General features: G+C 48.2%; 116 protein-coding genes, 4 tRNA genes and 1 pseudogene (2 of these 121 running past the window's edge). 100 read left to right on the top strand and 21 right to left on the bottom strand.

Features of this window, described 5'->3' with window-relative positions; translation table 11 throughout:
• From carB to BLS15_RS10115, 11 genes are all read left to right on the top strand, one after another.
• A protein-coding gene (gene carB / locus BLS15_RS10160) for a carbamoyl-phosphate synthase large subunit (protein WP_028531262.1) crosses the window boundary here: on the top strand, nt 1-7 show its final stretch. Its footprint begins 3,212 nt before the window's first position; the window shows 7 of its 3,219 coding nt (coding positions 3,213-3,219); the start codon falls outside the window, past its left edge; its stop codon occupies nt 5-7.
• Between the two features lie 133 nt (nt 8-140).
• Nucleotides 141-881 carry an orotidine-5'-phosphate decarboxylase gene (gene pyrF, locus BLS15_RS10155; RefSeq protein WP_028531261.1) on the top strand — a complete coding sequence of 247 codons (741 nt, stop codon included), beginning with the start codon at nt 141-143 and terminating at the stop codon, nt 879-881.
• Nucleotides 881-1,519, top strand: a complete 639-nt coding sequence (gene pyrE, locus BLS15_RS10150) for an orotate phosphoribosyltransferase (protein WP_028531260.1) — start codon at nt 881-883, stop codon at nt 1,517-1,519. Before pyrF ends, pyrE begins: the two co-directional genes overlap by 1 nt.
• 232 nt (nt 1,520-1,751) lie before the next feature.
• Nucleotides 1,752-2,624 carry an ABC transporter ATP-binding protein gene (locus BLS15_RS10145; protein WP_021256726.1) on the top strand — a complete coding sequence of 291 codons (873 nt, stop codon included), beginning with the start codon at nt 1,752-1,754 and terminating at the stop codon, nt 2,622-2,624.
• Nucleotides 2,587-3,708, top strand: a complete 1,122-nt coding sequence (locus BLS15_RS10140; RefSeq protein WP_021256725.1) for an efflux RND transporter periplasmic adaptor subunit — start codon at nt 2,587-2,589, stop codon at nt 3,706-3,708. Before BLS15_RS10145 ends, BLS15_RS10140 begins: the two co-directional genes overlap by 38 nt.
• On the top strand, nt 3,708-6,572 hold the full coding sequence (locus BLS15_RS10135; RefSeq protein WP_028531258.1) for an FtsX-like permease family protein: 2,865 nt from the start codon (nt 3,708-3,710) through the stop codon (nt 6,570-6,572). Before BLS15_RS10140 ends, BLS15_RS10135 begins: the two co-directional genes overlap by 1 nt.
• Before the next feature lie 3 nt (nt 6,573-6,575).
• On the top strand, nt 6,576-7,451 hold the full coding sequence (locus BLS15_RS10130) for an ABC transporter ATP-binding protein (RefSeq protein ID WP_021256723.1): 876 nt from the start codon (nt 6,576-6,578) through the stop codon (nt 7,449-7,451).
• Between the two features lie 4 nt (nt 7,452-7,455).
• Nucleotides 7,456-8,934 carry an ABC transporter substrate-binding protein gene (locus BLS15_RS10125; RefSeq protein WP_021256722.1) on the top strand — a complete coding sequence of 493 codons (1,479 nt, stop codon included), beginning with the start codon at nt 7,456-7,458 and terminating at the stop codon, nt 8,932-8,934.
• Nucleotides 8,935-9,049: 115 nt separating this feature from the next.
• Nucleotides 9,050-9,214, top strand: coding sequence for a hypothetical protein (locus BLS15_RS28940; RefSeq protein ID WP_175400557.1), 165 nt, complete (start codon nt 9,050-9,052; stop codon nt 9,212-9,214).
• 113 nt (nt 9,215-9,327) lie between these two features.
• Nucleotides 9,328-9,404: transfer RNA gene (locus tag BLS15_RS10120), tRNA-Met, on the top strand.
• Between the two features lie 24 nt (nt 9,405-9,428).
• Nucleotides 9,429-9,505: transfer RNA gene (locus BLS15_RS10115), tRNA-Ile, on the top strand.
• Between the two features lie 352 nt (nt 9,506-9,857).
• On the opposite strand, the gene BLS15_RS10110 is transcribed toward BLS15_RS10115, so the two are convergent.
• Entirely contained in the window at nt 9,858-10,544 is a 687-nt protein-coding gene (locus BLS15_RS10110; protein ID WP_090511319.1) for a hypothetical protein, read from the bottom strand.
• Between the two features lie 298 nt (nt 10,545-10,842).
• Here BLS15_RS10110 and BLS15_RS10105 point away from each other — a divergent pair.
• The 5 genes from BLS15_RS10105 to BLS15_RS10090 all read left to right on the top strand — a co-directional run bounded on the left by BLS15_RS10105 (nt 10,843) and on the right by BLS15_RS10090 (nt 12,914).
• Nucleotides 10,843-10,931: transfer RNA gene (locus BLS15_RS10105), tRNA-Leu, on the top strand.
• Nucleotides 10,932-11,087: 156 nt separating this feature from the next.
• A complete protein-coding gene (locus BLS15_RS10100; protein WP_028531257.1) occupies nt 11,088-11,765 on the top strand; it encodes a uracil-DNA glycosylase in 678 nt (225 codons plus the stop codon).
• Nucleotides 11,766-11,949: 184 nt separating this feature from the next.
• A tRNA-Val gene (locus BLS15_RS10095) sits at nt 11,950-12,025 on the top strand.
• Nucleotides 12,026-12,461: 436 nt separating this feature from the next.
• Nucleotides 12,462-12,620: a hypothetical protein gene (locus BLS15_RS28935; protein WP_155987172.1), complete on the top strand. Its 159-nt coding sequence runs from the start codon at nt 12,462-12,464 to the stop codon at nt 12,618-12,620.
• 99 nt (nt 12,621-12,719) lie between these two features.
• Nucleotides 12,720-12,914: a hypothetical protein gene (locus tag BLS15_RS10090; protein WP_021256718.1), complete on the top strand. Its 195-nt coding sequence runs from the start codon at nt 12,720-12,722 to the stop codon at nt 12,912-12,914.
• Between the two features lie 88 nt (nt 12,915-13,002).
• Here BLS15_RS10090 and BLS15_RS28930 read toward each other — a convergent pair whose 3' ends face one another.
• The gene (locus tag BLS15_RS28930) at nt 13,003-13,167 is read right to left on the bottom strand and encodes a hypothetical protein (protein ID WP_162833935.1); all 165 of its coding nucleotides are present in this window, start codon (nt 13,165-13,167) and stop codon (nt 13,003-13,005) included.
• Nucleotides 13,168-13,311: 144 nt separating this feature from the next.
• Here BLS15_RS28930 and BLS15_RS10085 point away from each other — a divergent pair, with 144 nt between their 5' ends.
• Both BLS15_RS10085 and BLS15_RS10080 read left to right on the top strand, forming a co-directional pair.
• Complete coding sequence (locus BLS15_RS10085; RefSeq protein WP_021256717.1) at nt 13,312-13,755, top strand: GNAT family N-acetyltransferase; 444 nt, start codon at nt 13,312-13,314, stop codon at nt 13,753-13,755.
• A 104-nt stretch (nt 13,756-13,859) separates the two neighbouring features.
• On the top strand, nt 13,860-14,093 hold the full coding sequence (locus BLS15_RS10080; RefSeq protein WP_021256716.1) for a DUF3892 domain-containing protein: 234 nt from the start codon (nt 13,860-13,862) through the stop codon (nt 14,091-14,093).
• Nucleotides 14,094-14,165: 72 nt separating this feature from the next.
• On the opposite strand, the gene BLS15_RS10075 is transcribed toward BLS15_RS10080, so the two are convergent.
• On the bottom strand, nt 14,166-14,903 hold the full coding sequence (locus tag BLS15_RS10075) for an MBL fold metallo-hydrolase (protein ID WP_028531256.1): 738 nt from the start codon (nt 14,901-14,903) through the stop codon (nt 14,166-14,168).
• 162 nt (nt 14,904-15,065) lie between these two features.
• Between BLS15_RS10075 and BLS15_RS10070 the strand changes: the two genes are divergently transcribed.
• The 4 genes from BLS15_RS10070 (at nt 15,066) to BLS15_RS10055 (ending at nt 17,132) form a co-directional block, all read left to right on the top strand.
• Entirely contained in the window at nt 15,066-15,269 is a 204-nt protein-coding gene (locus BLS15_RS10070) for a hypothetical protein (protein ID WP_028531255.1), read from the top strand.
• A gap of 147 nt (nt 15,270-15,416) precedes the next feature.
• Nucleotides 15,417-15,953 carry an N-acetylmuramoyl-L-alanine amidase gene (locus BLS15_RS10065; protein ID WP_021256713.1) on the top strand — a complete coding sequence of 179 codons (537 nt, stop codon included), beginning with the start codon at nt 15,417-15,419 and terminating at the stop codon, nt 15,951-15,953.
• A gap of 157 nt (nt 15,954-16,110) precedes the next feature.
• Entirely contained in the window at nt 16,111-16,710 is a 600-nt protein-coding gene (locus BLS15_RS10060) for a stalk domain-containing protein (RefSeq protein ID WP_021256712.1), read from the top strand.
• 110 nt (nt 16,711-16,820) lie between these two features.
• Complete coding sequence (locus BLS15_RS10055) at nt 16,821-17,132, top strand: DUF1292 domain-containing protein (protein WP_021256711.1); 312 nt, start codon at nt 16,821-16,823, stop codon at nt 17,130-17,132.
• A 119-nt stretch (nt 17,133-17,251) separates the two neighbouring features.
• On the opposite strand, the gene BLS15_RS10050 is transcribed toward BLS15_RS10055, so the two are convergent.
• Complete coding sequence (locus BLS15_RS10050; protein WP_021256710.1) at nt 17,252-17,662, bottom strand: DUF1885 family protein; 411 nt, start codon at nt 17,660-17,662, stop codon at nt 17,252-17,254.
• A gap of 200 nt (nt 17,663-17,862) precedes the next feature.
• On the opposite strand from BLS15_RS10050, the gene BLS15_RS10045 reads away from it, so the two are divergent.
• Complete coding sequence (locus BLS15_RS10045; RefSeq protein WP_021256709.1) at nt 17,863-18,150, top strand: DUF3055 domain-containing protein; 288 nt, start codon at nt 17,863-17,865, stop codon at nt 18,148-18,150.
• Nucleotides 18,151-18,208: 58 nt separating this feature from the next.
• Here BLS15_RS10045 and BLS15_RS10040 read toward each other — a convergent pair whose 3' ends face one another.
• The gene (locus tag BLS15_RS10040; RefSeq protein ID WP_028531254.1) at nt 18,209-19,684 is read right to left on the bottom strand and encodes an aminotransferase class I/II-fold pyridoxal phosphate-dependent enzyme; all 1,476 of its coding nucleotides are present in this window, start codon (nt 19,682-19,684) and stop codon (nt 18,209-18,211) included.
• A 207-nt stretch (nt 19,685-19,891) separates the two neighbouring features.
• On the opposite strand from BLS15_RS10040, the gene BLS15_RS10035 reads away from it, so the two are divergent.
• The gene (locus tag BLS15_RS10035) at nt 19,892-21,070 is read left to right on the top strand and encodes a tetracycline resistance MFS efflux pump (protein ID WP_028531253.1); all 1,179 of its coding nucleotides are present in this window, start codon (nt 19,892-19,894) and stop codon (nt 21,068-21,070) included.
• 173 nt (nt 21,071-21,243) lie between these two features.
• On the opposite strand, the gene BLS15_RS10030 is transcribed toward BLS15_RS10035, so the two are convergent.
• Nucleotides 21,244-21,873 (bottom strand): YktB family protein, encoded by a 630-nt coding sequence (locus tag BLS15_RS10030; RefSeq protein ID WP_021256706.1) that lies wholly within the window; start codon nt 21,871-21,873, stop codon nt 21,244-21,246.
• 286 nt (nt 21,874-22,159) lie between these two features.
• On the opposite strand from BLS15_RS10030, the gene BLS15_RS10025 reads away from it, so the two are divergent.
• Both BLS15_RS10025 and gndA read left to right on the top strand, forming a co-directional pair.
• Nucleotides 22,160-22,756, top strand: a complete 597-nt coding sequence (locus tag BLS15_RS10025) for a hypothetical protein (protein ID WP_021256705.1) — start codon at nt 22,160-22,162, stop codon at nt 22,754-22,756.
• A gap of 146 nt (nt 22,757-22,902) precedes the next feature.
• Nucleotides 22,903-24,312 carry an NADP-dependent phosphogluconate dehydrogenase gene (gene gndA, locus BLS15_RS10020; protein WP_021256704.1) on the top strand — a complete coding sequence of 470 codons (1,410 nt, stop codon included), beginning with the start codon at nt 22,903-22,905 and terminating at the stop codon, nt 24,310-24,312.
• Nucleotides 24,313-24,385: 73 nt separating this feature from the next.
• Here gndA and BLS15_RS10015 read toward each other — a convergent pair whose 3' ends face one another.
• Nucleotides 24,386-24,703, bottom strand: a complete 318-nt coding sequence (locus BLS15_RS10015; RefSeq protein WP_021256703.1) for a hypothetical protein — start codon at nt 24,701-24,703, stop codon at nt 24,386-24,388.
• Nucleotides 24,704-24,930: 227 nt separating this feature from the next.
• Here BLS15_RS10015 and BLS15_RS10010 point away from each other — a divergent pair, with 227 nt between their 5' ends.
• Complete coding sequence (locus BLS15_RS10010; protein WP_036592430.1) at nt 24,931-25,446, top strand: shikimate kinase; 516 nt, start codon at nt 24,931-24,933, stop codon at nt 25,444-25,446.
• 39 nt (nt 25,447-25,485) lie between these two features.
• On the opposite strand, the gene BLS15_RS10005 is transcribed toward BLS15_RS10010, so the two are convergent.
• Entirely contained in the window at nt 25,486-25,803 is a 318-nt protein-coding gene (locus BLS15_RS10005; RefSeq protein ID WP_021256701.1) for a rhodanese-like domain-containing protein, read from the bottom strand.
• Between the two features lie 81 nt (nt 25,804-25,884).
• Here BLS15_RS10005 and aroA point away from each other — a divergent pair, with 81 nt between their 5' ends.
• From aroA to ptsP, 4 genes are all read left to right on the top strand, one after another.
• A complete protein-coding gene (aroA, locus tag BLS15_RS10000; RefSeq protein ID WP_021256700.1) occupies nt 25,885-27,192 on the top strand; it encodes a 3-phosphoshikimate 1-carboxyvinyltransferase in 1,308 nt (435 codons plus the stop codon).
• Nucleotides 27,193-27,307: 115 nt separating this feature from the next.
• Complete coding sequence (locus BLS15_RS09995; protein WP_021256699.1) at nt 27,308-27,751, top strand: CoA-binding protein; 444 nt, start codon at nt 27,308-27,310, stop codon at nt 27,749-27,751.
• 167 nt (nt 27,752-27,918) lie between these two features.
• Nucleotides 27,919-29,799, top strand: a complete 1,881-nt coding sequence (locus BLS15_RS09990) for a glucose PTS transporter subunit IIA (protein WP_021256698.1) — start codon at nt 27,919-27,921, stop codon at nt 29,797-29,799.
• Nucleotides 29,796-31,514 carry a phosphoenolpyruvate--protein phosphotransferase gene (gene ptsP / locus BLS15_RS09985; protein WP_021256697.1) on the top strand — a complete coding sequence of 573 codons (1,719 nt, stop codon included), beginning with the start codon at nt 29,796-29,798 and terminating at the stop codon, nt 31,512-31,514. The genes BLS15_RS09990 and ptsP overlap by 4 nt, the downstream gene beginning before the upstream one ends.
• Nucleotides 31,515-31,610: 96 nt before the next feature.
• Here the strand turns inward: ptsP and BLS15_RS09980 are convergent, their stop codons facing one another.
• On the bottom strand, nt 31,611-32,135 hold the full coding sequence (locus tag BLS15_RS09980; RefSeq protein ID WP_021256696.1) for a type 1 glutamine amidotransferase domain-containing protein: 525 nt from the start codon (nt 32,133-32,135) through the stop codon (nt 31,611-31,613).
• 446 nt (nt 32,136-32,581) lie between these two features.
• Between BLS15_RS09980 and BLS15_RS09975 the strand changes: the two genes are divergently transcribed.
• The 4 genes from BLS15_RS09975 to BLS15_RS09960 all read left to right on the top strand — a co-directional run bounded on the left by BLS15_RS09975 (nt 32,582) and on the right by BLS15_RS09960 (nt 35,435).
• A complete protein-coding gene (locus tag BLS15_RS09975; protein ID WP_021256695.1) occupies nt 32,582-33,043 on the top strand; it encodes a hypothetical protein in 462 nt (153 codons plus the stop codon).
• Between the two features lie 88 nt (nt 33,044-33,131).
• A complete protein-coding gene (gene ytxJ, locus BLS15_RS09970; protein ID WP_028531252.1) occupies nt 33,132-33,467 on the top strand; it encodes a bacillithiol system redox-active protein YtxJ in 336 nt (111 codons plus the stop codon).
• Nucleotides 33,468-33,590: 123 nt separating this feature from the next.
• A complete protein-coding gene (ccpA, locus tag BLS15_RS09965; protein ID WP_021256693.1) occupies nt 33,591-34,595 on the top strand; it encodes a catabolite control protein A in 1,005 nt (334 codons plus the stop codon).
• Between the two features lie 120 nt (nt 34,596-34,715).
• On the top strand, nt 34,716-35,435 hold the full coding sequence (locus BLS15_RS09960; protein WP_028531251.1) for a 5'-methylthioadenosine/adenosylhomocysteine nucleosidase: 720 nt from the start codon (nt 34,716-34,718) through the stop codon (nt 35,433-35,435).
• Nucleotides 35,436-35,517: 82 nt separating this feature from the next.
• On the opposite strand, the gene BLS15_RS09955 is transcribed toward BLS15_RS09960, so the two are convergent.
• Nucleotides 35,518-36,705, bottom strand: a complete 1,188-nt coding sequence (locus BLS15_RS09955) for an acetoin utilization protein AcuC (protein WP_021256691.1) — start codon at nt 36,703-36,705, stop codon at nt 35,518-35,520.
• Nucleotides 36,706-36,728: 23 nt separating this feature from the next.
• On the bottom strand, nt 36,729-37,367 hold the full coding sequence (locus tag BLS15_RS09950; RefSeq protein ID WP_021256690.1) for a GNAT family N-acetyltransferase: 639 nt from the start codon (nt 37,365-37,367) through the stop codon (nt 36,729-36,731).
• 252 nt (nt 37,368-37,619) lie between these two features.
• Here BLS15_RS09950 and acsA point away from each other — a divergent pair, with 252 nt between their 5' ends.
• From acsA to BLS15_RS09920, 6 genes are all read left to right on the top strand, one after another.
• On the top strand, nt 37,620-39,344 hold the full coding sequence (gene acsA, locus BLS15_RS09945) for an acetate--CoA ligase (RefSeq protein ID WP_028531250.1): 1,725 nt from the start codon (nt 37,620-37,622) through the stop codon (nt 39,342-39,344).
• 228 nt (nt 39,345-39,572) lie between these two features.
• Complete coding sequence (locus BLS15_RS09940) at nt 39,573-40,970, top strand: extracellular solute-binding protein (RefSeq protein ID WP_081819787.1); 1,398 nt, start codon at nt 39,573-39,575, stop codon at nt 40,968-40,970.
• 109 nt (nt 40,971-41,079) lie between these two features.
• On the top strand, nt 41,080-42,027 hold the full coding sequence (locus tag BLS15_RS09935) for a carbohydrate ABC transporter permease (protein WP_051250043.1): 948 nt from the start codon (nt 41,080-41,082) through the stop codon (nt 42,025-42,027).
• 31 nt (nt 42,028-42,058) lie between these two features.
• Nucleotides 42,059-42,922, top strand: a complete 864-nt coding sequence (locus tag BLS15_RS09930; RefSeq protein WP_021256686.1) for a carbohydrate ABC transporter permease — start codon at nt 42,059-42,061, stop codon at nt 42,920-42,922.
• Between the two features lie 42 nt (nt 42,923-42,964).
• The gene (locus BLS15_RS09925; protein WP_028531248.1) at nt 42,965-44,404 is read left to right on the top strand and encodes a PTS transporter subunit EIIC; all 1,440 of its coding nucleotides are present in this window, start codon (nt 42,965-42,967) and stop codon (nt 44,402-44,404) included.
• A 59-nt stretch (nt 44,405-44,463) separates the two neighbouring features.
• On the top strand, nt 44,464-45,303 hold the full coding sequence (locus BLS15_RS09920) for a PRD domain-containing protein (RefSeq protein WP_021256684.1): 840 nt from the start codon (nt 44,464-44,466) through the stop codon (nt 45,301-45,303).
• Nucleotides 45,304-45,406: 103 nt separating this feature from the next.
• Here the strand turns inward: BLS15_RS09920 and BLS15_RS09915 are convergent, their stop codons facing one another.
• Nucleotides 45,407-48,553, bottom strand: a complete 3,147-nt coding sequence (locus tag BLS15_RS09915; RefSeq protein ID WP_028531247.1) for a penicillin-binding protein 1A — start codon at nt 48,551-48,553, stop codon at nt 45,407-45,409.
• 171 nt (nt 48,554-48,724) lie between these two features.
• On the bottom strand, nt 48,725-49,324 hold the full coding sequence (rpsD, locus tag BLS15_RS09910) for a 30S ribosomal protein S4 (RefSeq protein ID WP_021256682.1): 600 nt from the start codon (nt 49,322-49,324) through the stop codon (nt 48,725-48,727).
• 371 nt (nt 49,325-49,695) lie between these two features.
• Here rpsD and BLS15_RS09905 point away from each other — a divergent pair, with 371 nt between their 5' ends.
• The 5 genes from BLS15_RS09905 (at nt 49,696) to BLS15_RS09885 (ending at nt 54,756) form a co-directional block, all read left to right on the top strand.
• A complete protein-coding gene (locus tag BLS15_RS09905; protein WP_021256681.1) occupies nt 49,696-51,660 on the top strand; it encodes a GGDEF domain-containing protein in 1,965 nt (654 codons plus the stop codon).
• Between the two features lie 110 nt (nt 51,661-51,770).
• Nucleotides 51,771-52,595, top strand: coding sequence for a hypothetical protein (locus tag BLS15_RS09900; RefSeq protein ID WP_021256680.1), 825 nt, complete (start codon nt 51,771-51,773; stop codon nt 52,593-52,595).
• 100 nt (nt 52,596-52,695) lie between these two features.
• Nucleotides 52,696-53,811: an aminopeptidase gene (locus tag BLS15_RS09895; protein ID WP_021256679.1), complete on the top strand. Its 1,116-nt coding sequence runs from the start codon at nt 52,696-52,698 to the stop codon at nt 53,809-53,811.
• A 111-nt stretch (nt 53,812-53,922) separates the two neighbouring features.
• On the top strand, nt 53,923-54,165 hold the full coding sequence (locus tag BLS15_RS09890; RefSeq protein ID WP_021256678.1) for an HPr family phosphocarrier protein: 243 nt from the start codon (nt 53,923-53,925) through the stop codon (nt 54,163-54,165).
• A gap of 300 nt (nt 54,166-54,465) precedes the next feature.
• Complete coding sequence (locus tag BLS15_RS09885; RefSeq protein WP_021256677.1) at nt 54,466-54,756, top strand: Fpa/YlaN family protein; 291 nt, start codon at nt 54,466-54,468, stop codon at nt 54,754-54,756.
• A gap of 143 nt (nt 54,757-54,899) precedes the next feature.
• Here the strand turns inward: BLS15_RS09885 and cax are convergent, their stop codons facing one another.
• Entirely contained in the window at nt 54,900-55,964 is a 1,065-nt protein-coding gene (gene cax, locus BLS15_RS09880; protein WP_028531246.1) for a calcium/proton exchanger, read from the bottom strand.
• Nucleotides 55,965-56,162: 198 nt separating this feature from the next.
• On the opposite strand from cax, the gene BLS15_RS09875 reads away from it, so the two are divergent.
• Nucleotides 56,163-56,552 (top strand): Asp23/Gls24 family envelope stress response protein, encoded by a 390-nt coding sequence (locus tag BLS15_RS09875; protein ID WP_021256675.1) that lies wholly within the window; start codon nt 56,163-56,165, stop codon nt 56,550-56,552.
• A gap of 36 nt (nt 56,553-56,588) precedes the next feature.
• Here BLS15_RS09875 and ftsW read toward each other — a convergent pair whose 3' ends face one another.
• Together ftsW and BLS15_RS09865 are read right to left on the bottom strand one after the other, a co-directional pair.
• Nucleotides 56,589-57,830, bottom strand: a complete 1,242-nt coding sequence (gene ftsW / locus BLS15_RS09870; protein WP_021256674.1) for a putative lipid II flippase FtsW — start codon at nt 57,828-57,830, stop codon at nt 56,589-56,591.
• Nucleotides 57,831-57,864: 34 nt separating this feature from the next.
• Nucleotides 57,865-58,206, bottom strand: coding sequence for a YugN family protein (locus tag BLS15_RS09865; RefSeq protein WP_021256673.1), 342 nt, complete (start codon nt 58,204-58,206; stop codon nt 57,865-57,867).
• Nucleotides 58,207-58,417: 211 nt separating this feature from the next.
• Here BLS15_RS09865 and BLS15_RS09860 point away from each other — a divergent pair, with 211 nt between their 5' ends.
• From BLS15_RS09860 to BLS15_RS09820, 9 genes are all read left to right on the top strand, one after another.
• Nucleotides 58,418-59,608 (top strand): M20 metallopeptidase family protein, encoded by a 1,191-nt coding sequence (locus tag BLS15_RS09860; protein ID WP_021256672.1) that lies wholly within the window; start codon nt 58,418-58,420, stop codon nt 59,606-59,608.
• Nucleotides 59,609-59,807: 199 nt separating this feature from the next.
• On the top strand, nt 59,808-60,233 hold the full coding sequence (locus BLS15_RS09855) for a CBS domain-containing protein (RefSeq protein ID WP_021256671.1): 426 nt from the start codon (nt 59,808-59,810) through the stop codon (nt 60,231-60,233).
• Nucleotides 60,234-60,382: 149 nt separating this feature from the next.
• Complete coding sequence (locus BLS15_RS09850) at nt 60,383-62,077, top strand: DNA repair helicase XPB (RefSeq protein ID WP_090511594.1); 1,695 nt, start codon at nt 60,383-60,385, stop codon at nt 62,075-62,077.
• Nucleotides 62,037-64,016, top strand: a complete 1,980-nt coding sequence (locus BLS15_RS09845; RefSeq protein ID WP_175460748.1) for a helicase-associated domain-containing protein — start codon at nt 62,037-62,039, stop codon at nt 64,014-64,016. Before BLS15_RS09850 ends, BLS15_RS09845 begins: the two co-directional genes overlap by 41 nt.
• Before the next feature lie 91 nt (nt 64,017-64,107).
• Complete coding sequence (locus BLS15_RS09840) at nt 64,108-64,527, top strand: YlbF/YmcA family competence regulator (RefSeq protein ID WP_021262570.1); 420 nt, start codon at nt 64,108-64,110, stop codon at nt 64,525-64,527.
• 30 nt (nt 64,528-64,557) lie between these two features.
• On the top strand, nt 64,558-64,821 hold the full coding sequence (locus tag BLS15_RS09835; protein WP_021256667.1) for a YlbG family protein: 264 nt from the start codon (nt 64,558-64,560) through the stop codon (nt 64,819-64,821).
• A 207-nt stretch (nt 64,822-65,028) separates the two neighbouring features.
• Nucleotides 65,029-65,466, top strand: coding sequence for a hypothetical protein (locus BLS15_RS09830; protein ID WP_021256666.1), 438 nt, complete (start codon nt 65,029-65,031; stop codon nt 65,464-65,466).
• A gap of 186 nt (nt 65,467-65,652) precedes the next feature.
• Nucleotides 65,653-66,567, top strand: a complete 915-nt coding sequence (locus tag BLS15_RS09825; RefSeq protein ID WP_021256665.1) for a selenium metabolism-associated LysR family transcriptional regulator — start codon at nt 65,653-65,655, stop codon at nt 66,565-66,567.
• Complete coding sequence (locus BLS15_RS09820) at nt 66,564-67,511, top strand: PHP domain-containing protein (protein ID WP_021256664.1); 948 nt, start codon at nt 66,564-66,566, stop codon at nt 67,509-67,511. Before BLS15_RS09825 ends, BLS15_RS09820 begins: the two co-directional genes overlap by 4 nt.
• 139 nt (nt 67,512-67,650) lie before the next feature.
• Here the strand turns inward: BLS15_RS09820 and BLS15_RS09815 are convergent, their stop codons facing one another.
• On the bottom strand, nt 67,651-69,468 hold the full coding sequence (locus BLS15_RS09815; protein WP_021256663.1) for an Rqc2 family fibronectin-binding protein: 1,818 nt from the start codon (nt 69,466-69,468) through the stop codon (nt 67,651-67,653).
• Nucleotides 69,469-69,798: 330 nt separating this feature from the next.
• On the opposite strand from BLS15_RS09815, the gene BLS15_RS09810 reads away from it, so the two are divergent.
• The 19 genes from BLS15_RS09810 to spoVM all read left to right on the top strand — a co-directional run bounded on the left by BLS15_RS09810 (nt 69,799) and on the right by spoVM (nt 91,603).
• The gene (locus tag BLS15_RS09810) at nt 69,799-72,633 is read left to right on the top strand and encodes a cation-translocating P-type ATPase (protein ID WP_021256662.1); all 2,835 of its coding nucleotides are present in this window, start codon (nt 69,799-69,801) and stop codon (nt 72,631-72,633) included.
• Nucleotides 72,634-72,796: 163 nt separating this feature from the next.
• A complete protein-coding gene (gene dapF, locus BLS15_RS09805; protein ID WP_021256661.1) occupies nt 72,797-73,627 on the top strand; it encodes a diaminopimelate epimerase in 831 nt (276 codons plus the stop codon).
• Between the two features lie 253 nt (nt 73,628-73,880).
• Nucleotides 73,881-75,785 carry a bifunctional homocysteine S-methyltransferase/methylenetetrahydrofolate reductase gene (locus BLS15_RS09800; RefSeq protein ID WP_021256660.1) on the top strand — a complete coding sequence of 635 codons (1,905 nt, stop codon included), beginning with the start codon at nt 73,881-73,883 and terminating at the stop codon, nt 75,783-75,785.
• Between the two features lie 32 nt (nt 75,786-75,817).
• Complete coding sequence (locus BLS15_RS09795) at nt 75,818-76,702, top strand: YicC/YloC family endoribonuclease (protein ID WP_021256659.1); 885 nt, start codon at nt 75,818-75,820, stop codon at nt 76,700-76,702.
• A gap of 36 nt (nt 76,703-76,738) precedes the next feature.
• Nucleotides 76,739-76,999 (top strand): extracellular matrix/biofilm regulator RemA, encoded by a 261-nt coding sequence (gene remA / locus BLS15_RS09790; RefSeq protein WP_005548256.1) that lies wholly within the window; start codon nt 76,739-76,741, stop codon nt 76,997-76,999.
• A 13-nt stretch (nt 77,000-77,012) separates the two neighbouring features.
• Nucleotides 77,013-77,591 carry a guanylate kinase gene (gene gmk / locus BLS15_RS09785; RefSeq protein WP_028531237.1) on the top strand — a complete coding sequence of 193 codons (579 nt, stop codon included), beginning with the start codon at nt 77,013-77,015 and terminating at the stop codon, nt 77,589-77,591.
• Between the two features lie 145 nt (nt 77,592-77,736).
• Complete coding sequence (gene rpoZ / locus BLS15_RS09780) at nt 77,737-77,955, top strand: DNA-directed RNA polymerase subunit omega (protein ID WP_021256657.1); 219 nt, start codon at nt 77,737-77,739, stop codon at nt 77,953-77,955.
• A gap of 278 nt (nt 77,956-78,233) precedes the next feature.
• Nucleotides 78,234-79,568, top strand: coding sequence for a bifunctional phosphopantothenoylcysteine decarboxylase/phosphopantothenate--cysteine ligase CoaBC (coaBC, locus tag BLS15_RS09775; protein ID WP_090511311.1), 1,335 nt, complete (start codon nt 78,234-78,236; stop codon nt 79,566-79,568).
• Nucleotides 79,561-82,242: a primosomal protein N' gene (gene priA / locus BLS15_RS09770; RefSeq protein WP_254777322.1), complete on the top strand. Its 2,682-nt coding sequence runs from the start codon at nt 79,561-79,563 to the stop codon at nt 82,240-82,242. The genes coaBC and priA overlap by 8 nt, the downstream gene beginning before the upstream one ends.
• 88 nt (nt 82,243-82,330) lie before the next feature.
• Nucleotides 82,331-82,807 (top strand): peptide deformylase, encoded by a 477-nt coding sequence (gene def, locus BLS15_RS09765; protein ID WP_021256654.1) that lies wholly within the window; start codon nt 82,331-82,333, stop codon nt 82,805-82,807.
• 3 nt (nt 82,808-82,810) lie between these two features.
• Entirely contained in the window at nt 82,811-83,761 is a 951-nt protein-coding gene (gene fmt / locus BLS15_RS09760; protein WP_090511587.1) for a methionyl-tRNA formyltransferase, read from the top strand.
• Nucleotides 83,758-85,155 carry a 16S rRNA (cytosine(967)-C(5))-methyltransferase RsmB gene (gene rsmB / locus BLS15_RS09755; RefSeq protein WP_090511307.1) on the top strand — a complete coding sequence of 466 codons (1,398 nt, stop codon included), beginning with the start codon at nt 83,758-83,760 and terminating at the stop codon, nt 85,153-85,155. Before fmt ends, rsmB begins: the two co-directional genes overlap by 4 nt.
• 214 nt (nt 85,156-85,369) lie before the next feature.
• A complete protein-coding gene (gene rlmN / locus BLS15_RS09750; protein ID WP_028531234.1) occupies nt 85,370-86,422 on the top strand; it encodes a dual-specificity RNA methyltransferase RlmN in 1,053 nt (350 codons plus the stop codon).
• A gap of 6 nt (nt 86,423-86,428) precedes the next feature.
• On the top strand, nt 86,429-87,202 hold the full coding sequence (locus tag BLS15_RS09745; protein ID WP_021256650.1) for a Stp1/IreP family PP2C-type Ser/Thr phosphatase: 774 nt from the start codon (nt 86,429-86,431) through the stop codon (nt 87,200-87,202).
• Complete coding sequence (gene pknB, locus BLS15_RS09740) at nt 87,199-89,349, top strand: Stk1 family PASTA domain-containing Ser/Thr kinase (RefSeq protein WP_021256649.1); 2,151 nt, start codon at nt 87,199-87,201, stop codon at nt 89,347-89,349. Before BLS15_RS09745 ends, pknB begins: the two co-directional genes overlap by 4 nt.
• Nucleotides 89,350-89,409: 60 nt before the next feature.
• Nucleotides 89,410-90,327: a ribosome small subunit-dependent GTPase A gene (rsgA, locus tag BLS15_RS09735; protein WP_028531233.1), complete on the top strand. Its 918-nt coding sequence runs from the start codon at nt 89,410-89,412 to the stop codon at nt 90,325-90,327.
• Nucleotide 90,328: 1 nt separating this feature from the next.
• Nucleotides 90,329-91,006: a ribulose-phosphate 3-epimerase gene (gene rpe / locus BLS15_RS09730; RefSeq protein ID WP_021256647.1), complete on the top strand. Its 678-nt coding sequence runs from the start codon at nt 90,329-90,331 to the stop codon at nt 91,004-91,006.
• Nucleotides 90,960-91,355, top strand: coding sequence for a hypothetical protein (locus tag BLS15_RS09725; RefSeq protein WP_227774553.1), 396 nt, complete (start codon nt 90,960-90,962; stop codon nt 91,353-91,355). The genes rpe and BLS15_RS09725 overlap by 47 nt, the downstream gene beginning before the upstream one ends.
• Before the next feature lie 167 nt (nt 91,356-91,522).
• Nucleotides 91,523-91,603: a stage V sporulation protein SpoVM gene (gene spoVM, locus BLS15_RS09720; RefSeq protein ID WP_019424875.1), complete on the top strand. Its 81-nt coding sequence runs from the start codon at nt 91,523-91,525 to the stop codon at nt 91,601-91,603.
• A gap of 324 nt (nt 91,604-91,927) precedes the next feature.
• On the opposite strand, the gene rpmB is transcribed toward spoVM, so the two are convergent.
• A complete protein-coding gene (gene rpmB / locus BLS15_RS09715; protein ID WP_005548278.1) occupies nt 91,928-92,116 on the bottom strand; it encodes a 50S ribosomal protein L28 in 189 nt (62 codons plus the stop codon).
• Between the two features lie 170 nt (nt 92,117-92,286).
• Between rpmB and BLS15_RS09710 the strand changes: the two genes are divergently transcribed.
• The 8 genes from BLS15_RS09710 to BLS15_RS09675 all read left to right on the top strand — a co-directional run bounded on the left by BLS15_RS09710 (nt 92,287) and on the right by BLS15_RS09675 (nt 100,127).
• Nucleotides 92,287-92,646 carry an Asp23/Gls24 family envelope stress response protein gene (locus BLS15_RS09710; protein ID WP_021256645.1) on the top strand — a complete coding sequence of 120 codons (360 nt, stop codon included), beginning with the start codon at nt 92,287-92,289 and terminating at the stop codon, nt 92,644-92,646.
• Nucleotides 92,647-92,700: 54 nt separating this feature from the next.
• Nucleotides 92,701-94,404, top strand: coding sequence for a DAK2 domain-containing protein (locus BLS15_RS09705; RefSeq protein ID WP_090511584.1), 1,704 nt, complete (start codon nt 92,701-92,703; stop codon nt 94,402-94,404).
• Nucleotides 94,405-94,427: 23 nt separating this feature from the next.
• Nucleotides 94,428-95,306 (top strand): DegV family protein, encoded by an 879-nt coding sequence (locus tag BLS15_RS09700; protein WP_021256643.1) that lies wholly within the window; start codon nt 94,428-94,430, stop codon nt 95,304-95,306.
• Nucleotides 95,307-95,324: 18 nt separating this feature from the next.
• Nucleotides 95,325-97,373 carry an ATP-dependent DNA helicase RecG gene (recG, locus tag BLS15_RS09695; RefSeq protein WP_090511304.1) on the top strand — a complete coding sequence of 683 codons (2,049 nt, stop codon included), beginning with the start codon at nt 95,325-95,327 and terminating at the stop codon, nt 97,371-97,373.
• 169 nt (nt 97,374-97,542) lie between these two features.
• Nucleotides 97,543-97,830: a stage VI sporulation protein F gene (locus tag BLS15_RS09690; RefSeq protein ID WP_021256641.1), complete on the top strand. Its 288-nt coding sequence runs from the start codon at nt 97,543-97,545 to the stop codon at nt 97,828-97,830.
• Between the two features lie 330 nt (nt 97,831-98,160).
• Nucleotides 98,161-98,553 carry a cupredoxin domain-containing protein gene (locus BLS15_RS09685; protein WP_021256640.1) on the top strand — a complete coding sequence of 131 codons (393 nt, stop codon included), beginning with the start codon at nt 98,161-98,163 and terminating at the stop codon, nt 98,551-98,553.
• 8 nt (nt 98,554-98,561) lie between these two features.
• The gene (locus BLS15_RS09680) at nt 98,562-99,500 is read left to right on the top strand and encodes a helix-turn-helix transcriptional regulator (RefSeq protein ID WP_021256639.1); all 939 of its coding nucleotides are present in this window, start codon (nt 98,562-98,564) and stop codon (nt 99,498-99,500) included.
• Between the two features lie 63 nt (nt 99,501-99,563).
• A complete protein-coding gene (locus BLS15_RS09675) occupies nt 99,564-100,127 on the top strand; it encodes a DinB family protein (RefSeq protein ID WP_021256638.1) in 564 nt (187 codons plus the stop codon).
• 87 nt (nt 100,128-100,214) lie between these two features.
• Here the strand turns inward: BLS15_RS09675 and BLS15_RS09670 are convergent, their stop codons facing one another.
• Complete coding sequence (locus tag BLS15_RS09670) at nt 100,215-100,946, bottom strand: SOS response-associated peptidase (protein ID WP_028531230.1); 732 nt, start codon at nt 100,944-100,946, stop codon at nt 100,215-100,217.
• A gap of 311 nt (nt 100,947-101,257) precedes the next feature.
• On the opposite strand from BLS15_RS09670, the pseudogene polYB reads away from it, so the two are divergent.
• From polYB to BLS15_RS09655, 3 genes and pseudogenes are all read left to right on the top strand, one after another.
• Nucleotides 101,258-101,468 (top strand): annotated as a pseudogene (polYB, locus tag BLS15_RS09665) (DNA polymerase IV); the annotation flags it as partial.
• A gap of 147 nt (nt 101,469-101,615) precedes the next feature.
• The gene (locus BLS15_RS09660; protein WP_021256635.1) at nt 101,616-102,884 is read left to right on the top strand and encodes a DNA polymerase IV; all 1,269 of its coding nucleotides are present in this window, start codon (nt 101,616-101,618) and stop codon (nt 102,882-102,884) included.
• Nucleotides 102,881-103,384 carry a YhjD family protein gene (locus tag BLS15_RS09655; RefSeq protein WP_021256634.1) on the top strand — a complete coding sequence of 168 codons (504 nt, stop codon included), beginning with the start codon at nt 102,881-102,883 and terminating at the stop codon, nt 103,382-103,384. The genes BLS15_RS09660 and BLS15_RS09655 overlap by 4 nt, the downstream gene beginning before the upstream one ends.
• 365 nt (nt 103,385-103,749) lie before the next feature.
• On the opposite strand, the gene BLS15_RS09650 is transcribed toward BLS15_RS09655, so the two are convergent.
• A complete protein-coding gene (locus BLS15_RS09650) occupies nt 103,750-104,187 on the bottom strand; it encodes a YhjD family protein (RefSeq protein WP_021256633.1) in 438 nt (145 codons plus the stop codon).
• A gap of 253 nt (nt 104,188-104,440) precedes the next feature.
• Here BLS15_RS09650 and BLS15_RS09645 point away from each other — a divergent pair, with 253 nt between their 5' ends.
• The 5 genes from BLS15_RS09645 to BLS15_RS09625 all read left to right on the top strand — a co-directional run bounded on the left by BLS15_RS09645 (nt 104,441) and on the right by BLS15_RS09625 (nt 107,065).
• Complete coding sequence (locus BLS15_RS09645; RefSeq protein ID WP_021256632.1) at nt 104,441-104,953, top strand: Crp/Fnr family transcriptional regulator; 513 nt, start codon at nt 104,441-104,443, stop codon at nt 104,951-104,953.
• Between the two features lie 170 nt (nt 104,954-105,123).
• Nucleotides 105,124-105,657 carry a GNAT family N-acetyltransferase gene (locus BLS15_RS09640; protein WP_021256631.1) on the top strand — a complete coding sequence of 178 codons (534 nt, stop codon included), beginning with the start codon at nt 105,124-105,126 and terminating at the stop codon, nt 105,655-105,657.
• A gap of 197 nt (nt 105,658-105,854) precedes the next feature.
• Nucleotides 105,855-106,172 (top strand): spore coat associated protein CotJA, encoded by a 318-nt coding sequence (locus tag BLS15_RS09635; protein WP_081677085.1) that lies wholly within the window; start codon nt 105,855-105,857, stop codon nt 106,170-106,172.
• A 2-nt stretch (nt 106,173-106,174) separates the two neighbouring features.
• Entirely contained in the window at nt 106,175-106,444 is a 270-nt protein-coding gene (locus tag BLS15_RS09630) for a spore coat protein CotJB (protein ID WP_021256629.1), read from the top strand.
• Nucleotides 106,445-106,495: 51 nt separating this feature from the next.
• Nucleotides 106,496-107,065: a manganese catalase family protein gene (locus BLS15_RS09625; protein WP_021256628.1), complete on the top strand. Its 570-nt coding sequence runs from the start codon at nt 106,496-106,498 to the stop codon at nt 107,063-107,065.
• A gap of 104 nt (nt 107,066-107,169) precedes the next feature.
• On the opposite strand, the gene hmpA is transcribed toward BLS15_RS09625, so the two are convergent.
• The gene (hmpA, locus tag BLS15_RS09620) at nt 107,170-108,384 is read right to left on the bottom strand and encodes an NO-inducible flavohemoprotein (RefSeq protein WP_021256627.1); all 1,215 of its coding nucleotides are present in this window, start codon (nt 108,382-108,384) and stop codon (nt 107,170-107,172) included.
• 650 nt (nt 108,385-109,034) lie between these two features.
• Between hmpA and BLS15_RS09615 the strand changes: the two genes are divergently transcribed.
• From BLS15_RS09615 to BLS15_RS09575, 9 genes are all read left to right on the top strand, one after another.
• Nucleotides 109,035-109,676 (top strand): YitT family protein, encoded by a 642-nt coding sequence (locus BLS15_RS09615; protein WP_021256626.1) that lies wholly within the window; start codon nt 109,035-109,037, stop codon nt 109,674-109,676.
• Nucleotides 109,677-109,841: 165 nt separating this feature from the next.
• Nucleotides 109,842-110,633: a hypothetical protein gene (locus tag BLS15_RS09610; RefSeq protein ID WP_021256625.1), complete on the top strand. Its 792-nt coding sequence runs from the start codon at nt 109,842-109,844 to the stop codon at nt 110,631-110,633.
• Nucleotides 110,634-110,765: 132 nt separating this feature from the next.
• Nucleotides 110,766-111,083, top strand: a complete 318-nt coding sequence (locus BLS15_RS09605; protein ID WP_021256624.1) for a hypothetical protein — start codon at nt 110,766-110,768, stop codon at nt 111,081-111,083.
• Between the two features lie 422 nt (nt 111,084-111,505).
• Nucleotides 111,506-112,285, top strand: a complete 780-nt coding sequence (locus BLS15_RS09600) for an SDR family oxidoreductase (protein ID WP_021256623.1) — start codon at nt 111,506-111,508, stop codon at nt 112,283-112,285.
• 90 nt (nt 112,286-112,375) lie between these two features.
• Nucleotides 112,376-112,624, top strand: a complete 249-nt coding sequence (locus BLS15_RS09595) for a DUF3951 domain-containing protein (protein ID WP_021256622.1) — start codon at nt 112,376-112,378, stop codon at nt 112,622-112,624.
• Nucleotides 112,625-112,757: 133 nt separating this feature from the next.
• Nucleotides 112,758-113,117 (top strand): hypothetical protein, encoded by a 360-nt coding sequence (locus BLS15_RS09590; RefSeq protein WP_021256621.1) that lies wholly within the window; start codon nt 112,758-112,760, stop codon nt 113,115-113,117.
• 203 nt (nt 113,118-113,320) lie between these two features.
• The gene (locus BLS15_RS09585; RefSeq protein WP_036592496.1) at nt 113,321-113,806 is read left to right on the top strand and encodes a cation:proton antiporter regulatory subunit; all 486 of its coding nucleotides are present in this window, start codon (nt 113,321-113,323) and stop codon (nt 113,804-113,806) included.
• Nucleotides 113,807-113,825: 19 nt separating this feature from the next.
• Complete coding sequence (locus BLS15_RS09580) at nt 113,826-115,076, top strand: cation:proton antiporter (protein ID WP_021256619.1); 1,251 nt, start codon at nt 113,826-113,828, stop codon at nt 115,074-115,076.
• Nucleotides 115,077-115,170: 94 nt separating this feature from the next.
• Nucleotides 115,171-115,343 carry the 5' portion of a hypothetical protein gene (locus BLS15_RS09575; RefSeq protein ID WP_021256618.1) on the top strand. It continues 70 nt past the right edge of the window, so the window shows 173 of its 243 coding nt (coding positions 1-173); its start codon is at nt 115,171-115,173; the stop codon falls past the right edge of the window.

Below are 115,343 nucleotides of genomic sequence, written 5' to 3'. Positions count from 1 at the left end.
GAAGTAATCACTGAAGAAATAGACGAGTATCGTCTCACAATAAAGCAGAATCGAGGAGGCCGCAAGGCCTCCTCGGAGTATGAATAGGCTATGGACGAAGCTTGGGGCAAGGTACGAGAAAAATACGAAGAGGTGTCACGATGAACAAACGATGGAGCGAGGCAGAAGCGGCGGGCAGAATTATGGTCGCACTGGATTATCCGAATGCAGACGCAGCGAGAGAGCTGCTGCAGCAGCTGCAAGGAATCCCTTGTTATATGAAGGTAGGCATGCAGTTGTTCTATGCAGCGGGCCCAGCGTTTGTTCGCGAGCTGAAGGATAAAGGCTACAAAGTTTTTCTTGATGTAAAGATGCATGATATCCCGAACACAGTTAAGGGTGGAGCGAACAGCATCACGAAGCTAGGCGTTGATATGTTCAATGTCCATGCAGGCGGCGGTGCAGCGATGATGGCTTCTGCTATGGAGGGTGTAGAAGCGGCACTGGCTGAAAATGCGGAGTTGAAACGACCCGTCGTGATTGCAGTCACGCAATTAACGAGCACGAATGAAACGGTGATGAATGAGGAACTCGGAATTCCTGGCAAGGTAGCTGACACTGTCGTACGTTATGCGAAGCTGACAAAGCTAGCAGGGCTTAACGGGGTTGTGGCATCGCCTCAGGAAGTAACTGCAATTAAGGCTGCTTGCGGAGAAGAATTCCATACGATTACGCCTGGGATCCGTCCAGCAGGTAGTGCAAAGGGTGACCAATCCCGTGTCATGACTCCAGCACAAGCATTTGAGCAAGGAACAGATTATATTGTGGTCGGCCGCCCGATAACTGCTGCACCGAATCCACGCGACGCGATTCTATCTATTATGAAGGAGCTGTTGAACTAATGACTACAACGAACCTGGAACGCACAATTGCACAGCATCTATTAAATATCCAAGCGGTAGCGCTTCGTCCAAATGAACCATTTACGTGGACGTCAGGCATGAAATCTCCAATCTACTGCGACAATCGCTTGACAATGTCCTACCCAGAGATTCGAGATGCAATTGCAGAAGGATTTGCTTCCTTGGTGAAACAATACGCTCCTGATGCAGAAGTTATCGCAGGCACAGCTACAGCAGGCATTCCGCATGCTGCTTGGGTAGCGGACAAACTTGGCTTGCCAATGGCTTATATTCGCGACAAGGCAAAAGGCCACGGAAAGCAAAATCAAATTGAGGGAATCATTCGTCCTGGACAGAAGGTTGTTGTCATAGAGGATTTGATTTCTACAGGTGGAAGCTCCTTGAAAGCCGCACTTGCCGTGAAGGAAGCAGGAGCTAAGCCATTGGCAGTACTGGCGATCTTCAGCTACCAATTGGAAAAAGCAACTTCTGCATTCGAGGAAGCAGGGATTCCACTTCGCACGCTGTCGAACTATACAGCACTGACGCAGACGGCACTGGATCATGGTGTTATTCAAGCCGAAGATATGGATGTGCTCCAAGCATGGCGTCATGATCCAACGACATGGGGCAACTAAGAAGAAAAGAAGGCGAATTTGAATTTGATTTTGAATTCTATTTCTATAGATAACATTTCTTGAAGACCTTTCCTGCATCATGAGGAAGGGTCTCTTTTTTGCTAGAGTCATGAACTGACAAAAGACTACCAAAAAATAATCAGAATATTTGTCATTTTTACAGAAAAACGGTTAAGATCATTGTAACTTTTCACGCAAAACTTTCGTTTATACTTGAGGAGAGTTTGACGTCATGTCCGAGAAAGGGGCAGATATAAGGATGAAATGGCTTCGCAAACGGAAGCAGGCTGACGAGGTCGAGGCTAACGAGGCAACCCCAAATCTCGCAGTGCATAATCAGGACGAGACAGTTGCGAATAATGAGGCGAAATACATAGACGACAAAAAAACATCTTCAGAATGGCCTGAACGTGCGGTTCCTGTCGCTACAGATGAACCTATCCTCGAAGTTCGCGGTGTGGAACGAACCTTCCAAGTGGGCAGTGAGAAGCTTCATGTCCTGAAAGGCATCAATATGCAGGTTAACCCAGGTCAGTTGGTAATGCTGAAAGGTCGTTCCGGTTCAGGGAAAACGACTCTTCTTAACATGCTCGGCGGTCTGGACCTGCCTACAAAAGGCGAGATTTATTTTCGAGGAGAGGAGCTCTCATCTTGGAGCGATAACAAGCGCACCTTTACAAGACGCAATGATATCGGATTCATATTTCAGGCGTTTGCTTTGATGCCGTTGTTATCTGCATATGAGAATGTCGAGCTGTCGCTGCGTATGGCGAACATTCCGCGTCATTTATGGAAGGAACGCGTACAGCATTGTTTGGAATTGGTTGGTCTCGGAAAGCGAATGAAGCACCGTCCGTTCGAAATGTCCGGCGGTGAGCAGCAGCGTGTTGCGATTGCGAAGTCGATCGCGCATAAGCCTCTGCTGCTGCTTGCAGATGAACCTACAGCAGAACTTGATTCACAGATGGGTGCACAGGTCATGGGAGTATTCCGGCAAATTATACGTTCTGAGAAGATCGCAATCTGTATGACAACCCACGATCCTACAATTTTGGAGGTAGCTGATCATGTTTATGAAATGGTCGACGGAAAATTCATCTCATAAGGCAGTAGATAAAAGGAAGAAGTGGCGCCGCTCCGCGCTGATATTGATGTGCGGGGTCATGATGCTTACCTCTGCATGTTCCTTGCTTCCAGATGAGGAACAAGAAGAGACACTGCCGACAATTACGCCGCCAGCAATCTCGAAGAAGCCCGAATATGATGTTATGAAGGGCGAATGGATATCTGATGTGAAGGCAACAGGGAAGGTAATGTCGGAGCAGGAAGAGACGTTCTTCTTCACGCTTGATAATAAGCCTGTCAAGGATGTAAAGGTCAAGAACGGCGACAACGTAAAGGCAGGTCAGGTATTGGCAGTACTTGATGTTGAAGAAATGCAAAGGGACCTGCGTTCAAAGCGGAGAGAGCTTCGCAAGTTGGAAGTGAAGATGAAAGAAACGCTCCGCCAGAAGGATGAGATGGATCCAATTCTATTCGAAGATGAGCAAATCGCATACGAAGAGGCTCTCGAAAAGATTGCGGAAGTAGAAAACGATATTGCAAAAGGATTGGTTACTGCTCCATTCGCTGGAACGGTCGTTAACGTCGCTGCGAAGAAAGGGAATATGACGAAGAAGTATGACCCTGTCGCGACAATCGCCAATACATCCCGATTGGTTGTTACGGTGGATGTACCGAAGGATGATTTGAAGAAAATTGCCCCTGGAATGGATGTTGAACTAAGCATTAATTCGACAGGCAAAATTTTAAAAGGAAAGGTTAAGGCGCTTCCTGCTCCTACATCAGACAAGGACAACGGAGGGAACAACAACAACAACAATCCGGGCGGGGGCAATATGCCTGAACAGGATCGGATTGATAAATATGTAACGGTGACATTGAATGATAAGCTGCCTTCTACAGTAACGCGTGGATCCATGCTTGGTGCGACCATTATTACGAAGAAACGGAGCAATGTTGTCTATATCCCGCCATCCGCACTTCGTACGCTTGGTGCTAGAACCTATGTTCAAGTCGTTGATGACAATGGAAAACGTGAGGTTGACGTGGAAATCGGTGAACAGGATGCAACGAGATTGGAAATCAAAAAAGGACTTGAGCCTGGACAGAAAGTAGTGGGTCGCTAATGGGCATTCCTTTGTTGCGGTTTCTATTCCGGAAAATGTGGAATACCCGCTGGCTTACGTTCAGCACACTTCTAGGGCTCATTGTGGCTGTATCCTTTACAGTCAGCATTCCGATGTATGCTGATGGCGCCTTGAAGCGGGTTGTCTCGAAGACATTGGAGGACAATAGTTCAGCGATGCCAGCCGGCTCGTTGTCAATCAAGTACCAGGCGACAGGTGGAACTAAGACGGATCCGAAAGAATTAAAGGAAGTTGATCGATACATACGTGAGGATGTGAAGGCGCAGGTTGGGTTTCCAGCTCAAATCTTTGTCAATGCGCGTTCGCTCCGAGGAACAGAAGTTTACCCTGTAGATCCGAGCAAGGTTGATGCCAGCCGGGTTCGAACGATGACGCTTGGCTCTTTATCCGATTTGAACGACCGAGTAGAGTGGACACTGGGTAAGGAATATGAAGATGGCGAGCAGAATGGGACATTGCAGGTTGTCATGATGGAGGAAGCCATGTACCGTAATGATCTCCATATTGGTGACGAGCTTGAATACCCAGTAACCGGCACGGATACCGTGCTGAAGGTGAAGTTGGTAGGTACTTTTAAGCCGAAAGAAGATACGAGTGCTTATTGGTTCCAGGGCTTAGAAGGAATGATGAATTCCTTGTACGTCTCACCGGCAACGTTCGATCATTTGATGGAACAGAAAAAGCTGCCGATCTCTGTATCCAGCTGGTATTATGCGTTTGATCTGCGCGAGGTAAAGACAAGTCAGTTGTCCTCACTTAGCTCTATGCTGGAACGCTTGAATATTGATTTGTACCAGAAGCTGAAGGGAACGCAAGTGGAGATTTCCTTCGCGAAGGTATTGAATGAATTCCGCAGTCAGAGCGTACAGTTGCAAATGATGCTGTTCACGCTTGCTGCACCGATGATTGCAATGGTGTTCTATTATATTGCGATGAATGCAAGTCAATCGCTAGAGAAGCAGCAAAGTGATATTGCTGTGCTGCGAAGCCGTGGAGCAAGTACGCGGCAAATTATATGGCTTTATCTATTGGAAGGAATCATTCTCGGCTTGTTGGCTCTGGCATTGGCCCCTATATTCGGCTGGTTTATGGCGAAGTCAATAGGCTCAGCGAACGGCTTCCTGGAGTTCGTAAATCGGAAGTCTATTCCGGTAGGATTTACGACAGATGCTGTTTTGTTTGGCGTGGCTGCAGTTGTCATTGCCTTGTTCGCAAGCATTATACCAGCAGTAGTCTTCGCTCGTTCATCTATCGTGAACTTGAAGCAGAAGATGGCACGATCAGACCGCAAGCCTGTATGGCAGCGCTGGTTCCTTGATGTCCTGCTGCTGGGCTTGGCGGGTTATGGCTATTACCTGCTTAATGAGAGACAGTTGTTGACATTCCAATCAGGAGTGAGCTCTGATCAGCTGCAAGTACAGCCATTTCTATTTTTTGTGCCGGCACTTGCGATTTTTGCGTGCGGACTGTTCTTTTTACGATTGTTCCCGCTTATTCTTAAAATCGTGCAGTGGATTGGCGGAAAGCTGCTGCCAGTTCCACTATATTTGACGCTTACGCAGTTGTCCCGTTCTGCCAAGACGTATTATCCGCTTATGATTCTGCTTATTCTTACACTTGGTCTAGGTGTATACAATGCGTCAGCAGCTCGTACGATTGACATTAACTCGACAGAACGCACCTTGTACAAATATGGTACAGACGTCGTTATCCAGACGGTATGGGAATCTGAACAAGAGATTATTAGAGATAAGGATAAAGGCAAAGGAAACAATGGAGGCGGAGGAGGAGGCAATCCAGGGCAAGGTGGTGGTGGCAACCAGCCGCCGAAGGCGGGCAAGACGATCTACACGGAGCCGCCGTTCGAGCTCTTCAAGAAGATGCCTGGTGTTGAGGGAGCCGCACGTGTGTTGAAGACGAAGGGGAATGTAATCATTTCCGGACGTTCGATTGGTCAAGGTGAGATTATGGGAATCGACAATGTCGACTTCTCGAAGGTAGCCTGGTTCCGTCAGGACTTGTTCCCATCCCATCCGTTCCACTATTTGGATGCACTAGGGAAGTATACGGAATCCGCTGTGATTATCCCGAGCAATGTCGCGAAGCAGTATCAATTGAAGGAAGGCGACATCATCTCCATCGGATTTGGGGAGCAGTTGGTTGAATTTGTAATTGTTGGTGTACTACCATATTGGCCGAGTATGTATCCGGACGAGAAACCGTTCTTTATTGCGAACTTAGATTATATTTATGATCAAGTACCAATCACACCGTATGAGGTATGGTTGAAGATGAAGGACAAAGCACCGCTAGGTCCTGTCCTTACAGAACTGCAAAAGAAAGGGATAGAAATATTCAGTAGGACGGATGTACGAAGCGAGCTTGCAACACAGAGCAAGCATCCTACCCGGGGCGGCGTATTTGGCATTCTGAGTATGGGCTTCTTAATATCCGTCATTATCTCCTTGATTGGATATTTGTTGTTCTGGTTCTTTAACTTGACAAGACGTGTGCTTCAGTTCGGGATTTTGCGTGCAATGGGGTTGTCGCGCAGACAACTAACCGGTATGCTGCTGCTGGAACAGCTATTTACAGCAGGGCTTTCTATCCTGCTTGGCATTTTGCTTGGGAAGGTGGCGAGCCGCTTGTTCCTGCCATTCCTACAGACGGCAGAAAGCTCCAAGATGCAGGTGCCGCCATTCCGGATTGTATTTGAATCACGAGATACGATCCAGCTGTACATCGTCGTTGGCGTGATGATCTTTACTGGGGCGACCTTGTTGTTCATGCATATTCGTCGTCTACGTGTCCATCAAGCCGTGAAGATGGGAGAGGAGCGTTAATCGGTGATACATTGTGAAGGGCTAGTTAAAATTTTCAAAACAGATGATATTGAAGTTGTTGCCTTGCAAGGGCTGAACTTGTCTGTTAAGCAAGGCGAGCTGATGGCGATTATCGGCAACAGCGGCAGCGGGAAATCGACACTTCTGAACATACTCGGCGGGTTGGATCGGCCATCCGCCGGCTCCGTTCAGGTAGGGAAGTGGGATCTGCTTAAAATTTCGGATAAAGAGCTTGTTGAATACAAGCGGGATACTGTCGGATTTATCTGGCAGAACAATGCGCGCAACTTGCTTCCTTATTTGACGGCGTTAGAGAATGTTGAAGTGCCGATGATGCTGGCCGGCAAGATGGATCGCAAATATGCAAAGGAACTGCTTGAATGGGTTGGGCTAAGTCATCGCATGCACAATAAGCTGCAACAGCTATCAGGCGGTGAGCAGCAGCGGGTGGCCATTGCGATTTCACTAGCGAATCGCCCACAAATGCTGCTTGCCGACGAACCTACTGGATCTGTGGATACGCAGACATCAGATATGATCATGAATATTTTCCGCCGTATGAGTAGGGAATTAGGGGTAACAGTGGTCATCGTAACCCATGATTTGTCGCTTGCAGGGAAGGTGGATCGTGTCGTTGCCATACGTGACGGCTTAACTAGCACAGAATTCATCAAGCGTAATCCGAATTTGGATGCTGGTGGAGGTGAGGAAGGATTCGGGCTTCAGGATCATCATGAAGCCTACGTGGTAGTTGATCGTGTCGGTCGATTGCAAGTGCCAAAGGAGTATTTGGAAGCTCTCGATATTCAAGACAAGGCATCGATGGAATTAGACGGAGATAAAATTATTATCCGCACACCTAAGGAATTGGAGGAGTAACCAGATGAAAAAAAACTGGGTACGTAAATTATTAACAGTTACACTGGTATTGACGATGATCATCCCAATGCTGGCTGCATGTACGAACAAAGATGAGGTTGTTCCAGGACAAGAGCGAGTATTGCGCATTGGCATGCAGTATGGAGGATATGACGACACCTATTTCCGTCAGCAATGGACGGATACATTTGAAATTACACACAAAGGAATCCGTATTGAGCTTGTACCAGCACTTGATGGTGCAGATATGCGATATGATAATTCCGGAGATCCGAAGAAACAGCCGGATCGCTATGAAGCGATGAAAAAACTGCTGAATTCTGCGAATCCAGTTGACATCATCGTCACGGATTCGTTCCAGTTCCGCAAGCTTGTGGAAGAAGGAATGTTGAAGCAGCTTGATCCGCTTGTACAGAAGGACAGTATTGATTTGTCTGACTTTGTACCAACGGTTATTGATGGGATAAAAGCAATGGGAGACAACAGCTTGTATGGTCTTTCGCCTACATTCTCCTCAAATGCACTGTTCTTCAACAAGAAGCTTTTCAGTGATGCAGGCATTACACCGCCAACTGATAATATGACATGGGATCAAGTATTTACGCTCGCAGCTAACCTATCGAAGGGTGACGGAGCAGATCGCAAGTATGGTTTCAGCTTCAACCGTTATAGTGGTTCCGATGTGTTTAGCGATATGATGAATTTATATATTACGCCATTAAATCTTCGTATGTTCGATGAAAAAGGCGAGAAGATGACGGTAAACACGCCGCAATGGGAAAAAGTATGGACAACGGTAAGTGATCTGGCGATCAAGAAAATCGTCCCACCTGCCAACAGTACTGAAATGCCTGTACAAACGCCGGAAAATGAAAATCCGTTCGGACATGATAACTTCCTGTCAGGGAAGGTAGCTATGGCGATCGGAGACTATAATTACATTAATACGGAATTGTCGGATGCCATGAAGAATGCTGACAAAATCAAAGGCTTTACGAAATTTGACTGGGATGTTGTAACCATGCCATCACACCCGGAATCTCCAGGTGTATCTGGCGGTTCTCAGCTGTATAATATTTTTGCAATCAATCAAAAAGCAGCGAATCCAGACGATGCTTGGGAATTCATGAAATTTATTAACAGTGAAGATTGGGCTAAGCTTCGTTCCCGCAGCAGTTGGGAAATGGTATCTCGTCAAAAGTACATTAAGCCTAAGGATGGCACTAACATTAATGTCAGTGCGTTCTACAAAACAAAGCCGGTCCCTCCTACAAAGACGGATATGGAGAAGTTCATGATGGACGGAAGCTACTGGCAGATCAATCAGCTTGGTACGGAGTTGATGCAGCAAGTGATCGAGAAGAAGAAATCAGTTGCGGATGCCTTGAAGGAATGGGAAACAAAAGGGAACCAAATTTTGATTCAAGCGAAAAAGAATCCGAACGGTAATGATACTCCTCCAGGAAACGTATACAAGGGTTAATCATCGTAATGCAGGAAGAATCGGTGGCTCCAAGTGAGCTTGCCGGTTCTTTTTTGCACGATTGGGGAATAGTAGGGGAAGGGGAGGGAGCTGATGACAAGAAGAGGGTGATAAAGTGCACTGGGTCTATTGGGGCAAGTTGTACGATTCCAGATTTCAAGCTCGTTGTTTGCAGCAGCGTCTGGAGCATGATGCTTGGATTTATGGATATGAGGCAATGAAGGAGATTGAAGTATATCGATCACGTAGAGGAAAATACGGGGTACGATTTCTTCCTTAGCCCATCATGTACAACTTATTCAAACATTTTTAATTTTTCTCTTGACTGAACATATGCAACTATTGTATAGTAATACTTGTCGCTGCTGAAGAAGTTCAGCTGCTGAATCATATCGCGGGGTGGAGCAGTCTGGTAGCTCGTCGGGCTCATAACCCGAAGGTCGTAGGTTCAAATCCTGCCCCCGCAACCAAACCTCATGAAATTGCAATGGTGAGGGCCCTTAGCTCAGTTGGTTAGAGCGGTCGGCTCATAACCGATTGGTCGGGGGTTCGAGTCCCTCAGGGCCCACCAATTCTAATTTCATAGATACAAAGTTTTGTAAAGTGCATCTTTCATCATCAGTTCTAGCAGTTTGCTAGATTTGCATGAGATAGGTGTTTTTTTATTATTGAGGATCTAAGGGAGCCCGCTTTGCAACGTTTTGCGGAGGGGCTTCCTTTTTTGTGTCGCTATTTTCTTTTTTGCAACGCATCGTAGGCATCGAGGACATTTTGGAGTGCAGCCTTTTCTTTTTTTTTGTTATCGTACGGTCATCATAATAAGTATCGCCTTCATGGCGAATGATGGTTTTCTTTGATTTAATAATGGCGCGAATCATTGAGATATCTGATTCAGATGGAGCGACATCGGCCCATTCCCAGATTCAGGTATTATTATCTCGGATGATCTCATCACTATTAGGGAAGATGGAATAGGTCTTATCATCGACTTTCAATGCGTACTTCTCGATGAACAGCCAATTTTCAGCTTCGTATTGAATACGCAACCGCAGCCAAGATATATTTGCTTCTTTCCCTATATATAAGAAGAAACTGTTCTCATTCGCATAGTGAGGTGAAGTTTTGTCATAATACCAGGTAATACTTTTGACTTCATCTACACTTTTTCTCATCTTAGATAGTGCTTGCGCCAAGCGCTTTTCTTCCGCCGCTTGTTTACGTTTTTTCTCCAACTGCTCGGCCTCGATCTTCTTACGCTCTTTTTCTTCAATTTGCGAAATCAATGTTTTGGCGATGCCTGCTTCCTTGCTTCCGGGATGTTTCTTCATTAAAGCATTTAGTTTGTCCTTTGCGTTGCCTAATGCCCCTTTAGTAAGACTATCCTTTGCTCCGGCAAGCATGCGGTCAGCTCCATTTTTGATATCATCGATTTCTTTCTTTAACTCGTTAATTGTACCTTTCAATTGTATATTTTCTTGTTGCAGGTTTCTTACTTTAGCGGTCAGGTTCTCGTTCGCAGATACCATATCGTCATATGAGGATTGCGAGATGCTAGAACAGCCTGAAAGGAGTATGAAAGAAACACATAGTAGGCTAGTCATTCTCTTCACTGCCCGGATCCTCCTAAATTGTAGTAGTTCTTTTGTACGACAAAAGCCAAATATTCCAATGAAAATAATGGTAACAAAATTGGTGTGAAGATAATTCAATAGGAGGAAAAAGGCCAGATGATGAATGTTCAATTGCGAACATTCACATTGATAAATTTATTGTTGACATCATATGAAGGCGTATGATATATTATATCTTGTCGGTTGCGATGTACAGTGTTTTGAAGCGAAAGTGGATGAGCAGCTTGTAGTGCGCAATGATGCAGCATATTGAACCACATGACGATGTGGCAAATATGCCGGGGTGGCGGAATTGGCAGACGCACAGGACTTAAAATCCTGCGGTAGGTGACTACCGTACCGGTTCGATCCCGGTCCTCGGCACCACGTATTGATGATGAGAACTCCTTTCCTGTTCAGGCCTTGAACAAGTGAGGAGTTTTTTGCTTTATACTCTTTTTTAATATGAAATGTGAAATGATTTGAGGATTACATAATAATCGTAATAGACTAATAGATACCAACATGGAAGGGGAATGTACAGTGGGAATGCATGTACAGAATGATTGGGCGGAATTGCTTCACGAGGAAGTTAGACAGCCATATTTCAAGCAGCTGTGGGGCTGGCTTCGAGAAGAATACAAGCGTGCAGTCATTTATCCGCCATATGAACTTATATTTTCTGCATTGAATGCGACGTCCTATGCGGATACGAAGATTGTCATCGTTGGGCAAGATCCTTATCATGGGCCAGGACAAGCTCATGGGTTAAGCTTCTCCGTTCAACCGGGTGTTAAGCTGCCGCCTTCACTTCAGAACATGTTCAAAGAGGGCGCAGCAGATGTTGGTCTGAAGATGCCGAACAACGGAAGCTTGCTGCACTGGGCCAAGCAAGGCGTCCTCATGCTTAACACAGTACTGACCGTCGAACAAGGACAAGCAGCATCACATCGCGGGAAGGGCTGGGAGAAGTTCACCGATCGTATCATTCAATTGTTGAATGACAGAGATCGCCCAATCATATTTGTTCTATGGGGAAGCCATGCACAAGCGAAGGCGAGCATGATTGATTTGTCAAAGCATTATATTGTACAAGCGCCGCATCCAAGTCCATTGTCTGCACATCGTGGGTTCTTTGGGAGCAAGCCGTACTCGAAAATTAATAATAAGCTGCGCGAATGGGGCGAGCAGGAGATCGACTGGCAAGTCCCTAATATCTAAATAAGGAATAGGCGTCATCGTGAACTGCTTTCATGGAATAGTAAGTTGTTGTATGCTTGTAAGAAGGTGTGAGCGATATACTATGAAAGTGGTTCAATGGGCTGCCGATCATTCAGGAAAAAAGTCTTCTCTAGTAATTGACATGGTAATATATTGATGTTATATTAAATTTGTTAATAAACATGATCTGTTAGCTCAGCTGGGAGAGCACCATCTTGACAGGGTGGGGGTCAGTGGTTCGAGCCCACTACAGATCACCATACTATAAACGTCAAAAGCCTTGATTATCAAGGCTTTTTCTATTTCTATTCCTTTGAACAGTGCAAACCTGCAGCAGAATCTTCTTTGCTCAATGAAAGTGATGCGACAGATGATACAAAACCACTATATTGTCAACATCATGCATTAAGAAAAATCAGATCAATGATATAGTTTAATATAACTCATTCTCTGCCTATTTTATTGATTTCTCTGGTGATCAAGTCCGTCATGCCTTGTTTGCAGGGGAAGCGAGTGTGTGTGCCTCGAAATATATATTATTACAAGACCAAGCATCTCTCATTCGTATCTAACGGGTGATGGATGCTTTTTTATTTTGTTCGTAATTGCAAGAACTAAACTTGCAACTGCTTTCATATAGTGAAGGTATAACGAATGTTTCGCTATTGAATGGGGACAAGCGGAGGAGGTTGGGTTATGGGAGCCGAATTGAGTGTATGGATAATCGGTGTGTTCGGGATCGTAGCGGTTGTCTGTTGGTTTTTATCCAAGCTTCTCATCTTTGATAGTACAAAGCATGATGAGCAATTTGTATGGCTTCGCTCAGTTGAAGAGGATGCCAGCAAGAAGGAATGAAGTCATGAGCAAGGGCATGAGATGTTTAAGGGATTAACTTTACGGTGAGAATAGGGGCTATATCGTGAAGTTATTAGTGTTGTTAGCGGGGGTAGCAGCATGCGTAGACGATGGAACGTAATAGGCGTGGTAATGTTGGCCGGAATCATCACGGGCGTCCTGCTTGTTGGGCTTAGTATGAACGCTGTCGACGCAAGTCGCTTCTATCCTGGGATTGATCCTGTAGAGAAGAAGATACCGATCTATGAGGATGTGTATGGTAAGCCAATTATTGAGGAAGTGTATGAGCCCTAGAGTATAACCATACAAGTGGCCGACAGCCCTAGAGATCCTAAGGATCTCCAGGGCTGTTTTCTTCATAAATGTCGTTCATTATGCTTCATTAATCTGTGTTGGATGAATGATTGGGCTGCCTAGCTGTGCTGTCTATAGGCTCTTCTGCATCCCATTTACGTGCGTAGGCTTTCTTCGTCACGTAGAGAAGCAGAAGCACCATGCCTACTACCATGACAACAACTGCGATTACTGTAGCCAGTATCGGATCCATCGTGTACCCCCTTGCTAATGTAAGCGTGTCCGTTATTGCAACTATACATGAATTTCATTTTTTTGTATAATATAAATTCGTTTGCAGCAGCTAAGATATTATACATAATCGCTGTTGCAACATTTCATTCGGAGGTGAGCGGGAGTGGCTGCTGAAATCATTGAGGTTAAGACACAGGAACAACTGGACGAGTGTATTGCGATACGAAAGGAAGTATTCGTTGCTGAGCAACATGTACCGGAAGAAGAAGAATGTGACGAGTACGATAACTTGGATGCTCCGGCCTTTCACGTCCTGCTGATGTCAGACGGACAGTACGCTGCAACAGGACGAGTGAAGCTGTTGGATGAATTCACTGCTAAGATGCAGCGTATTGCAGTAAGAAAGCCATTCCGCGGGAAAGGGATTGGAAGAGTTTTAATGGTAGGTCTGGAGCAAATCGCCCGGAAACACGGTGTGGAGAAATGCGTGCTGGACGGTCAGTGCCAAGCGGAAGGGTTCTATCATTCTTTAGGGTATGAGACAGTGTCAGAGGAGCCATTCTTGGATGCGGGTATTCCTCATATTCGCATGGAGAAGAAGCTGTAATTCGTTGTACCGATTTTCGGTTCATAAAAGTTGTGGGTTATGGACACTCTACCTAACAAACGCATCTAATGTAGGATGTATATAGTTAGGAGGATGATGTTCGCATGTCACAGCGAGAATCCATTGTAGCTGTTCAGAAGAATGGGGATGGGGATCTAACGGCGTTCCAAACGAATACAGGCCGAATCTTAAATTACGAGCAGGCTCTTCAAGCCGTGCAAAATGGAGAAATTGCGGGTGTGAATGCCTTCAAGGGAAGAGACGGCGGTACTTATCTTCGTGGAGATGCTGATGGTGATCCAAGCAACAATCTGGATAACTTGCCGACTTTCCAATAACGGTATAGAAGACATAACGAAAGAGCACTTGCAGCGGCCAAATTGGGTCGTTGTAAAGTGCTCTTTGGTGTATTATTCGATTGTATAGAGCTGGTGTTGATCGACAAAGGACATGGCGCCAGTATGCCCTTCGTACTGCGGCCGTTCATCTCCATAGTGCATGAGGAAGGTAAGCTTCTGCAGTGTATCTGGAAGCGTCAAGAGCTCTGCCAATGTCGCATGAACCTCTCCATTCCCACCTAATTGACAGTCATGGAAGATAATGGTTACTCCACGCTGTTCAACTAAGCGGTGAAGCAGTTCCGGCTGGAACTGCATATCAGCGCTGTAGAAAAAATGATTGTTGATAAGAAGAGAGAAGCTGCGCTTGCCTTCAATATGTGGAGTCTCTAATAATTCGACGGTAAGACCCGCTGCAATGTCATAGGGCTGCCCTGGCTCAATTGCATGTACATCGAATACATCCTCTAAGCAGCTTATTCCCTCCTGGGTTAGTCCACCCTTCAATGTATGCTCCCATAATACGGATACGAGTGGAGAAGCTATGTACAGTTTTGGCTTACGTCCATATTTGAACTTCATCTGGAAGGCCAATTCTTCTAATCCCCCAACATGATCAGCATGAATATGAGAGATAAGAACACCATCGATGTCAGAGAATGACTTATTCAAATGGTGTAGAGCCATCGGTGCCGTAATTCCACAGTCGATGAGCAGTGTGAATCCACCAGAGTAAAGTAATCCGTTGTTATTGAAGTATGATTTGGCAAATGCACTGCCTGTCCCTAACATTTGTATGTGAAGGTTCATCTTCATCCTCCTATTGGCTGACAAGGCTAGAATTACGCCTATACTGTACCATGTCTGGGATAAATGCACAAGCAAAGGCAGCGCAATCTGCATAATGTGCAATAATCAGGTTCGGCCGGAAGCGGCAGGCAACGTGAAATGCACATGAAGCGGGTGAAGGGCATGACGAAGGGGAAGGGCAAAAAGAAGACGAGTCTTCAGTCTGGTCGTGAACAGTTCACGATGAAAATAGTAACTTCAGATCGGTGTGAAGCGTGTAAGACACCCTGCACGCGCGGGATGGATTATGTGGAGCGGATGTCTCAGCCAGGCGCAGTTGGAAATGGCGTTCCCTGTATCCTAACTCGTACCAAACTGGGCGGCTAATTATCCCTACCCTACACAATAGGGTACATGTTCCCGGGGTGATAACATGTCTGTTGCACACCCAATCATTTCCCGGGACATAATGGATTTCCGGATCGCGCGAATCACCTACAATCGTCTTACCTATTGAACAATGGGGGGATCGTGATGCAGTTGGAGATTGTATGGAAGGGAAATGAGCATACCAATTCGAGTGATCGCAAGGGGGAGATCCCTGCAATTATTGTGAATCATATTTCTGCTCAGAGCTTAACGAGTCTAGATGCATGGTACACATGTCCTGACAACAAGATTTCTTCAGCTCATTTTGCAGTGTCCAAGAATGGGACAATTCATCAATATGTATCCATTGAGCGAATGGCATTCTCACAAGGACTAGAAGGAGAACGAATTGCCTTAGCGCCTGCTTTTGTTGTACGTGAAAAAGGAATGAATCCTAATCGATATGCGGTATCAATCGAGCATGAAGGAATGGACGGGCTGCTGACAGACGAACAGTATCAGGCATGTCTTCGTTTGCATCGTTATATACAACGATATGTAATGGAGAAGTGGGGACATTGGATCTCCTTGGATTATGAACATGTGTTGGGACATTTTCAGATCGATGCCATAAGAAAAGCGAACTGTCCAGGCCCTAACTTTCCATGGAGCCGGTTATATGAGGATATGAAGGAAGGGTGAGAGCATTGCTGGCATACCACAAGTTTTTGCGGGTGAAATAGTTCATGGCTTTGTTCATGATAGTATGAATGCACGTGAGAGTTATTTGCGAATTAGGCGCAACTCTAAAGCATGATTGGAGTATAACTTTACAACAAAGAAATTTGGGGGTAACGAGATGAAATGCAGGAGACTTGCAGCATTCGTTCTGCTTGGTTCTATTGTGGGTGGAGCGTATGCATCGGCACAGACAGATGTCGCACCTAGTTCTGCGCAAGCCGCTCCAGTGGCTGAGAAGATTGATGTTGTTCTGAATGGGAATGCGGTAAATGAAGGCGGGTATATGATAGATGGACGTGCTTATTTGTCTGTACGACAAATACAAGAAGCACTTCAGGCATTTATATTCTGGGATGATGCCAATAAGAAGGTTGTAATTGACAAGCCTAATGTGGACTTGCTGCTGTTCAAGGACAATAAAACATTTGGCAAAGTCGAGACGGGGAAGACCTCATTTACAGTATTCGTCCAAGTCGACAGTTTGCAGTCGACAGTTGATGCGATCAAGATTACGATCACAGATCCGAAAGGGAAGACAACGGAGCTTCAGGAATCGAGTGTTCCAACAAATGAAGATAATTTCTGGTTCCGTACGAATGAGCATAAGTATGATTTCAAGGCCAAGGGCGACTATATGATCTCTTGTTATTTGAGACAGAAGAATGGTGAATTCACCCTTATATCGCAGAAAAAGTTGCCTGCAATATCTAAACTTTAGCTTTCGGTTATTATACATACTGAAGCGAGTAGGCGTTCGTTGACCTCTTTCGCAGAAAGTGGTACGATACGTGAGTATAACCACTACCTGAACATAAAGGAGATTTACTCATGAGCGAACATAACCATGATTGCGGATGTGGACACGATCATGATCACGACCACGATCACGATCATGAATTGATTATTACAATGGTAGACGAAGACGGCAACGAAATCGACATGACGATGGTCGAGACGTTCAACGTCGACGAGCAGCTATATGCACTTCTTCTCCAACGCAACGATCCAGAAGCGGACGGCATTATCGTACGTCTGGAAGAGCAAGGTGAAGAAATGGCAATGCTTCCTATCGAAGATGACGCTGAGTGGGAACGCGTACAGCAAGCATACAACGAATTGGTAGCTGAGCAAGGCGAGTAATTCATTCGCTCTGCCAATATACAGGTATAGAACAAGCTCCGGAGAATTCCGGGGCTTGTTCTTTTTTTGAGCATGATTCCGTTCGGAGTGGATCAATTGGGATATTCTTATAGATGCTCTTATTTGCGTGGATTGTAATACATAATTCTACCGTTGAACAGCGTAAGTTCTGCCTTCCACTTTTTCGCCAAATATTTGCACAACTCGTTTCCTTTGGCCTTGTCTCCGTGAGTGGCATCGTCAGGCAGAACCATTTGGACGTAGCGGCGGAAGTCCTCTTTCTCACCAACACCAAATACGATATGTCGATATAATGGATTGGAACCTTTTAAATAGAACCATTCCTGCTCTTGCCCAGGCTTTGTTTCAATTGTATATGGAAAGGCAGCCTCGGCATAATCCCAGCCTAATTGTTCTCCGGTTAATTGGGTTTGTTCCCGGTAATGGAGAAGTTGGCCCTTCAATTCATCTAATGTAATGGACGCAACCTCCGAACCATCGACAAACGTAATGAATGCGCTTTGACTCATCGAATCTATCCTCCCCTTGGGACATCTTCTACTTATAGCACGAATCGCTTACATCATACCATTTGACTGAATGTGATGGCAATATTTACATGGAATGAAAGTTCGAATCTTGTTCTAGGAACGCGATTTATGTTATACTCGATCGTATAACCATTAAATGGTTTGTGTTCTTGGAAAAGGATATCCCGAGGAGGTGTGCGATGTTTGACCATTTGTATGAAGTTTCGGAGCAAGCAAATGTTACCTTTGTCGGTTGGGCCACAGAACAGATTCGTTATGATTTCGCACTCATTTATTCCGATCATTTTATCGGTAAGACATTAGTTGTATGTATGCAGACTGGTCGCTCGACATTATTATGTGCGGATGATTTGCGTCCAGAAATTCTCCAAGTCAAATTCAATTTGCCTCATGCTGAGGCGGCAAGTGAAGCGGCGCAGCTGTTGCTTACGCGAATACATCCACTCGAGGTGCAGGATCAATACTGAATGATCCTGCAGAGAATGAATACAGGGTGCCCCATATCGGGGCACCCTGTATTGTGCATTAGAAGATCGCGCGTTCCTCACGAATAACCTTAACAAATTCAATATTGCGATCTTCTGGTCCCTTAACCGGAAGCCCAATATCGACGTGATCACGAATATAATTGATGTTTTCTTGCGAGATGACTTCGCCTGGAAGCAAGATCGGAATGCCAGGCGGATAAACGTATATAAATTCTGCAATAATTCGTCCTGCAGACTCCTTAAAAGGTATGACCTCAGTATCCGCATAGAAGGCATCGCGCGGAATGAGGGACAACTGCGGAATCTCCGGAATTTTGACGACGAGCTCCTGTACTTCATTGCGTTCATGGTGAAGACTGGACAAGTCGCGCAATGCGCGGAGCAGAATGTCGATCGTCTCCTTGGAGTCGCCCGGCGTGACGAGACAGAGAATATTGTACATATCGCTCAGTTCGACTTCGATGTTGTAGTGCTCCCGCAGCCAGTTCTCCGTTTCATAACCGGTTATCCCCAAATGGCGGACATGAATGGTCAGCTTCGTCGGATCATAACTGTAAGTTGCTTCTCCGCCGAGAATCTCTTCGCCAAAACAGTAAAGGCTAGGAATTTCATTAATTTGCTGACGGGCAAATTCGGCCAGTTCAATGGTGTGTTCCGCCATTTCATGACCGTTAAGAGCCAAGTTGCGACGGGATGTATCCAAAGATGCCAGCAATATATAGGAAGTGGAAGTCGTTGTCAGCATGCTGAATATGGTTTGTACACGCTGATGATTTACGAGTCCATTTTTCGTATTTACATTAAGCACAGAACTCTGGGTTAGGGAACCGCCCAGCTTATGCACACTTGTCGCAGCCATATCGGCACCGGCCTGCATGGCTGACATCGGCAGCTTTTCGTGGAAATGAATAAGAACACCATGTGCTTCATCAACAAGTACAGGAATATCGTAAGAATGTGCTAAGTCGACAATCTCCTTCAAGTTCGCGCAAATCCCGAAGTACGTTGGATTAATGACGAGCACTGCTTTCGTATCTGGGTGTTTCTCCAAGGCTCTGCGTACCGAGCTGGTTGTGATGCCGTGATCGATTCCTAAATTCGCATCGCGCGCTGGCGAGACGAATACAGGCTTTGCACCGGCGAAAATAATGGCGGACATGATCGATTTATGAACATTGCGTGGAACCAGGATTTTATCTCCTGGAGAGCATACGGACATAATCATTGTCATGATTGCGCTGCTTGTGCCTTGTACGCTGAAGAGCGTATAATCGGCACCTAGTGCGTCAGCAGCAAGTTGCTGCGCCTCGGCGATGACGCTCGTAGGCTGGTGCAAGTCATCAAGCGGAGCAATGTTAATCAGATCTATAGAGAGCGCCTGATCTCCGATAAAGCTTCGGAATTCTGCATCTGTCCCTGCGCCTTTTTTATGACCTGGAATGTGGAACTGCACCGGATTATTGGAGGCATGTTCCGTAAGTGCGGTAAATAAGGGCGTCCGATGATGGTTCATCGCCGTATCACAACCTTTCATGTTGGCAATCTACTAAGCTGCGCATGGCGTGTCCTGCGCAAACAAGGTTTAGTTTAACAAAAACGACCCGGAATGCAAGATCTTTTTCCTCTATAGTAGGGGGGGAGCATGAATAAGTATTCGCACTTTATTCATTTTCGTTTCAAGGTATGGTGTGATAGGATGTACATATCGGAGGGAATTGTCATGAAAAAGAAAATGTCCGTTGTCATGTTCATGCTGATGATGGTGTTCATTGGCTTCGGTATCGTGATTCCGGTTCTGCCTCGAATGATAACGAATGCAGGCGCCAATGAATTTCATTTGGGGCTTATGCTCTCGATCTATTCATTAATTGCGTTCGTGGTGTCTCCAATATGGGGAGCATTGTCGGAGAAGGTTGGTCGGCGTCCCATCATCCTTATCGGGACTCTCGGGTTCAGTATAAGTTATCTGCTGTTCGGATTAGCGAATGGTGAGCTTTGGATGATGTATGTTTCCCGCGCATTGGGAGGCATCTTCTCTGGTGCTGTAGCTTCAGTTATTGTTGCCTACGTCGCCGATATCACGACACCTGAGCAACGCACGAAGGGTATGGCCTTTGTTGGAATGTCGATTGGGCTAGGTTTTACATTTGGGCCAGCCTTTGGCGGTATTTTAAGCAGATACGGTTATAATACGCCTTTTTTCGCAGCTTCAGCATTGACATTTATCACATGCGTGCTAGGCTTCGTATTACTTAAGGAATCGCTGACTCCTGAGGAGCGCAAGGGAAGCCGCGAATCGGCTCCTTCACGCTGGACAGCCTTTACGGGACGAATGAAGTATTTGTATGTATTGTCCTTCTTTGTTACCTTTACGCTGGCAGGATTGGAAGCGACGCTATTGTATTTTGAAGCAGCTAGAATCCCAGGAATTACAGAGGAGCAGATCGGATACATGTTCTTCTTCTGTGGCCTTTCAGGTGCGCTTGTTCAAGGTGGGGTTGTAAGACGCTACATCAAGAGTGGAGGAGAGAAGAAGGCGATTGCGGTAGGTCTGATTATTTCTGCTGCAGGATTTTTGCTGCTCTTGTTGTCCTCAAGTGTTGTCGACGCAACCATTTACTTATGCGTGTTCGGTATCGGCAATGCCTTGATCCGCCCGTGTGTAACTTCATTGATCACACAGAAGACGACGGTTAGCCAGGGTGTTGCTTCAGGTTTGAATTCTTCGATGGACAGCTTTGGCCGTATTACAGGGCCGCTGCTTGCCACGGGGCTGTTCGGATGGAACATGAATCTTCCTTACATAATCGGAGCAGTCTTATGTGTTGCTGCGATTTGGCTTCTCATCCGCTTTGCTGTGCTGGATCGAAATCAGACGGCCGCGAACACAACTGCATAAACAAGAACATGTGCAAAAACTGCGCTTGGCGATTGCTGGTTACGTAATCGCTGAGCGCAGTTTTTTGTTGAGTGTCGCTATATGACGTTATATGTGCGTGTTCAAAAAGTCCACTTCATGATTTACTTCGTGATCAAAAGTGGACTTTTTGAACAACCTCTATATGACGTTAATTAAGCTTCGACAGCCAACCGGTACAGTGGCATTAACGTCGTGAACGTCTGCCTAGCAAGCTCCATAAAGGCCTCACCGTTCTGCAGCAGTGGATCATTCATCGGAACGTGGCGTCCAACTAGCCATTCTGCCGACTTGATATCCCGGAAGCGGGTAAGCTTGTCAGCCATCTCCGTCTCACTCAGATCTCCGATTTGGTCGGCGTCTTTCTTCATATGATCCATGGACAATACATAATTATTAGGGATGATGCTTCTAAGTTGTTTTTGGTCATCAAGCATCGCCTGCGCAATGTTGCGCTTGTTCGCCACCTCATAAATGAAAGCCAGCCAAATAAAGACATGATCATCGAACAAGCCAACCTGGAAATGGGGAAGGGATTTGTATCCGCGTTTGTTCGGCCCAATGGCAAGCCATGTATCCTTCGGTGGATTAACCGTACGACGAGCATGCTTCGCAATATGGAGGAACATTTCAGTTCCGCTTTGCATCGCTACATCACTAATTAGCTGTTCTCCAATGGTGCGGAATTTCGGTTGAATACGATCACGAATGGCCTCCATACGGGCATCAAGCCCCTCAATTGTAAAGGTTTCAAAATCTGAAGGAGAAAATCCAGAAAACGTCATTCATCTCTTCCTTTCTAAGCTGTTGTCATCTATACACGAGCTGGTACAGAAGTTATCGAAACTCACTTACTTACTCGCTCGGGAATTTAAACATCAAGTAGTCCGTGCATGTTGCCTGTGTCGAACAAGCAGTCACCCACTCAGTATATCATAATATATTGAGAATGTTTATCAAATTATAATTATTATATTTTGATGGAACAAGCCTCTTGTTTGGAAATCCAGTCAATAATCCAAGTTGATGAATCATATGATGGAATATACGACAAGGTAAGGAGGGATTGCCGTGAATCGCAGCGACGAGGTGGAATACTGCAACCTGGAGCTACGCTTTGACCGTCGGCAAATCCAGAACCTCATCCGTGATCTTATACAAGAAGGTTATTCCTTGTATTGGAGTGAAAATGAATCGCTATTTATCGTATCTATCCGAACAGGAAGGAAGTTGGTCAAACTTCGGTTCCAACGTATGGAGCAGCGCTACAAAATTGTCGGCGACTATACGATTCGGGATGAGAAGCTGGCTGACTTTATGGAAAAACTGATCGGCGATTCACGCGGGCATGCGGTCGTCAAACGGTTCAAAGATAGACAGATTTTTATCGAGAATATTTTGTTCGGCGAACGAATTCGTTTGGTTGAGGTCATAGGGCCGAAGCAGCGCGTATTGTATCAGAAGAGGCCTATTGTAACTACTGAGGAGATGATGCAGGCATTCTTATCCAATCGGGCAGAGCAGCGTATGCGTGTGCTGCGGCTCGAAATGGATTATGTGCTCGCGGAGCTGTTTGAGGCGATGAATGAGCAAAAAATAGCTGTTATAGAGAGATGCAAAGAGAAGCTGAATGAGCTTCGTTCCGAGATGATTCAGCTGGAATGGTAATTGTTATTCATGGTTTAATCACCCTCCCATCCGCCAAATGTATGGATGAATTGCAAGGGCGAGATGGTTGCAGGGTGTTTTGCTGTGCTGTACAATAAGCGTAATGCAAACTATATAAATTTATGGATAAAGGGTGGAACAACCATATGGCTAACAATCAAATCGGTGTCATTGGCCTTGCCGTAATGGGTAAGAACCTGGCGCTTAACATCGAGAGCCGCGGCTTCACAGTATCGGTATACAACCGTTCCCGCGAGAAGACAGATGCACTCATTGCCGAAGCAGTAGGCAAGAACCTGACTGGTACATATTCCATTGAGGAATTCGTACAATCTCTTGAAGCACCACGTAAAATTTTGATTATGGTACAAGCTGGACAAGCTACAGATGCAACGATTGAGCAGTTGCTTCCACACTTGGATCAAGGCGATATTATTATTGATGGCGGTAACGCTCATTTCCCTGATACACAGCGTCGCAGCAAGTACTTGGAAGAGAAGGGCTTCCGCTTCATCGGAACAGGCGTATCCGGCGGTGAAGAGGGCGCATTGAAAGGCCCTGCAATCATGCCTGGCGGCCAAGAGAGTGCTTATCGCTTGGTTGAGCCAATTTTGACAAGCATTTCAGCAAAAGTAGGCGGCGACCCTTGCTGTACATATATTGGGCCGGACGGTGCTGGCCACTATGTTAAGATGGTTCACAACGGCATCGAGTATGGCGACATGCAATTGATTTGTGAAGCTTATCATTTGCTTACGAATGTACTGGGTGTAAGTGCTGAGGAGCTTCACTCCATCTTCGGCGAATGGAACAAAGGCGAGCTTGACAGCTATCTGATTGAAATTACAACAGATATCTTCTCCAAGTACGATGAAGAAACAGGCAAGCCAATGGTTGACGTCATTCTTGACTCTGCCGGTCAAAAAGGTACGGGTAAATGGACAAGCCAAAGCGCGCTTGATCTTGGCGTGCCATTGTCCATGATTACGGAATCCGTATTCTCCCGCTTCTTGTCCGCATTGAAGGACGAGCGCGTTGTAGCGAGCAAAGTGTTGAAAGGGCCGAAGACCCCTGCATTCACTGGAGACAAGGAGGCATTCATCGAGAGCATCCGCAAGGCTTTGTACGCGTCCAAGATCGTATCTTACGCGCAAGGCTTCGCACAGATGCGTGCGGCTTCCGAAGAGTTCGACTGGAACCTTCGCTATGGTGAGATCGCAATGATCTTCCGCGGCGGCTGCATTATCCGTTCCCGCTTCTTGCAGAACATCAAAGAAGCTTACGACCGCGAACCAGAGCTGAAGAATCTGCTGCTTGATCCATATTTCCAAAATATCGTGGAATCGTACCAAGACGCTTGGCGCGAAGTCATCAGCACTGCGGTTGCATACGGCGTTCCTGTTCCAGGATTCGCAAGTGCACTTGCTTACTTCGACAGCTATCGCACAGAGCGCTTGCCAGCGAACTTGCTGCAAGCACAACGCGACTACTTCGGTGCGCATACATTCAAGCGTGTAGACAAAGAAGGAACATTCCATTACAACTGGATGTCATAATAGAGATCAAAAAAACAACGCCGAGCCCGCTTAGGACTTGGCGTTGTTTTTGCGTACGGTTGATTATTCGCATTCATTCATATAAACCGGATACAAGTTCAGCCAAATATTTGCGAATCCGATCCGATTCTTGCCCGTAACTGCTGCTGTACACGAGCAGAGAAGAGATTTCGGCATAGCTATGGAAGCGGCGAACCAATTGATTCGGCTCAAGCATAGCCCACTTGTCAGGATAATCTGTGAGCTGCTGCTTAATTACATTGAGCGCCCACACGATGTCTTCCCTGCACAATGGATGATTCGAATCCATAATACGAGCCAGGCGAACAGATGTGGAGCGCTGAATGGTCGATTTGGATGGATGCGGTTCTGGGACAGGCAATTGGGGCATGTCTCATTCACTCCTACATAAAAAATGGCACTAGACGATTACTTAATTTCATTGACGATGGCAGGGCTATTATTCATCTTTATGTTGAACTCCTTCATTTTATACCTATCACCATTGTCGAATAAAAGAAACGTGTGGTATCATGTGGGAAGTTTACCGTCATATTGGTCATCATCTGACCTACTCGTTCACGATGAGCCATTTGACTTAGAGAAGTGAGGCTGGAAATGATGCAGCATATTATTTTAATCGGATTTATGGGCACCGGGAAATCGACGGTTGGGCAAGAAGTTGCCAAGAAGCTGGGCTGCAGCTTTGCAGACTTGGATGCTGCTGTGGTCGCGCTAGAGGGACGTACGATTCCTGATATCTTTGCCTCTGATGGAGAAGCTTATTTTCGAGAACAAGAAAGTCATGTTCTAGCTGGAATATTGAACAGTCCGACAAGGCATGTCATTGCAACGGGTGGTGGCATTGTCCTCCAGGAGAGCAATCGAGAGCTGATGCGAAATGGAGGCTTCATCGTGCATTTAGCAGCAAGCAAGGAGACGATACTGTCGCGTGTGAAGCGGGATCGCAATCGTCCGCTGCTTCAAGGCGATGTGGAAGAACGGGTGTCTAAGCTCATGCAGCAGCGCGAGGGACTGTATGATTTTGCACATACAACAGTTCTGACCGACCATGAGACAGCTGTGCAATTGGCTGCTCGCATTTGTAAGCTGGTCGAAGGAAATTGTAAATAAAAGCCCCTAGCAGGAGGGGCGTGCAGATTATTTGGGGCGTTATTTAGAGGTGTGCTCCAATTGACTCCAGGCTAGCATTCCGCCTTCCATATTGACACAGCCCTCCAAGCCGATATGCTGCAAGTATTCGCATACTCGTTCGCTGCGATATCCGCTTCGACAAATGAAAATGATTTCTTCCGTCCGCTCGATTTCGTCGAGACGATCTGGGATTTCATTCATGGGGATATGCTTGGCACCGGGTATCATCCCGTGAGCGACTTCCTCATCTTCCCGTACATCTATTAAATTTAGTGCTTCGCCGCGTTCTAGGCGTTGTTTCAGCACAGCGACATCAATTTGAGCAATTGGATTCATAACGATTAGGCATCCTTTCTTATCTGGAATTCATTCGAGATAAGAGTTATTATACGTTGAAAGATAAAGGAGTGGAAGCGCATGGACGTAATCGTTCGATCAACACCAAAACTGCAAGGAGATATTCAGGCTTTATCCTCGAAAAACTATACGACACGCTATCTTCTTGCAGCTGCACTGGCAGAGGGGACAAGCACGATTTATTATCCAGCTCACAGTGAAGACAGCGATGCGATGCGCCGCTGCCTCCGTGATTTGGGTGCCAAGCTGGTTGAGGACGAAGAGAAGATTGTCATTACCGGCTTCGGTAAGCATCCAACATTGAGTAATTCTCATGAGCTGAACGTAGGGAATGCAGGAGCGGTATTGCGCTTCTTGATGGGCACAGCCTCTCTGCTGGAGGAAGTGAAGTTTGTTAATACGTATCCGGATTCCTTAGGGAAGCGTCCACACGACGACTTGATTACTGCACTTGAACAAATGGGCGTAGCGATTGAGCATCGGGAAGGCAAACTTCCGATTACGATCCGCGGTGGGAAACCACGTGGAGGGAAAATCAAGGTGTCCGGCAATGTGAGTTCGCAGTATTTAAGCTCGCTATTGTTCTTGGCTCCGTTGCTGGAGGAAGACAGTGAAATTGAAGTAGTAGATGATTTGAAATCGAAGGTTGTCGTTGGACAGACGCTTGAAGTGCTTGCGGAAGCGGGCATTCGGATCGAGGCGAGAGAAGATCTGATGTATTTCAAGATTGCCGGCAACCAACAATATGAAGCGAAGACCTATACGGTGCAAGGCGATTATCCGGGCTCTGCAGCAGTTCTCGCTGCAGCGGCTGTCGTTGATTCTGATGTGATCATTCGCGGATTGACTGAGGACAGCAAGCAAGGAGAACGAGCCATTGTCGATGTGCTCCTCATGATGGAAGTACCACTGCAGCATGAGCATTCAGTCGTTCGAGTCCAAGGGAATCGCAAGCTGAAGGCCGTTGAGATTGATGGTGACGTGGCAACGGATGCAGTCCTCGCTATGGTGGCTGCTGCGGTGTTCGCAGAAGGTACATCCCGCTTCTATAATGTAGAGAATTTACGCTACAAAGAATGTGATCGGATTACCGATTATCTCACTGAACTTCGCAAGGCTGGAGCGAATGTGGAGGAGCGTCAAGCGGAGATTATTGTTCATGGACGCCCAGAAGGCGTTACAGGAGGCGTAGAAATTAACGCTCATTATGATCATCGTGTTATTATGGCATTGACGGTAGTTGGCTTGCGCGCAGAGCAGCCGATTCGAATTAAGGATGCTCACCATGTTGCCAAGTCGTATCCGCAGTATTTCGATCACCTGCGTGCGCTGGGGGCGCAAGTAGAATGGGTCGAAGAAAATGCGTAATGCATGATACTTTTGCTTGACATGTACAGCATAATGTATTGCATGATATGTAATGTATGATACACAATGATTGATAAACCAGCAGTATGCTGTCCATTGGAAGGGAGTTGTTACGATGAGTTATCAGCATCCATCGCAAGAGGCGATCAAGGAGCTGCTGCGAAGCAGCACAAACATTGCAGTCGTCGGACTGTCAGACGATCCAACTCGCGTGTCCTATATGGTGGCGGAGGCAATGCAGCGCAAGGGATACCGCATCATTCCGGTCAATCCGAAGGCGGAGAGCATCCTTGGAGAACAATGCTATGCTTCGCTGCGAGATGTACCGGATCATATCGACATTGTTAATGTGTTCCGACGCAGTGAATACTGTGCGGATATTGCTCGTGAAGCTGCGGCTGTTAACGCAGGGGCAATTTGGCTGCAGCAGGGGATCGTTAGTGAAGAGGCGGCTGCCATTGCAGAAGAGCACGGAATGACTGTCGTGATGGATTTGTGCATTAAGGTACTGGACTCGATTTTATTGCCGCATGGCAAGGGTGAGTCTGCTTCCACATAAAGTGTAAAGACGAAAGCCGGGCATTCCTAGTTGCTGCTGCGATGAAGGGGTCCGGTTTTTCGTGTGATAGGAGATAGAAGTGGCTACGAGAGAGGGACGCGGCTGTAAAATGCTTTGACAACAAAGCGTGATGCCCTTACCATTCTTGGTAGAAGGGAGGATGTGCATTGAATCAATTAGGGCGATTGCAGCAATTGTCGCGTGCGCTCATGCAGCCGCTAATCGCACTCCCCGCCGCCGCGCTTGCGATAGCAATCGGCAATTTGCTTCACAGCGCAGGTTTGACGGATACTGCGGTACTATTTGAACTGACAGGGAAGACGGTGTTTGCTGTTCTTCCTTATATTTTCGCAGTCGGGGTTGCACTTGGACTGTCCAATAATGCCGGTGTAGCTGCACTATCGTCCCTGCTTGGTATGTTTATTTTCAGGCAGCTGCTCGTCCAATGGCAAGCTACATTCGAGCCAACGATCCTCAACGGCATCCTGTTTGGGGTAATGGCAGGCTTCTTGCATGAACGGTTCAAAAACATAAAAATGCCAGAATATTTACAGTTTTTTGGCGGCCCGAGATTCGTCATTGCGATTACGATTATGGCTTCAATCCTGCTTTCCTGGCTGATGAAGCTGTTCTCGCCGATTTTACAGCAAGGGGTCATGTTTCTTGGCCAGGAGCTGCTTGCGATGGGAGGATTCGGGGTATTTCTATACGGGGTTCTGCATCGGGTGTTAGTGGCATTTGGATTGCATCATCTGCTTAATAACGTATACTGGTTCCAAATCGGCTCCTATACGAATAGTGAAGGAATGACCTTCACTGGAGATTTGCCGCGGTTTTTCGCTGGAGATCCGAATGCTGGCATCTATATGGCAGGCATGTATCCCATTATGATGTTTGCACTTCCAGCAGTCGCACTGGCCATCGTGCATGAATCACGAGAGGACTTGCGCCCGAAGGTGCGCAAAACCTACTTTACGGCTGCCTGTGTATCATTGTTGACCGGGATTACCGAGCCGATTGAGTTTGCCTTTTTGTTCGCAGCGCCGTATCTATTCGTTGTCCACGCGCTGTTAACCGGAGCTGCGATGTGGCTGACCGCTGAGATTGGTGTGAGACACGGCTTCTCCTTCTCAGCAGGAGCGATTGATTATGTGATTAACTTCCACCAAGCAACGAAGGCGCTATGGATTATCCCGATTGGAATCGTATTCGGATTCATTTATTATGTGGTGTTCCGCTTTGCCATTCAGCGATTCCAAATTCCGACGCCAGGCAGAGTTGACGGTTCATTGCTTGATGATATGGCAGGAGATTTGCTGCCGAGGGTGCCGCTTATTATTCGGGCGCTTGGGGGTAAAGATAACATCATTGATCTGCAGGCTTGTATTACGAGATTGAGATTAAGGGTTAAGAACGATAAGTTGGTAGATCGTCACGCACTTCGTGTTATCGGTGCAGCAGGGGTCATTCGTCTTGGGGGAGGACATATTCAAGTCGTATTTGGAACCTACTCGGAGCTGATTAAGGACGAAATGGCGAAGCGCCTGCAGCGTGATCCGAACCAAATCTGGTTCGTAGCACCCGTACAGGGGCGGATGATACCAATCGAAGAAGTGCCGGATACGATATTTGCCAAGAAGCTTGTTGGCCATGGCGTAGCTTTTTATCCGGATAAGGGAGAGCTTGTATCGCCTGTGCGCGGACGCATCCGCCACATTTACCCTACGATGCATGCGATCGGCATTGAAACGCCGGAAGGGTTAGAAGTGTTGTTACATATTGGAATTGAGACGTCATCATTGAATGGCGCCGGTTTTCAAGCAGTAGTACAGGAAGGTGATGAAGTGAAACCGGGACAGCTGCTCATAAAATTCGATTTGCCGGAAGTGAAGAAGCGCTGTAAATCGCTCGCGACACCGATGGTGATTACGAACTCAGACACTGTCGCTTCGTGGAGTATAGCGCCATATGCGCCTGTTCGGAAGGGACAGACTTCAGTCATGTCAGTCATTATGCATGAACACGCGGTTGGAGGTGCAAGCCGATGACACAGAAAGTCCAAGGTATCGGTGCATCCGCAGGCATTGCCATAGGCAAGGCATTCGTATTGCCGACTTGGGAGTGGGATGTTCCTGAGGAAAAGATGGATCCAGCCGACTTAGCGCGTGAATTCGAACGATTGTATGACGGAATCCGCTCCTCGAAGCATGAGATAGAATTTATTAAGAGTGAAATTAAAGAAATGGTTGGCAGTGAAGAATCCAGCATCTTTGATGCGCACCTGGCCATTCTGGAAGATCCGATCTTCATGAATGAGATTCAAGGGATCATTCAGCGGCAGTATAAAGCTGCCGAGGTTGCGGTGAAGGAAGCGATCGATCATTTCGTAACGATGTTCGATCTGCTCGATGATGAATATATGAAGGAGCGGGCGCTGGATATCAAGGATGTCGGCAACCGACTGCTCAAGCATTTGCTGGGTGCACCGGAAATTACACTTCCAACGGACACACAGCCGTATATTCTTGTTGCGAAGGAGCTGTCTCCGTCACAGTTGGTTCATTTAAATCCGAAGAATGTGCTTGGCATTGTGATGCTTCAAGGCGGGAAAACCTCGCATTCGGCCATTATGGCTAGAGCGCTGGGCATTCCTCTTGTGCTTGGACTGGAAGGGAAAGTTGCGAAGCCGATTCAGACCGGGGATACCGTCATTGTCGATGGGGAATATGGCATCGTACATATTGCTCCGCCACAAGATGTGATCACTTGCTATGAAGCGCGGCGTGATGCCTATGTACAGGAAGCAGACGAGCTGCAGAAGATTGTATCCCTGCCAGCTGTCACACTCGATGACTTCGTTGTTCAGCTGGGGGCGAATATCAGCTCCACACGTGAGCTGAATATTGCCGATCAGAATGGAGCGGAGGGGGTTGGTCTCTTCCGTACCGAGTTCATGTACATGGATCGTTCATATCCGCCTTCAGAAGCGGAGCAGTTTACGGTTTATCTGGAGGCGGCAGAGCATTGTAAGGATAATTCGGTGATTATCCGCACATTGGATGTAGGCGGAGACAAACCAATGGATTATTTGAATCTGCCGGAAGAGGATAATCCATTCCTTGGGTATCGGGCGATTCGCATTTGTCTCGATCGGCAGGATCTGTTCAAGACGCAGCTGCGGGCGATCTTGCGGGCAAGCGCACATGGCCCGATTATGGTCATGTTCCCGATGATTACATCGGTGAATGAGGTGCAAGCGGCTAAGTCCATATTGGAACAGGCCAAGGCAGAGCTGCGGGAAGAAGGACTTCCATTCAATGAAGGGCTGCCGGTAGGCATTATGATTGAGGTTCCTGCCGCTGCGATGATTGCCGATCAGCTGGCGAAGGAAGTTGACTTCTTCAGTATCGGAACGAATGACTTGGTTCAGTATACACTAGCCGTGGATCGGATGAACGAGCAGATTGCACATATGTATGATCCTTTCCATCCAGCGGTGCTGCGCTTGATTCGTTATACGGTTCAGGCGGCGAAGCAGGCAGGCATTATGGTCGGTGTATGCGGTGAAATGGCAGGGGATCCGCGGGCGGTTCCGATTTGGCTTGCACTTGGCGTGAATAAACTAAGTATGTCCTCACGCTCCATTCCACGCGTGAAGGCGGCAGTTCGCCGTTCGACGGTGGAGCAGTGCAAGCGTATTGCAGATAGTGTGTTCGAGTCCGGAACGAAAGAAGAGATTGAGATGGTGCTTGAACAGCGTTAATAGGAGATCCTTTCAAGGAGAAATACCATATACAAAAAGGCATGCCTTAGTACCGAAACTAAGGCATGCCTTTTTCGCATGAAGCGGGATATCCATTTACTTCTCTGCAAGCTTGTCGCAGAAAGCTTTGCCGTAGGCAGGCAAGTCAGGCGGTCTTCGTGCAGATACGAGGTTGCCGTCTACAACAACTTCTTCGTCAAGCCATGTGGCGCCTGCATTTTCCATGTCGTCGCGAATTCCCGGTGTTGATGTCACTGTGCGACCGTTCAAGATTTTTGCAGAGATAAGCACCCAGCCAGCGTGACAGATTTGTCCGACAGGTTTGCCGGCTGCATCCATTTCCTTCACTATGCGAAGGGCGTCGGCGTAGCGACGGATCTTATCCGGTGCCCACCCGCCAGGGACGAGTACGCCATCATATTGAGTTGCATCAATATCTGCATAAGCATAGTCTGAGGTTGCAGGAACACCATATTTGCCGATATAGGTCTTGCCGCGCTCTAGACCTACCAGATGCACTTCAGCGCCTTCTTCGCGCACACGGTGTACCGGATACCACAATTCTAAATCTTCAAATTCTTCATCTACAAATGCAACAATTCGCTTGCCACTTAAACGCATGAATGTTGTCCCTCCTTCGTATGGTTATAGCAGAGCTTTTCACGGAGCCTCTCCTATTTCTTGCAGTTCTCTCAGAGAATTGGGATTTTTCCCATACAATGTCCATTGTCTCTTTTGCCATTATGACCTACGATCATAGACAACAGAATATCGCGTGTTGTCCACCTATTATTTAACCATATTGCCTGCAAAAAGCATACATGGGCATGTACGATTTGCCTTGGCAACGTGATATTCCTCATTGAAAAAAGAAAAACGACAATCGATCCGCTGTTAAAAGTGTAAAAAAATACATATCCACGCATGGAAGGAGATTGTGGAGCGTAGTCGAATATTAGGATAACCCAAAATCGAAATACAGAAATCTGCACAAATTTGCAGCAAGAAGTCATAAGGTTCATCTAGAGATATGGTAAGACTACCTTGTATGTTCAGGGGTGAATGATATGTATACAAGATGCATTTGTGATCATTACATGGATATTACCGTTCGTACCGTTGTACATGCGCGTACAATTCATATCCACCGCGTTCCGGTGGTGACTTGTGTGAGTTGTGGGCGTTCGGAACTGCTTGCTTTTGTCAAAAAAGATGTAGCCGCTCTCATACACAGCCGCATGGATATGATTGCTGAGAATCCACTTGCACTTGGGAAAGCTCCTCTGCATGTGTCCTTTGATGAGCAGAATGAGTTGGCCAGTGTCATCGTATCCTTGCTGGATGAAGAAGAAAGCGATGATATGCTGTCTCGATTGGAATGCCGCATTGCAGAGCGTGTCAATCAATTGCTTGATTTGTATTTATTTGCTCGAACATGCAATGACACGTTATGGATGGATGAGCTGCAATGTAGATTAAAGCAGATTTCCGGTTTTAGTTTTGAGTCATATCGGGTTAAAATAAGTTAAAGCGCATTTTCATAGATCATTGCTTGGAATATGAATGATCTTCTCATACATGACAGGGAATATATATCGAAGCATAGGAGGCACTACGATGGAAGCAGTTACGACGATGGAAGCATTGGAATCACTAATTGAACGGTCGAAGGAGCAGACAGTTATTCTATTCAAGCACAGCACACGCTGTCCAATTAGCGCACATGCGGATGAAGAGATGGTGAAGGTAGCTGAGGATTTCGAGCCACAAGGGATTGCTATAGGCCGAATACTGGTTGTGGAAAATCGTGATGTCTCGCTCGCGTGTGCGGATATGCTCGGCATTCAGCACGAATCCCCTCAGGTCATCGTATTGCGGGATGGGGAGCCAGCATGGAATGAATCGCATCATGCGATACGATACGACAAGCTGGAGAGCGTCCTTGGGCAATAAACGGTAAATAATGACAAACGGTAGCTGATTTGCTCGTGACATTGCGAATTTTCTGAAAATAGCGTATCATTAACATAATATCAATGGTCGCAACAAATTTATCGTTAATTGGAGAGAAGGATCGTGACGGTAACTATTTATGATGTAGCAAGAGAAGCGGGCGTCTCGATGGCCACCGTTTCCCGGGTTGTCAATAACAACCCGAACGTGAAGCCGCAAACGCGTAAAAAGGTATACGAAGCGATTGAACGTTTAGGTTATCGCCCGAATGCAGTTGCACGCGGACTTGCGAGTAAGAAGACGACAACCGTTGGGGTTGTCATTCCTGATATTTCGAATTCTATCTTTGCCGAAGTAGCGCGCGGTATTGAAGATATTGCCAATATGTATCATTACAATATCATCCTGTGCAATGCGGACAAGAAGAAGGAGAAAGAAATTCGGGTTATTAATACACTGCTGGAGAAGCAGGTGGACGGACTGTTGTTCATGGGCGGAGTTGTTACGGAGGATCATGTTCAAGCATTCCGTACCGCTTCGGTGCCGATTGTTCTCTGTGCAACTACAGATGAGCATGGCATTATCCCATCGGTTGATATCGATCACGAGGCAGCAGCATTTGATGCCGTAAATACGCTTATTCGCCATGGACATCGCGATATTGCGATGATCAGCGGTACGCTTCAAGATCCTGCGAACGGGTTTGCTCGTTTCCAAGGATATAAGCGTGCATTGGAAGGCGCGGGCATCGAATACAAGGAGGACTTGGTTCGAATCGGCAACTACCGCTATGAGTCCGGCGTAGAGGCGATGAAGTACTTCCTCGGCTTGAAGAAGCGTCCGACGGCAATCTTTGCCGCAACGGATGAGATGGCTATCGGTGCAATCCACTGCATTCAAGATGCTGGCTTGAAGGTGCCAGATGACTTCTCTGTCATCAGTGTTGATAATATCCGTATGGCGTCTATGGTTCGTCCGCAATTGACAACAGTAGCTCAGCCAATGTATGACATTGGAGCGGTTGCGATGCGCTTGCTGACGAAGCTGATGAAGAAGGAAAATGTAGAACATTCACGTGTTATTTTGCCGCATGAGACAATACTTCGTTTGTCTGTAAGTGAAGTATAGGGTTATCGTTTGGTGCATGTGAATCAATAAAGATACCGTGTTGGTATATACGCAAGGCCCCATGTATTGGGGCCTTTTGTATGATTATAAAGATGATATACATACAGGAGGTAGGTCTCGATGACAAATGCGCATGAAGCGGTTATTGGTATAATTGGGGCGATGGATGAGGAAATCGAATTGCTGCTTCAGGCAGCTAAGCCTGTAGAGCAAGTAGATGTAACGGGATTGCGTTATTACAAAGGCTCGCTTCACGGCAAGCATATCGTGATCTGCAAGTCTGGAGTCGGCAAGGTGAATGCTGCTGTCACCACGCAGGTGCTCATTGACCGCTTCCATGTATCGAAGGTGATATTCACGGGTGTAGCAGGTGCGGTTCATCCAGAGCTGAACATTGGTGATATTGTCATCTCGACATCGTGCATGCATCACGATATGGATGTCACAGCGTTAGGCTTTGCTCCAGGGATCATTCCATTTCAAGAGACTTCGCAGTTTATGGCGGATACGGGTCTTATTGAACTGGCAGAACGCGCGTGTGAACAGCTTGTTCCAGGCCGATATCGCAAAGGTGTCGTGCTATCAGGCGATCAATTTGTTGCAGATCGGGACAAAGTGCGTCAACTGCATGAGACGTTCGCCGGATCGGCTTGCACAGAGATGGAGGGGGCTGCTGTAGCGCAAGCATGCTTCATTAATGAGATTCCGTTCGTCGTTATCCGCTCAATGTCGGATAAGGCAGACGGCTCTGCTCATGTGAACTTTGCTGAATTCACGGTGGAAGCGTCGCATCGTTCCCATCAAATTGTAGACAGCATGCTGCAAGGACTTACGGTCTAATTGCGAAATCATAGCCTCCAACAGATAAATAGAGCGGCGCAAGCAGTCCCATACATCGGACCTGCCTGCGCCGCTGCTCGTTCTATCGGATATATTCAAGTGCGAGCTCCTTGGCACGTGCATTACGATCTTCGATAATGCTGCGCCTCGGCATTGGCGCCCACTCTGTGGCATCATCGTGCCAGGTATGCGGGAGAGGCACAGGCGATTGCATCGACCACTTCGCTAACCACTGCTGCGGCAATGGCTGCTGGGGGTGGTTCTGTAACGAATGAGCCAGTGGATGCTCACTCATCTCCAGCCACAGCATGCTCCAAGCCCGCGGTACGACACGCCAGATGTCATAGCCGCCGCCGCCAACGGCAACCCACTTGCCATCGCAGTATTGATGAGCAAGCCGATGAATGATACGCGGCATTTCACTGTAGATACGGGTACTGCAATGCATATGAGATAATGGATCGAGTGCATGAGCATCACAGCCATGCTGGCTGATAATAATGTCTGGCTTGAATGCCGCGGCCGCACTTTGCACGGTTTCAGTGAAGCATTCCAGCCAAGATTCATCCTCCGTATACGGCTCCAGAGGAACATTGACACACGCGCCGAACCCTTCGCCGCCGCCACGTTCATGAACGAAGCCGGTACCAGGGAACAGAAACTTCCCTGTCTCGTGGATGGAATAAGTGAACACATCCGGGTTCGTATAGAAGCACCATTGAACGCCATCTCCGTGATGGACATCGGTATCCACATAGAGGACACGTGCTTGGTACGTTTGCTGCAGCCATGCAATTGCAACAGCTGCATCATTATAGACGCAGAAGCCCGCTCCCTTATCGCCGAACGCATGATGAAGGCCGCCGCCTAAATGCAGGGCATGCTGTGATTTTCCAGTCATGACAGCCTCGCATGCAGCGATGGAGCCGGCAACTATCGCACATGCCGCTGTATGCATCCCTGTGAAGTAAGGGGTATCCTCGGTATGCAGGCCGTATTGTGCGGCACGGGCTACCCATTCGGTTGATGGGTTTGGATCGCTGAGATGCTTCACTGCGTCGATATAGTCAGCGCGATGAATGAGGGGCAGCCAGCGTTCGGTATCAGAGGCTTGCGTCTGAAGGCGAATGACAGCGCCTTCATCTAATGCTTCGGCGTACTCTAGCAGGTCATGCGTCATGGCAAGCCGCTGCTGATCGAATGGGTGATCTGCATTAAATCGATAACGGAGGGCTTCCTCATGCATGAAGTATAGGGCCTTACCTGACATGTCCAACATCCCTCTCTACAATACTAGTACATGAACCGCTGGCGGAATCGGACGCGATCGAATTGCTCCTCTGACGCTAACGGGACGTCCTTGCCGATGCGGACCATAAGGCAGTTGGCAGGGTGGGAACAAATTTCAGGATCATCCGTTGCATACCAGATCATACCTACGGATTCCATCAATTTCTCCATCATCTTACGATAGTCCCATACGTTCATCCGGGTGCCGTCTAAATCCCAATGCCAATAATATTCAGTCGTAAATATAATATAGCGTTCCATCTGTTCATCTTCAAAAGCCGTCGATACCATGCTTCTGCCAAGGCCCAGCGAGCGATAATCCTTGGCTACCTCGATGGCGCCAAGCTCAATGAGATCATCCATTCCCCCATCTGACCAGCGCTCTAGTTCATCAGGGTAATGGAAGGTGACATATCCGACGATGGTAGAGCCTTCCCTAGCAATAATAATGCGTCCTTCCGGCAAATCCGCAATCTCGATAAGTGCTTGTTGCTGTTCTGCTGGCCTGCGGAATGCCTTCAGATCGGTGTGCATAGTCAAGGTGCGAAGAATATCGGAACGTACGGGGCCTTCGACGACGACAACTCGTTCTCGTTCCGTATGAGGAATAACATGAGCGTAGTATCTCTTTGGATGTTCCACACCGAGCAGCTCCTTTCGTCTCTTCCATTCCGTTATAGCAAAAAAAGGTTGATTTGAAAAGGAAAAGAATAGGCGAAAAAGAAAACGTATGCTATAATGATTTTGCCTTAAAGTTCATGATTTTTTCCCTTGACACCACGAACTGCATCATCGTCCTTTAGTACAGTTCTTCATGAAAGCGATTTATTGCGCTTAGGCGTGAATAGTGAAGCATGAATAAAGAATGAAAAAGATATAGGAGGATGGAACAATATGGGTAACGTGCAGGGAGAAATTATTGCTGCTATAGCAAGCAATCCGAACATGAGTGACTATGAACAATGGTCGGCCGATTTCAAATGGGAAGACGTAGAGAAGCAATTTTCATGGTATGAGACAGGTAAAGTGAATATGGCTTATGAAGCGATTGATCGGCATGTTGCGAACGGGCGTGGTGATAAGGTAGCGCTCTATTATAGCGATGCTGCGCGTGATGAGTCGTATACGTTTGCTGACTTAAGCCGCAAGACGAATCAGTTCGCGAACGTGCTGCGCAAGCTTGGCATTCAGAAGGGAGATCGTATCTTCATCTTCATGCCGCGTACGCCTGAATTGTACGTCAGCTTGCTAGGATCATTGAAGGTCGGTGCGGTCGTAGGTCCACTGTTCGAAGCATTTATGGAGACAGCGGTTCGGGATCGTCTGGAGGACAGCGGGGCGGTTGCGATCGTGACGACGCCATCGCTCGTTCATCGTGTTCCTCGCTCCGAGCTGCCAGCATTGAAGAATATTGTTCTTGTTGGCGAGGGCGTAGAACAAGAAGAAGGTATAGTGGATTTTCATGCAGAAATGTCTACAGCGTCCGAGGAAGCTGAAATCGAATGGCTGCAGCGCGAGGATGGACTCCTTATTCACTATACATCTGGTTCGACAGGGAAGCCGAAGGGTGTATTCCATGTTCACAATGCTATGTTGCAACATTATCATACTGGCAATGTTGTACTAGATTTGAAAGAAGACGACGTATATTGGTGTACGGCAGATCCGGGCTGGGTAACGGGGACTTCGTATGGAATTTTCGCGCCATGGCTGCATGGGGCTACGAACGTTATTCGCGGCGGACGCTTCAGTCCACAAGACTGGTATGCGACGATTGAGAAATATAAGGTATCGGTATGGTACAGCGCTCCGACTGCATTCCGCATGTTGATGGGTGCTGGAGATGACGTGATTGCGAACTTTAATTTATCGAGCTTGCGCCACGTCTTATCCGTCGGTGAACCACTTAATCCAGAAGTTGTTCGCTGGGGAATGAAAGTATACAATCATCGGATTCATGATACTTGGTGGATGACAGAGACAGGCGGGCAGCTGATTTGCAACTACCCAGCAATGGCCATTAAGCCTGGTTCCATGGGCCGTCCTGTTCCAGGTGTAGAAGCCGCAATTATTGATGATCAAGGCAACGTGCTGCCTCCGTTCCGTATGGGGAACTTGGCAATTCGTACGCCGTGGCCTTCGATGATGCGCAAGGTGTGGAACAACCCTGCCAAGTATGAGGAATACTTCCGTCTGACTGGTTGGTATGTGTCAGGTGATTCTGCCTATATGGATGATGAGGGCTACTTCTGGTTCCAAGGCCGTATTGACGATGTCATTAATACCTCAGGTGAGCGTGTTGGGCCTTTCGAGGTAGAGAGCAAGCTGGTAGAGCATCCGGCAGTTGCTGAAGCAGGTGTTATCGGCAAGCCTGATCCAATGCGCGGTGAGATTATAAAGGCTTTCATTTCTTTGCGGGAAGGCTATACGCCGTCAGACGAATTGAAGGCGGATATAGCGCGGTTCGTTAAGGAAGGATTGTCTGCACATGCGTCTCCTCGCGAGATTGAGTTCAAGGATAAATTGCCGAAGACACGCTCAGGCAAGATTATGCGGCGTGTGCTTAAGGCTTGGGAACTGAACCTGCCAACAGGTGATTTATCAACGATCGAGGACTAATCCCTGAAATCTTGTTGACAAATCCATAATCGTGGGATATTATCCCAATAGCGAAGCGAATCTGCAACGCGAAACGACAAGTACAATAGAATGGACATAACATGTTACCGCAAGGGCATTCGTTATGGAAGTTCAGTCGCTATGTGACTGCCTTCTTAACGTATGCCTTTTTTTGTCGTTGCACCGTTATCGCGAATTCAATCCATGTTGACGGAGAGGGGTATATCCATGAACGGAATGCATCACAAGTGGGGCAGGTCCTTACTGCTGCTTATCATTAGTGCACTTGTCTTAATGATGGCAGCAGGTTGCAGCTCGGGCAGTCAGAAGAATGGGGAATCGAATAACGGAAGCAGTGGAAAGACAACGGAGCAAGTACAAAACAACAACAGCGATGCAGGCAAGACAGATTCATCTGGCGGTGAGGTGTCCGGTGATTTTGAAATTCAGTATTTCGTCGGCGGATATGGGGATCAGGGCTGGAAGAAGATTATCGCTGAGTTTCAGAAGAAGTACCCAAATGTAAATGTGAAAGAGTCAGCAGGCCCGAAAATCAATGATCAGATGAAGCCGCGCTGGATTCAAGGCAATCCTCCTGACTTCGTCTACATTGACGGTGCGGGCTCAAATGCAACCCAAATGGTGCAAGATGATCAACTGATGGATTTGACCGATTACTTTAAAGAGGCTAAGAACGCGGACGGCAACAAGATTTCAGAGGAGCTGCTGCTGAAGCCAATCGATTACAGCGGCAAAACGTATACAATTCCATTTGTTTTCGGTTCCTGGGGAATTTTCTACGATAAGAAATTCTTTGCAGACAATGGCTGGGTGGAACCGAAGGATTTCGACACTTTTATGAGCGAAGCGAAGAAAATCAAGGAGTCTGGCAAGGTCAATGCACCATTTATATTTACAGGCAAGTATCCATACTATTTCCAAAGTGGTGTGATGGATTCCGCATTCGTCGTGAACAACAACAACGATACTTCGATTCTGCTGGACATGTTCGCTTTGAAGGAAGGCGTATTCAAGAGCGAGCCTGTGAAGAAGGCATTGGAGCAAATGGTGCAAATGCGTGATGCAGGTCTCATTGATCCTGCTTCAGCCCCAATTAACCATATCGATTCGCAAATGCTATTCTTGCAACATAAAAATGCGTTTATCCCGAATGGACTCTGGCTCGAAAATGAAATGAAGAAAGATGTTCCGCAAGGTTTTGAATTCGGTTTCATTCCATCTATAACTCAAAAGCCGGGCGGAAAATTTGTAGCCATTCCATTTACGGCTACGGTTGGCATTGCGAAGAAGGCGAAAAATCCAGCAGCCGCTAAAGCATTCCTTGAATTTTTGTTCACGAAGCAATCTGCCATTACATGGGCGGAAGAGACAGGTGCACTGGGCAACTTGAAGGCAGATTTGGAAAAATCCAATGCGAGTGGGCTGTCCAAGACAGCTATGAAATTTTATAGCTCAGACAATACCATTGTCGCCCCTTACATTGAATTGAATGCGGACGTGGATAAGGTGCGATCAGACTCCACACTCTCGCTTATGATGGGCAGCATTACTCCAGATGAATGGATGGAGCGTATGGAGAAGGCTGCTGCGAAGGCAAGGAAGTAAAGTGTACAGCGGTTAAGAGAGGATGCATGCGTGAACAGACGTATGCATCCTAATCCGCATCGACAAATTGATGAATGGAGAGCGATAAGGAGGGGGTTGGTTGAACAAGATGGTGCCTGCACAAAAGACTCCTGTTAAGGGGGATGTGAGCGGACGGGTCGGCCTTTCATGGAAGCGAAAGCGCCAGATCTTCATGTTCGTATTTACCGTACCTACGTTGTTATTTTTCTGTTTATTTATGATATATCCGATTTTCCACGGACTATATTTCAGCTTCACAGATTGGTCGGGAGGATCGGAGACGAAGAACCTAATCGGTATTGATAATTATCGCGAATTAGCGAATGATCCGATTATCGGGAAGGCCATTCTGAATGACTATTTCTTCGTATTCTGGAAAGTAGTTGGCATTGTTGGGCTGGGGGTCTTATTCGCGGTGCTGATGACTCGCTTTCGGATCCGTGGGAGCGGGTTTTTCCGCTCGGTGTTCTTTATCCCGAATATTCTGTCTGTCGTTGTCATTGGAGTGCTATGGAATTATATATATAACCCAAGCATCGGATTCTTGAATTCATTTTTGTCATTGTTCACGGCGGATAAGGTTCAGACGCCATGGCTTGGAGACCCAAATCTTGCGATGTGGATGCTGCTTCCTCCAGCAATATGGGCGGGTGTAGGATTTGTTATGATTCTAGTTATCGCGGGAATCTTGAACATTCCGAAGGATTTATATGAGGCGGCCAGCATCGATGGCGCTCAGGAATGGCAGCAGTTCTGGCGCATTACGATGCCGCTTACGTGGGAACAAATTAAAGTATCGATTTTATGGGTTGTGATGACGACGTTAAATGGATCATTTGTTATCGTATGGATGATGACCGAAGGTGGCCCGGATAATGCGACACAGGTCATGGGCTCGTACTTGTATCAGATGGGATTCCGCCAATTCCATTTCGGCTATGCTTCTGCGATAGGCGTACTTATTCTAATTCTGTCGCTCATTACGACGTTGGCGCTTCAGCGGCTATTGCGCAGAGATGCAATTGAAATGGCTTAACTATTTCGACTGGAAAAGGAGAGGGCGGCCTATGGAATCCATGCAGCAATATCCTCGTAAGCGTTCTTATATGATGGTTAGAGCTTTGATGTATGCATTACTAGGGATATGGACGTTACTCGTCATTTATCCGCTGCTGTGGTCCATCCTTGGCTCGTTCAAGACGAATCAGCAGTTCCTGCTAAATGCGCCATGGAGCTTGCCGGAGTGGCCGTTTGAATGGGCTAATTTTACAACAGTATGGAACAACTATCACCTAGGAACGTACTTCATGAACTCGTTAATTGTTACGGTTGTAAGCACAGTGTTGGCTTTGCTGCTTTCTTCAACGACATCATATATTATCGCTAGATTTCCGTTTCGCGGCAGCATGGCACTGTATAATCTATATTTGTCCAGTATGATGATTCCTCTTATTCTTGGATTGATACCGCTGTTTTTTCTACTTTCCAATCTGCATCTAGATAATTCTCTCCTTGGACTGATTCTTGTTTATACGGTGACTAATTTGCCTTTTGGTGTATTTGTACTCGTCGGGTTTTTCCGTTCAATGCCTAAGGAATTGGATGAGGCAGCTTCCATCGACGGAAGCTCGCATTATGGGGTCTTCTTCCGTATTATGCTTCCACTTGCCAAGCCTGGACTCATCTCTGTCGGTATGATGAACGTATTGAACATTTGGAACGAATATATTATTGGTACAGTGCTGGTGAACGATCCTGAGAAGTATACAATTCCTGTCGGCATCGCAATCATGCAGGCAGAGATGCAGTATCGGACAGAATGGGGGCCGTTATTCGCGGGATTGCTGCTCTCAATCATCCCTGTGCTGATTTTATATATGATCTTCCAGAAGCAGATTACAAGCGGCATGATGGCCGGAGCGATAAAATAATGCAGCATCCTAGCAGCTAGGTAAGGGGAGCGGTGTTGCGAAATGAAAATGATGACGTATATGCAGCAAATTGGCCGATCGCTGATGATTCCCATTGCAGTGCTTCCCGCAGCATCAATATTAGTGCGGATTGGAGATATCAAATCCAGTATTCCGTGGGTGGACGCAGCAGCAAGTGTATGCAAATTAGGCGGGAACGCCATTTTTGATCATATGCCGTTATTTTTTGCGGTTGGGGTAGCGATCGGATTAACATCAGGCCAAGGGGTTGCCGCCTTGGCTGCTGCTGTTGGATACTTCGTATTTACCAATGTCATGAAGCATTTCGAGAATGAAATTGCCCTCGATACCGGAGTGCTTGGCGGGATGCTGTGCGGCGCAATTGTAGCAATATTGTATGAGCGCTATCATGACATTCGGCTGCCGGCAGCACTCGGCTTCTTCGGAGGCAAGCGCTTCATTCCAATCATCTCTTCACTGGTTATGGTCATTGTTGGAGTTGGAGCTGGTCTTATTTGGCCCGCGATTCAAGAGGCCATTCGTGATGCAGGTACCAGTATCATGACCGCGAAGGGCTGGGGAGCGGGCTTGTATGGCTTGTTGAACCGATTGCTCATACCTACAGGATTGCATCATATACTGAACAATATTGCATGGTTTCAAATTGGAGAATATGTAACAGATGCAGGGACGATAGTACGAGGGGATTTGTGGCGGTTCCATGCTGGCGATCCTACGGCGGGAACCTTTATGGCAGGTTTTTTCCCTGTTATGATGTTTGGATTGCCGGCCTACGCACTCGCAATCGTCCGCTCATCTCAATTGCAGGAACGCAAGCGTATCGCTTCGATTATGCTAACAGCTTCGCTGACAAGCTTCCTGACCGGAATTACGGAACCGCTTGAATTCACGCTTATGTTGACGGCGCCTGTCCTCTACGGGATACATGCGTTGTACACTGGTTTAGCGCTCATGCTCGCAGATCTCATGGCCATACGAGCAGGGTTTGGATTTTCAGCGGGCTTTATCGATATGTTCATATCGTGGACGAGCGTAAAGGATACTTTGCTCTTACTGCTGCTTGGCGTCCTCTATTTTGGATTGTATTATGCGACTGCGACTATCGCGATCCGGATGTTTCATGTCCACGCACCTGGCCGAGAGGAGGATCGGGCGAGCGGGGCAACAAGCCCGAGCCCGACTGCTAGAACGCAAGATGATGCAGATGCTCTATTGGAACGGTTGCTTGGCTATATAGGAGGAATGGGGAATATTCGCTCTGTTGATGCGTGCATTACTCGACTACGGCTGCAGCTTGAAGATGAATCCAAGGTAGATGAAGTAGGAATTATGTGTCTTGGTGCATATGGCATGATGCGTGTAGCCAAGGGTCACATTCATATTGTGATGGGGACGGATTCGGAGCTGTTGCGGGAGAAGATTGAGCGAAGATTAAGTGTATCGGCATTTATTAACGGTTAGCGGGCACATTCTCAGTTATCCATCAGCTGGGCAGTTCGATTCTTGGAAGGGGAGAGCGGATGATTGAACGAAAGATTGTTCATGTCCTGTCGCATAATGTGGTAATGGCCAAACTATCCAATGGGAAGAACTCCATTGCCTTTGGCAAAGGGATAGGCTTTCAAAAAAAGCCTGGGATGGAGGTAGATGCATCTGATATTAAACAGGAATTTTTGCTGCACACAACGGATGTGCTGGAGCATTACGAGCATATTCTGCATGCGGTTGATTTCAAGATTATTGGTGTGGTCGAAGAGGTCATCGCTTTCGCTCAGGGGCATTTAGAAGGGGATTTCTCGGAGACGATTCACTCTGCACTCGTTGATCATATTAATTTAGCGATTGAACGCTGCAAGCGCGGGCTTGTCATTAGCAACCCGTTTATGTTCGAAATTCAGCACTTGTATCGAGATGAATATCGAGTGGCAGAACGAGCGATTGACTATTTGAATGATCAGCTGAAAGTGAACTTGCCTCAAGATGAGGTTGCTTTTTTGGCTATGCATTTCCACGGTGCACGAAGGGGCGGTAAGGGCAATAAGTCAGTTGCAGAATTGAAGATGATATCGAGGGTACTGGAGGAAGGAAAGAATATTGGGATAGACTTTGACGAATCACTTTCTACAGTCCTGTTCATCGGACATCTGAAGGGACTCATAGATCGGGTACGGGCAGGGAAGACACTAAATAATCCGCTTCTCGTTCAGATTCGTGAAGAGTATGAAGAAGCCTACGAGAAGGCTGTGTTATTAGCAGGTTGGATTGCAGAAGGGCTGGAGAAGACGGTTCCACCTGAAGAAATCGGATTTCTTACAATGCATTTGGAACGGCTTGTTCAACGGAAAAATGTAAGCATATAAATGTGATTTTGCATGTAGCAATGACAAGAACATACAGAATGAAAAAAAGGGGGCGTCCCAAGTCTTTTTAGACTTTTGGGACACCCCCTTCTGTGTAAATTGCTCAGTTATTGACCTGGACGGCAGGAGAGGAAGTAGATTCTCCTGCACTATTTGTAGCAGTCACGTAATACCATCCGCCTGGTGTCAAAGTAATCAACTCAAAGTCCGTTGACGTTGACGAGCCGATGCGTTCGTAAGAGCCGTTCTGGCTCGCACTATAATAGATATAATATTCACTTGGATTGTTGGACGCAGCTTTCCAAGAGAGACGCACGCCCATGTCCGTTAGTGCCGTCTTCAGTCCATTTGGTGCATCAGGTACTTGAGCAGCAGCCCGTTGCGGTTCCTGTCGGCTGCCGTTGTCGACTTCATGACTGCCCTCCTCTCTACCTGAATTGCTGCTCCCTGATTCTGTTGGATCATTGGAACCCGGCGTAGGCGTTACCTCTGTGCCAGCTCCTGAACCATTAGAGCCCCACTGTACAATCTCCGATGGGATCGATTCATGGCCGCCCACGTCGACAGCTGTTACATAGAAGCTGTACTGCTTGTTGCCTGATACATAGCCAGTGAATCTCGTCTCTTCTCCGGTCAGAACGGTTCCGCTCTGTTGTTGGTAAGCGCCGCCGCCCATTGATCGATACAGACGGTATCCTACAACATCAGATTCTGGATTTCGCGAGAAGGTAATGCGAACGGCATCGCTCTTCAAGGCAGCGATTCCAACGCTCCGTGGTGCAGAAGGTGCCTTGCCGTCATCCTTGCGCGGATCGACCTTCGCAGGCGCGTCGTTGTTAGCATCTTCTGGCAAGTAATCCGAAAAAGAGCGTCGATTGCTGCTGGATGAGAGATGCCCCAGCGCTTTCTTCAATTCCTCCACGAGCACTTGAATCGGCTTCTCGCGTTTCAGCACTACTTTCTCACCAATCATATCGGCAGGAGTGCTGTCCTGTGGAATATAGTTGACGCCGTCATAGGTGATGTACTTCATGTGAACAAGCGCGTCTTCCTCGGTTTTCGGCACATATTTACGGTTAAAAATATCCGTGACGAATTTGCCGCCGAGTCTCGTTAACTCATTCGGAAGCTTGCCGCTATAACCAGACACAGTCATGCTCACGATACCGTCAGGACGTGTGAACTCCTTCGTGTGGAGCAAATTAGGCTTGGCCTTGTTCACCTCATTCATCACCTTCGACCAGATCTCTGTTGAGCGTGAACGAGCGTCGCGGTTCAGTACATGAATCGGCTTGTCGTAACCGACCCATACACCCATCGTGACATCTGGTGTCGAGCCGATGAACCACGTATCCGCATAGTTCTGGGTTGATCCGGTCTTGGCCGCAACCTCAACTTTCCCGTAGAGATCAAATTCGCCTCTCACGCGGCGCCCGGTACCTCTGGAATCCGTAATGACGGATTTCATCATATCAGTCATCAGGTATGCGCTTTGCTTCGAGACAACTGCCTGCGGATCTTCCTTGTGTTGATACACGATATTGCCATTGGAATCTACAATCTTGCTAATTAAGTACGCATCGTTGAATACGCCCTGATTGGCAATTGCTCCGAACGCGTTTGTAATTTCTTCAACCGTTACTCCATACCGCAAGCCGCCGATGACGCCAGTCTGCGCGTAATAATCTTCAGGCTGAATGGTCGTGATGCCGAGCTTCTGTACGAAGTCCAGTGCCTTCTTCACACCGAGCTTCTCAATATAGATCTTGAGCGCCGGCAAGTTGAGCGATTGACTTAATGCGCTCCGAGCAGTAACAAGACCTTGATAGCGTCCGTTGGCGTTGCCTGGAATATGGTAACCCTTGGAGCCATCCTTGAGTACAATTGGAGCATCGTCCAATATGGATGCGGGTTGAATTAACCCTTGATCCAGTGCCGGCAAGTAAGCTGCGAGCGGCTTCATTGTCGAGCCAGGCTGCTTCAGCATCTGCGTGGCGAAGTTCATCTGCTCGATCTTGAAGTCGCGACCTTCGATCATGCCAAGAATGGCACCTGTTCTATGGTCGACCATCAGCGATGCTACCTGTTCAACACCCTTCGTCTTGCTGTCAGGGGAGAAGTTATCAGGATTAGCAGAGACGCGCTTCATTGCATCATATATTTTCTTATCAATGGTGGTATACACGAGATAACCGCCGCGAAGCAGCTGCTCGCGTGCCGACTGCAGCATATCGTTGTTCTCGCGCTTGCGCAAGTCTGCCTTCGTAAGTCCAGGATTCTGCTGAAGTACGAGTACTTCTGCTGCGGCACGTTCTGTTTCCATCATCAGATATGGATATGTAGCGTATGCCTTCTCCCGAGGCTGGGCAATTGATTTGCGAATATCAAACGCCAGCGCTTCATTATATTGCTGCATCGTAATTTTATTTTCTTCAAGCATTCGCTTGAGAACAAGCTTCTGCCGTTCAATTGCGCGTGCAATCCCTTTTTCATTGACTTCACCTTTACCGGTAAAGGCCGAGTAAGCGGATGGAAGCTGTGGAAGGCCTGCAAGATACGCAGATTGGGCGATGTTCAACTTGCTCAGATTATCAATATTAAAAATACCTTTTGCTGCTGCTTTAATTCCGTATAAGTTGTAGCCTGTTGAACCGTTTCCGAAAGGAACCTTATTTAAGTATGCAACAATAATTTCATCTTTGGACAATACACGCTCCATACGCATGGAGAGCAGTATTTCCTTTGCTTTACGACTGTCGGTACGATCCAAATTCAAAAATACACGTCTTGCCAATTGCTGAGTAAGCGTACTGCCGCCTGTCTGCACAGATTGATTCAATACTTTCTGTACAACAGCCCGAGACAGTCCGCGAATATCAACGCCCATATGCTCATAGAATCGATTGTCTTCAATCGCAACAAGGGCATCAATGACGGATTGGGGGATATCTTTTAATGAGACGGGACGACGATCCTCTTCGGTTCGAAGCTGTCCGATCGGATTGCCGTCATTAAAAAAAGCGAATCCGGTTATGGCATTCTCCTGAATCTTCTGCTGAATCATTTCTCGTGGGCGAACCGGTTCGTCCTTGACTAAGGACGTTACATAACCGAGACCAGCGCCACCAGCAAATAAGCCGCATAGCAGGCCGAACAGCATGAGCCACTTCATAACGGACCATATCGTGCGGCCAATCGACCTCTTGCGTGCTGGTCTTTTGCCGCTTTCCGTCACTTTCTCCTCAACCATGCATTATTTCCTCCTTAGTAATTGCAGCGCTTTCCATTATACCATAAAAGTGAGAGGAAAAAGAGCGTCCGTTATCGCATTTCCTGATGATAATATAGCAGGAAAAATAAAAAAATCGCCTCCCGCTAGGGAAGGCGATTGTGGTGTCGCTTCTATGCGATAGAGCGAATCTTATCGGCTGTAGAACTCGACGATTTGCTTTTCATCGATGTCTTGGGACAACTCGCCGCGTTCAGGCAAACGTACGAATTTACCTTCCATAGCAGCTTCGTTGAACTCCATGTATCCTGCCAAGTGATGACGGCCTTCAAGAGCTTCCTTGATCACTTTCAAGTTACGGCTTCTTTCGCGCAAGCCGATTACATCACCAGGAGATACGAGGTAAGACGCGATGTCTACTTTCTTGCCGTTTACAGTCACGTGACCGTGTGCTACCAATTGGCGAGCACCTGCACGGGAGTTGGAAAAGCCAAGACGGTATACCAAGTTGTCCAAGCGGCTTTCGAGCAAGAACATGAAGTTCTCACCAGCGATACCTGGCAATTTGGATGCGCGGTTGAACAGTGTGCGGAATTGCTTCTCGCCCAAACCGTACATGTGGCGCAATTTTTGTTTTTCTTGCAATTGAACGCCGTAGCCGCTCAATTTTTTGCGTTGTCCTGGACCATGTTGTCCTGGAGGATACGCGCGCTTCAATTCTTTACCTGTACCGCTCAAGGAAATTCCAAGACGACGGCTCAATTTAAATTTAGGACCTGTGTAACGTGCCATGTTATATTGACTCCTTCTCAATCAAAATTATCGTTAGATTGTGGGGTGTCATTGCGTCGAAATCATCCTATGCTTTCCGATAATTCGGTCAGCTCCGACTCAGGTTTTCAGCCGCTGCCTAGCCGGTGATGATTATCGTGAGGGTGACACAACAGTTTCGCCCATATACATCACATAATATTATAAGATAGAGTACGCTCCTGTCAAGCTATATAATCAAATTGAGTTAGAATCTGATTTCTAGTTAGATCTTTTGGCATGGTTCAAATGGACCAAAAAAATAGAATTGGTTTTTGGGATATAGTACATTTTAATTGCAAAATCATGTATGATAGAAATTGAACAACCTTTCGAAAATGAAGGAGAAGAGGATGACGGAACGTCAACTTCCACAATACACAACTGAATTTGAACCAATAAAGACAGAGACAGAGGATTGCCAAGATCCTGCTCCTGTCGACGAAGAATTGGCATTAGAAGGATGGCTGCTTCAGCGTGACGTGACGACGCATGATTTCCCTTATATTGCCTCGCAATTGCAATCCGCATATCGCGCATGGCTGAAGGATATGCCGTATGAAGCGATTTCTATAATTGGAAGCAGTGCGATTTACGATTATGCTGGAGGATGGTTGGCAGGGGATGAGTCACTGCATGCGGATAGCAGAATAAGTATAGCGTTGAATGAATGCTTGCAAGAACGAACCAAGACAACAGCAGCTATAGACAATGGACAGTTGGTTATCTGCCCGCTGCAGACACGCGAGGGGCAAAATGTATTCGCAGCCGTTGCTTACAAGTTGTCGGCAGCTATGTCGAGTGGAGCCATGACAGCGCTGGAGGCGTGGACACACGCGCTTCGCTCGCAGTTCTACCTTGCATTCGAATATACATTTATTAAGGAACTTATGTACACTCAGCGCATTGTTGAACGAGAATACAAACGCAGAGATGTTCTATATAATGTGGTGCGTCACATGCATGATCGAATTGATGTTGATGCGGTGCTGACGCAAATAATGGAAAGTGTAGAGCGGCTTGTGCCGGAATCGAGCATTGAAGTGTATCTATCACAGGATCACCATAGTGTGAACCCGAAGGTGAAGACACTCGTGTTCAAGTCTTGGGGCGATCCGATTGTCATGCAGGCATTTATGAAGGGAGAGCTATGCTACGGCCGGACGCAAGAGGGTCACACCGAAGTTGCCTTCGGGCTTTGCGGCAAGCAGGGCTCGTACGGCGTGCTGAAAGTCTGCTTTCCATACGAGGAACCGGATCCTTCCGATGTACAGCTCATTCAACTCGTGGTCGAGACAGCAGGTACGGCATTTGAAAATGCTCGCCTTCATGAGCAGGCCAATGAAGTCATTCAAGAGCTTCGCTTCATTAATGACTTGACGAAGCGAATTAATCAGAGCTTGAGGTTGCGGGATGTATTCCGGGATGCGACGCACGAATTGCTCCGAGTATTCGGGGCTGAGTTCTGCGTACTGCTACAGCTCAATGCCGAGAAGAACCGCTTCGAGGTTGTATCCTGCAACCTCGAAGAATTTGATGGTGCTCATATGCCAGCGGATGAAGGATTGTTCGGCTACATGATCTCATTGCGCGAGCCAATTATTGTCTCAGACAGCAAGGAACAGAGCCCTACATCCATGCACTTCTTTGAAAAGCTTGGACTGCGCTCTGTGATTGCTGCACCGTTATTTGGCGGAGGTGAGCTGGTTGGAATTGTCGTGCTGGCAGACAAGCGGCCGCAGTTCTTTACGTATGAGAATTTGAAACTGTTGCAAATGCTTGCCACTCATATCGGCCTTGCGATTGCCAACGCCACCTTGCATGCTAGGGTAAAGCATCTTGCCAACAAAGATCAGCTGACTGGTCTCTATGCTCGGCATTATTTGGATAAGCAGATTGATCGGTTGCAAAAAAACGACTTTTGCGGTTCATTGATTGTAGCGGATATCGATTACTTTAAACAGATTAACGACTCGTATGGCCATCAAATTGGCGATAAAATCTTGAACCAAGTCAGCCGGATTATTCGTACTTCAATTCGGGAGACTGATATTGCAGCTCGTTGGGGCGGTGAAGAGCTTGCAATTTATTTGCCGCAGTTGACCCTGCCCCAAACACTACGGGTGGCTGAACGCATACGAGCTCGGGTTGCGAACGAGACAGACCCGAGGGTAACAGTCTCATGCGGCATCGCGGACTGGAACTGGCAGGATGAGAAGATCAGTGTTGAATCCCTGTTCTACCGTGCGGATGTCGCCTTATATGAAGCGAAGCATGGCGGCCGCAATCAGATTCAAATGAGCAAGAAGAAGCAGTAAGCATCATTTTGGTGCGCCGCATAATTCCAAAACAGACGTGACACGCTAAAAGAGGCAGGAATGCAAATTCCGACCTCTTTTTTTTGTTCATTTACAGTGGAGGTGACTTAATGACTATAGCACGATCAACATTACGGGAGAAGCGGCGCCGTGTCATATGGATGGCAACTTTGCTGATTGTTGCGCTTATTGCTCATGGATGTTCGATTGCCGACCATACTCCTCCTGATGTATTGCTCGATAGAGCGCTCAATGGAATGGTAGGCAAGGATCAGTTCCGCTTTCAGGGCATGGCCGAAATCCGAACAGGCAAAGATAAACTGCTAGCCAAGCAGCTGAGATACGAGGGGGAAATTCAACAGCATAAGGGTACCCATATGCGAATTAGTCCTCAAGCGGAGCAGACAACGACCGAGAGCAGATGGAATCCTCTGCGACAATTGGAAGAGCTTCGAATCGATGGGGCGAAGCGGGTGAAGCTGCTGACGGATTCTGATCCAGTTGTTCAGACGCATGCTGGGTTGCCCAACCAAATGCGTGTAATGAGCATCGATGCGAAGCAGCGGGCAGACCTGATTCCATTGCAAATCGTAATCGGTGCAGATCAGGCAAAGCGCCTGTATACCAAACAATTGGTTGAAGATTACGAACGGCTGATTACACCGAACGTGCAGCTGCAGCAAATGAAGGGCAGCATGTCGCAGGCTGATGAGCAGAAGCTTCAGAAGGAGTTAGCAGTTCTTGCTGCCCAAGGCCGCAAGGAGCTCCATGCAAGACTGGAGGATGCAGCGGTGCAGGCGAAGTATGTCGTGTGGGTGAATAAGCGGGATTCACTCCCTGCCTATGTCGAAGGTTGGATAACGTCATCCTATAAGGAGCAAGGGGAACCGAGAGAAGAATTGGTTCACATGCAGTCACAATTTATATATGAGTAGAAGTCTGCTGTACCGTGCAGGAACACGCTGACTCTGCATGATCATCGTGATACAATGATAATCGTAAGTTCATGTTAACTGATCGAGGAGGAACCATAGGATGAAAGACCCAAGAATAGAACAGCTTGCGAAAAACTTGGTTGGATACTCAGTTGATGTACAGCCAGGGGAAAATATCCTTGTAGAGATGATTGGATCTGAGCGTGAATTGGTTAAGTGTATAGTGGATGAGATTGCTAAGCGCGGCGGTCGTCCATTTGTACAGCTGACGGATCGTTCTGTACTGCGTTCGCTTCTCTTGAATGCAACGAAAGAGCAGATGGAGACATGGAAAGAGTATGATCTGCTTCGGATGCAGAATATGCAGGGATACATTGGAATCCGTGCTGGTGAGAATGCGAACGAATTGGCCGATGTGCCAAAAGATAAGATGGCGTTGTACGAATCGATCTATTCCCATCCAGTACATATGGAAGAACGCGTTAAACGTACGAAATGGGTTGTGCTTCGCTATCCGAATGCCTCCATGGCTCAGCTGGCGAACACGTCGACAGAAGCATTTGAGGACTTCTACTTCAATGTTTGCAACTTGGACTACTCCAAGATGGATGCTGCGATGGATTCCTTGAAAAACTTGATGGATCGTACAGACAAGGTGCGCTTGGTCGGGCCAGGAACAGATCTCAGCTTCTCCATCAAGAACATTGGTTCTGTCAAATGCTCCGGACAACGGAACATTCCAGACGGAGAAGTGTACACGGCTCCAGTGCGTGATTCGGTGAATGGCACTTTGTCCTACAACACACCGTCCATCTATAACGGGTTCACATTCGAGAACGTGAAATTCCGTTTTGAGAACGGTAAAATTGTGGAGGCAACAAGCAATGATACGGATCGCTTGAACGAAATCTTGGATTCGGATGAAGGTGCTCGCCACATCGGTGAATTTGCAATTGGCGTCAATCCGTATATTTTACACCCGATGAAGGACATTCTGTTCGATGAGAAGATTGCAGGCAGCATTCACTTCACACCGGGGCAAGCCTATGATACTGCTGATAACGGCAATCGCTCTTCCATCCACTGGGATCTGGTTCTGATTCAGCGTCCAGAGTACGGCGGCGGCGAAATGTACTTTGACGATGTGCTTGTTCGCAAAGACGGCCGCTTTGTTATTCCAGAGCTGGAATGCTTGAACCCTGAACATTTGAAGTAGTCTATATTTGCCTGCTTCATCTGATGGATTTCACCTTGCGCCCAGCCTCTTATTCACGGTATGATGGAAGCGTATAAATTAGATGTGATTTACTGAGACGGAGGGATTTCAATGTCTAATAACACGGCAATTGTGGAAATCTCGCAAACAGCGAACAAATTCAGATCTTCGATTGTGTTACAAGCCGACAACAAATACATTGACGTAAAAAGTATTCTTGGTTTGTTCACGACACTCGTTGGCAATCAAGCGTATGAACTGCATGTTCATGGACCGGATGTAGACGAAGCGAAAGTAGCTATGTCTGAAGTATTCGAGAAGCATGGTCTGAATGTAACTGTTGTAGCCGAATAATTCGGATCGAGAATTGGGGGGTCGGGACGTATTGTCTCGGCTCTTCTTTCTTTTGGACAAGCACTTTCTGCTTATTATTGAAATACGCTGTTATTTTTTTGCTCTCTCAAGTTTTTCTCTATGAGATGGCAATTATGCTGACCATGCAAGGCGTCGCTTCACTTTGGTACAGGGAATTGCAGGTGGAAAAGTGCGCATTGTCATACAGAAGTTCGCGGTGCATCTTGTGTTACAGGTCATGATCGTCTAATATTAGAAATAGAACAAACGTGACTTCGGGTCATAGGGGGGAAATCAGGCATGTCTTCGTCGGATGTGGTACAACAGATCAATGATAAAGCGCTCGCTCTGCTTGAAGATGATGCGCATCAAATAGAGAAACTCATTCAAGTTCAAATGGAGAACTTGGCGACGCGTTACTGCCCTCTCTATGAGGAAGTGCTAGATACGCAAATGTATGGTTTTTCTAGACAGGTGGATTTTGCAGTTAGAGCGGGATTGGTAGAAGAGGCTGTCGGACGTATGCTGGTCAGCAGATTAGAGCGGAATCTTGCTGTACTGTATGAAGCATTGAACAAAGAAGAGAAATAAGATGAATGAAATTGCTCAGTGCGCAAACGACTGAATACAAAGAAAGCTTGGGACAAGTCCCAAGCTTTTTGTGTTTTGTTGGCAAATGGAAGGAAGGGGACAACGGCAAGCTGTTTCCATACACGAATCATGAATCAGAACGCCTATACGAGGTAAAAAGATACGCCAAGAATAATATACACAGCGAGCAGCAGCAGTCCTTCGTACCAATTTGTACGTCCATCCTGAGAAATCGACTTCGCGATAAAGACAGAGACCGCAATGGCCACCATTTCAATGGTTGTAAATACGATGTCCATCGTTTGCCCGAAGAGAGCACTGACAAATACGAGTACTGGTGCTACGAACAGAGCAATTTGCAAGCTGCTGCCGATTGCAATCTCGACAGCTGCGCCGATCTTATTCTTCATCGCCATCATGACGGCTGCGCTATGCTCTGCGGCGTTACCGACGATTGCAATAACGAATGCGCCCACGAACAGTTCGGATAAGCCGAATTGTGCGGTGAACGAATCAAGGGTGCCAACCAGCCATTCACTCACGAATGCGACCATAACCGTAGCTAGGAGCAGGAATACGATAGACTTTGACTTTGACCAAGCTGGCTCTTCTTCTGCCTGTTCCTCGCCAACCGCTGATTCATCGGTGAGCAGGTCCTTATGGGTAATCATAGAGAACACGAGCCAGAGCAAGTAAGCAGCGATCAATACGCCGGCAACAATGAGACTGAGCGTCTTCGTGCCTTCTGCACTAATCGAATGAGTGGTGAAAAATGCGGCAGGCACGAATAAGGCAATCACAGCAAGCAGCATCAGAGAACCGTTCATGCCTGCAAGCTCGATGTTGAAGCGCTGCACCTTGTATTTTAAGCCCCCTACAAATAAGCTAAGCCCCAATACAAGCAGTAAGTTGCCGATAATCGCACCAGTCAAGCTGGCCTTGACCATGTCGAACAATCCTTCCCGAACAAGGAAGATTGCGATGATGAGCTCAGCTGCATTGCCGAAGGTTGCATTAAGGAAGCCACCGAGCCGCTGCCCTGCGTAGTGGGATACACTCTCTGTGGCCCGTCCAAGAAAGCCGGCGACGAAAATAATCGAGACTGCGGAGATGACGAATTGCAATGTCATATTCCAGTGAAGGTAATGACCTACCCCGCTAAGGACGAATGTAGTGCACAAAAGCGCAAAAAACAGTCGGTTGCGCAAACCGATCACTCCTAACGTTCATAAGGTATGGGGCAAAACATCTGATATTTAATATAGCGAACTGATTTTCGTTTGTAAACTATGCCAATTGATCCATATCGTCGGTGTGAAATTGAATCTGATTCGAGTTGAATACACTGTTTGCTTTCATGTTCAAAAATCGACTACAATATAGGGGAGACAGAAAGGAGGATGACGATGGCTGAGGAACAATTGAACACGCAGGAAGGTAACATTCGGATATCCGACGATGTCGTCGCCACAATCGCTGGTCTTGCTGCGCTTGAAACTCCAGGTATTGCTGCTATGTCAGGCGGACTGTCCGAAGGCTGGGCGAAGCGATTGAGCGGCAAGAATGTACAAAAGGGTGTATCTGTAGAGGTAGGCCAAGTGGAAGCCGCTATAGATCTACGAGTGATTGTCATGTATGGCATGCCAATTCAGGAAGTGTGCCGCCAGTTGCAATTAAACGTCCGCGAAGCGGTTCAGAATATGACCGGACTAGGCGTCGTTGAAATTAATGTTAAGGTTGAGGGCGTCGCATTTAAAGATGAGGAACTGGAAGAGATCCAGCGAATCAGTAAATAGGCACTTATGCTTGCATGCACACCACGAAAAAAAAGACTACACGGACCTAAGAGGTCGGTAGTCTTTTTTGGTTGTTCGCTCGCGGGAATTCGGCAAGCTCCCAATTGGCTTCTTATCATGATTCATCCGATTCGCCTCGCGTGACACACTGAGCAATATGCCGATACTCGCCATCGTAATGAGCAGCGAGGAACCGCCATAACTGATGAGTGGAAGCGTGACACCGGTTATCGGGATCGTTCTCGTTACGCCCCCGATGTTAATGAAGGCTTGAACGGCGATAATCCCAACGATGCCGACACTAACAAGTGTCCCGTACGTATCTGGACACCGTAGAGCGATCATGATGCCGCGCCAGATGAACATCAAATAGACGATCAGGAAAATGCTTGTTCCAATAAAGCCCCATTCCTCGGCGATGATGGCGAAGATGAAGTCATTATACGGGTAGGGCAGATAGAGCAGCTTCTGGATGCTCTGACCGAACCCAGCGCCAGTCCATCCGCCATGAGCGATCGCCTTCAATGATTGCAGGAGATTATAACTGGTATTCTGCGAATCGTGAAAGGGATCGAGCCAGGACTGGATGCGGGCGAATTGATATCCATCCGTCAGCTTCCCAGGCGATAACAAAAAATGCAATCCTAGAACGACAATCACACCTGTCAGTCCTACCAACAGGCAATTCATGATGTGCTTCAGGTTGGCTCCGCCTGCAATGACGATAACACCGGCACAGAAGGCTAGAATCATGGCAGACCCAAAGTCGGGCTGCAGCATGATCAGGCCGACAACGAAGCCGACGATAATCATAACAGGGAAGAGCCCTTTTTTGAAATCTCGAAATTTCTCGCCCTTCTTGGTAATTAAGGCGGCCAAGTACAGAACAATTGAAATCTTAGCCAGCTCTGTCGGCTGTACCCCAATGGTACCACCAATGCCGAACCAGCTGCGCGCTCCGTTCACATCCTTACCTATATACGGGACGAGCATTAGCATTATAATCGTAGCAATAAATAAAGGGATAAATAACTTTTTATACATCCTGTACGGGATATTCATTGCAATGAGCATTGCGATGAATCCAAGTCCAGCCCACATGAGCTGACGCTTGCCGAAGTAAAGTGCATCATGGTTGTATAAAGCAGAAACGGCAGCCAGACTAGAACTCGCACTATATACCATGACGACACCGAATCCAACTAGCAATAACGTAAGCACGAGCAAGGTGAAATCCGGCGTGCCTTTGGCTGGTGGAGACGGGGTATCTCGTTTCATGGGTTTATATGTTGATCTACTCAAATGAGAACCACTACGCGCTAAGCGCTTCCTTCAATTGATGCAGGCGTTGGGTAGCAGTGTTGAGCTGTGCTTGCGGAATGGGTGTTTCATAATCCAATCCGTGCGGGAAAGACGCACGTCCCATGTAGACCGCTTCGATTGCCAGAATCGCATCTGGCTTCTCCAGCTTGCCTTCCTTCACCCGTGTGTTAATACGCAAATAATAGTCTTCGCTGCCTGCTTCCAGTTTCAAGTCGTATGTAGCACGGTAATACTCCCATTGGCCGCGAAAGAAACCGAGCTTCTCCATTGCTTCATCAAGATAAGCAAGGTCGGATTCAAGCCCGATCAGGCCAGAATTTTCGATTATCATGTACCACTTTCCTCCTTCGAGTTCTCGTCTACCTTGTAAGTACAACCATCTTTACTCTCTACCATGATAGTATGTTTCCTACGCTTGCGCAAGACACCTCTAGCAGGAGCGGATATGGCTCCATATTTCAGGCAGAATCATGCAAAGATGTCTACGAAAGAATGCATGTTATGGTACAATTATGAAAATGGAAACGTAGGGGGAGAGAAGGATGAGTGTGTCTCAGGCATCGTCCTTATGGAAGGAAGCTTTGTCAGCGCAGTTTGACCAGATGATTGCATGGCGACGTTACTTGCATCAGAATCCGGAACTGTCCTATGAAGAATCGAAGACATCCGCATTTGTAGCGGAACAGTTGCGTTCCTTCGGAATTGAGGTTGAAACCGGCATTGGTGGCAACGGAGTGGTAGGCCGCATTCGCAATGGTGATGGTGCAGTCGTTGCCCTGCGTGCAGATATGGATGCGCTTCCGATTCAAGATGAGAAGCAGTGTGAATACCGTTCACAGGTTGCCGGCGTGATGCATGCATGTGGTCATGATGGACATACGGCTACGCTGCTGTCGGTAGCTAAGGTGCTGTCAGAGCATCGAAGCCATTGGTCAGGAGAAATACGGTTGCTGTTCCAGCCTGCGGAAGAGGTAAGCCCTGGCGGCGCTCAGGCTATGATCCGTGATGGCGCGCTGGAAGGTGTAGATCGGATATACGGCGTTCATCTGTGGACACCGATCCCTACAGGCATCATAGCTACGCGTCAAGGGCCGATGATGGCAGCTGTGGATGACTTCCGCTTGACGATTGCAGGGAAGGGCGGGCATGGAGGAATGCCGCATCTGTGCACAGATGCTGTATTAATCGGAGCCTCGCTTGTGCAGCAGCTGCAATCCATCGTTAGCCGCAACGTATCGCCGCTTCAGCCTGCGGTACTATCCATTGGCTCCATACAGGCGGGTACGACCCAAAATGTGATTGCAGAACGTGCGGAATTAAAGGGGACATTACGCTCGTTTGATCCGGATGTCCGCCAGCTGCTTCGTCAGCGCTTCGAGCGTATCGTAGATCTGACTTGTGCAATGCACGAAGCTGAATATGACTTAGAATTTCGAGTTGGCTATCCGGCACTCGTGAATGACAACAGCGAAGCTGAGCGTGTCTTCCGCATTGCAGCAGAAGTGGTGGGGCAGGATTGCGTTCGGGAAGCAGAGATGATGATGCCAGCCGAAGATTTTGCCTATTACCTGAAGCAGATTCAAGGCTGCTTCGTACTTGTCGGTGCTGGAAACGAGGACTACGCTCGTTATCCACACCATCATCCGAAGTTCGACTTCGACGAGTCTGCCATGTTGCTCGCTGGTCAGATGTTGATCGGATTAGCTCTGGATGCATTGGCCGAGAAGAAGTAGCCATTGGCTGCCTGTGATATAGTAGAATAGAATACGTAACAGACTCCATTGGATGAGAATAAATTTGAGCCAGCTAACCTCTTATTCAGCATTACATACGTGGCTGAGCATTAGAGCGCACTATGATGGGAGAATGGTTGATAACCTTGGATAATCTCCTCCAATTAGGGCAACCTATGCCTGAATAGGAGGATGTCTGATGTCAACGGTACAAGAGGTAATGACGACAAACTGTGCATCATGTACAGTATTGGATAACATCTACGAGGCAGCCGTCAAGATGAAGCAATACGATACGGGATTTATTCCGATAGTTGACGGAGAACGACTCGTTGGGGCTGTAACGGATCGTGATTTGGTGCTTCGCGGCATTGCAGCCAAGCACCCTGGTTCCACACGGATTTCGCATATTATGACAGAAGAGATCGTTAGCATATCACCGGATACGACGATTGACGACGCAGCTGCATTGATGGCTGAAGAGCAAGTTAGACGTCTTCCTGTCGTGAAGAACGGCAAGCTCGTAGGGGTCGTGTCCATCGGCGACTTAGCGAAACGGACGCCATTTGCGGATGAAGCAGGTCAGGCGCTCAGCGAGATTTCTGAATCGCCTTACACACATTAGGCAAGACATGTAACATGTACAGTTCATCTCGTCTTCTGTTATGAGGAGGGATGGACTTTTTTGCATTTTGTGTTAAGGACAGTTCGGGGATTCTTATATAGATAAAAATAGTAACAAGCGAAGGGAGGTGCGGCAAATTGACGAAAGAGATGTTTACGCTCGCAGTTCAGCAGGACATGACGATACTGGTTAATTCGCAGTCCGATGGCTATTCAGTTGTACGCCGAGCTCTGTTAGGATTTGCCGAGTTGGTGAAGAATCCGCACGGGCTGCATACCTTTCGAATGACTCCAATTACGCTATGGAATGCTGCGGCAAGCGGCAAGACTGCGGAGATGGTCTGCTCGGTGCTGGATGCTCATGCAACCTACCCTGTTCCTGTTAAGGCCAAGCAAGAGATCGCGATGTGGATGGGGCGGTATGGCTTATTCGTCCTGCATGGGGAAGAAAAAGAATCCAGCATTACCTTGCATGCTAAGGATGCGAAAGTGTTAGAGCGCATGTTGTCAGACCGAGAGGTCGGCAGATTGTTCACAGGGAAGCCGCAGGATGGCTGTGTGGCTATATTAGCGAAGCATCGTGGACGCTTGAAGCGGGCGCTTGCTAATGCAGGATATCCGGTTGTGGATCGGGTTGGATTCAGAGATGGGGAGCCGCTAGATTTCCGGTTTCGAGATGAAGGAGGCTTCCGAGTACGGGATTATCAGCGGGAAGCCGTACGGGCTTTTATCGGCAGTGAAGAACGTGCTGCGGGAGATGGCGTCATTGTGCTGCCATGCGGAGCGGGCAAGACAATCGTTGGGATTACGGCTATGACTGAGCTGCAAAGCGAGACTTTGATTCTCACATCGAATACAACTTCAGTGAAGCAGTGGAAGCGGGAAATACTGGCGCGAACGACCCTGTTAGATGAACAGATTGGCGAATATACGGGCAGAACGAAGCAGGTACGGCCGGTAACGATATCTACCTACCAAATGATGACTTACCGTCAAGACAAGGATGGGGAGTGCCAGCATATGCACTTATTTCATGAGCGGGATTGGGGGCTTATCGTTTATGACGAAGTGCATTTGCTTCCGGCTCCTGTATTTCGCACAACGGCAGATTTACAGGCAACCAGACGGCTTGGTTTGACGGCAACACTCGTCCGTGAGGATGGATGCGAACGGGATGTATTTTCCTTGATTGGTCCGAAGCGGTATGAGCTCCCTTGGAAGGAGCTGGAGCAGGATGGTTGGATTGCCGAGGTGGATTGTGTAGAGGTTCGTGTACCCTTATCAGAGGCAGGCAGACGGTACTACCTTCAAGCCGGCGAGCGAGACAAGGCAAGAATCGCGGGAGAGAATGAATTGAAGATAGAGGCTGTAAAGCGCCTCCTTCAGCGCCATCCCGGTGTTCCAACTTTGGTTATCGGGCAATATTTGCAGCAGTTGGATCGGTTATCGCAGTCACTGAATGCCCCTGTATTGACTGGGAAGACGCCGCAAGAGGAGCGGGAGCAGTTGTATGCGCAGTTCAAGCAAGGAGCGATACAAGTGTTGATTGTCTCCAAGGTTGCTAACTTTGCTGTGGATTTGCCGGATGCTACGGTAGCGATACAAGTTTCTGGCAGCTTCGGATCAAGGCAGGAGGAGGCCCAGCGGTTAGGAAGACTGCTTCGTCCGAAGGCGGATGGGAGACAAGCAAGCTTCTATTCAGTTGTGAGCGAAGATACGAAGGAGCGGGATTACGCCTTGAAGCGACAGCGGTTCCTCGTGGAACAGGGGTACCAATATGCAATTGAGCAACTGGAGGGCAGCCATGAATACGTATCAACTATGGAAGCGAACGGAACAGGATAAGGAGCATCCACGCAGCCAGCAGTGGAGAACATTCAACGACAATCCTGCCCGGATTGCCGAGGCATATGCAGCACTGTCTGAGGAGCATAGAGTCTCGTACGATGTCATGATCGATCGAACCGCTACTCTCCCTTTCGCATTGGATTCTCTGCGTAAATGGCATGGTCCTCAGGCAACAGGGGCGATGCTGCGCGCTGCTTGCGGATCGTTGTTGAAGTCAGGTCTGTTGGCAAGTGTCCGAACATCATGGGGAGAGCGGCTTTTGTTCATTCCGAAGGACATTTACGAGCATTTGCTTGCAATGCGTCTAGACGATGCGTTCTCGAAGAATGATTACGTACCGGAAGTAGCGGAAATGGAAGATGCGTTCCTGTATTCCCTTCATCCTCTCCCTGGAGGCGGTGTAATCTCGGTAGAAGCTTCCAAGGGGATGCTGACTGATTTGTTCCAAATGCTCGTATACGCCATGAATGAAGGCCTTCCGCTTACGGCTAAAGGGAACCTGCATAAGAGGGCAATCACGCGGCTTGATTCCTTGCTTCGTTTGGATGGACAAGCACTTGCATCTTGGAACATCAAAATTCCGTTTGCAGAGTCGTTGCCCGTGCATGTAGCCATCGTGCTGGATATGGCTCTCCGGCTAGGGCTGCTGCGCAAAGACCCAACTAGCTATGCGGTGCAGATAGAACAGTTGAAGTGGTGGTTCAGCTTGCCTTCGCACGAAGCACTTCGGGCTATAGCCGAAGTTGTGATTGAGCACTATTTGCCTAATGAGGCGTTGGCAAGACATATTGCTTATTCCGCACTTTATTATGGAAGTTTGCGCAAGTGGAGCTCGGAAGAGAGCGTTGTGAACGCTTGTCGGCATCTTGGGTGGCTCGAAGATAGTGAACATACATATGAGGCGGTGCGGGAGCAAATTCGGGACTGGCTGAGAACAGCCCACTCCTTAGGTGTGTGCGATGTTGGTACGTCGGATGGGTGCTGGATGTTCCGCAGCATACAACAGGAAGAAGGAGTACATCAACGCGTTCTATTCGTCCAGCCCGATTTTGAGATTATGGTGCCGCCTCACACCTCATTTCTCATTCGTTTCGAATTGGAGGTCTTTGCCGAACTGTGGAAGTCCGATCAGATGGACACGTATCGCTTGACTCGTGATTCGTTCGAGAACGGATTGGAGCATGGCCGCTCCGTTCAGTCGGTTCTGTCGTTTCTAGAGAACTGCTCGCTAACGGGGGTACCGGGGCATGTACGCGATGCAATCGAAATGTGGGGCCGTCAATACGGAAGAGTTCAGTTCGCAAAAGTCATTCTGCTTCGTTGTACAGATGCGGATACAGCCCAGGCTGTACAGTCCGCAATGGACAGTTCTGAGCCGCTCAAGAGATGGCTTATTCCCGTAGGTGCCCTCGATTATATTGTCGATCGGGAACATGTTGATGAAGTATCCAATCAACTGGCTCGCTTCGAGCTGCCGCCCTTGCAGCGCTGGGGTGGAGAAGAGCGGATGCGGATGCCATGTCTATGGCAGAATGAGGTACGCGAACAAGAGGAACTGGAAGCAGATCATGAAGCGCCAGTTTACAGTCCATCCTCATTGCAGTATTATGAAATGGATACCGGTTCGATGGCGCAGGATGTTGATGAGAATAGCTACGACGACATTTCCAGCCAATGGACGAAGGCATTGCGGCCCTATCATACTTCAACGAAGCGTGATATGGTGATGGCCGCCATTCGGCATCAGACACAGCTTGAAGTCGAGGAAGAGGGGCGAACGCACGTGATTGTGCCGCTAACCTCGAAGGTGTCCGATGACAAGAGCTGGGCGGTAACAGCTTACGTATTGCCGTGCCTGTCGAGCGACAAGCCTGTCAACCTGTCTCCTGAGAAGTGGGACAAGGTTCGCTTGATCGTACCGGAGGGGCTGCTGTAGGGTTGGACTGCTGTATGCCCTCAATCGCAATACTTTCAAGAGAATTGAGCGTGATAACGTGCCAATAGAAGAAAAGCAAGATGTTGCCGATATGGCCGTTCTGCTCACCAATGCATATGAATTAGGCGACATGATCAACCAGTCGATAGAGGTTGCCGATTATGTGATGTGGAAAGAACGCATGGAAGGCAATGAGCAGGTTAAGCAGCTCGTACGCGAATTTGCCCGTAAGAAGGAACGTTTTGAAGAAGCGGAGCGATTTGGTCACTTCCATCCCGATTATCATAAGGCGAAGGATGAAGTGCTCGCTGTACAGCATGAGCTGGAGTCTATAGAAGAAGTATTTCAATTCAAGCAAGCTGAGGAAGCAGTCGATAAGCTGCTGCACAACTTGTCAGAAACAATTGCTCTTGCAGTATCTGAGACGATCAAGGTGCCGAGCAATGATCCACAACCGAAAGGTGGATGCGGGAGCGGCGGTTGCAGCGGCGGCTGCAGCAGTTGTTCATAGCAGCTCGGCTAGGGGAAAGCGAGGAGAGTTATGATTCCTGAACGGACGGGGTATATCATTTGGGTAAACGATGTGAAAGCAGCGCGCAACTTGGATAAATACGGAACGCTTCACTATGTATCGAAGAAGATGCAGTATGCTGTTCTTTATGTAAATGCGGAGAAGGCAGAAGAGACGGTCAAAAATGTGAAACGCTTGAATTACGTGAAGAAGATTGAGCGCTCGTATCGAAATGAGATTAAAACGGAATACAGTAAGGATGTTCCAGACAAAACTCGTTTTTACGGTATGTAAAATCAGATTAGAGCAGAATAGCAGAACTCTCCATTCTATTTGGAGGGGGCTGCTATTTTTTTGTAATTTCTGATTTTATGTTAAAGATTTCCTAAAATGAAGGAAAAAGTTCTGTCTTGAACTTGTGAACAGTTGGCGCATCATGTAATATATTGGGTATATGTACATAGATATAAAGACCTAACATGGTGGAGAGTGGTGAAGCCAATGAGAGATAAAGTAATGAATCGATGGAGCACCTATGAACCTTTCTATGTGTTGTTAGGCGATAAGAAAGTAGCCAATGTTGTCATTACGAATCATGCACGGGCTCGCTGGAATGATCGTATCGCGAAGGAAGAGGCGGATATTGAGTCTATAGCAGCGTTCATATGGGACAGCTTGAAGCAGAATCGGATCATCTCTTACTACCGTAATGAGCAGGATGTGTTCTTAATCGATGATGATTTGGTTGTGGTAGCAGAGTTCGTGGAATCGGACACGGAGTTCGATTTGGCAGGTGATCCATTGTCTAAGATGATTATCGTTACCTTTCTCGGCAAGATGTCGGAGACGATGGAACTGCGTGATTTGAAGACATATTATTCATGGCTGCGGCATTCGCGGCGCATGACGTTGGTGAAGAATAGCCGCAAACATAGATGAATGCTTCTCCGAGTTGCATCGCATATATAATAGGCCAATCAGATTATCTGATTGGTTTTTTTGATTTGGCAACAGCATCGAGCTGAGTTGGTGCCGCAATGATATCAGTGGGAGGAGAAGTCTTATTGCATCTTACGGATTTACGCTATAATAGAGCAGAAGAGTTAGGAAAGAGGGGAAAGGCGTATGGGGTTGAACTTTCATCAGCTGCATATTTTCTATAACGTCGCAACAAGAGGAAGCTTCTCGGCTGCTGCGCAAGCGCTGCATATGACCCAGCCGGCGGTAACGATGCAGATTCAGGCATTGGAAGAGTATTTCGGAACGAAGCTGCTGCACCGTTCTACGAAGAAGCTGCAATTGTCTGAGGCGGGCCATAAGCTGTTCCCTTATGCGCAGCGTTGTATGGAGCTTGTTCGTGAAACAGAGGAAATGATGTCAAATTATACACTCGACTTGCATGGCAAGCTTGTGCTTGCAGCGAGTTTGACCATTGGTGAATATATGTTGCCGCCGTTCCTCGGTCATTTTGCCAAGCTGCACCCGCATTTGGACATCCATATGCGCGTGATGAACAGCTCGCAAATTGTAGAGGGGATTCGCAGTCAACAGCTGCATCTCGGGCTCGTGGAAGCTCCGGTAGCGGATAATGACATCCATGTCGAGCCGATTATGGAGGATGAGCTGCTGCTGGTTGTGCCGCGGGATCACTCGCTGGCAGCGGTCAGTGAAGTGAAGCTTGAGGATGTGCTGTCTTATCCATTTGTGCTGCGGGAAATGGGATCGGGTACGCGCATTGTGATGGAGGAAGCGCTTCGCCAGCAGGGAGTTGACCCAGAGAAGCTCCATGTTGTGATGGAGCTAGGAAGCACGGGAGCGGTGAAATCTGCTGTAGAGGCAGGAATTGGCGTAACGATGCTGTCGCCGTATGTTGTACGGCATGAAGAAGCGCTCGGGCTGCTGAAGACTGTTCGTATTCAGCAGGTGAACATGAAGCGGCAATTTTATGCGGTTCATGCCCAAGCGGATCTGCTGTCGCTGTCTGCGACGGCACTGCTGACGATGCTGCGCAATCGACATGATAAGGAGCTATTACGATGAATAAGCATAAGGAAGACATTCAAGTGGATGAGACGATGTTGTTTGCAAGACAAGGAATGGGCGGTTCTAGTGTCGAGCCAGGCGGGGCGGATCTGCATACCCATACGATAGCTTCCGATGGGATGACATCGCCTGCCTATAATGTGCGGCTCGCCCATTTAGCGGGTCTGAGGGCTCTGGCGATTACCGATCATGACACGGTGCTTGGTGTGCCTGAAGCGATTGAGGCCGGCGCACAGTATGGCATTCACATCGTACCGGGGGTTGAGATCAGTACGGTGGAAGAAGGAATTGATATTCATGTGCTTGGTTATTTCTTAGATATTGAGGATGCAGGATTGCTGGAGCGGTTGGCTGATTTGAGAGCTGTGCGGGATCGGCGCAATGAAATGCTTGTAGCGAAGCTGACGGAGCTGGGAATTCCACTGACGATGGAGGAAGTGGTGTCCGAGCTTGGGCGGCCGCTGTCTCCAGGCGAGACGGTAGGACGCCCCCATATCGCGGATGCCTTGGTTCGCCGAGGCGTTGTTCGTAATATGAAGGAGGCTTTCGATGAGTATTTGGGTGCTGGCGGCAAGGCTTATGTGAACCCGCCGCGCATACGGCCACAAGAGGCAGTGCGGTGGATTCATGAAGCGGGCGGTGCTGCAGTTATGGCACATCCGGGCATCTACCATCGTGATGATCTGGTCTTTCAGTTGCTGGATACGGCGCCATGGGATGGCATAGAGGTATGGCATTCGGATCATTCGGAAGAGGACGCGAAGCGTTATAGCGAGATGGCAAGTGCAAGAGACTTGCTGCAAACGGCAGGCTCTGACTTCCACGGTGCGCGCAAGGGGGATGTATTCCATGGGGCTTTGGGCGGACGTAGGGTTCATGAGCAAATGGTTCAGCAGCTTCAAGAGCGGTCAGAGCAATATCAAGCGGAGCGAAGAAGCTAAATGAAAATGAACTAAGACCTAGCAAACAAATTCGGGATACTCCTTAACAGGATCAACTTGAACGAATAGAGAAGAAGACCTGCTGATTAGCAGGTCTTCTTCGTATGTGAGCGGGTTGGCATACTGTGCAAGACTGCGGTTAGCCGCCCTGCTTCACGGTCAGGCTCATGCCCTCAATGCGTTTTGCATCAGGGGTAATGAATAACGTTTTCTGACGTTCGTAGATGACGAACCCAGGTTTGGCTCCGTTAGGCTTCCGCACATGGCGGATAAGTGTATAGTCAACAGGCACCTGGCTGGAATGCTTCGCCTGACTGAAATAAGCGGCAAGCTGGGCTGCTTCCTCTAATGTCGCATCTCCGAACTGTTCGCTGCGTATGACAACATGTGATCCAGGGATATCCTTGGTGTGCAGCCAAGTATCGTTTGGCTTGCCGAGGCGATTGGTTACATATTCATTTTGCAAATTATTTTTGCCTACGTAGATTGGAATGTCTTCCGATGACGTGTAGCAATAGATGGTTGGACGTCCATCCTTCTTCTTCCGCTTGTCCTTGCGACCCCGGTCACGTAAGTAGCCTTGGCCAACAAGCTCCTCTCGAATTTCCTGCGCATCTTGCACCGTTGCATCCTCCAACTGCTGCATAAGAGTTTCAAAATAGCGATTTTCCTCTTTGGCAGCAGACATTTGTTCTTGGACGACGGCGATGCTGTTTTTAGCTTTATTATATTTTTTGAAATAACGCTGTGCATTGTCTGAAGGAGTGAGCAGCGGATCAAGCGGTATCGTCATGGACGCACCGTTCTCATCGTAATAATTGATGAGTGTGATATCTCTATCACCCTTCGTAATCATATGCAGGGATGCAAATAACAGCTCACCCATAATGCGTAATCGATCCGCATCTTGTGCTTCATTAAGCGTTTCCTCTAATTTGTCGAGTTTCTTCGCATTCTTCGTATGCTCCTGTTGCAGGAAGCGGAACAAATCGCCAACACGCTGCTTAATCATGTCGCGCTCGGCCTTGTCCCCATAAAAGTGCTCCATACAGTCACTCATTGTATCGAAGTATCGTGCTTCCCCGTGAATATGGGTAATATTCAGCGCTGAAAAATACGTTTTACCGCGTTCATCTGCAAGCAGGGTAGGCTTGTACCGCTGATTAGCGACATCGTCCATTGCTTGGAGAAAGGCTTCGCTCAGGTGCTGGGCTAATGTTTCCGGTGTACGCGTCTCCTCGGTGGATTCCGTGGCGGTTGGTACAGCGTACAATCCTGTACGCCATACGATCTCATCGGCCAATCGTGGGCTTACACCCGAGAAGTGCTGGACAAGCCATTTGGACAAATATTTGGAGTCGATGCGTTGTTCCGGTTGTTCCGCTGACTCTTCCGCCTGCTCCACAAACATGGATAGGAAGGTAGCGGGTTCCACGCTCAGCGGATCCAGTTTGTGCTGTTCAGGCGGTGCTGTATATGTGAATCCAGGCATGACGATGCGGAAGCTGCTGATGGCAGGAGTGACATGATGAATGCCGTCAATAATGGTGAACGATGACGGTTCAACAATGATAATGTTACTGTGTCTGCCTGTAAGCTCAATGATGATCTTCTTCAGTGATTCATCTCCAAGCTCATCCCGCGAACGAACGGTAATATGTACAATACGTTCCCGGCCAATCTGCTCGATCTTCTCAATAACGCCGCCCTCGCAATGTTTGCGCATGAGCATGCAGAACATTGGCGGTTCCGGCGGGTTCATGTACGAATGCTCTGTAAAATGAATGCGCGGATACGTTGGGTTGGCGGAGAGCAGCAGTTTGCGATTTTTGCCTCCCGTTCGGATATGCAGAATCAAGTCGTGTTCGGTAGGTTGATATAATTTAAGAATGCGAGCGCCTACCGTCTGTTGCAGTTCATCGACGAGGGCACGGGTTACAATTCCATCTAATGACATTATGAACTAACTCCTGTCTATCGAAATTCAATTCCTCGGCAAGCCTGCCGCAGCAAGCGGTATATCTGAGCATATGCTCTACATATACCGTGCTTCGTTCTAGTAGCGGGAACTGATCATCCTTCATTTGTGAACAAAAGCGCATATGACGGACGTCAATATGCTGTATCTCCTATCATGCCATATTTTTAATGAAAACTTAAGTGTCTCTTGGATCGTTGGGATATTTTTGGACTCGTCCGAATACCTATAGCGTAGAGGCTGTCTGCTTGGACACTTTTGCAAGGCTATCATACGGAACAATAACGGGAATGGAAAGGGGTACGAACCATGGATCAAATGAAGTGGCACCAGGCATCTTCGGAGCAATTGCTTCAAGCGCTGGGAGTCCACAGGGAAGAAGGGCTCTCTGATGAAGAAGCGGCGTCTCGCCAAACGCGTTTCGGGCATAATGAGCTGTCTGAAGGAGCGCGCATCTCGCCGATCACCTTGTTTTTAAACCAATTTAAAGATTTCATGGTACTGGTTCTTGCCGGTGCTACGCTCGTATCTGGGATACTCGGAGAGTATCTTGATGCCATAACGATTATTGCGATTATTTCACTGAATGCTGTACTCGGTTTCATTCAAGAGTTTCGAGCGGAACGATCGCTTCATGCATTAAAGCAGATGTCTGCGCCTACGGCCAATGTGCTTCGCAACAAGCAAGTGCGCAGTGTGCCCGCGAGTGAGCTTGTACCCGGAGACATCGTGCTTCTGGAGAGCGGAGATCGTGTGCCTGCCGACATCCGTTGGTTTGAGACGAACAGCTTGTATGCTGAGGAATCAGCCTTGACGGGAGAGTCAGTACCTGTCGGCAAGCATGCCAAGCCGATAGACAAGGAAGATATCCCGTTAGGAGACATGAAGAATATCGGATTCATGGGCACAATGGTTACCCGCGGCTCCGGCAAAGGCGTTGTTATTCGAACGGGTATGGACACCGAGATGGGGAAAATCGCAGATCTGATCGAAAACACCGAATCGATGGAAACTCCGCTGCAGCATCGTCTTGAGCAATTAGGCAAAATTCTAATTATCGTCGCCCTTCTGGTGACGGTAGTGGTTGTGGCTGCTGGTATTATGCATGGACAACCCGCGATGACGATGTTTTTGGCGGGTGTCAGCTTGGCCGTTGCTGCAATTCCTGAAGGACTGCCAGCGATCGTTACGATTGCGCTAGCCCTGGGTGTTCAGCGCATGATCAAGCGCAAGGCTATCGTTCGCAAGCTGCCGTCTGTGGAGACGTTAGGGTGCGCTTCTGTCATATGCTCGGACAAAACAGGAACACTTACGCAGAATAAGATGACGGTAACCCGCATATGGACAGGTGGTCGTTCACTTGAAGTTAGCGGGGAAGGATTTGAGCCGACTGGACAAATTACGGAACTAGGCAAGCAGTTGGATTTGAAGCACGATCAGTCGCTGCGCCGAGTGTTGCAGATCAGTGCATTGTGCAATAATGCCACCCTCATCGAATCTTATCCGACCGAACAACAAGCCGCTCCGTCTGAACGTAAAAAAGGGAAGAACGGTAAGCAAACTGCGGGCAAGGAAAAGGAAGAGTTGAGGCCGATCTGGGACATTAAGGGTGATCCAACAGAAGGAGCACTGGTTGTACTGGCTGCGAAGTTAGGGATGACGCCGCAGTCATTGTCCGCCGTGTATGAACGCGTTGGAGAAATTTCTTTTGACTCGGATCGCAAGCGGATGTCTGTCATTGTGAAGCATCAGGGTGGTCGTCTCGCTTTGGTGAAGGGTGCGCCTGATGTGCTGCTGGAACGGTGCAGCTATGCACTGTGGGATGGCAAGGTCGTTCCATTCACGGCCACATTGAAGCAGAAGGCATTAGCAGCGAACGAAGCTATGGCGAAGCAGGCGCTCCGTGTACTGGGACTTGCCTATCGTGAAATGAAGCCAAGCGAAGATGCGGAGAATGAATCTGCAGTGGAATCCCAGCTCGTGTTCGCAGGATTAGCGGGCATGATCGATCCGCCGCGCCGCGAGGCAAGAGAAGCCATTGCTATCTGCAGACGTGCTGGAATTAAGACGGTAATGATTACGGGTGATCATCAATTGACTGCAGAAGCGATCGCCAATCAGCTCGGCATCATCCCGCGCGGCGGATTAACGATGAGCGGGGTGCAGCTTGCTATGATGGATGATGACGCGCTGGATAAGGTCGTGGACAAAACCTATGTATATGCGAGGGTTTCACCAGAGCATAAGCTGAGAATCGTTAAGGCATTACAGCGCAAGGGTCATGTTGTGGCGATGACAGGGGACGGTGTCAATGATGCTCCTGCCATTAAGGCTGCAGATATCGGCATTGCGATGGGGAAAACAGGTACCGATGTAACCAAAGAAGCCTCATCGCTCATCCTGAGCGATGATAATTTTGCAACGATCGTAGCGGCTATTGAGGAAGGACGCGGCATTTACGAGAATATTCGCAAATTTATACGATACTTACTAGCTTCGAACGTAGGGGAAATATTAGTCATGTTCCTTGCCATGATACTAGGACTTCCCTTGCCGCTTGTACCGATACAAATTTTATGGGTGAATCTGGTGACTGACGGGCTGCCTGCAATGGCGCTCGGCGTCGATCAGCCTGAGAAGGATTTAATGGAGCATCGGCCGCGGTCTGCAAAGGAAAGTATCTTCTCACGGAGATTGGGTTGGAAAATTATTAGCCGAGGCATCTTGATTGGGGTATGTACGTTAATCGCATTTTGGCTTACATGGAGTACGGATCCAGACAGTGCTGCACAGCTTACGAAGGCTCAATCCGTTGCATTTGCGACACTCGTACTAGCCCAGCTTATCCATGTGTTTGATTGCCGAAGCTCTCGTTCGATTTTCCATCGGAATTTCTTCCAGAACCGCTACTTGGTGCTGGCAGTTGCCTCCTCGGTTGTGCTTCTGCTTGGTGTGCTCTATATCGAGTCGTTGCAGCCAATATTCAAGACGGTTCCGCTCAACTTCAGAGATTGGGCGATTACATTTGTTATGGCTGGAATTCCAACCTTCTTGATGGGGATCGGATCAGTCCTGACCGGCAAGAAGTCGGGACGGCCAAGTGGGGCGAATCCCGCCTATACCTCCAATCGAAGAGCGGCTTGAAGTTGGTAAATGTTGAAGAATGTATTTATGAAAAAAGTGCAAATATTACTCCACTAGGTTTATAGATTAATAAGCCTTGATTCGGTAAACTTTGAGTTGTTATGAATGACTCAAATATGGTCAATAATGCAAACTGAGTTTGCCGTATGAAAGGTTGATTGCGATGAAATTTACAAAGATGCATGGACTCGGCAATGATTTCGTTATTGTTCATGGAGAGCAGGAGCTTCCAGCTAACGTATCTGAATTGGCGGTTGCAGTCTGTAATCGCCATTTCGGTATTGGTGCTGACGGTCTTGTATATATATTGCCTTCTGAATCTGCTGATGTGAGAATGCGAATTATTAATTCGGATGGGTCAGAAGCTGAACAGTGCGGTAATGCGATTCGATGTGTCTCGACCTATGTCGTGGAGCATGGATATGTGAAGCGAGATGAGCTTACGATCGAGACTCAGGCTGGTGTGCAGCATGTTCAGATCATTCGTGAGGACGGATGCGTTCATGCTGTGCGTGTAGATATGGGAGAGCCAGTGCTTGAAGGGCTGCAGGTACCAACGGTATTTGATAAGCCTGCTGTCATTGACCAGCCAATTGAAGCAGGCGGCCACGCTTTTACGTTTACGGCAGTATCTATGGGTAATCCACACTGTGTCATCTATGTGGATGATGCAGCAACGTTCGATATCCATGGATGGGGTCCGCTGTTGGAGAGTCACTCTTATTTTCCGCGGAACATCAATGTAGAGTTTGTCTCTATTCATACACGCGATCATGTCACGATGCGAGTATGGGAGCGGGGAGCAGGGGCTACCCTTGCATGTGGAACAGGTGCTTGCGCGACGCTCGTATCGAGTGTCCTTAATGGGTTGACGGACAGAGCGGTAACTGTATCGCTTGCAGGAGGAGACTTATTTATTGAATGGAATGCTGCGGATAATCATGTCTACATGACAGGGCCTGCAACATTTGTATTTGATGGTGTATGGGAGTAAGGAACTTAATAAAACTGGATGAGATAAGAACATGAGGGGTCAGCTGTAATCGATGCAGCTGGCCTCTTTTTATGCTGTGATGTACGTATAACACAGTATTTTGGTGGAAATTCTATGAGTTTTTCAAAAAAAGATGAACAAAATGGGCGATTTTACTTGATGAACCGCGGTTTCTTGATAGAATGTTTACTAAGCAAGTTACTACTATATACAGAGGATTCATCAACGATGGGAGATTGGGGTGCGAGACAGGATGAAGAACTTTCGGGAAGCACTGCACGAGCAAATCATAATTGGCGATGGTGCAATGGGGACGTATTTGTATCAACTTGGGTATCCTGTTGGTATTTCGTATGAAATACTGAATGTCACCGATCCAGATGTGATCCGAAATATCCATAAGCAGTATGTGGATGCAGGTTCGGGTCTGCTAGAGACGAATACATTCACTGCGAATCGGGAGAAGCTCTACAGACATGGCAAAGAGCATCTCGTTAAGGATATTAATAGAGCGGCTGTCCGCCTTGCCCGTGAAGCAGCAGGAAATCAAGCTTATGTGATAGGTGCGCTTGGTTCTATTCGAGCAGGTAAACGTGAGAATGTTCATACCAACCAAGTCATTCGAGATTATCATGAACAGATGTCGGCCATGCTGGAAGAAGGCGTTGACGGCATTATGTTTGAGACCTTCTACGATCTGGAAGAAATGCGTCTTGCCTTGCAAGTGGTGCGTGAACTGGATCAAGATGTTCCTGTAATCTGTCAATTCGCCGTGGAGGAATCTCGGAGAACGAAGGATGGCAAGAGCTTGCTGGAAGCATTCCGCGTCTTGCGTGACGACGGAGCGGATGTAGTTGGCTTGAACTGCCATATGGGTCCGAATGGCGTGCTGCGTGCGCTAGAGGGTGTTCAAGGGCGTATCGACCTGCCGTTGTCTGCATTTCCAAATGCAGGTCTGCCTGATTATGTCGATGGACGCTACAACTTCGTTGCATCCGCAGAATATATGGCGCAAAGCGCGGTTAAATTCGTGCAGATGGGTGCTCGGATTGTCGGCGGCTGCTGCGGAACGACACCTGAACATGTTGCGGCGATCGTAGAAGCACTTCGGGATGTGGAAGTTCCTGAGCTCCCTGTGCAGCCTGTGGAAAGCATCATTATTGAAGAGGAATCAGAATCTATGCTTTGGCATGACGGTGCTGCTTGCTACGACGGCTGTGATCATGGACACGATGCTGAGGAATCAATAGTCGATATGGTGCGATCCCGTCATACAGTCATCGTGGAGCTGGATCCGCCTCGTGATCTGGATGTATCGAAGTTCATGAAGGGTGCGCAGGTATTGAAGGAGGCGGGGGTTGACGCCCTGACGTTGGCAGATAATTCACTTGCCGTTACCAGAATGAGCAACTTGGCTCTTGGTTACATGGCACTTGATAAAGTCGGCATTCGCCCGCTTGTCCATATCGCATGCCGAGATCGCAATCTGATAGGAACTCAGTCCCACATGATGGGCCTTCATGCACTTGGCATTGACCACGTGCTCGCTGTAACAGGAGATCCGGCCCGATTCGGTGATCTTCCTGACTCGAGCTCGGTATACGACATGACCTCTTTCGAGATTATTCGGATGATTAAGCAGTTGAATAGCGGTCTCGCATTCTCAGGCAAGCCGCTCAAGCAGAAGGCGAAGTTCGTCGTTGGCGGCGCATTCAATCCGAATGTGAAGCATCTGGATAAAGCGATTGCGCGTTTGGAACGGAAAATCGAAGCCGGCGCAGATTACATTATGACGCAGCCTGTCTATGATAAAGAGTTAATTGTACGGATAGCAGAAGCTACGAAACATCTTAATGTACCAGTCTTTATCGGCATTATGCCGCTTGCGAGCGGACGCAATGCTGAATATCTCCACAATGAGGTTCCCGGTATCCAACTGTCCGATGAAGTACGTAGTAGAATGAGCGGATTAGAAGGGGAAGCTGGGCGCAAGGAAGGGGTCGCCATCGCGAAGGAACTGCTGGATGTCGCGCTTACCCATTTTAAGGGTATCTACTTCATGACGCCGTTCATGTTCTATGAAATGACAGCCGAATTGACCCAGTATGTATGGGAAAAAGCGGAACGCCAGGCAGACCCCTTGTATCGTCTGACATAATCAATTAAAATAGGGTAATGGATGTGGTGCCCGTGGTCTATAGTATGACTGGTTACGGTCAGTCTACCCGCGAGATTGGCGGGTACAAGATAACGATTGAAGCGAAGTCTGTTAACCATCGTTACTGCGAAGCTGTGCTTCGCTTGCCGAGAGAATGGACATGCTATGAGGATCGTCTTCGGCGCATCGTTCAGCAGAAGGTTAGTCGCGGCCGAATCGATGTGTTTATGAATAAGGAGCGGAACGGCGAGGTTAAGTCGGTTGTGGAATTGAATCGGCAAACGCTCGAAGCGTATCTTCAAGCTTCTGCGAAAGTTCAAAGTGAGTATGGTGTAGCGGGAGATTTGTCGGTTACCGACTTGCTCTCGCTTCCTGATTTGTTCACGGTTAGAGAGTTAACCTCTTGGTCGGAGGAGGAGCTTGCTGCTTCTCTGGAATCGGGATTGCTGGAAGCAATGGATGGATTGTGCAGGATGCGCGCCATGGAAGGCAGCCACCTCAACCGAGATTTGGCGGAACGACTGAGCCGGTTGGAATTGCTCCATTCGGAACTCACAGAATGGGCTCCGGTCGTTGTGACCGATTATCGAGCGAAACTGAAACAACGTATCGAACAACTGTTGGATGCCAGTTTTCCAATGGACGAGCATAAGCTTGCACTGGAAGTGGCACTGTTTGCGGAACGCTCCAACATTGATGAAGAACTGACGCGGCTGAAGAGCCATTTCGAACAGTTCGGACGACTGCTCGAAAGTAATGAAGCGATAGGACGCAAGCTTGATTTTCTTGTACAAGAAATGAACCGCGAAACGAACACCATCGGCTCCAAGGCGAATCATTTGGAAATAACGAACCGCGTCGTTGAAATGAAAGCGGAGCTGGAGAAAATTCGCGAACAAGCAGCGAATATTGAATAAATTGTGGAGCGCTCGAAAGTAGAGGGAGGACCTGTAATGGCGATTAAGCTAATCAATATCGGATTTGGTAATATCGTATCTGCCAACCGGATCATTTCAATTGTGAGCCCGGAATCGGCTCCAATTAAACGAATCATTCAAGAGGCTCGAGACCGTCATATGCTGATTGACGCTACATACGGCCGACGCACGCGTGCCGTAATTATTACGGACAGTGACCATGTCATTTTGTCCGCTGTGCAGCCTGAAACGGTAGCTCACCGTCTATCTACAAAGGATGACGACAACGACGAATAAGATGGAGACGAAGATGAAGAAGGGGTTATTAATTGTGCTGTCCGGCCCATCTGGCGTCGGTAAGGGCACAGTATGCAAAGCTTTACTGAAGAAAACCAACGATCTTACTTATTCCGTGTCTGCAACGACACGCGAGCCGCGGGCCGGCGAAGTAGATGGTGTGAATTATTTCTTCAAATCACGCGAAGAATTCATGCAGATGATCGAGGAAGATCGCCTACTTGAATATGCGGAATACGTAGGTAACTATTACGGAACACCATGTGACTTCGTTGAACAGAAGTTGACTGAAGGCCGTGATGTTATTTTGGAAATCGAAGTGCAGGGTGCAATGAAGGTGAAGGAGAAATTCCCGAACGGAATTTTCATCTTCTTGCTTCCGCCATCGCTCGACGAACTGAAGGATCGCATTCGTGGACGCGGTACGGAGCAGGAGCACGTTATCGATTCCCGGATGAACGTAGCCGTTGAAGAGATTGCGTTAATGGAGAACTATGATTACGCGGTCGTTAATGATGAGATTGATCTTGCGTGCAAGCGTATAGAGAGCATCATCATTGCCGAACATTGTAAGATTAGAACTCACGAATAAGCTGCAGCAAGGCGCACTTTCATCAGAAGTGTGCCTTGTCACGGTTATTAGAAGAGAGCGGCTTCTATAACATGGATAAACGGCATATATTATCTGCTGGGCGTCTGCGTCAGAAGCGAGGATACAAAAAAAGGAGTGCTGAACCATGCTTTATCCTTCCATTGATGAATTGATGAAAAAGGTTGACAGTAAATATTCTTTGGTAGTTGCAGCTTCACGCCGCGCACGCCAATTGCGTGAAGGCGGTCGTACGGAATTGAAAAACGCAAAATCCCATAAACAAGTGGGCGTGGCTTTGGAAGAAATTTATGGCGATTACATTCACACGGAGCAAGACCACAGTCAGCTTCAACCAGGTGAATAAATACAACTGTAAATGCGAGCTGGAAGACTTGGTCAGAGAATGAAGTCGAGTTGACCAGCGGCGCATAGCAGGACGGAAGTTCATACAAGCTTGAAAATGGATAACAACCGCAAGGTTGTTATTTTTTTCAAGAAGAAGGAACAAGGAAGTACTGGAATAGCAATAATTCCTAAAGAATGATACGTTTGGCGGCATATCTGGCTGATTAATCGCATGCAGTATGGTCATGAATAGCTAGCGGCAAAGGGAATGTCGGCTGAACGGAAAGGCGGGATACAATGTTGCAAGGGAAAACGATAGTGCTCGGAGTTACTGGAGGCATTGCCGCTTATAAAGCTGCTGCCTTGTGCAGCAAGCTGAAGCAGGAAGGTGCAGAAGTTCACGTCATTATGACGAAATCGGCAACGGAATTCATTACCGAGTTGACTTTCCAAACGCTATCTCGTCATCTCGTATATACAGATACGTTTGACGAGAGGGATGCATCTGTCGTCTCTCATATTGACTTGGCGGATCGGGCTGATCTGATTCTGGTAGCACCTGCAACAGCGAATGTAATTGGGAAGATGGCACACGGGCTTGCGGATGATATGCTGACGACAACGCTGCTTGCAACGACGGCTCCTGTCATTGTTGCGCCAGCGATGAATGTACATATGTATGTCCATCCTGCAGTTCAGCATAACATGGGGATGCTGCGCGAGCGTGGAGTCCACTTCATAGAGCCAGAAGAGGGCCTCCTCGCCTGCGGTTATACAGGCAAGGGAAGAATGGCAGAGCCCGAGCATATCATCGAGCAGCTCAAACAGTGGATGGCTTCCAACAAGCTGCCTGAGAGATTCGGGCCGAGCAATGTGATGACAAGCGTCAAGGCGAATGGCTCTGGCGTACCGCCAGAAGCTGCTGCACAAGAAGAACTGCTTCTATATGGCAAAACGGTACTTGTCACAGCAGGTGGGACTGTTGAACGTATTGACCCCGTTCGCTATATAACGAATGATTCCTCAGGCAAGATGGGATTTGCTATCGCAGAGGCGGCGCGAAATATGGGGGCCCAGGTGGTCGTAGTAGCAGGACAAACGCAAGTATGCCCGCCAGAAGGGGTAACGATTGTCCGCGTGGAATCCACACAGGATATGTACGAGGAAGTCATGAGCCGCTATCCAGAGATTGATCTGGTTGTGAAGACAGCAGCAGTTGCGGACTATCGTCCGGTCGCGCGGGCACCTCAAAAGTTGAAAAAGACTGGGGAACGTCTCATCATTGAGTTGGAACGGAACCCGGATATTTTAGAAGAGCTTGGGCGCCAAAAATCGAAGCAATTCCTCGTTGGCTTTGCCGCAGAGACGGAGCATGTTGATCAATACGCGGCAGACAAGCTGCGCCGCAAACGGCTTGATCTCATCGTTGCGAATGATGTATCGCGATCAGAAGGTGGATTTGGATCTGATAACAATGAGGTATCGATTTATGACGCGGAAGGTCTTGTAGAACGAATTCCGCTTATGGAGAAGAGCGGGGTTGCGAAGCGTATATTGCAGTTGGCTGCATTGAGAATGAAGGATCCGACCCGGGTGCTGGCAGGCGCTGAAGAGGTGCATCCGATTGAGTAGTGAACATGACTGGATGCCTGCACATGAGCCTTTGTTCCATGCGGTGGGGGCCACAGTCTTGGATGAAGGAACTCGCTGCAATGTGGCTCAGGTCATTGTTGATGTATCTAGCAAGGCAACGAATCGCCCATTTGATTATGCAGTGCCGCAGGATATGGAGGCATGGCTCGAAATTGGCAGCAGAGTTGGGGTTCCTTTTGGCGGGAGAACCGTACAAGGATTCGTCATCGGACTGTCAGATACGACGGATGTGCCGAAGTCTAGATTGAAGCCCATCCAGCAGCTGCTCGACATTGTCCCTCCTCTGCGTCCTGATTTGGTGCAGCTTGCGAAGTGGATGAGTGACCGCTATGTATGTACTTTGACGGCAGCGCTGCAGGTTATGATTCCCGGCGCAATGAAGGGCAAACGGGAGAAGGCCGTTCAACTTGGGGAAGATGCGGTGTTGTATATGCATCACACACGCCTTCATGAAGAGCAGATGAAGGCTGACGATCCTTCAATTGTGGACACGCAGCTTCCCGATCAACTTGAGCTTATGCCGCATAAACTGCTTGCGGACAGCCTCACCGCTGAACTGCTTGCTTATGTAGAACGGAACGAGCCAATCGCTGCCGATAAGCTGCTGCAGGCATTCCCAGCCGGAGCCGCCCTAATCAAAGAGGCGATGCAGCACGGGTGGCTCGTGGAGACGGAGCGAATTAAAGATCGTATCGGCGTGAAGAAGCTGAAGCGTGTTCGCCTTGCTGTGGAACCGGATCAGGCTGAGCAAGCAGCGGTGGAGATTGGCGCTCGCGCTCGCCGTCAGCAGGAATTGCTTCGGCAGCTTCTTGAATTTGGCGGGGAACTTCCGCTTCGCTCGCTCAATGCTTCTGCGGTGAAAGCCTTGGAAGGCAAAGGATTGATCGTCGTCGACGAGGTTGAGGTTATGCGTGATCCATACGCCGACCGGCGCTTCAAGCCGACTCAACCGCTGCCACTAACAGAAGAGCAGCAGGGCGTTCTAAGCCGAATTACCGAAATGCTGGATGAGGGCTCTGCACAATCATTTCTTCTCCACGGCGTGACCGGAAGCGGCAAAACAGAAGTATACTTGCAGGCAATCGACCGCTGTCTCCGTTCCGGCAGACAAGCGATCGTGCTGGTACCGGAAATATCACTGACCCCTCAAATGGTAGAGCGGTTCAAGGGACGATTCGGCTCAAAGGTGGCTGTTATGCACAGTCGCCTGTCCCAAGGGGAGCGTTACGATGAGTGGAGGAAAATACGAGAGCGGCGCGTTCAGGTCGCGATTGGAGCGCGTTCTGCCATATTTGCTCCATTTGAGCATATCGGTCTTATCATTATGGATGAAGAACATGAAACCTCTTATAAGCAGGAGGAGACACCGAAGTATCATGCCCGCGATGTGGCCGTAGAGCGAGCTAGACTGCATGACGCCGTTGTTGTGCTTGGATCAGCGACGCCCTCTATGGAGACGTATTACGCGACCAAGCTTCATGGATATGAAGCTCCGCCGTCAGGGCTGGAGCCGCCTGCTTGGGATTTGGCTCCGCTGGCCATGCCAACCCGCGTTGGTGGCAGAGCGCTTCCGCCCGTGACGATTGTGGATATGCGTGAGCAGCTGAAGATAGGCAATCGCTCGATGTTCAGCGCTCCGCTGGAGAAGGCGCTGGAGGAGCGGATCGAACGGGGAGAGCAGACAGTTCTGCTGTTGAATCGACGTGGTTACTCCACATTCGTGATGTGCCGGACGTGTGGGTATGTTGCCCAATGTCCTGAATGTGATATTTCGCTGACTTATCATATGAAGTCTGGGCATATGCGCTGTCATTATTGTGGGTACGCGGAACGGGCACCAGTCGTCTGTCCCTCATGCGAAAGCGAGCATATACGCTACTTTGGCACAGGGACACAGCGTGTTGAAGAGCAGCTAGCCAAGCGTTTTCCGGGCATACGTGTCATTCGGATGGACGTGGACACGACGACGGAGAAGGGATCGCATGAACGTCTGCTTGCCCAGTTCGGTGAACGCAAGGCAGATGTACTGCTGGGGACGCAGATGGTCGCGAAGGGACTTGATTTCCCTTATGTGACATTGGTAGGTGTTATCGCTGCGGATTCTGCGCTGCACATGCCGGACTTCCGAGCGGCGGAGAAGACATTCCAGCTTCTTACGCAGGTCGCAGGCCGTGCAGGCAGACATCAGCTGCCAGGCGAAGTAATTGTGCAGACGTATGCACCGGAACATTATTCCATTACCCATGCTGCCCAGCATGATTACTCGGCTTTCGCCTCAGATGAGCTAAGGCATAGAAGGCAGCAGATGGTTCCGCCTTTTTGTCGATTGGCCTTGCTCTCTATGACACATGAACAGCTGCCGCTGCTCGTGCGTGTTGCAGAGAACGCTGCCCTGCGGCTGAAGGAGCTGGCTGAGCAGCGAGGATGGCTTCATGGGCTGAACGAAGCAGCCAATGCGGTTGAAATTTTGGGGCCAGTTGCTTCTCCAATTCCGCGAATTAAGAACCGCTACCGGTTCCAATGCATTATCAAGAGCAGAGGAAATGTTGATTTGTCCTCTTTGATGGCAGATGCGATGAAGGAGTTCGACATGGTATCCAAAGAACAGGATGTATGGTTCAATGTAGATATCGACCCGCAAATGATGATGTAGAGATGAATATAAAGCACTGGAGCATTCGTCATCAGCGTATATGGTGAATAAACTATAAATAAACGATTCAAAAAGGAAGGTGTGCCCGATGGCATTACGAATTATTGTACACGAACCAGATGAGGTTTTGCATCAAATAGCAAAGGAAGTTCCTAAGATTACGCCGAATATTCAGAAGCTGCTGACAGATATGGCAGATACGATGTACCATGCTGAAGGTGTCGGACTTGCTGCACCGCAGATCGGTATCTTGAAGCGTGTCATTGTTGTAGATGTCGGCGATGAGCATGGATTGATCGAGATGGTGAACCCTGTTATCCTGTCTGCGGAAGGAGAACAGCTTGGCCCAGAAGGCTGCTTGAGCATTCCAGGAATCAATGGCGACGTACTCCGCCATCAGAAAATCACGGTAAAAGGGCTTGACCGCAATGGCCGTGAAATTACGGTCGAAGCTGAAGATTTCTTGGCGCGTGCATTCCAGCATGAGATCGACCATTTGAACGGTGTATTGTTCACCGAGATTGCAGAACGGGTATATGAGGTGCCCCGCGAAGGCAGGGAATAAATGATGACGAAGATTGTATTTATGGGGACGCCTGAGTTCGCGGTTCCTTGCTTGGAGAATTTGTTAAAGGAAGGGTACGAAGTTGCAGCGGTGGTTACTCAGCCGGATCGTCCGGTAGGGCGTAAACGTGTGCTGACGCCTACACCAGTGAAGGCTGCTGCGCTGGAGCATGGGATTCCTGTATGGCAGCCGGAGAAGCTTCGTACCTCTACCACGATAGAGGATATTCGCGCTTTGGAGCCGGATCTTATTGTTACTGCAGCTTATGGACAGATTCTGCCGAAGTCTGTGCTTGATATTCCGCGTCTCGGCTGTATTAATGTACACGGTTCACTTCTGCCGAAGTACCGTGGAGGTGCACCAATTCAGCGTTCGATCATGAATGGTGAGCCGGTGACTGGCGTAACGATTATGTATATGGCGGAAGGCATGGATACAGGCGATATGATCAGACCGATTGAAGTGCCGATTACGGACGAGGACAATGCCGGCACGATGTTCCAGAAGTTAAGCGCTGCAGGAGCACAGCTTCTGATCGATACGCTGCCGGATCTAATCGCAGGTCGTATCCAGGCGATACCACAGCCTCATGAGGAAGCAACTTACGCCCCTAACTTGAAGCGCGAGGATGAGAAGATCGATTGGTCACACTCTGCGCGTGAGATTTTCAATCAGGTTCGTGGCCTTGTACCGTTCTCTGGCGGATTTACGTTGTGGAACGATGAGGTATTCAAGGTGTGGGCTTGTGAGGCGCCGAGCAAGGCAGAGGCTGATGCATCCAAGGGATCGCAGGAGCCGGGAACTGTGTTGACACTTAGCCCACGCGGCATTGAGGTTCAGACAGGTGCAGGCACATTGTGGCTGACCGAGGTTCAGCCTGCTGGCAAGAAGGCAATGGCTGCTAGCGAATTCGTTCGCGGCGGCAAGATGATGCAAGGGATGGTGCTGAAGTGAGCGAGCAGCATTCGGGAGGCGCGAAGAAGCGCAAGACAGCACGCGATGTTGCGCTCGAGGTGCTTGTTCAAGTGGAGAAGGAGCACTCCTACAGCAATTTGCAATTGAACCAGGCACTCCAAGGAGCGAATTTACCGCGAGTTGACGCAGGTCTGGCGACAGAACTTGTATACGGAACGATTCAGCGATTGAATACGATTGATGGTGTGCTGGAGCAGAAGGTGCAGCGTGGTTTGTCCAAGCTTAAGCCGTGGATGCGCAATCTGCTGCGCATGACAGCCTATCAGCTGCATTATCTGGATCGCATTCCTGCCCATGCCGCCATCAATGAAGCGGTTACGATTGCGAAGCGACGCGGTGGACAGTCCATGGGCGGCTTCGCCAATGGAGTGCTGCGAGCGATTATGCGCGAGCCGAATTTATGGGATACTCCTGCTGGTTCAGATCCGGTCTCACGAATTGTATGGGAGCATTCGCATCCGGCTTGGCTTGTCTCCGACTGGGTCGATGCTTACGGGGAAGCAGACACAGCAGCGATGTGTGAGGCGAACAATCGTCCTCCGCACGGTAGCGTACGTGTAAATGCGCTGCGAACGAATCGTGAGAAGCTGCTTGCCGATATGAAGAAGGAAGGCTTGAATGCAATGCCTTCTTCACTTTCGAAGGATGGAATCGTCGCTGAGGGCGCAGGGAATCTGGCGTTAAGCAAGTGGTATCGCAATGGCGAGCTGTCTGTGCAGGATGAGAGCTCCATGCTCGTCGTTGAGGCGCTTCGTCCTGAGGCTGGCATGCGAGTGCTGGACTGCTGTGCAGCTCCTGGAGGCAAGACGACACATATTGCGGAGCGAATGGGCAATACGGGTGAGGTAGTGGCTAATGATGTTCATGCTCATAAGGTGGCGCTCATCGCAGATCAGGCTGAACGTCTTGGCTTGACATCAGTAGCGATGATGAATGTGGATGCGTCCACACTAAGCCGCGAACTGCCTTCTGGCAGCTTTGATGCAGTGCTGCTCGATGCACCGTGCACAGGCTTCGGTGTCATTCGACGCAAGCCGGACATTAAGTGGGCCAAGCGTCCTGAGGACGTAGCATCTATTGCTTCCCTTCAAGCTGAGCTGCTTGATCAGGCAGCTCAATTGGTTCGCCCAGGCGGACGCCTCGTCTATTCAACTTGTACGGTTGAGCGTGCGGAAAATGAGGATGTGGTTCGCCGCTTCCTAGCATACGCTGCTGATGAAGGTTGGGAACTGGATGATACGTGGAAGGCGGCTCTTCCAGCTGAGCCCCTCGCTGCGGCACTGAGGCGGAGCCCGGAAGGCATGCTGCAGGTACTGCCGCATGATGCGGAATCGGATGGCTTCTTCATCGCTTGCCTGAAGAAGAGCAAGTAAGCATATCATCGTGCGAATCGCATGATGTTGATACCTGCATAGGGTGTGAAGCATAAGCCGCAACGCTCAAGACGAGGCTTCTTGAACGTTGCGGCTTTCTTTTTCAAGCCAGGGAAGATCTGCTGCTTGCAACACGCGCTTTTAGCATTTCGCCCATTTGTGGTAAAATAAATCGAACTGCATGATTGAGGAAAGGTAGAGGTTGAACAAACGAATGAAACCATTTATATACGATCTAACATTTGAACAGCTTCAAGAATGGTTGAAGGAGCAAGGAGAGCCGGCATTCCGTGCCGGACAAATTTTTGATTGGCTATACGTGAAGCGTGTGGATGACTTCCAAGGGATGTCAAACTTGTCTAAGTCGCTTCGTGAGAAGTTGGAGAACAGCTTCCAATTTGTAACACTGAAAGAAATTACACACATGAAATCGCAGGATGGCACGTATAAATTCCTATTCGGACTACACGATGATCATGCGATTGAGACTGTCATTATGAAGCATAGTTATGGGAACAGCATCTGTGTAACGACCCAGGTCGGATGCCGTGTAGGCTGTACCTTCTGTGCCTCTACGCTTGGCGGGTTGAAGCGGAACCTGACAGCGGGCGAGATTGTAGCCCAAGTCGTCGCTGCGCAGAAAATTCTGGACGAATCCGAAGAGCGCGTGAGCAGCATCGTTATTATGGGGACGGGAGAGCCGTTTGAAAATTATGATGCGACGATGGCGTTTCTGCGCATTATGATCCATGAGAAGGGGCTGCACATCGGACAACGTCATATTACGGTATCAACGAGCGGCATTGTGCCAAGCATTTACAAATTTGCTGACGAGAATACGCAAATCAACTTGGCGATTTCAATTCATGCGCCGAATGATGCTCTGCGTTCGAAGCTTATGCCCGTTAACCGCAGATTCCCATTCGAGGAAGTGATGAAGGCGCTCAAGCATTATCAAGTGAAGACTGGACGCCGTATAACCTTCGAATACGCCCTTATTGGCGGTGTGAACGATAAGGTTGAGCATGCGGAAGAACTTGCAGATGTATTGAAACGTATGGAAATGCTCGCACATGTCAACTTGATTCCGGTCAACTATGTACCGGAGCGGAATTATGTACGTACCCCTCGCAACGATATTTTTGCATTCCACCGTGCGCTTCAGGATCGAGGTATTAATTCGACGATACGCCGGGAGCAGGGGCATGACATTGCTGCAGCGTGTGGACAATTGCGAGCGAAGCATATGGAGTCTAATGCGAGGTGATCGAAAATGAGAGCTGTACAACGTTCTGATGTAGGACGCGTCCGTGCGGTCAATGAAGACCGTGCTTTCCTGTCCGAGTTGTCGAACGGCTATTACGCAGCTATCGTAGCCGATGGAATGGGTGGACATCAGGCGGGAGATATTGCAAGCCGACTTGCTGTCGAGACGGTTATATCTGAATTGTCAGCATTGCCAGGTGAGTTGGATCAGGAGATGCTGGGCAGTGCGCTTGAACAGGCGATTATCCGGGCGAACCAGACGATTTTTCATATTGCCTCTCAAGATGAGAAGTATCATCACATGGGAACGACAATTGTCGCAGCCCTCTTCGATAAATCCGATTGGAAAGGATTTATCGGGTATATCGGCGACAGTAGAGCCTATGTGATTAATCGCAGTGGAATCAAGCAGCTGACGGATGATCATACACTAGTCAATGAGCTGGTGAAGCGCGGTCAGATCGAACCACAGGAGGCAGAGCGTCATCCGCGGCGCAATGTACTTATTCGTGCGCTCGGAACGGACGAGCAGGTGGAAGTGGATCTGCTGTCTGTTGAAATTCGTGTTGGAGATGTGCTGCTTCTATGCAGTGATGGATTGACGAATATGCTGAATGCTGAACAAATATGGGGGGTTGTCATTGATCCTTCGCTCCCGCTGCCTGTCAAAGCGGATCGTCTGCTCGGACAAGCGCTTGATGCCGGGGGGGATGACAACATCACGATTGTCCTTCTGGATCGTTTGGAGAACAGCGTTGTGGAAGAGGGGGGTAGCTCATGATTGGCACCATACTGTCTGGTCGCTATGAGATCATTACGCGGATTGGTGGAGGCGGCATGGCGCTTGTGTACAAGGCGCTTGACAATTTGCTGAACCGCTATGTAGCAGTCAAAGTATTGCGCCAGCAGTTCGTTCATGATGAAGAGTTTATCCGCCGATTCCGCCGGGAGGCTCAGTCTGCTGCATCGTTGTCTCATCCAAATGTAGTCAGCATTTATGATGTTGGACAGGAAGAAGATACTCACTTTATCGTTATGGAGTATGTGGAAGGGCATAATCTGAACGAGATTATTCTGGAGCGGGCTCCCCTGCAGGTTGACGAGTCGGTGCGAATCACTACGCAAATCTGTGACGCGCTTGATCATGCCCATCAGAATCATATTATTCACCGCGACATTAAACCGCATAACATCTTAATTGGCCTGAACGGCCGCGTCAAGGTGACAGACTTCGGGATTGCACGCGCGGTTACTTCATCGACGATCACACAGACTGGATCTGTGGTCGGCTCGGTTCATTATTTTTCTCCAGAGCACGCGAAAGGCGTGTCGACAGGAGAAAAGTCTGACTTATACTCGCTCGGGATTGTGTTATATCAGATGCTTACCGGCAAGCTTCCGTTCCTCGGGGAGAGCCCGATCAGCGTGGCGCTGAAGCATCTGCAGGAGCCGTTCGATGAACCAAGAGTGGTTAATCCGCATATTCCTCAGAGTGTGGAGAACGTCATTCTGAAATCGATGCGCAAAAATCCTGCTGAACGATATCAATCCGCAGCCGAGATGATGCGTGATCTGGAGACATGCTTGCTGCCTGAACGTCTGCATGAGCCCAAAATTACTTTCAAGCCGCGGCCTGTCTATGATGACGACCAAGAAACGCGGGTGATGCCTGCAATTCGCTCCACGACGTCAGATCATGCAGCTAGCCCTCAGGGAAGGACGGGAAAGCCTCCTGAGCGCTCCGCATCATCTGCTGCAGCTGGAGCAAGCAAGCGCAAGTCTTGGGTAAAGCCTGCGATTTGGGCAAGTGTGACAGTTGTATTCCTAGCGATTTTAATCGGTGTAGTGTATTACGTGAAGAGTGTGCTTGTTGTGAAGGATGTTGAAGTTCCGAAACTGATCAACATGACGTTACAAGAGGCCCAGAAGGAACTGGGTGCTCTCAAGATTGAGATTGAGGATCCTGTAATTGAGGAATATAAGGAAGGCTTCGAGGCGGGGAAAATCTTCGACCAGAGCAAGCCCCCTGGATCGATGGTGAAGGAAGGCTCGACCATTCGCTTATATGTGAGCAAAGGCACCCCGCTTGTGAAGCTTGCTGATTACAAGGGGAAGTCGGTCGACAATGTCGTACAGCAGCTGTTAGATCTAGGCTTCGACAATTCACAGATTGAGAAGAAGCTCGTCTATGATGATGAGTTGGAAGAAGGTCTGGTCGTCAGCATGTCTCCTAGCCCGAATACGGAGGTCGATCCAAAGAAGACAACGATTCAGCTTATGGTCAGCAAGGGCAAGGAATCGTTCGGTATGCCGAACTTGAAAGGCATGACCAAGGAAGCGGCCATTGCCGCGATTGAATCGAGTGGACTGAAGCTGGCTAGGGACGGGGTTGTGGAAGAGCCTAGTTATGAAGAACAAGGCAAGGTAATTAAGCAGCAGCCGTACGAGGCAAATGATCCGGTGACGAAGGGTGCGGAAGTTCGTATCTACATTAGCTCAGGCTATCCGCCTGAGGCATTGCGATATACGTTCCCGTTAACGGTGTATCCGGAAGTGGAAGGCAAGTCGAGCAAGATTCGGATCTATTATACGGATGCACGCGGAGAGAAGAGGGAATGGGGAACAGAGACCATTTCGACGGCCAAAACGTTCAATGTGGAGCTTATTCTTGCACCAAATAAGGATGGAGCTGTGTCCTTTGAGCGTGACGGCAAATTCGTAGATGCTTATCCTGTCTCTTATACCGATGCGAAGCAGGGAACGGTACACATCCCACCACCTCCTGATATTCCGGCTACTACACCGCCAGGAGGCACTCCAGAACAGGGAGGCGGCCAAGGCAATGGCGAAGGGGTCACACCTCCTGCGGATGGAACAGATGGACAGAACGGAGAGGCAGGGGCAGGCGGTGAGGAAACTGGGAACTAACAGTTGGCCTCGCTGCCGTGCAATGAACAGCAGGAACGTGAAGAGCTTGGAGGAACATATATGCCAGAAGGTTTAATTGTAAAGGCGCTGAGCGGCTTCTATTATGTTCGGCCCGATGAGTCTACAGATGAAGAGGTCGTTCAGTGCCGTGCCCGCGGCATTTTCAAGAAGAAAGGCGTGTCCCCGCTTGTCGGGGATCGCGTCACCTTCTCTATGACGGATAATGGAGAAGGTACGGTAGATCAGATTGAGAAGCGGAAGACAGAACTGATTCGTCCGCCAATTGCGAATGTGGGGCTGGCAGCGCTTGTCTTCTCGGTAGCTGAACCCGTATTGAACCGCCAATTGCTGGACAAGTTCCTTGTACATATCGAGCACGCGGGACTTGATGCGGTTATCGTGTTGACGAAGTGCGACATCATCGAAGGGCTGCCAGAGACAGAGCAGTCGGCTGCACGTCAGGAGATGGAAGAGACAATTCGTCTGTATTCCAATGTCGGTTACGACGTTATTTCTACCAGTGCCCGAGGCGGGTATGGCTATAGTGAAGTGGAGAGCAAGTTGAATCAAGACATCAGTGTATTTGCGGGTCAGTCTGGTGTCGGCAAGTCATCGCTACTTAATGCGATGCTGCCCGGCGTATCGCTGGAGACGAACCAGATCAGCCATCGTCTCGGTCGAGGCAAGCATACGACACGTCATGTGGAGCTGCTTGCATTGCCCCGTGGCGGCTATATTGCGGATACTCCGGGATTCAGCCAGCTGGATTTCTTGGAACTGGGCGTTGATCAGCTTGGAGACTGTTTCCGCGAGTTCAGAGCATATGCAGACGGCTGCAAATTCCGTGGCTGTACGCATATTCATGAACCCGGTTGTCAGGTAAAGATGGCTTTGGAGCAAGGCGATATTGCGAAATCCCGCTATGAGCACTATGTGCTATTTTTCGAGGAAATGAAAGAGAAAAAACGGAGGTACTAACATGACACAGCAGAACGACATCCGAATTGCCCCTTCCATTTTGTCCGCTGACTTTGCGAAGCTTGCGGAGGATATTCGTGACGTAGAGCGAGGTGGCGCCGACTGGATCCACATCGATGCGATGGATGGCCGCTTCGTTCCGAACTTGACGTTTGGTTCGCTCATTGTAGATGCTATCCGTCCGCATACGGAGCTGACATTGGACGCTCACCTCATGATTGTGGAGCCGGAGAAGTACGTTCCTGATTTTGCTAAGGCAGGAGCCGATGTCATCACCGTACATGCGGAAGCTTGCCCGCACCTGCATCGTGTGGTGCATCAAATTAAGGAATGTGGTGCCAAGGCAGGCGTCGCGTTGAATCCTGGCACCTCGCTGTCGGCTGTTGAGGAGCTGCTCGGTGATGTGGATTTGTTCCTCATCATGACGGTCAATCCAGGGTTCGGCGGACAGAAATTCATTTCTTCGATGACGGATAAAATCAAGCGTCTGCGTACAATGCTGAACGAACTTGGCAGACAGGACGTCCATATTGAAGTGGATGGAGGAATATCGGCAGCAACAGCTGGCCTCGTTACAGCAGCGGGAGCGGATGTACTCGTGGCAGGCAGCGCGGTGTATGGGGCACCGGATCGTGCAGAAGCGATTCGTGTGCTTCGCGAAGCAGCAAGAAGAGGGTGACACGGCAACTAGATTGCGCAGCGGCATCATGGGATATGCGTGTGGGAGAACGCGCGTGATGCTGCTGAGTGGCAAAGGGGAGAAAAGCATGTGGGTAACAGCGCTAATGCTGACGCTGTACAGCTTTGTGTGCGGATCACTAATAGGATTGTATGCATTTTTGACCTTTCCGATTAACTTGGTATGCTCGGTGGGGGCTTTGTTTCTTGGATACAAGTTCTTCAAGCGGTATCAGACCAAGAGCATTCGGATCTGGTTTGTATCCTTGTCCGTATTGTTTTACTTCATCTTTTTATTCATGATGTCAGTTGTCACATATTTGAAGCAATTGCCTACGCCTGCTGCCTGAATCCTTCAGAATCGGGCTTGCTCTCCATGCATAGAGCTTGTGGGGTCGGCATATAGTGGTTACATGAGCACAGATCTCATGTAACCTTTTTTCTTATCATGACGGGTCTTTCGGACATGTCGGCGAATAGAAGTGTAGGGTAGATGAGATGACGAGGAGGGTGGAGTATGAAGTTCTATACGTTTAAGCTGCCTAAGTTCTTGGGAGGTTTCGTCAAGGCCATCTTAAATACGTTTCAAAAAAACTGACGTTCCTGGCGGCCATGATGCTGAATCCGTATCCATCATCCACCACCCGAACGTATTCGTATATGAAGGGCAGCGGGAACGGAGCAACAGGCTCAGCACATATATGAACGATAGCGGGTTCCGGCATGCAGCAGAAACGGTTGTTCCGTCCCGTTCGGAGGTCCGACCGTTTCCTGCGAGATGGCATAAAATCATGTCATTTCATGTAAAATAAGGAAGAATAAAAAAAGACTCCCCATTGAACGATGTCAATGAGGAGTTCATCCCGATATGAAAAAAAGCACCTGATCGCGTCAAGGTGCTTTTTGTATATCTTACATGGGATTAGACGCGAGTCACTTTACCTGCTTTCAAAGCGCGTGTGCTCACGTAGACGCGTTTAGGTTTGCCATCTACCAAGATGCGAACCTTCTGAACGTTAACGCCCCAAGTGCGGCGGTTTTTGTTATTCGCGTGCGACACGTGATTACCGGATCCAGGTTTCTTCCCCGTTACATAACATTTGCGAGCCATGCCTTACACCTCCTTATCCCAAAACAACCCTCATACAATTAAATACTCAAATATGATATCATATATGAAAAAGCCTCGTCAACTGAATCAAAAACTTTGTTTATTTCTGTTTTCTATTATAGTACAATGTTGATTAGTCCATAATACTCACAAAAAGGGGTGGAACAACCATGGCCATTCAATTGGATACCAATCTCGGAGCTGTGAATATTTCCGAAGGGGTCGTAGCAGTCATCGCCGGATCAGCGGCAATGGAATGTTATGGACTTGTGGGCATGGCCTCGCGCAAGCAGTTGAAGGACGGCATTGCTGAGCTGCTTGGTCGCGAAAATCTGACGCGTGGTGTCGAAGTGCGCCGGGAGCAAGATGCGCTACATATCGATTTATATATTATTGTTAGCTACGGAACGAAAATATCCGAAGTGGCGCACAACATTCAACAGAAAGTGAAATATGTATTGAATGATGTAGCTGGCCTGTCAGTCGAGCAAGTCAACATCTTTGTCCAAGACGTACGCGTATTAAGCTAGGAAGGGGAATATTCGTTGAATATACGTTCTTTAAATGGAACACAATTTGCCAATATGGTGCTAAGTGGTGCGGACAGTCTGAATCGCCACGCAGAGCATGTCAATTCATTAAATGTCTTTCCGGTACCTGATGGGGATACGGGAACGAATATGAATTTGACGATGACAGCAGGCGTTACTGAACTGAAAGCGAAGATGTCTGCATCCATCGCCAAGTCGGCAGAAGTTTTGTCCAAAGGATTGCTAATGGGAGCCCGGGGTAACTCGGGTGTTATTTTGTCTCAATTGTTCCGCGGCTTTAGCCGTGGTGTTGCTGGTTTGGATGAGGTGAACTCGGTTCAGTTCGCCCATGCGATGCAGAGTGGTGTTGATACCGCTTATAAGGCTGTCGTCAAGCCGGTTGAAGGGACGATTTTGACAGTTGCGAAGGAAACAGCCAAGTACGCTGTTCAAATTGCCCGTCGTACTCCGGATTTGACGGAGTTTATGCGTGAGGTATTGGCGAAGTCCAAGGAAGCATTAGCGAAGACGCCGGATATGCTGCCCGTCCTCAAGCAAGTAGGCGTTGTAGACTCCGGTGGACAAGGCCTCGTATACATTTATGAAGGTTTCTTGGCTGTTCTGGAATCCGCAGATGGTTCTTTCCATGAGTCGACTGCGTCTGCAGCCGTTCATATACCATCCGGAGCAGCGACTCCGCATGTGAATGCTTCTGCACAAGCGAAGCTGCATACGGAAGATATTGAGTTCTTGTATGATATGGAATTTTTCATTGATCGTACGCGAGGGGTATCTAAGCCGTTCGATGAAGACAATTTCAGGAAAGCGCTTGCCGAAAATGGGGATTCGATCATTGTGATTCCAGATGATGAGATCATTAAGGTTCACGTTCATTCCCGCAAGCCAGGTGAAGTATTCGATCTGGCCATGGAGTATGGCGAGCTGACGCAAATGCACATCTTGAATATGCGCGAGCAGCACCGTGAGATCATTCATGGCGAACACGGCGATGTGTCTGCTATGCCTGAATTATTCGCAGAAATTCCTGTACAGGAAGTAGCTGTAGAATCCACTTTGGTTGAGCCGCCAGCTGAAGAACTTGCACCTTATGGCTTTATCGCTGTAGCAATGGGCGATGGCATCCGGGATATTTTCAGCAGCTTGGGCGTAGACGTTGTGCTTTCTGGTGGACAAACGATGAACCCAAGTACACAAGATTTCATCGACGCTATTGAGTCGATCTCGGCACAGCATATCTTCATCTTGCCGAACAACTCTAACATCGTGATGGCTGCGAAGCAGGCTGCAGAAATCGTGGAACGTGATGTAACAGTACTTGTTAGCAAGACAATTCCACAAGGGATTGCAGCGGCATTCGCCTTCCAAGAAGACGAGAGCTTGGAAGTGAACCGCTGTGCGATGGAGGACGCTATCGCTCATATTACGTCTGGTCAAGTGACGTACGCGGTGCGTGATACGACGTTGGATGGTCTGGAAATTAAGGCTGGACATTATATGGGTATTGTAAACGGGAAGATCGTAACGACGACGGAATCGGTTGCGGATACGCTGCAGCAGCTGATGACAAAGATGTTGGAGAACAATGGGGAAGTCGTGACGCTTCTTACAGGAGAAGAAGCGAAGGACGAGGATACGGAAGCGATTGTTGCATGGCTCAGCGAGCAATATCCGAACGCTGAAGTAGAAGTGCATCAAGGCGGTCAACCGATCTATTCCTATATCATCTCCGTAGAGTAGGACAATGTGGAGGGGGATTCTGTATGAGTCATATTCGTATCGTAACGGACAGTACAGCGGATATTCCGCAGGATGTGCGTGAACGCTACGGAATCGAGATGGTTCCGCTCAAGGTGCATTTCGGTCAGGATATGTTCAAAGATTCTGTAACGATTACCGCGGAACAGTTCTATGAGAAGCTGGTGCAGGCTGACAAGCTTCCTACAACATCTCAGCCTTCGCCAGTTGAGTTTTTGGATGTATATAAGCGTTTGACTACAGAATCAGACACCCAAGTTATTTCGATACATTTGTCCGCAGCGCTCAGCGGAACGTATCAATCTGCGGTTCTCGCCAAGAGTATGATCGAGGATGAGGCGGATATTACAATTATTGATTCGATGTCAGCCTCTTATGGATTTGGATTGATTGTCGTTGAGGCGGCTCGCATGGCAAAAGCAGGTCAATCCAAGGACGAGATCCTGTCCATGATTGATCGATATCAAGCGGAGCGCTCTTTATACTTTTTAGTGGATTCATTGGAATTTTTGCATAAAGGCGGACGTATCGGCAAAGCTGCTGCGATGTTCGGTACTCTGCTAAACATTAAGCCTATCTTGTCTGTAGATCGTGCAGGTGAAGTATGTGCAGTGGACAAGGTTCGCGGTCATAAGCGTGCTGTTGCACGCATCGTTGAACTGCTGGAGCGGGATCACGGAGGCCATCCGGTTCATGTCGTGATGGGCTACACGAGTGACCAATCTGCAACAGATGAACTAATGGAAGCGATTAAGGAGCGGTTTGATATTCGCTCCTTGTCATATACGGCCATCGGAGCCGTTATCGGCACCCACGTCGGAACAGGCGTAGGCGCTGTGTTCATGTGGCGCGCTGATACGGATACTGCCGAATCTATGCAATAGGGTAAGTGTGGTGCAATTATGATTGAACTTAAACAATGTCCGGTTACGATGATCAAAGGCGTGAGCGCTTCGAAACAACAAGAGCTTCACGCCTTTGGCATCTCTACCGTTGCTGATTTGCTTGATTATTTTCCATATCGTTATGATGATTTTCATCTTCGTCCGCTTAGCGAGCTGAAGGATGGAGAGAAAGTAACTGTTGAGGGACGGGTGATGAGTGCTCCTGTCCTTCAGCGATTTGGGGGCAAGTCTCGCTTGTCCTGCAAGGTGATGGTAGAAGATTGGCTCATTACGGCCACCTGGTTCAACCGCCATTACTTGCGCGAGCAGCTGACACAAGGCCGGGAGATTGTATTGACAGGGAAGTGGGATCAACGCCGGCTGCAAATGACGGTGTCGACATCCGAATTCTCTGACCGTGGGGGAGGGCGTAAGAATACCTTGCAGCCGGTCTATTCGGTTGGCAGCAAGATTACGCAGACATGGATGCGCAAGACGATTACCCAAGCGATCCAACAGTTCGGAGAAGCAATTCCTGAGCTAATGCCCCCGGAATTGATGCGGCGCTATCGACTGATGCCGCGCAAGCTGGCAGTACGAGCGATGCATATGCCGCAAGATGCGGAGGAAGGCAAGCAAGCACGAAGACGAATGGTCTACGAGGAGCTGCTGCTATTCCAGTTAAAGCTGCATGTATTCCGTGCGGTGACTCGCGAGCGCGCCGACGGCGTTGCACATGAGGTGGATAATTCAACAATTCGCGAGTTCGTCCGCAGTCTTCCCTTCGAGCTTACAGATGGCCAGAAGAAGGCTGTAACCGATATTTTACGTGATATGCGGGCCAACACCTGCATGAACCGTCTGCTTCAGGGTGATGTTGGTTCTGGTAAGACGGTTGTTGCCGCTGTTGCCCTGTACGCTACCGTACGTGCAGGCTATCAGGGAGCGCTCATGGTGCCTACAGAAATATTAGCGGAGCAGCATATGCGTTCGCTAACGAAGCTGTTCGAACCGCATGGCATTGAGGTTGGGCTGTTAACCGGCAGCTTGACTGGACGGAAACGGAAGGATCTGCTTGCTTCCTTGCAGATGGGCATGATCGATATCTTGGTTGGGACGCATGCGCTTATCCAGGATGACGTTCATTATCGGAAGCTCGGCCTTGTCGTAACAGATGAGCAGCATCGGTTCGGTGTCAATCAGCGGAGTATATTACGGCGCAAGGGGATGAATCCAGATGTGCTTCTGATGACGGCGACGCCAATTCCGCGCACGCTGGCGATTACGGCATTTGGCGATATGGATGTATCCTCAATCCGTGAACGTCCTGCAGGACGCAAAGCCATTAAGTCATACTGGGTGAAGCATGACATGATGGATCGAGTGCTTGGCTTCATCCGTCGTGAGGTATCCGCTGGTCGCCAAGCCTATATTATTTGTCCACTTATTGAAGAGTCGGACAAGCTGGATGTGCAAAATGCGATTGATGTGCATGTGCAAATGCAGCAGGCCTTTCCGGATTTGCATGTTGGCTTGCTGCATGGCCGCATGACGCCATCAGAGAAAGACGAGGTCATGCGCACATTCAGTACAGGAGAAACTCATGTACTTGTATCGACGACTGTAATCGAGGTTGGTGTTGATGTACCGAACTCGACGCTCATGATCGTGATGGATGCAGAGCGCTTCGGCTTGTCTCAGCTTCATCAGCTGCGTGGACGTGTCGGACGCGGCGAGCATCAGTCTTATTGCGTACTCATTGCGGATCCGAAGTCGGAGGTTGGGCAAGAACGTATGCGCATTATGACGGAAACAGACGATGGCTTCGAATTGTCAGAGCGCGATCTGGAGCTGCGCGGTCCTGGCGACTTCTTCGGAACGAAGCAGAGCGGGATGCCAGACTTCAAGGTCGCGGATATGTCGAGCGACTTCGCTGTGCTGGAACAGGCGCGGGATGATGCAGCAGAGCTTATCCGATCTGAGGCGTATTGGACATCGCTTGAATACGCTCCGCTCCGCGATGCTGCCCAGCAGGAGCAGCTATTCCAAGGGGAGCTTCTCGATTAGTCGATGGTAGTAGTGCGGATAGAATGAAAACGGGCGGATAGTAGACAAGCGGGCAAGCATATATTGGAACAGTATTCCGTTTAGAGGTTGTTCAAAACGCATGATTTTGATAACCAACCTTTTTGAACTTGCATGGATTTGCAGGATATGTTCTGGAGGTGCTGCCCGCATGAGTTATGTAAAATACGGCATTAGCCCACAGCTGGTGGAGCGAATAAAGCTGAAATTGAAAAATCCGGTGACGAAAGATCGTGTGAAAAAGCTTGTCGAAGGATTGAGCAAGGCAGATTTGCAAAATCGCGCGACAATTAAGCGCTTGATGAAGCAAATCGCGAAGGTGCTCAATGAGCCGCTAACGAGCCAGCAGGAGGATCAGTTCGCTGATTTTATCATTGCGCAGAAGATCGATCCGAACAATACGTTCCATTTATTGAAGCTATGGGGGATGTTCCGCTGATACACGCCCTTTTCTTGAAGCCTTGGTTCTATAGTTATACGCAGAAGCTCAGTTCTCTTAGGAGGACTGGGCTTCTTGTGCGTTATGCCGGATCTATGCTGGTTAATAGGGTTTGGCTTCATTGCAGCAATATAGGTCTAGGGAGGATTCTGAATAGTAGAGAATGATGATCATCGAGTACATTGCTCACGAAATGGCCTTGCAATGGTGACGAATTCGGCACACTTCAATATTTTTGCGATCCGTACATGCAAAATATGCTTATATAGGGGTATAACGTTTGTAGATGATTGACATTTCTTAATCAATTTATATGTGGAGGCGAATGACATGAAGAAGATGAAAATTGGCGCAGCTGCATTAGCTGCCATGCTGCTGGCTGTATCTCTTGCTGGCTGCGGCTCGGCGAAAGATTCCGCCAAAGAGTTGGAGGGGACGGCTACTTCCTCTGAAGGGACAGGTGCGGTAACCATTAAGGCAACAAATTATAAATTCGAACCTGGAACCATTAAGGTGAAGAAGGGCGATAAGGTGAAGCTGACGCTGAGCAATAAGCAGGGTCTGCACGGTTTGAAGCTGGAGGACTACAACGTAGAACTGCAGGAAGACGGCGCAACTGCCGAGTTCACAGCAGATAAGGCGGGTACATTTGAGTTCCATTGTTCGATCATGTGCGGTTCTGGCCATGATGGAATGAAGGGCGAGCTTGTTGTTGAAGAGTAAAGCTAGCGATGAATAAGACGGATCGCATGATGGCGATTGTACTGGAGCTGCAGCGCAGAGGTACGCTGCGTGCAGAAGATCTGGCATCTGTATTCGAGACGAGTGTCCGTACAATCTATCGCGATATTCAGGCGCTCTGTGAAGCAGGGGTTGCGATTATCGGAGCTCCCGGCCAAGGATACTCGCTCATGGATGGCTATTTTCTGCCGCCTGTTCATTTTACAGCGGAGGAAGCAGAGGCGATTTTGCTTGGCGTAGATTATATGGAGCAGCAGTTCGGAAGAGCTCATGAAGATACGATACAGGCCGTTCGGCGCAAGCTTGAATCAGTCATGCCACAATCGGTACGGCAGGATACGGAACGGATGCGCTCTTCCTTGAAGCTCATTGCCCATTCTGCGCATGCAGAAGGACTTGCTCTGCTGCGGCGTGCTGTAATGGAGGAGCGAAGTGTGCGCCTCCGCTATGTGAAGCTTGTTCAAGGGGACGATGGCCGTAGAGAACATGTTCGCAAGGTAGATCCCTACGGGATTGTGCATATCAAAGGAACATGGTCGATGGTGGCTTATTGTCATCTTAGACAGGGACTTAGACATTTCCGACTTAGTCGCATACAGGATTTAGAACTGCTCGATGAATCATTCACTCGTCCGCCCGACTTCTCCCTACAGTCTTATCAGCCGACAGATGATCGCCAGCTCCTTGTACGTGTGCTTCTGCACGCCGCTGCCGCTGAGCGTGTGAAGGAGCAGGGATATTTCTTTATCGATACCATGGAGGAACATCCAGAAGGGGCACTTGTGACATTGCGAGTGAGACAACCTGAAGATGTGCTTGGTTGGATTCTAGGGTGGGGTTCGGCAGCTGTTGTATTGGAACCGGAGTCGCTTACAGCCCTTGTCCGCTTTGAGGCAGAAAAAATATTGCAGCAGTTAAAACGCTACTGACATACTGTTGTCAGTAGCGTTCGCGTATAGTAGGGGTATATTCGTTCGAAGGGAGCTTTACTAATGACAAATATGACCCCGCATCAGTCACTGTTAAGCCTGGAGGAATCAGTGAAGCAGGTTGTGCAGGAGCTTGATCTTTATAGTATGGAGGAGATTACACGCAAGCCAAGTGAGGAGGAGTGGTCGCTCGGGCAGGTCTATATGCATTTGATCCGCTCTGCGCTCTTTATGCAGCTTCGCCAGGTGGAAGTATGCCGCGACATGACTGCAGATGCAGCTAGTAGTGACCAGTTGGAGAAGACGCAGCAGGGCAGTATGGTCTTTGCGGCCGGGAGCATCCCTCCTATTCGTGTGAAGGTGCCAGCCTCTCCAGAATATACGCCACCCCAACCGGCCAGCAAGGAGGAGATTGTAGAAGGCATGCAGGCAGTACTGCGGCGCATGAACGAGCTTGAACCTGTTATTGCTTCGATTCCAGAGCATCATAGAACGATGCATCCAGGCTTCGGTTACTTGAGTGCGATGGAATGGTACTTGCTTGTGGATATGCACTTCCGCCACCATGCTCTACAGCGGGGACGCCTGGCGGAATTTCTCCGGGGAACTCCATCAGCCTCGTATTGAATGAGCATCGGAGTATCGGATGCTCTAAGGTGCGCGATTGCGAGATGAAGGAGCATGGCGTGATACTGCTATATGCTAGAGATAGGTTTATAGCGTAAATAAGGTAGGGGGGACGCTGTCTGGTGTCTCCTCTTGGTGCTGCTCGCTTATCTGCTCGATACAGGAGGGATCGTCCACTCGTGTATTCCCCACCTTAGCGCTGACAGGGTAGACCTCCATTAGCTTAGACGGATAGGGAAGGAGAACGGATTGAAGCTTCCCAGTGTCGGTCATTCGGCGATCAAGCCAGAATGACAGCTGATCCTCTGGTAAAATAACCGGCATTCGATCATGAATCGGCTCCATCAGCTCGTTCGGAGTCGTCGTGATGATCGTGCAGGTGCTGATTTTCTCCCCATTGGGATTGACCCATGTGTCATATAATCCTGCCATATTGAAAATACCGCCATCAGTGCGTCTAATACGCATAGGCTGCTTCGTTCCATCTGGACTGCGTTTCCATTCATAGAAGCTGTCTGCTGGTATAATGCATCGCTTCCGCTGGAATGGGAGGCGGAAGGCGGGCTTGTCCCCAACGGTTTCGGCGCGTGCATTAATTGTTCGTGCAGCGAACTTCTCGTCCTTCGCCCAAGCTGGAATGAGGCCCCACTTAAGCGGTCCAAGCCGCAGCTTCGTACCATCATGAATCAGGGCAGGTACTTGCTGGCTCGGCGCAATATTGTAGCGCGGCTCATGGAAGGGCACGAGGGCTCCTGAATCAAGCAGATAGTGCGCCATTAGCTGTTCAATGGTCACGGTTAATGTATATCGTCCACACACGTTACGTCTTCCTCTCTTGTCCGTTCTATCCTATGGTGATCTCATCATATCACATTCTCTTCCTTCCCGTGAGGTGATCCCTCAGTCACATGAAACGACTTAAACTTTACATACATTCAGCGTGAATTTGAAGTTATACGCCATCCGCAGTAGATCCTTGCCTGCTCGACACCATTCGATCCGAATTTTCAAAATATCCCTGTTGAAAAGAGAATGTATGTTCGGTATTCTGAGTGTATAAGAACAAACGTTCTCAGTGGGGTGAAGGGTGTATGGATGGCAAACCGAATAAATCATGAGAACGAGTTATTATGTTGGCAGATTGTCAATCGTTCTATGCGAGTGCGGGGAAGGTTTCACACCCTGAATACAAGGATCGTCTGCTAGTTGTAGTAGGCGATCCTGCTCGTCGTGCTGGTATCGCACTTGCAGCTTGCCCTACAACTAAGAAGCATGGTGTCATACAGTGGGGCGGCTCGACTTGGCGAAGCCATTAGTAAATGTGCAGACCTTATTGTTGTTTAGCCCCGTATGGATGAACAGCATTTGGATGTGCCGGGCAGCCTATTACTTGCATAACGAATGTACGTTCGTCATACAATAGGAATATACGTTCTTATTTTGTGATTGTGTATGTAATATGATTTATAACTATTGGAGGGCTTTAATGTGAGTCAGAAAAGGGAAAGGGTAATATTTTTGGCCGATTGCGAAAGCTTCTACGCAAGTGTAGAAAAAGCAGATCATCCAGAATATCAAAATAAAGCAGTAGCAGTAGCTGGTGACCCTACACGTCGTTCAGGGATTATTCTGGCCGCGTGCCCGATCGCTAAAAGTTTTGGTGTGACATCAGCCGAACGGTTGGGTGAAGCACTCAAGAAATGCCCCGATCTCATCATTATGCGTCCTCGTATGCAGCATTATATCGATGTTTCATTGATGATTACTCAGATTTATGAAGAGTTTACGGATTTGGTTGAAGTGTTTAGTATTGACGAACAATTTTTGGATGTGACAGCCAGTCAATCCATTTTTGGTGATCCAATCACCATTGCGAAGGAAATCCAGAAACGGGTAATGCTCCAGACAGGGGTGCGGATTCGAATCGGGATCGGTACCAATAAAATATTGGCTAAGACGGCAACGGATATTTGGGCCAAAAAAAATAAAAGCGGTATTTTTACTTTGCATCCATCCGACGTTCCCACCATGCTGTGGAAAGAGCCCGTTCATAAAATGTTCGGTGTTGGATCTCGAATGTGCAAGCATTTTGCGAAACTAGGGATAGTTACGATTGGGGATATTGCGAGAACTCCATTGCCCCAGCTCAAAAATAAATTTCGAGCTCGATTCGGCAAACAGTCGGATATTCATGCCGAGGTGATGTGGCGAACTGCGAACGGCTTGGATGATAGTCCGGTAACACCGGGTACATTTCAAACACCTCCCAAATCGATTGGTCACATGATGACCCTGCCGAGGGATTATGTGCATTCTACGGAGATCGATACTATCCTGTTGGAGTTGACGGAGGAAGTCTGCCGAGATTGTCGGATAAAAGGGTATATGGGCTGGGTCGTAACCGTAAGCTGCATGTGCAGCCCGTATGAAGCGCCCACAGGATTCTCACGCCAAATGAAAATGCCGGATCCGACGAATCATACAAATAAAGTATTTGATATGGTCAAGCGAATTTTTTATCAATATTGGGATCGAATGCCTGTACGTCGTGTAGGTGTTATGCTAAGCACATTGGAAGATGACCAGCAGTATCAACTAACGCTCTTTGAAGATCAAGTCAGAGCTAGAGCACTGGATAAGGTGACGGATATGATTAAGGATCGATATGGCAATGCGGCAATTATCAGAGCTTCTTCTCTTACCTATGCAGGTCAAGCGGTAGAGAGATCCCTGAAAATCGGGGGGCATTATAAATGAGTAAAAAGCTCGAGAAGAATGGTCTTTGGGAGTCCAGCCGGATGATGTTACCGCAACATCGGGAGGCTCTGTTGAGAAGGCATAGTGATACGTCAAGCGGGGAGTTAAACCAGCCAAAGAGGGAAGATATTGAATTAATGCGCGATTATGTTCTACTTTCGGTGATGTGTACGATGGTAACTAAGAAAATTCACGAAATGAAGGGATCCTCTGAGACATTGAAATCTCTGTATACCAAGGCTGCTCAAATCCTTGCAAATGATATCTCTACCGACCTGTCCAAAAGAAGACAGGAGATGTTGAAAAAAGAAATTCGTATTGTAGATGAAGAGAAGCATGATAGTACAATGATATTACACTATGCGTACCATGGCTATGAGGATAGTTTTCATATAACGAAAGAGTACATGAAGATGGAGATAAGCAGAAGGTTAGCTCGATACACGGACAGACTTACCACTAAATTAAGCAACTTAGTTGAAATAGAGCCGCGTTATTAATCGAGTCAAGAGAAGAAGAAAGAGAGCACCTGAGCCTAATTTGACTTCTAAGCCTGACAAAGCCATAACGAAGAATGCCAATTTCCCCAACTCGGGACTGGTTAGCCTGTTGAGAAATCCTCAACAGGTTTTTATCTTTTCCATTGTGTATTCATCCACAGCGTTAATAGGGGATAGACTCCAACAATCGAAGGTTCGAGGATGCAGTGAATTCTGCGGGCTGTCTCATTGACGATGCTGGGAAAGCACGTGATCAGAAATGCCCCTTAGCAAGCATCAGAAGAGCGGCTGCTCCGTCCTTGCCAAGGGGCATTGTTCTGAGGAAGTGGATAAGATGAGGCAGCGGTGAATATGGGGCTGTAAACCTATTGGTGCCGAGTAAGGGGACTGCCCATACTTGTGTCTGGATTCGAAGCTTGGGAGGTGGCAATGTTCAAGTAAGCCTGCATGCGGTTCTTCACCTCTGCACGAATCAAGCCGCGCAGCATGTAGAACGAATGTTGATAGCCTCGGCATACGTATTGGACACGAATCCCATGTTCAAGCCGTTCCTCCTCATACACTTTAATGCCGCGGTTGCGAAACTGTTTGCGTAGGCGGTACAAATCGAGAGAAACATTATCTTGTGCTTGTCTTAGACATTGTGTGTAGATGTCGGCCATCTTCAAATTAGAGGCTCCAATCCGTTCAATGTCGCGTTCCAGCACATCCAAGATTAGCGTTTGAATAATATATTGCTTGACGATGTAGGCATCTTCTCCGTTGTGGGGGGGAGAGCCGTTCGATGCGAATGGTGTGCCCATGCGCGTTCTTCCTCCTTGTATATATCGCGTGTATGCCATATGCATGGCCTCATGTCGTGTGAGGCATGAGATATCTATTTAAAAAGAGCAGAAGGGGAACCCTTGTTCTTATTATATCCATAATACCGAACAAATATTCGTATTTCAACAACCAAACGTGGTCAAAAGGGTGAGAAATCGGTACAATAGGTACAACATACGTGCGAATGTGGCAGCATTCATAGACGGAACGGCAATTAGGGGGGCAGCAAAAATGATTATGACACTGCATCGGGGAGAAGTTTTATTTCGACAAGGAGATCCAGGAACGTATTTGTACCGCATTATAAGTGGGCTGTGCAAGGTTACACGCTTGCATGAGAACGGCAATATTATTTTGTTTAACCTCGTATACACGGGCGAAATCGTCCCGCATCATTCCTTAATCACGCCGAAGGAATGTCACGGAACAGCGATCGCGATGGTTAAGACGGTCGTGGAACGGATTCCGGCTGAGGAGTGGTATGAAGGCTTGAGGCAGCAGCCGGACAAGGCGCTGGATGTTGCGAAGCTGCTTCAAGATAAGCTGCGTTTCATGCAGCAGCGCATTGATCATTTGACTATCGGGACACCGAGTGAACGACTAGAGCTGTTGTCAACATGGCTGAGAAGCTATGCGGATACGATGCCTATTACCGAATTATTGACACAAGAAGAAATCGGCCAATTTATTGGTTTGCGGCGGGAAACAGTAAATCGGCTTCTTCGTCAGGGTCAACACGGGTAGAATGGATAACACGCATGCTTAGGAATTACATAAACATGCACGAGCTATTTGAAGCTGACAAGCGCTGTGCCGTGAGGGCTCGTGCCGGTATAGATATAGATCTATGTAAATAAAGATTATAGGATGGGATTTCAAATGCCACCCAAGTGTGCTTTAATAGGAGGATCATTTTGAATCCTGTAATCATATCGGAGGGCTATATGTTGCTTGAGACGAAACGTTGTACACTTACCAAGCTGCAAGCAAGTGACTATGATAACGTAAGACGGCTGTATGTGAACGAGGAGGTACGCAAATATCTGGGCGGGGCATGGACAGAGGAAGAGGCGATTACAGGCAGCTTCCGCAGAATGCTTGCTTCTCAGGAAGGAGCCTCGTTCTGGATCATTAGAGAAAAGCAAACGAATGCGTTTATCGGGTTGATTTCTCTGGATACGCACCATGATGGCGTCAGTACGGAGGTATCTTATGAGCTGCTGCCTGAATGGTGGGGCTCTGGATATGCGGCAGAGACAGTTACAGCAGTGATTGATTACGCATTTCGCGAACTAGGATTGCCTGAAGTGATCGCCGAAACACAAGCTGCGAACAAGGCCTCATGCAGGCTCTTGGAACGAATCGGCATGAGCTTCCGGGATACGGTGCAAAGATTTGGCGAACAGCAAGCGATATACAGCATCACCAACAGAGGGATTGTATCGTAAGCGACAGAAACGAAGCTCAACACTCTTTCTTTATCATTTGACATTCATTCCTATACCGCCAACAAAGCCAAGGTGTACAGAGAATCAGATCTGTCACATCTTGGCTTAAATTATGTACATGGGACATTCCTACTCTCACATACAAGTAAGAGATCGAGTAAATGCGAACATGAATGCAAGGAGGCGTAAAGAGTGTCATGGAACACGAATTACAGCGAAATTTAGCTTCAGAAGATCTGCCTCCGGTTGGACAGCAAGAGAGAAGCGGCTGTTGTCCGACGGAACAGGCTGTGCCGCAAGAGCGTGTATTTTTCCCGTTCCGAAGTCCGTGTGACCCCTGTCCGCCACTGCCTTATTCCGTCTTTGTCGTACCCATCAACCAGTTCATCACGTTCCAGCCACCTAATCTCCCACAGTTCCCACCTGCGCAGGCACTACGCTGTGGAACCTTATGGCCTGCCCTATACAGCCCGTACCATTCCCGCAGAAACCAGCGAGGGGAGGAAGAAGCTTGACGATGAGTGTACATCCTTATCAAACCGAGGCATACCGCAGAAGCTTGGAACAGCTGCAAGTAATCGACTTCGTATTATTGGAGCTGAATCTGTACTTGGACACTCATCCGGGAGATCTGCAGGCGATTCAGCAGTTCAATTACTACGTCAGTGAGCGAATGAAGGTTGCCCATCAGTTCCAAGAGCAGTATGGCCCGCTTATGAACTTCGGCCATTCTTATTCGGGCTGTCCATTTACATGGGCTACCACGCCTTGGCCATGGCAGATTTAGCAGTGCGTCGTCAGGCGGCAAATAACTTGGTGGACAGGAGGGGACGCGGAATTGTGGATCTATGAGAAGAAGCTGCAATATCCAGTACGTGTCAGCAAGTGTGATCCTCGCATGGCAAAGCTGTTGATGGAGCAATATGGGGGGGCGGATGGAGAGCTGGCAGCGGCGCTGCGCTACTTGAACCAACGGTATACAATACCAGATAAAGTAATTGGGTTGTTGACGGATATTGGGACCGAGGAATTTGCTCACCTCGAAATGATCGCCACGATGGTATATAAGCTGACGAAGGATGCAACACCGCGGCAACTGGAGGATGCAGGGCTGGGGCCACATTTTGTAGCGCATGAGAAGGCGCTGTTCTACAGCAATGCGGCTGGTGATCCATGGACGGCGACCTACATACAGGCCAAGGGCGACCCGATCGCGGATCTGTATGAGGATATTGCGGCAGAAGAGAAGGCGCGTGCTACGTATCAATGGTTAATCGACATGACGGATGATGTCGACTTGCAGGATGGATTGAAGTTCCTGCGTGAGAGGGAAGTCGTGCACTCCTTGCGCTTCCGGGAGGCTGTCGAGATTTTGAAGGAAGAGCGGGAACTGAAAAAAGTATTCTAATTCCCGCAGTTGTATATAGAGAATGTTGAGAGATTCGGATAACGAACATGAAGAAGGGACACCCTTGCTGAGCCAAGAAGTGTCCCTTCTGTCGTCATTGCCGTTTAAACTTCTAAGGAACCTGCTGGGCCAAAGTATTCGTAGTGAATACGCTCAGGAGAAACCCCAAGCTGTTTCACTGCTCGGTAGATGGCCTTCATGAATGGTTCTGGGCCGCAGAAGTAAATGTCCGCATCCTCCCATACGGAAGCGGGAACGATGGAGCTAAGCCACTGCGCGTCCACGAAGCCGGTGTGAACAGAAGTTTCTGCCTCGCTGCCTTTCTCATAACAGAAGAATGTATGGATATGGCTGTGCTGAGCGGCTAGATCATTCATTTCTTGACCAAAAGCATGCGCCGCTTGATTGCGCGAAGCATGAATCGAATAGACATCCCGCTTCGGTTCTGCTGCCGCCAGCGTGTGCAGCATGCTGAGAAGAGGTGTCTGTCCAACACCGCCGCCAATCAGCACAACTGGGGCCGTACCTGGCTTCAACGTGAAATCGCCAGCAGGTGCAGTCGCTTCGATGACATCACCTACTTGCACCTCGTCATGCAGATAGGTGGAGACGATGCCGGCAGGTGCATGTTCGCCGCCGCTCTCGCGCTTTACGCTAATGCGGTAAGTATCGGATTGAGGGGCTTGGGACAAGCTGTAATGGCGATAATGGGTATTTTCATGTCCCTCCGGCTGAACCCGAACCGTTAAATATTGGCCAGGAAGGAAGGAGGAGATTGGCTGTCCATCCTCAGGCTTCAAGTAGAAGGAGGTGATCATGTCGCTTTCCTCCACTTTACGGACAACGAGGAAGCGTCGCACATCTGACCAGCCGCCGATTTGCTGTTCGGCTTCCTGGTACATTTCTGCCTCTACCTGAATAAATACGTCGGCAATAACGCCATATGCTTCTGCCCAGGCTTCAATAATGTCATCAGTAGCAGCTTCGCCTAGTACATCCTTGATAGCAAGCAGAAGATGCTTGCCGACAATTGGATAGTGCTCTGGCTTGATGTTAAGTGCCCGGTGCTTCTGGGCAATTTGGCGTACGACTGGCAAGATTGTCTCCAATCGGTCAATATTCGCTGCAGCGGCATAGACCGCATTGGCAAGTGCCATCTGCTGTTTGCCATGTCGTTGATTGGCATGGTTGAATACATTAAGCAGCTCTGGATGATTGCTGAACAAGAGCTGATAGAAGCGTGTTGTAATTTGAGAGCCGTGCTCAGCTAATACAGGAACTGTAGATTTCACAATTTCAATCGTGCGAGGTTGTAACATAAGAGTTTCCTCCTTATTAATGACGATCATACGATGCGCAGTAGATTATGAACGAATGCATGCGGCATCACAGTGTTTATGCTGTTATTTTATAGATGTGATATTCGTCACAATGTGATCTCGCGCACACTAAATATGATAGCTTTATGAACATGATGAAAAAATAGAGGAGTAACAGAAGAGGAACGCAACAACGAATAGGACAAAATTGAAAAATGAAATGTAAAAGTGTCCAATTTGTGAGTAATTCGGAGGAAATCAGGGAGGATATCGATCTTAACTAGGACTATGCCAAGCTCGGAGCAGTTCATTGCAAATAAATCCGAACGACAGCGATATTTGCAGAATGGGATTGGTTTAGAGGGAATATACATTATGGTATAATACAATCAGTAAAGCAATACAAAAGACAAAACAAGAAAGGATCAGGATACCAATGCGTCCCCGAAGGATGAAACCCCAAAGGACAGTCTGGAAACGTTATGATCTTTCTTACATCTAGCTTCTTCTCGTTGATTTGTCAATTGTCGCTATGACGGAGACTGACACGAGAAGGATGCGTGAATTATGATGGTTCGAAGGATAGGAACCCCTATCCGTCTCCTCTCGGTTAGTCGAAGGGCTACATTACGAAACGAGAGGTTACGAAGATGGGGAACGAACAATTACGTAAGATTTTTTGGATGATGGTAGGATCAATGTTGTTGGCTTTCAGTTATTATCACATTAATTTTCAGAATCATTTGGCTGAAGGCGGGTTTGTTGGTTTAGCGCTGCTTGGCAAGTATACGTTTAATTGGTCGCCGGCGCTGACCGTGTTATGCATGGATGTTCCGGTATTTATTGCTGCCTGGTTTTTGAAAGGGCGGACATTCATTATGAATACGGCAATTGCAACAGGAGTGTTCTCGTTAACGTACGAGATGTGCGAGCGCTTTTCGCCATGGAATATGAATCTAGGCGGTAATATGGTGCTTGCAGCTGTTCTATCTGGATTGTTGACAGGACTTGGAGCAGGTCTCGTGCTGCGTCATGGAGGCGCTTCAGGCGGTGATGACATTCTGGCATTATTTATGAGCCGTAAGATGAACTTAAGCATAGGTACAGTATTTATTATTTTTGATATAGCGGTATTGCTGCTGTCCTTATTCTTCCTGCCGCTTGTCGACACGCTGTATACGATACTAGCTGTCAGCATAGCAGGCAAGGTAATTACGTGGACGGTACAGATTGGCACGACACGCAGTCGTTCCATCCCGGTACGACCAGCAGTTGGGCATCAACACGGATAATCAAGCACGAGTTTGGGATACAGAGAACCGTTCGGTTGCTTCCTGATCAGGGAGGACTGAACGGTTCTTTCTTGTTATATTCGAAAAAAATCAAAGGCAGAATGCATGTTCGCTCATTCTCCGTCATATTCTTGATCCAAGGACAGGTAAGAGAGGAGGGACGATATGGAAGCGATCATTAAAGCGATGCTTGACAAGCTGCCGGCATGGTCATATCAGCTCTTTGCTGTTGTGATTGCGGCAGGATTGGTGTTTTATTTCATTAAGACACTCTATATTAACAAGAAGTTTACCGAAGTTATTCATGAGGTGCTCAATCGGGAGGATCGAATGAAGCTGCTGCAGGATAAAGTGGACAATTTGCAAGTGACAGGAGGCCTCACGGAGCACGCATCTTCTCAAATGCTGTCCGCGCTGCGCAATATGAAGCCGTTCGCTGATGCGCTTAATGGGTTGCGGGGAATGGCAGACCCGTATGCTGTTCTTCACGAATCGAACTTCCTGCTGCAGCGGATGTTGGATATGCTCGCCGTAGATATGAAGTGCGCTCCAGGCGGTCATCATCGCTGCGGGATTTGGAAGTATGAGGAGCCCATACTAATTCTACAGCTTGCTTCGGTTGGCTTCCCGAACCATTATGTTGGACAGCGCCATCTTCATATCGATCGCTCTGTAGCGGGACGTTCCTTTCGTAAGCAGGTTACTGTCCAATGTGCAGATGTGCTGAAAGACGAGGATTGGGAACGCAATCAAGAATCGAAGAGTCCCTATCGCTCATTGATTTGCATTTCACTTGGAACGTACGGTGTATTGACGATGGATGGCTTGGAGCCGTTCAATGAATCCAGTGCGGTCATCGGTGAATTGTATGCAGCGATTATGACAGGAATTCTTGCCGAGCAGCAGGCGGTATTAGAGCTTGGCGAACCTGCCCAGATTGACTCTGCCCAAGGATAAACATCAGGAACTTAGTATAAGCACCGTAGTCATTGATAAGGTGAGGTACATGAGTGCCTATGTTATAATGAAGGCAAACGCTGATGGAGCAAAGGCGGTATGTGCACCGAGTCAGTCAGAAGGGAATTGCGTATGAAAAAATGGATGTGGATTGTCCTAACTGTAATCGTACTTATTGGTGGAACCGCTGCATTTACGATTGGCTTCGTGAATTCCACGATGATCGAGCCAGGCAAGGCGGCTGTAGTCGTTCAAGAATATGAAGGCAGTGTCAAGGCAATAGAAGCAGAGCGGCTTACGATTCATTCGGGGGATCGTGAGGAAGTATTCCGCTTGACTGGATCCACTGATCTTCAAGGTGAGGAGTTCCGGAGTATTCAGCCTGGAGCAAACGTGCGCATTGGGGTCAATGAAGGAAGAGATATTGTATGGCTGCGATTTGTTCGCTAGTGGAAAATGGCGCATGATGTAATGACACAAGCATGAGAAGAGGAGCTCGGCATTCTGCCGGGCTTCTTTTTTTGACAGTGCGCTCATCCCAAGCACAGTACGTGCAGCCCGCGGCGGATGATGGCGAGAAAACCTTGATATATTACGAATGTAGGCATACAATAGGGCATAGGAGATGTATGAGAGGGGATTCATATTTAATATGTGGACTTTGTAATGGAGTCGTAACTGAATAGATCGTACCATTCCGAACGAGATTCGATGACGGGATAGGTGTGTCTATTTATACCCATTACAAGGAACGCAAGGTTAAGTGCTATGAACTGACCAAGCAGACGCCATGGGTGTCTGCTTTTTTTGGTACATGAGCATCTCCAATACGCTTGCGATTGCCGTTCCTTACCCATAAGGAGACGATAAATATGTACAACGAGAATAGACGTAATATTGCAATTGTAACTGGAGCAAGCCGCTCCAAAGGAATTGGTGCAGCTATTTGCAGAGAGCTTGCAGCGAAAGGCGTCGATGTGTTCTTTACACACTTGTGCCACTACGATAAGGAGACCGGCTATGAGGACGCGAATGGCAGCTGGCCAGAGCAATTTGCACAGGAGCTTAGGGAGTACGGGGTTCGGGTGGAGCATATGGAGCTCGACTATTTCGATGCCAATGCTGCTGTTCGGCTGCTGGATGAAGTCGAGAATCGCCTAGGCAGACCGACGATCCTCATTAACAATGCTACACATTGTATAGAGGTCGACCATCACCATGTGACGGCACAGATTATCGATCATCATTGTATCGTGAACGTAAGAGGAACGATGATGTTATCAGTGGAATTCGCCAAGCGGCTTGAGGCTGCGGAAGTAGGCGGCAGAATCGTGAACTTCGTGTCCGGGCAGGACAAGGAACCGCAGCCTGGCAACTTGGCTTATGCAGCCTCAAAGGGGGCAGTATCCGCCTTCACTACTTCGTTGGCTGCTGAACTGGCCTCTCATCGAATTACGGTGAATGCGATCGATCCTGGTCCGACCGATTCCGGAATGGAAGCATTCGTGCAGGACTTCTTAAGACCGAAGTTCCCAACGGGGCGCATTGGTACACCAGAGGATGCAGCGCGCTTAGTGTCATTCCTGGTGAGTGACGAAGCAGAATGGATTACGGGGCAGATTATCCATTCAGATGGGGGCTTCCGTAATTAGACGAATGAATGATTATGAAAAAAATGAAACGTTTCCACTTGTACTGCGTAGTATCTAGTAACGCTCATTTCTGCGACTGAGGAGGATGCAATGATCTATTTCACAGTTATGACCGGCATGTTTAGTTTATTTCTGATGATGATCGTAGGATGGGTTGGTTACAAGCAATTCGTGAAGCGGGAGCCGGTCGAGGTTCATTATACGCCCTTCGATTATATTACAGCGCAATCGAGCGTGGAATTTCATGATGAGAAGGAAGATCATGAAGTACAAGACGGTCATGGTGATGATAAGGATCCACAATCATCTGGCGCAATGTCGACTCGAGCGTCGAAGTGAACCATTGCAGTTGAGCGGAATCGCGTTCATCCAGAGAATGGATATTCGATCTTTCTTGCTTGATACAGATCTGCATGATAATCTTTATTTCTAATAAAAAAATGTACGATTAACTAACGACAGGGGGTGCGATATGACAAGATTGAGTGTGCAGTGGGAGAAAAACAGCATACTTGGTGTTGTGTGTGTTGCCCTCCTGCTTTTGTGTTCGGTATTTTCCACGTTTATGGTCGAGGAAGATCGCGTCAACTGGAACAATCCTTCCAAGCTGACGAAGTCTTTTCATGAGCAGCAGTTTATACCGGTTTCACGGCATACCTCTGCCATGAAGCAGCTATTTGTGAAGAAGATTGTAGTGATGTTTATTCTCTTCTTCAAGGAATTCACCTTTAGTATGCCCCCTGTTATTAGGTATCTACACAGCTGTTTCTTCGTTATACGGAAGCGTTTATTTCTCATGCCTATCAAATTCACCTCTACGTTCGTAGTGTAAATCTCTTACATTCATTCACAAGACTGTGCCTGAAATTGAATAAGGAATAGCAGTGCAAGATGTTCTCTATGGCATTAAAAATCGTTATTTACATGGATTATTTTGTGCTGCAAGAAAGATGTATTTGACATGTATATAAAGTTCCTTATTTCACAATGTGAGAAAAATAAACCTATGGACGGTTGGAGGGATTTCATTTGAATATGAAAGAAACAGAATTGCCAGGAATCGGTCGTAAATATCAGTTGGAAGCTCGCAATGGAGATCAATTGGTCATCATAGTGCATGATGATGGACGTCGGGAGATGTATCATTTTGATCAGCAGGATCAAGAAGAGAGTATTTCGATGGTGACATTGGATGATGACGAGGCGCGCGCAGTTGCTGCTATCGTTGGTGGGCTTATCTATAAGCCGAAGGCACTCGAGACGGTCAATGTTGCCTTGGATGACCTCATGATTGAATGGTACAAGGTGGAGACTCATGCAGCCTGCGTTGGCAAGAGCATCGGAGAAATTAAAGTACGCGAAACGACAGGGGCAACGATTATAGCGATTCTTGAAAAGGATAAGAAAATAATCAATCCAGGACCTGATGTCGTGTTATCTGCTCATACAACGCTTGTCGTTGCAGGGGAAAGACAACATATTAAGCTGCTTAAGCCTTGGCTGTTAAGTGGAAGCGAATAAGCAGAAAACGGGGTGAACTATGGATACGATTATTTTCGAGGTTGGATTAGCTATTGCTTTAATTGGACTAGTGGGCGTTATTGCAACGAAGCTTCGCTTCTCTGTCATTCCTTTCTATATTCTAATCGGGATGGCGGTTGGGCCGCACGCGCCGCATTTTTGGATATTTGACTTCCGTTTCATTGAGAGTTCAGTCTTTATTGATTTTATGGGTCGTATTGGGGTACTGTTCCTGTTGTTCTACTTGGGGCTGGAATTCTCCGTAGGACGCTTGCTCAAATCAGGGAAATCCATCGTGGTTGGAGGAATTTCCTATATTGCGATTAACTTCGTCTCCGGCTTGTTGATAGGTTGGCTGATGGGAATGCCACTTGCGGAGACACTGGTCATTTGCGGGATTATGACAAGTTCATCAACCGCGATAGTAGCGAAAGTATTGGTCGATTTAAAACGGACGGCGAATCCGGAAACTGAAGTGATTATGGGCATGATTATGTTTGACGATTTATTCATCGCCATTCATATGTCCATTTTGTCCGGTCTTGTACTTAGCGGGGGCGCATCCCTCGGAACGGTACTGATGACAACAGGATCTGCACTTGTATTCATTTTGTTATTCATTATTTTGGGCCGCAAGGCGATGCCGTTCATTGATCGAATCTTGAACGGGAAATCATCAGAACTGTTCCTTATTTTGGTGATGGCAACACTGTTCCTCGTAGCTGGATTTTCGGAAACACTGCATGTGGCAGAGGCGATTGGAGCTCTATTAGTAGGACTTGTACTTGCTGATTCCCAGCATGTGAAGCGGATTGAACATTATGTGATCAACTTCCGTGATTTCTTTGGGGCTGTGTTCTTCTTCAGCTTCGGCTTAACGATTGACCCGATGACATTAGGGGGAGCAGTTGGTATGGCGATTGTCGCCGTGATCTTGACAATAATCGGGAATGTCATCGCAGGGATGCTGGCAGGTCGCGCAGCAGGCTTATCGAGCCGTGCTTCCATTAACATTGGTTTCACATTGGCCTCAAGAGGAGAGTTCTCCATTATTATGGCGAATATCGGCAAGGCTGGAGGGCTGCTACCGGTTGTCCAATCTTTTGCCGTGCTATATGTATTGTTGCTGGCGATCTTAGGTCCGCTCTTAACGAAGGAGTCCAAGCGCATATACAACCTGGTCGATAAGGGGATTCAAGGGAGTAAATCGCTATTCGGGAAGAAGCGAGTTCGTGGCAAGGAACAGAGCACGAACTCAGATGGTGTATAGTTGGATGGCTCATCTTTAAAAATCGGGTACGTTTTGAGAAAAATAGGTTATATTATATATTGTAAGGCATACCCATTCAAGGGAGGGATAGCGTATGAATATCACTATCGATCTCACGCAGATTGGGAGCGCTTATGAACACAAGGATTGGAAACGGGTGGATACAATCTATAGACATGCAAGGGAACGCATGATGGCGGGCGATACTGTCATCTTGCAGCGAGACGTACCTAACCGTGCTCCTATTGCAGTACGAACCTTCGAACA

Source organism: Paenibacillus sp. cl6col, assembly GCF_900102125.1.
GTDB classification, from domain to species: Bacteria; Bacillota; Bacilli; order Paenibacillales; family Paenibacillaceae; genus Paenibacillus_B; species Paenibacillus_B suaedae.
This window is presented reverse-complemented; position numbering and strand designations above follow the sequence as displayed.

Coding starts and splice junctions, on each gene's coding strand:
- coaBC (WP_090511311.1), top strand. CDS start 78,234: ATGTTGCAAGGGAAAACGATAGTGCTCGGAGTTACTGGAGGCATTGCC.
- BLS15_RS10065 (WP_021256713.1), top strand. CDS start 15,417: ATGCAGTTGGAGATTGTATGGAAGGGAAATGAGCATACCAATTCGAGT.
- BLS15_RS10060 (WP_021256712.1), top strand. CDS start 16,111: ATGAAATGCAGGAGACTTGCAGCATTCGTTCTGCTTGGTTCTATTGTG.
- BLS15_RS09900 (WP_021256680.1), top strand. CDS start 51,771: ATGACTATAGCACGATCAACATTACGGGAGAAGCGGCGCCGTGTCATA.
- BLS15_RS09635 (WP_081677085.1), top strand. CDS start 105,855: ATGGAACACGAATTACAGCGAAATTTAGCTTCAGAAGATCTGCCTCCG.
- BLS15_RS10010 (WP_036592430.1), top strand. CDS start 24,931: ATGATGCAGCATATTATTTTAATCGGATTTATGGGCACCGGGAAATCG.
- BLS15_RS09655 (WP_021256634.1), top strand. CDS start 102,881: ATGAGTAAAAAGCTCGAGAAGAATGGTCTTTGGGAGTCCAGCCGGATG.
- pyrE (WP_028531260.1), top strand. CDS start 881: ATGACTACAACGAACCTGGAACGCACAATTGCACAGCATCTATTAAAT.
- BLS15_RS10045 (WP_021256709.1), top strand. CDS start 17,863: ATGTTTGACCATTTGTATGAAGTTTCGGAGCAAGCAAATGTTACCTTT.
- BLS15_RS09705 (WP_090511584.1), top strand. CDS start 92,701: ATGGTGCTAAGTGGTGCGGACAGTCTGAATCGCCACGCAGAGCATGTC.
- gndA (WP_021256704.1), top strand. CDS start 22,903: ATGGCTAACAATCAAATCGGTGTCATTGGCCTTGCCGTAATGGGTAAG.
- BLS15_RS10040 (WP_028531254.1), bottom strand. CDS start 19,684: ATGAACCATCATCGGACGCCCTTATTTACCGCACTTACGGAACATGCC.
- BLS15_RS09915 (WP_028531247.1), bottom strand. CDS start 48,553: ATGGTTGAGGAGAAAGTGACGGAAAGCGGCAAAAGACCAGCACGCAAG.
- BLS15_RS09920 (WP_021256684.1), top strand. CDS start 44,464: ATGATTGAACGAAAGATTGTTCATGTCCTGTCGCATAATGTGGTAATG.
- ftsW (WP_021256674.1), bottom strand. CDS start 57,830: ATGAAACGAGATACCCCGTCTCCACCAGCCAAAGGCACGCCGGATTTC.
- recG (WP_090511304.1), top strand. CDS start 95,325: ATGATTGAACTTAAACAATGTCCGGTTACGATGATCAAAGGCGTGAGC.
- BLS15_RS09830 (WP_021256666.1), top strand. CDS start 65,029: ATGAGAGATAAAGTAATGAATCGATGGAGCACCTATGAACCTTTCTAT.
- ytxJ (WP_028531252.1), top strand. CDS start 33,132: ATGGAAGCAGTTACGACGATGGAAGCATTGGAATCACTAATTGAACGG.
- BLS15_RS09595 (WP_021256622.1), top strand. CDS start 112,376: ATGATCTATTTCACAGTTATGACCGGCATGTTTAGTTTATTTCTGATG.
- BLS15_RS10145 (WP_021256726.1), top strand. CDS start 1,752: ATGTCCGAGAAAGGGGCAGATATAAGGATGAAATGGCTTCGCAAACGG.
- BLS15_RS10005 (WP_021256701.1), bottom strand. CDS start 25,803: ATGAATCCAATTGCTCAAATTGATGTCGCTGTGCTGAAACAACGCCTA.
- BLS15_RS10030 (WP_021256706.1), bottom strand. CDS start 21,873: ATGACGTTTTCTGGATTTTCTCCTTCAGATTTTGAAACCTTTACAATT.
- BLS15_RS09925 (WP_028531248.1), top strand. CDS start 42,965: ATGAAAATGATGACGTATATGCAGCAAATTGGCCGATCGCTGATGATT.
- aroA (WP_021256700.1), top strand. CDS start 25,885: ATGGACGTAATCGTTCGATCAACACCAAAACTGCAAGGAGATATTCAG.
- remA (WP_005548256.1), top strand. CDS start 76,739: ATGGCGATTAAGCTAATCAATATCGGATTTGGTAATATCGTATCTGCC.
- rpsD (WP_021256682.1), bottom strand. CDS start 49,324: ATGGCACGTTACACAGGTCCTAAATTTAAATTGAGCCGTCGTCTTGGA.
- BLS15_RS09840 (WP_021262570.1), top strand. CDS start 64,108: ATGGCCGTTCTGCTCACCAATGCATATGAATTAGGCGACATGATCAAC.
- BLS15_RS09955 (WP_021256691.1), bottom strand. CDS start 36,705: ATGTCAGGTAAGGCCCTATACTTCATGCATGAGGAAGCCCTCCGTTAT.
- rlmN (WP_028531234.1), top strand. CDS start 85,370: ATGAAACCATTTATATACGATCTAACATTTGAACAGCTTCAAGAATGG.
- BLS15_RS09865 (WP_021256673.1), bottom strand. CDS start 58,206: ATGATAATCGAAAATTCTGGCCTGATCGGGCTTGAATCCGACCTTGCT.
- BLS15_RS09930 (WP_021256686.1), top strand. CDS start 42,059: ATGGAATCCATGCAGCAATATCCTCGTAAGCGTTCTTATATGATGGTT.
- ptsP (WP_021256697.1), top strand. CDS start 29,796: ATGACACAGAAAGTCCAAGGTATCGGTGCATCCGCAGGCATTGCCATA.
- BLS15_RS10070 (WP_028531255.1), top strand. CDS start 15,066: ATGACGAAGGGGAAGGGCAAAAAGAAGACGAGTCTTCAGTCTGGTCGT.
- BLS15_RS09645 (WP_021256632.1), top strand. CDS start 104,441: ATGATTATGACACTGCATCGGGGAGAAGTTTTATTTCGACAAGGAGAT.
- def (WP_021256654.1), top strand. CDS start 82,331: ATGGCATTACGAATTATTGTACACGAACCAGATGAGGTTTTGCATCAA.
- BLS15_RS10050 (WP_021256710.1), bottom strand. CDS start 17,662: ATGAGTCAAAGCGCATTCATTACGTTTGTCGATGGTTCGGAGGTTGCG.
- BLS15_RS10035 (WP_028531253.1), top strand. CDS start 19,892: ATGAAAAAGAAAATGTCCGTTGTCATGTTCATGCTGATGATGGTGTTC.
- BLS15_RS09600 (WP_021256623.1), top strand. CDS start 111,506: ATGTACAACGAGAATAGACGTAATATTGCAATTGTAACTGGAGCAAGC.
- BLS15_RS10075 (WP_028531256.1), bottom strand. CDS start 14,903: ATGAACCTTCACATACAAATGTTAGGGACAGGCAGTGCATTTGCCAAA.
- BLS15_RS09650 (WP_021256633.1), bottom strand. CDS start 104,187: ATGGGCACACCATTCGCATCGAACGGCTCTCCCCCCCACAACGGAGAA.
- BLS15_RS09895 (WP_021256679.1), top strand. CDS start 52,696: ATGAAAGACCCAAGAATAGAACAGCTTGCGAAAAACTTGGTTGGATAC.
- dapF (WP_021256661.1), top strand. CDS start 72,797: ATGAAATTTACAAAGATGCATGGACTCGGCAATGATTTCGTTATTGTT.
- BLS15_RS09710 (WP_021256645.1), top strand. CDS start 92,287: ATGGCCATTCAATTGGATACCAATCTCGGAGCTGTGAATATTTCCGAA.
- rsgA (WP_028531233.1), top strand. CDS start 89,410: ATGCCAGAAGGTTTAATTGTAAAGGCGCTGAGCGGCTTCTATTATGTT.
- BLS15_RS09675 (WP_021256638.1), top strand. CDS start 99,564: ATGACAAATATGACCCCGCATCAGTCACTGTTAAGCCTGGAGGAATCA.
- rpmB (WP_005548278.1), bottom strand. CDS start 92,116: ATGGCTCGCAAATGTTATGTAACGGGGAAGAAACCTGGATCCGGTAAT.
- BLS15_RS09680 (WP_021256639.1), top strand. CDS start 98,562: ATGAATAAGACGGATCGCATGATGGCGATTGTACTGGAGCTGCAGCGC.
- acsA (WP_028531250.1), top strand. CDS start 37,620: ATGGGTAACGTGCAGGGAGAAATTATTGCTGCTATAGCAAGCAATCCG.
- BLS15_RS09690 (WP_021256641.1), top strand. CDS start 97,543: ATGAGTTATGTAAAATACGGCATTAGCCCACAGCTGGTGGAGCGAATA.
- BLS15_RS09940 (WP_081819787.1), top strand. CDS start 39,573: ATGAACGGAATGCATCACAAGTGGGGCAGGTCCTTACTGCTGCTTATC.
- BLS15_RS09935 (WP_051250043.1), top strand. CDS start 41,080: ATGGTGCCTGCACAAAAGACTCCTGTTAAGGGGGATGTGAGCGGACGG.
- BLS15_RS10090 (WP_021256718.1), top strand. CDS start 12,720: ATGCGTAGACGATGGAACGTAATAGGCGTGGTAATGTTGGCCGGAATC.
- BLS15_RS28930 (WP_162833935.1), bottom strand. CDS start 13,167: ATGGATCCGATACTGGCTACAGTAATCGCAGTTGTTGTCATGGTAGTA.
- hmpA (WP_021256627.1), bottom strand. CDS start 108,384: ATGTTACAACCTCGCACGATTGAAATTGTGAAATCTACAGTTCCTGTA.
- BLS15_RS09905 (WP_021256681.1), top strand. CDS start 49,696: ATGACGGAACGTCAACTTCCACAATACACAACTGAATTTGAACCAATA.
- BLS15_RS09890 (WP_021256678.1), top strand. CDS start 53,923: ATGTCTAATAACACGGCAATTGTGGAAATCTCGCAAACAGCGAACAAA.
- BLS15_RS09585 (WP_036592496.1), top strand. CDS start 113,321: ATGAAAGAAACAGAATTGCCAGGAATCGGTCGTAAATATCAGTTGGAA.
- BLS15_RS09615 (WP_021256626.1), top strand. CDS start 109,035: ATGGGGAACGAACAATTACGTAAGATTTTTTGGATGATGGTAGGATCA.
- BLS15_RS09960 (WP_028531251.1), top strand. CDS start 34,716: ATGACAAATGCGCATGAAGCGGTTATTGGTATAATTGGGGCGATGGAT.
- BLS15_RS28935 (WP_155987172.1), top strand. CDS start 12,462: ATGGGAGCCGAATTGAGTGTATGGATAATCGGTGTGTTCGGGATCGTA.
- BLS15_RS09980 (WP_021256696.1), bottom strand. CDS start 32,135: ATGCGTTTAAGTGGCAAGCGAATTGTTGCATTTGTAGATGAAGAATTT.
- BLS15_RS09590 (WP_021256621.1), top strand. CDS start 112,758: ATGACAAGATTGAGTGTGCAGTGGGAGAAAAACAGCATACTTGGTGTT.
- BLS15_RS10080 (WP_021256716.1), top strand. CDS start 13,860: ATGTCACAGCGAGAATCCATTGTAGCTGTTCAGAAGAATGGGGATGGG.
- BLS15_RS09820 (WP_021256664.1), top strand. CDS start 66,564: ATGAATAAGCATAAGGAAGACATTCAAGTGGATGAGACGATGTTGTTT.
- spoVM (WP_019424875.1), top strand. CDS start 91,523: ATGAAGTTCTATACGTTTAAGCTGCCTAAGTTCTTGGGAGGTTTCGTC.
- BLS15_RS10055 (WP_021256711.1), top strand. CDS start 16,821: ATGAGCGAACATAACCATGATTGCGGATGTGGACACGATCATGATCAC.
- BLS15_RS09875 (WP_021256675.1), top strand. CDS start 56,163: ATGGCTGAGGAACAATTGAACACGCAGGAAGGTAACATTCGGATATCC.
- BLS15_RS09850 (WP_090511594.1), top strand. CDS start 60,383: ATGTTTACGCTCGCAGTTCAGCAGGACATGACGATACTGGTTAATTCG.
- BLS15_RS10015 (WP_021256703.1), bottom strand. CDS start 24,703: ATGCCCCAATTGCCTGTCCCAGAACCGCATCCATCCAAATCGACCATT.
- BLS15_RS09700 (WP_021256643.1), top strand. CDS start 94,428: ATGAGTCATATTCGTATCGTAACGGACAGTACAGCGGATATTCCGCAG.
- pyrF (WP_028531261.1), top strand. CDS start 141: ATGAACAAACGATGGAGCGAGGCAGAAGCGGCGGGCAGAATTATGGTC.
- BLS15_RS09975 (WP_021256695.1), top strand. CDS start 32,582: ATGTATACAAGATGCATTTGTGATCATTACATGGATATTACCGTTCGT.
- BLS15_RS09605 (WP_021256624.1), top strand. CDS start 110,766: ATGAAAAAATGGATGTGGATTGTCCTAACTGTAATCGTACTTATTGGT.
- BLS15_RS09610 (WP_021256625.1), top strand. CDS start 109,842: ATGGAAGCGATCATTAAAGCGATGCTTGACAAGCTGCCGGCATGGTCA.
- BLS15_RS09995 (WP_021256699.1), top strand. CDS start 27,308: ATGAGTTATCAGCATCCATCGCAAGAGGCGATCAAGGAGCTGCTGCGA.
- BLS15_RS09630 (WP_021256629.1), top strand. CDS start 106,175: ATGAGTGTACATCCTTATCAAACCGAGGCATACCGCAGAAGCTTGGAA.
- BLS15_RS09745 (WP_021256650.1), top strand. CDS start 86,429: ATGAGAGCTGTACAACGTTCTGATGTAGGACGCGTCCGTGCGGTCAAT.
- BLS15_RS09810 (WP_021256662.1), top strand. CDS start 69,799: ATGGATCAAATGAAGTGGCACCAGGCATCTTCGGAGCAATTGCTTCAA.
- BLS15_RS09825 (WP_021256665.1), top strand. CDS start 65,653: ATGGGGTTGAACTTTCATCAGCTGCATATTTTCTATAACGTCGCAACA.
- gmk (WP_028531237.1), top strand. CDS start 77,013: ATGAAGAAGGGGTTATTAATTGTGCTGTCCGGCCCATCTGGCGTCGGT.
- BLS15_RS09855 (WP_021256671.1), top strand. CDS start 59,808: ATGTCAACGGTACAAGAGGTAATGACGACAAACTGTGCATCATGTACA.
- BLS15_RS09685 (WP_021256640.1), top strand. CDS start 98,161: ATGAAGAAGATGAAAATTGGCGCAGCTGCATTAGCTGCCATGCTGCTG.
- rpe (WP_021256647.1), top strand. CDS start 90,329: ATGACACAGCAGAACGACATCCGAATTGCCCCTTCCATTTTGTCCGCT.
- BLS15_RS10140 (WP_021256725.1), top strand. CDS start 2,587: ATGTTTATGAAATGGTCGACGGAAAATTCATCTCATAAGGCAGTAGAT.
- pknB (WP_021256649.1), top strand. CDS start 87,199: ATGATTGGCACCATACTGTCTGGTCGCTATGAGATCATTACGCGGATT.
- BLS15_RS09860 (WP_021256672.1), top strand. CDS start 58,418: ATGAGTGTGTCTCAGGCATCGTCCTTATGGAAGGAAGCTTTGTCAGCG.
- rpoZ (WP_021256657.1), top strand. CDS start 77,737: ATGCTTTATCCTTCCATTGATGAATTGATGAAAAAGGTTGACAGTAAA.
- BLS15_RS09800 (WP_021256660.1), top strand. CDS start 73,881: ATGAAGAACTTTCGGGAAGCACTGCACGAGCAAATCATAATTGGCGAT.
- BLS15_RS09885 (WP_021256677.1), top strand. CDS start 54,466: ATGTCTTCGTCGGATGTGGTACAACAGATCAATGATAAAGCGCTCGCT.
- BLS15_RS10125 (WP_021256722.1), top strand. CDS start 7,456: ATGAAAAAAAACTGGGTACGTAAATTATTAACAGTTACACTGGTATTG.
- BLS15_RS10135 (WP_028531258.1), top strand. CDS start 3,708: ATGGGCATTCCTTTGTTGCGGTTTCTATTCCGGAAAATGTGGAATACC.
- BLS15_RS09845 (WP_175460748.1), top strand. CDS start 62,037: ATGAATACGTATCAACTATGGAAGCGAACGGAACAGGATAAGGAGCAT.
- BLS15_RS09835 (WP_021256667.1), top strand. CDS start 64,558: ATGATTCCTGAACGGACGGGGTATATCATTTGGGTAAACGATGTGAAA.
- fmt (WP_090511587.1), top strand. CDS start 82,811: ATGACGAAGATTGTATTTATGGGGACGCCTGAGTTCGCGGTTCCTTGC.
- BLS15_RS09580 (WP_021256619.1), top strand. CDS start 113,826: ATGGATACGATTATTTTCGAGGTTGGATTAGCTATTGCTTTAATTGGA.
- BLS15_RS09815 (WP_021256663.1), bottom strand. CDS start 69,468: ATGTCATTAGATGGAATTGTAACCCGTGCCCTCGTCGATGAACTGCAA.